At 47.9% G+C, this 115,343-nt stretch carries 85 protein-coding genes and 2 tRNA genes (2 of these 87 running past the window's edge); 48 read left to right on the top strand and 39 right to left on the bottom strand.

All coding sequences use genetic code 11. The features are described 5' to 3' along the window. The 4 genes from ACFS25_RS18255 to ACFS25_RS18240 all read right to left on the bottom strand — a co-directional run. Positions 1-1,086, bottom strand: the 5' portion of a protein-coding gene (locus ACFS25_RS18255) for an acetate/propionate family kinase (RefSeq protein ID WP_381503897.1). The gene continues 135 nt to the left of window position 1, outside the view; the window shows 1,086 of its 1,221 coding nt (coding positions 1-1,086); the start codon lies at positions 1,084-1,086; the stop codon falls past the left edge of the window. A gap of 94 nt (positions 1,087-1,180) precedes the next feature. After that, on the bottom strand, positions 1,181-2,191 hold the full coding sequence (locus ACFS25_RS18250; protein WP_381503895.1) for a 2-hydroxyacid dehydrogenase: 1,011 nt from the start codon (positions 2,189-2,191) through the stop codon (positions 1,181-1,183). Between the two features lie 79 nt (positions 2,192-2,270). Then, on the bottom strand, positions 2,271-3,089 hold the full coding sequence (locus ACFS25_RS18245) for a universal stress protein (protein WP_381503894.1): 819 nt from the start codon (positions 3,087-3,089) through the stop codon (positions 2,271-2,273). Between the two features lie 33 nt (positions 3,090-3,122). Continuing rightward, positions 3,123-3,875, bottom strand: a complete 753-nt coding sequence (locus tag ACFS25_RS18240; RefSeq protein ID WP_381503892.1) for an SDR family NAD(P)-dependent oxidoreductase — start codon at positions 3,873-3,875, stop codon at positions 3,123-3,125. 561 nt (positions 3,876-4,436) lie between these two features. On the opposite strand from ACFS25_RS18240, the gene ACFS25_RS18235 reads away from it, so the two are divergent. Continuing rightward, positions 4,437-5,297, top strand: coding sequence for an enoyl-CoA hydratase-related protein (locus ACFS25_RS18235; RefSeq protein ID WP_381503890.1), 861 nt, complete (start codon positions 4,437-4,439; stop codon positions 5,295-5,297). A gap of 78 nt (positions 5,298-5,375) precedes the next feature. Here the strand turns inward: ACFS25_RS18235 and ACFS25_RS18230 are convergent, their stop codons facing one another. The 3 genes from ACFS25_RS18230 to ACFS25_RS18220 all read right to left on the bottom strand — a co-directional run bounded on the left by ACFS25_RS18230 (position 5,376) and on the right by ACFS25_RS18220 (position 10,453). Further along, a complete protein-coding gene (locus tag ACFS25_RS18230) occupies positions 5,376-7,589 on the bottom strand; it encodes a penicillin acylase family protein (RefSeq protein ID WP_381503888.1) in 2,214 nt (737 codons plus the stop codon). Positions 7,590-7,668: 79 nt separating this feature from the next. After that, entirely contained in the window at positions 7,669-9,258 is a 1,590-nt protein-coding gene (locus ACFS25_RS18225; RefSeq protein ID WP_381503886.1) for an amidase, read from the bottom strand. A 346-nt stretch (positions 9,259-9,604) separates the two neighbouring features. Then, complete coding sequence (locus ACFS25_RS18220; protein ID WP_381503885.1) at positions 9,605-10,453, bottom strand: SDR family oxidoreductase; 849 nt, start codon at positions 10,451-10,453, stop codon at positions 9,605-9,607. A 101-nt stretch (positions 10,454-10,554) separates the two neighbouring features. Between ACFS25_RS18220 and ACFS25_RS18215 the strand changes: the two genes are divergently transcribed. The 5 genes from ACFS25_RS18215 (at position 10,555) to ACFS25_RS18195 (ending at position 18,805) form a co-directional block, all read left to right on the top strand. Further along, positions 10,555-11,007, top strand: coding sequence for a winged helix-turn-helix transcriptional regulator (locus ACFS25_RS18215; RefSeq protein WP_381503883.1), 453 nt, complete (start codon positions 10,555-10,557; stop codon positions 11,005-11,007). A gap of 286 nt (positions 11,008-11,293) precedes the next feature. Further along, positions 11,294-11,995, top strand: coding sequence for a hypothetical protein (locus tag ACFS25_RS18210; RefSeq protein ID WP_381503881.1), 702 nt, complete (start codon positions 11,294-11,296; stop codon positions 11,993-11,995). 516 nt (positions 11,996-12,511) lie between these two features. Beyond that, positions 12,512-15,079 carry a TonB-dependent receptor gene (locus tag ACFS25_RS18205; protein ID WP_381503878.1) on the top strand — a complete coding sequence of 856 codons (2,568 nt, stop codon included), beginning with the start codon at positions 12,512-12,514 and terminating at the stop codon, positions 15,077-15,079. A 247-nt stretch (positions 15,080-15,326) separates the two neighbouring features. Beyond that, positions 15,327-15,806, top strand: coding sequence for a beta-class carbonic anhydrase (locus ACFS25_RS18200; protein WP_381504576.1), 480 nt, complete (start codon positions 15,327-15,329; stop codon positions 15,804-15,806). Between the two features lie 137 nt (positions 15,807-15,943). Next, positions 15,944-18,805, top strand: coding sequence for a TonB-dependent receptor domain-containing protein (locus ACFS25_RS18195; RefSeq protein ID WP_381503877.1), 2,862 nt, complete (start codon positions 15,944-15,946; stop codon positions 18,803-18,805). Positions 18,806-18,832: 27 nt separating this feature from the next. Here the strand turns inward: ACFS25_RS18195 and nfi are convergent, their stop codons facing one another. Continuing rightward, the gene (gene nfi / locus ACFS25_RS18190) at positions 18,833-19,540 is read right to left on the bottom strand and encodes a deoxyribonuclease V (RefSeq protein WP_381503875.1); all 708 of its coding nucleotides are present in this window, start codon (positions 19,538-19,540) and stop codon (positions 18,833-18,835) included. A 407-nt stretch (positions 19,541-19,947) separates the two neighbouring features. Between nfi and ACFS25_RS18185 the strand changes: the two genes are divergently transcribed. After that, the gene (locus ACFS25_RS18185) at positions 19,948-20,157 is read left to right on the top strand and encodes a PhnA domain-containing protein (protein ID WP_381503874.1); all 210 of its coding nucleotides are present in this window, start codon (positions 19,948-19,950) and stop codon (positions 20,155-20,157) included. Positions 20,158-20,272: 115 nt separating this feature from the next. On the opposite strand, the gene ACFS25_RS18180 is transcribed toward ACFS25_RS18185, so the two are convergent. Further along, positions 20,273-20,893 (bottom strand): hypothetical protein, encoded by a 621-nt coding sequence (locus ACFS25_RS18180; RefSeq protein WP_381503873.1) that lies wholly within the window; start codon positions 20,891-20,893, stop codon positions 20,273-20,275. Between the two features lie 273 nt (positions 20,894-21,166). Between ACFS25_RS18180 and ACFS25_RS18175 the strand changes: the two genes are divergently transcribed. From ACFS25_RS18175 to ACFS25_RS18150, 6 genes are all read left to right on the top strand, one after another. Next, positions 21,167-22,417: a hypothetical protein gene (locus ACFS25_RS18175; protein WP_381503871.1), complete on the top strand. Its 1,251-nt coding sequence runs from the start codon at positions 21,167-21,169 to the stop codon at positions 22,415-22,417. Positions 22,418-22,473: 56 nt separating this feature from the next. Beyond that, a complete protein-coding gene (locus tag ACFS25_RS18170; RefSeq protein ID WP_381503870.1) occupies positions 22,474-24,135 on the top strand; it encodes a hypothetical protein in 1,662 nt (553 codons plus the stop codon). A gap of 146 nt (positions 24,136-24,281) precedes the next feature. Then, positions 24,282-24,354: transfer RNA gene (locus tag ACFS25_RS18165), tRNA-Gly, on the top strand. Positions 24,355-24,415: 61 nt separating this feature from the next. Continuing rightward, a tRNA-Leu gene (locus tag ACFS25_RS18160) sits at positions 24,416-24,499 on the top strand. 444 nt (positions 24,500-24,943) lie between these two features. Beyond that, positions 24,944-27,931 (top strand): DEAD/DEAH box helicase, encoded by a 2,988-nt coding sequence (locus ACFS25_RS18155; protein WP_381503868.1) that lies wholly within the window; start codon positions 24,944-24,946, stop codon positions 27,929-27,931. A gap of 91 nt (positions 27,932-28,022) precedes the next feature. Continuing rightward, positions 28,023-28,199 carry a hypothetical protein gene (locus ACFS25_RS18150; protein ID WP_381503866.1) on the top strand — a complete coding sequence of 59 codons (177 nt, stop codon included), beginning with the start codon at positions 28,023-28,025 and terminating at the stop codon, positions 28,197-28,199. A 9-nt stretch (positions 28,200-28,208) separates the two neighbouring features. Here the strand turns inward: ACFS25_RS18150 and ACFS25_RS18145 are convergent, their stop codons facing one another. Continuing rightward, the gene (locus tag ACFS25_RS18145) at positions 28,209-28,721 is read right to left on the bottom strand and encodes a phosphoribosyltransferase family protein (RefSeq protein ID WP_381503864.1); all 513 of its coding nucleotides are present in this window, start codon (positions 28,719-28,721) and stop codon (positions 28,209-28,211) included. A 132-nt stretch (positions 28,722-28,853) separates the two neighbouring features. Between ACFS25_RS18145 and ACFS25_RS18140 the strand changes: the two genes are divergently transcribed. The 3 genes from ACFS25_RS18140 (at position 28,854) to ACFS25_RS18130 (ending at position 32,296) form a co-directional block, all read left to right on the top strand. Continuing rightward, on the top strand, positions 28,854-29,261 hold the full coding sequence (locus ACFS25_RS18140; protein WP_381503862.1) for a DUF4783 domain-containing protein: 408 nt from the start codon (positions 28,854-28,856) through the stop codon (positions 29,259-29,261). Positions 29,262-29,353: 92 nt separating this feature from the next. Next, entirely contained in the window at positions 29,354-29,938 is a 585-nt protein-coding gene (locus ACFS25_RS18135) for a YcxB family protein (protein ID WP_381503860.1), read from the top strand. Between the two features lie 156 nt (positions 29,939-30,094). After that, entirely contained in the window at positions 30,095-32,296 is a 2,202-nt protein-coding gene (locus ACFS25_RS18130; protein ID WP_381504575.1) for a S9 family peptidase, read from the top strand. 133 nt (positions 32,297-32,429) lie between these two features. Here ACFS25_RS18130 and ACFS25_RS18125 read toward each other — a convergent pair whose 3' ends face one another. From ACFS25_RS18125 to ACFS25_RS18105, 5 genes are all read right to left on the bottom strand, one after another. Further along, a complete protein-coding gene (locus ACFS25_RS18125; protein WP_381503858.1) occupies positions 32,430-33,821 on the bottom strand; it encodes a M56 family metallopeptidase in 1,392 nt (463 codons plus the stop codon). Then, on the bottom strand, positions 33,821-34,219 hold the full coding sequence (locus ACFS25_RS18120) for a BlaI/MecI/CopY family transcriptional regulator (protein ID WP_381503856.1): 399 nt from the start codon (positions 34,217-34,219) through the stop codon (positions 33,821-33,823). The genes ACFS25_RS18125 and ACFS25_RS18120 overlap by 1 nt, the downstream gene beginning before the upstream one ends. Positions 34,220-34,369: 150 nt before the next feature. After that, on the bottom strand, positions 34,370-36,091 hold the full coding sequence (locus ACFS25_RS18115) for a GH39 family glycosyl hydrolase (protein WP_381503854.1): 1,722 nt from the start codon (positions 36,089-36,091) through the stop codon (positions 34,370-34,372). A gap of 66 nt (positions 36,092-36,157) precedes the next feature. Continuing rightward, entirely contained in the window at positions 36,158-38,086 is a 1,929-nt protein-coding gene (locus tag ACFS25_RS18110; RefSeq protein ID WP_381503852.1) for a glycoside hydrolase family 2 protein, read from the bottom strand. Between the two features lie 25 nt (positions 38,087-38,111). Continuing rightward, positions 38,112-40,637, bottom strand: coding sequence for a glutaminase family protein (locus tag ACFS25_RS18105; protein WP_381503851.1), 2,526 nt, complete (start codon positions 40,635-40,637; stop codon positions 38,112-38,114). 203 nt (positions 40,638-40,840) lie between these two features. Here ACFS25_RS18105 and ACFS25_RS18100 point away from each other — a divergent pair, with 203 nt between their 5' ends. The 8 genes from ACFS25_RS18100 (at position 40,841) to ACFS25_RS18065 (ending at position 51,645) form a co-directional block, all read left to right on the top strand. Further along, positions 40,841-41,785 (top strand): RraA family protein, encoded by a 945-nt coding sequence (locus ACFS25_RS18100; RefSeq protein ID WP_381503850.1) that lies wholly within the window; start codon positions 40,841-40,843, stop codon positions 41,783-41,785. A 35-nt stretch (positions 41,786-41,820) separates the two neighbouring features. Next, a complete protein-coding gene (locus tag ACFS25_RS18095) occupies positions 41,821-43,104 on the top strand; it encodes a mandelate racemase/muconate lactonizing enzyme family protein (protein WP_381503849.1) in 1,284 nt (427 codons plus the stop codon). Between the two features lie 49 nt (positions 43,105-43,153). Continuing rightward, positions 43,154-44,515 carry an MFS transporter gene (locus ACFS25_RS18090; protein WP_381503848.1) on the top strand — a complete coding sequence of 454 codons (1,362 nt, stop codon included), beginning with the start codon at positions 43,154-43,156 and terminating at the stop codon, positions 44,513-44,515. Between the two features lie 7 nt (positions 44,516-44,522). Further along, the gene (locus ACFS25_RS18085; protein WP_381503846.1) at positions 44,523-45,962 is read left to right on the top strand and encodes an alpha/beta hydrolase family protein; all 1,440 of its coding nucleotides are present in this window, start codon (positions 44,523-44,525) and stop codon (positions 45,960-45,962) included. A gap of 93 nt (positions 45,963-46,055) precedes the next feature. Continuing rightward, positions 46,056-47,300 (top strand): mannonate dehydratase, encoded by a 1,245-nt coding sequence (gene uxuA, locus ACFS25_RS18080; RefSeq protein WP_381504573.1) that lies wholly within the window; start codon positions 46,056-46,058, stop codon positions 47,298-47,300. Between the two features lie 36 nt (positions 47,301-47,336). Then, positions 47,337-49,448, top strand: coding sequence for an alpha-glucuronidase family glycosyl hydrolase (locus ACFS25_RS18075; RefSeq protein WP_381503844.1), 2,112 nt, complete (start codon positions 47,337-47,339; stop codon positions 49,446-49,448). Further along, positions 49,448-50,251, top strand: a complete 804-nt coding sequence (locus tag ACFS25_RS18070; protein WP_381503842.1) for an SDR family NAD(P)-dependent oxidoreductase — start codon at positions 49,448-49,450, stop codon at positions 50,249-50,251. Before ACFS25_RS18075 ends, ACFS25_RS18070 begins: the two co-directional genes overlap by 1 nt. A gap of 152 nt (positions 50,252-50,403) precedes the next feature. Continuing rightward, a complete protein-coding gene (locus ACFS25_RS18065; RefSeq protein WP_381503840.1) occupies positions 50,404-51,645 on the top strand; it encodes an alkaline phosphatase family protein in 1,242 nt (413 codons plus the stop codon). Between the two features lie 3 nt (positions 51,646-51,648). Here the strand turns inward: ACFS25_RS18065 and ACFS25_RS18060 are convergent, their stop codons facing one another. Then, positions 51,649-52,104: a DUF2147 domain-containing protein gene (locus ACFS25_RS18060; protein ID WP_381503838.1), complete on the bottom strand. Its 456-nt coding sequence runs from the start codon at positions 52,102-52,104 to the stop codon at positions 51,649-51,651. Between the two features lie 258 nt (positions 52,105-52,362). Here ACFS25_RS18060 and ACFS25_RS18055 point away from each other — a divergent pair, with 258 nt between their 5' ends. Beyond that, entirely contained in the window at positions 52,363-53,889 is a 1,527-nt protein-coding gene (locus ACFS25_RS18055) for a TolB family protein (RefSeq protein WP_381503836.1), read from the top strand. A 4-nt stretch (positions 53,890-53,893) separates the two neighbouring features. Here ACFS25_RS18055 and ACFS25_RS18050 read toward each other — a convergent pair whose 3' ends face one another. Continuing rightward, positions 53,894-54,352, bottom strand: coding sequence for a hypothetical protein (locus ACFS25_RS18050; RefSeq protein ID WP_381503834.1), 459 nt, complete (start codon positions 54,350-54,352; stop codon positions 53,894-53,896). Between the two features lie 66 nt (positions 54,353-54,418). On the opposite strand from ACFS25_RS18050, the gene ACFS25_RS18045 reads away from it, so the two are divergent. Further along, positions 54,419-54,715, top strand: coding sequence for an SCP2 sterol-binding domain-containing protein (locus ACFS25_RS18045; protein ID WP_381503832.1), 297 nt, complete (start codon positions 54,419-54,421; stop codon positions 54,713-54,715). An 84-nt stretch (positions 54,716-54,799) separates the two neighbouring features. Here ACFS25_RS18045 and ACFS25_RS18040 read toward each other — a convergent pair whose 3' ends face one another. From ACFS25_RS18040 to ACFS25_RS18030, 3 genes are all read right to left on the bottom strand, one after another. Next, a complete protein-coding gene (locus ACFS25_RS18040) occupies positions 54,800-56,212 on the bottom strand; it encodes a SusD/RagB family nutrient-binding outer membrane lipoprotein (RefSeq protein WP_381503830.1) in 1,413 nt (470 codons plus the stop codon). A 40-nt stretch (positions 56,213-56,252) separates the two neighbouring features. Then, positions 56,253-59,417, bottom strand: coding sequence for a SusC/RagA family TonB-linked outer membrane protein (locus ACFS25_RS18035; protein ID WP_381503828.1), 3,165 nt, complete (start codon positions 59,415-59,417; stop codon positions 56,253-56,255). A gap of 99 nt (positions 59,418-59,516) precedes the next feature. Further along, on the bottom strand, positions 59,517-60,119 hold the full coding sequence (locus ACFS25_RS18030) for a peptidylprolyl isomerase (RefSeq protein ID WP_381503826.1): 603 nt from the start codon (positions 60,117-60,119) through the stop codon (positions 59,517-59,519). 441 nt (positions 60,120-60,560) lie between these two features. On the opposite strand from ACFS25_RS18030, the gene ACFS25_RS18025 reads away from it, so the two are divergent. The 4 genes from ACFS25_RS18025 to treZ all read left to right on the top strand — a co-directional run bounded on the left by ACFS25_RS18025 (position 60,561) and on the right by treZ (position 68,786). Beyond that, positions 60,561-61,997: a Gfo/Idh/MocA family oxidoreductase gene (locus ACFS25_RS18025; protein WP_381503823.1), complete on the top strand. Its 1,437-nt coding sequence runs from the start codon at positions 60,561-60,563 to the stop codon at positions 61,995-61,997. 181 nt (positions 61,998-62,178) lie between these two features. After that, positions 62,179-64,152 carry a sensor histidine kinase gene (locus ACFS25_RS18020; RefSeq protein ID WP_381503821.1) on the top strand — a complete coding sequence of 658 codons (1,974 nt, stop codon included), beginning with the start codon at positions 62,179-62,181 and terminating at the stop codon, positions 64,150-64,152. Between the two features lie 454 nt (positions 64,153-64,606). Continuing rightward, entirely contained in the window at positions 64,607-66,790 is a 2,184-nt protein-coding gene (locus ACFS25_RS18015) for an alpha-amylase family protein (RefSeq protein ID WP_381503820.1), read from the top strand. Between the two features lie 97 nt (positions 66,791-66,887). Then, complete coding sequence (treZ, locus tag ACFS25_RS18010; RefSeq protein WP_381503818.1) at positions 66,888-68,786, top strand: malto-oligosyltrehalose trehalohydrolase; 1,899 nt, start codon at positions 66,888-66,890, stop codon at positions 68,784-68,786. A 77-nt stretch (positions 68,787-68,863) separates the two neighbouring features. On the opposite strand, the gene ACFS25_RS18005 is transcribed toward treZ, so the two are convergent. The 3 genes from ACFS25_RS18005 to ACFS25_RS17995 all read right to left on the bottom strand — a co-directional run bounded on the left by ACFS25_RS18005 (position 68,864) and on the right by ACFS25_RS17995 (position 71,050). After that, positions 68,864-69,628, bottom strand: a complete 765-nt coding sequence (locus ACFS25_RS18005) for a hypothetical protein (protein ID WP_381503816.1) — start codon at positions 69,626-69,628, stop codon at positions 68,864-68,866. Between the two features lie 121 nt (positions 69,629-69,749). Next, on the bottom strand, positions 69,750-70,628 hold the full coding sequence (locus tag ACFS25_RS18000; RefSeq protein WP_381503815.1) for a LytR/AlgR family response regulator transcription factor: 879 nt from the start codon (positions 70,626-70,628) through the stop codon (positions 69,750-69,752). A gap of 269 nt (positions 70,629-70,897) precedes the next feature. Further along, positions 70,898-71,050, bottom strand: coding sequence for a hypothetical protein (locus ACFS25_RS17995; protein ID WP_381503813.1), 153 nt, complete (start codon positions 71,048-71,050; stop codon positions 70,898-70,900). Positions 71,051-71,176: 126 nt separating this feature from the next. Here ACFS25_RS17995 and ACFS25_RS17990 point away from each other — a divergent pair, with 126 nt between their 5' ends. From ACFS25_RS17990 to ACFS25_RS17970, 5 genes are all read left to right on the top strand, one after another. After that, entirely contained in the window at positions 71,177-74,605 is a 3,429-nt protein-coding gene (locus tag ACFS25_RS17990; RefSeq protein ID WP_381503811.1) for a HEAT repeat domain-containing protein, read from the top strand. A 439-nt stretch (positions 74,606-75,044) separates the two neighbouring features. Next, on the top strand, positions 75,045-75,584 hold the full coding sequence (locus tag ACFS25_RS17985) for a heme NO-binding domain-containing protein (RefSeq protein WP_381503809.1): 540 nt from the start codon (positions 75,045-75,047) through the stop codon (positions 75,582-75,584). Positions 75,585-75,587: 3 nt separating this feature from the next. Further along, positions 75,588-78,446: a PAS domain-containing hybrid sensor histidine kinase/response regulator gene (locus ACFS25_RS17980; protein ID WP_381503807.1), complete on the top strand. Its 2,859-nt coding sequence runs from the start codon at positions 75,588-75,590 to the stop codon at positions 78,444-78,446. Continuing rightward, positions 78,443-79,135 carry a LytR/AlgR family response regulator transcription factor gene (locus ACFS25_RS17975; RefSeq protein WP_381503806.1) on the top strand — a complete coding sequence of 231 codons (693 nt, stop codon included), beginning with the start codon at positions 78,443-78,445 and terminating at the stop codon, positions 79,133-79,135. The genes ACFS25_RS17980 and ACFS25_RS17975 overlap by 4 nt, the downstream gene beginning before the upstream one ends. Before the next feature lie 322 nt (positions 79,136-79,457). Further along, positions 79,458-84,047, top strand: coding sequence for a nitric oxide synthase oxygenase (locus ACFS25_RS17970; protein WP_381503804.1), 4,590 nt, complete (start codon positions 79,458-79,460; stop codon positions 84,045-84,047). Positions 84,048-84,265: 218 nt separating this feature from the next. Here ACFS25_RS17970 and ACFS25_RS17965 read toward each other — a convergent pair whose 3' ends face one another. After that, the gene (locus tag ACFS25_RS17965; RefSeq protein WP_381503802.1) at positions 84,266-85,798 is read right to left on the bottom strand and encodes a SusD/RagB family nutrient-binding outer membrane lipoprotein; all 1,533 of its coding nucleotides are present in this window, start codon (positions 85,796-85,798) and stop codon (positions 84,266-84,268) included. Positions 85,799-85,877: 79 nt separating this feature from the next. Then, the gene (locus ACFS25_RS17960) at positions 85,878-89,063 is read right to left on the bottom strand and encodes a SusC/RagA family TonB-linked outer membrane protein (RefSeq protein WP_381503800.1); all 3,186 of its coding nucleotides are present in this window, start codon (positions 89,061-89,063) and stop codon (positions 85,878-85,880) included. 468 nt (positions 89,064-89,531) lie between these two features. Between ACFS25_RS17960 and ACFS25_RS17955 the strand changes: the two genes are divergently transcribed. The 9 genes from ACFS25_RS17955 to ACFS25_RS17915 are packed head-to-tail and all read left to right on the top strand — an operon-like array spanning position 89,532 to position 96,595. After that, positions 89,532-90,353 carry a phytanoyl-CoA dioxygenase family protein gene (locus ACFS25_RS17955; protein WP_381503798.1) on the top strand — a complete coding sequence of 274 codons (822 nt, stop codon included), beginning with the start codon at positions 89,532-89,534 and terminating at the stop codon, positions 90,351-90,353. 1 nt (position 90,354) lies between these two features. Further along, positions 90,355-91,590 (top strand): sterol desaturase family protein, encoded by a 1,236-nt coding sequence (locus tag ACFS25_RS17950; protein WP_381503795.1) that lies wholly within the window; start codon positions 90,355-90,357, stop codon positions 91,588-91,590. A 57-nt stretch (positions 91,591-91,647) separates the two neighbouring features. Continuing rightward, positions 91,648-92,271, top strand: a complete 624-nt coding sequence (locus ACFS25_RS17945; protein ID WP_381503793.1) for a redoxin domain-containing protein — start codon at positions 91,648-91,650, stop codon at positions 92,269-92,271. Further along, on the top strand, positions 92,258-93,187 hold the full coding sequence (locus tag ACFS25_RS17940; RefSeq protein WP_381503791.1) for a DUF1684 domain-containing protein: 930 nt from the start codon (positions 92,258-92,260) through the stop codon (positions 93,185-93,187). The genes ACFS25_RS17945 and ACFS25_RS17940 overlap by 14 nt, the downstream gene beginning before the upstream one ends. 17 nt (positions 93,188-93,204) lie before the next feature. Then, positions 93,205-93,495, top strand: a complete 291-nt coding sequence (locus ACFS25_RS17935; RefSeq protein WP_381503789.1) for a hypothetical protein — start codon at positions 93,205-93,207, stop codon at positions 93,493-93,495. Positions 93,496-93,500: 5 nt separating this feature from the next. Continuing rightward, positions 93,501-94,688 (top strand): methionine aminotransferase, encoded by a 1,188-nt coding sequence (locus ACFS25_RS17930; protein WP_381503788.1) that lies wholly within the window; start codon positions 93,501-93,503, stop codon positions 94,686-94,688. Positions 94,689-94,700: 12 nt separating this feature from the next. Further along, a complete protein-coding gene (locus ACFS25_RS17925; RefSeq protein ID WP_381503787.1) occupies positions 94,701-95,189 on the top strand; it encodes a DUF4395 domain-containing protein in 489 nt (162 codons plus the stop codon). A 47-nt stretch (positions 95,190-95,236) separates the two neighbouring features. Further along, on the top strand, positions 95,237-95,788 hold the full coding sequence (locus ACFS25_RS17920; protein WP_381503786.1) for a carboxymuconolactone decarboxylase family protein: 552 nt from the start codon (positions 95,237-95,239) through the stop codon (positions 95,786-95,788). Between the two features lie 3 nt (positions 95,789-95,791). Then, complete coding sequence (locus ACFS25_RS17915; RefSeq protein WP_381503784.1) at positions 95,792-96,595, top strand: mycofactocin-coupled SDR family oxidoreductase; 804 nt, start codon at positions 95,792-95,794, stop codon at positions 96,593-96,595. An 87-nt stretch (positions 96,596-96,682) separates the two neighbouring features. Here ACFS25_RS17915 and ACFS25_RS17910 read toward each other — a convergent pair whose 3' ends face one another. Next, complete coding sequence (locus tag ACFS25_RS17910; protein ID WP_381503782.1) at positions 96,683-97,687, bottom strand: DUF6607 family protein; 1,005 nt, start codon at positions 97,685-97,687, stop codon at positions 96,683-96,685. 160 nt (positions 97,688-97,847) lie between these two features. Here ACFS25_RS17910 and ACFS25_RS17905 point away from each other — a divergent pair, with 160 nt between their 5' ends. The 3 genes from ACFS25_RS17905 to ACFS25_RS17895 all read left to right on the top strand — a co-directional run bounded on the left by ACFS25_RS17905 (position 97,848) and on the right by ACFS25_RS17895 (position 101,083). Then, positions 97,848-99,959: a TonB-dependent receptor plug domain-containing protein gene (locus tag ACFS25_RS17905; protein ID WP_381503780.1), complete on the top strand. Its 2,112-nt coding sequence runs from the start codon at positions 97,848-97,850 to the stop codon at positions 99,957-99,959. A 51-nt stretch (positions 99,960-100,010) separates the two neighbouring features. Further along, the gene (locus tag ACFS25_RS17900; protein ID WP_381503778.1) at positions 100,011-100,385 is read left to right on the top strand and encodes a hypothetical protein; all 375 of its coding nucleotides are present in this window, start codon (positions 100,011-100,013) and stop codon (positions 100,383-100,385) included. Positions 100,386-100,450: 65 nt separating this feature from the next. Further along, on the top strand, positions 100,451-101,083 hold the full coding sequence (locus ACFS25_RS17895; RefSeq protein ID WP_381503776.1) for an HmuY family protein: 633 nt from the start codon (positions 100,451-100,453) through the stop codon (positions 101,081-101,083). Between the two features lie 86 nt (positions 101,084-101,169). Here ACFS25_RS17895 and ACFS25_RS17890 read toward each other — a convergent pair whose 3' ends face one another. The 7 genes from ACFS25_RS17890 to ACFS25_RS17860 all read right to left on the bottom strand — a co-directional run bounded on the left by ACFS25_RS17890 (position 101,170) and on the right by ACFS25_RS17860 (position 107,258). Beyond that, positions 101,170-101,700, bottom strand: a complete 531-nt coding sequence (locus tag ACFS25_RS17890) for a ferritin (RefSeq protein WP_381503774.1) — start codon at positions 101,698-101,700, stop codon at positions 101,170-101,172. A 112-nt stretch (positions 101,701-101,812) separates the two neighbouring features. Further along, positions 101,813-102,172 carry a hypothetical protein gene (locus tag ACFS25_RS17885; RefSeq protein ID WP_381503772.1) on the bottom strand — a complete coding sequence of 120 codons (360 nt, stop codon included), beginning with the start codon at positions 102,170-102,172 and terminating at the stop codon, positions 101,813-101,815. Positions 102,173-102,235: 63 nt separating this feature from the next. Continuing rightward, positions 102,236-103,102 (bottom strand): aldo/keto reductase, encoded by an 867-nt coding sequence (locus tag ACFS25_RS17880; RefSeq protein ID WP_381503771.1) that lies wholly within the window; start codon positions 103,100-103,102, stop codon positions 102,236-102,238. A gap of 115 nt (positions 103,103-103,217) precedes the next feature. Beyond that, positions 103,218-104,075: a prephenate dehydrogenase gene (locus ACFS25_RS17875; protein ID WP_381504571.1), complete on the bottom strand. Its 858-nt coding sequence runs from the start codon at positions 104,073-104,075 to the stop codon at positions 103,218-103,220. Further along, positions 104,075-105,244, bottom strand: coding sequence for a pyridoxal phosphate-dependent aminotransferase (locus ACFS25_RS17870; protein WP_381503769.1), 1,170 nt, complete (start codon positions 105,242-105,244; stop codon positions 104,075-104,077). The genes ACFS25_RS17875 and ACFS25_RS17870 overlap by 1 nt, the downstream gene beginning before the upstream one ends. A gap of 119 nt (positions 105,245-105,363) precedes the next feature. Then, entirely contained in the window at positions 105,364-105,936 is a 573-nt protein-coding gene (locus ACFS25_RS17865) for an NUDIX hydrolase (RefSeq protein WP_381503767.1), read from the bottom strand. Between the two features lie 20 nt (positions 105,937-105,956). Then, on the bottom strand, positions 105,957-107,258 hold the full coding sequence (locus ACFS25_RS17860) for a glucuronyl esterase domain-containing protein (protein ID WP_381503765.1): 1,302 nt from the start codon (positions 107,256-107,258) through the stop codon (positions 105,957-105,959). Between the two features lie 194 nt (positions 107,259-107,452). Between ACFS25_RS17860 and ACFS25_RS17855 the strand changes: the two genes are divergently transcribed. Further along, positions 107,453-108,040, top strand: a complete 588-nt coding sequence (locus ACFS25_RS17855; protein ID WP_381503763.1) for a hypothetical protein — start codon at positions 107,453-107,455, stop codon at positions 108,038-108,040. 109 nt (positions 108,041-108,149) lie between these two features. On the opposite strand, the gene ACFS25_RS17850 is transcribed toward ACFS25_RS17855, so the two are convergent. From ACFS25_RS17850 to ACFS25_RS17825, 6 genes are all read right to left on the bottom strand, one after another. After that, a complete protein-coding gene (locus ACFS25_RS17850) occupies positions 108,150-108,389 on the bottom strand; it encodes an acyl carrier protein (protein WP_381503761.1) in 240 nt (79 codons plus the stop codon). Between the two features lie 75 nt (positions 108,390-108,464). Next, positions 108,465-111,605 carry an efflux RND transporter permease subunit gene (locus ACFS25_RS17845; RefSeq protein WP_381503759.1) on the bottom strand — a complete coding sequence of 1,047 codons (3,141 nt, stop codon included), beginning with the start codon at positions 111,603-111,605 and terminating at the stop codon, positions 108,465-108,467. A 41-nt stretch (positions 111,606-111,646) separates the two neighbouring features. Next, on the bottom strand, positions 111,647-112,696 hold the full coding sequence (locus ACFS25_RS17840; protein WP_381503757.1) for an efflux RND transporter periplasmic adaptor subunit: 1,050 nt from the start codon (positions 112,694-112,696) through the stop codon (positions 111,647-111,649). Positions 112,697-112,730: 34 nt separating this feature from the next. Continuing rightward, on the bottom strand, positions 112,731-114,047 hold the full coding sequence (locus tag ACFS25_RS17835; protein ID WP_381503755.1) for a TolC family protein: 1,317 nt from the start codon (positions 114,045-114,047) through the stop codon (positions 112,731-112,733). Between the two features lie 79 nt (positions 114,048-114,126). Beyond that, entirely contained in the window at positions 114,127-114,768 is a 642-nt protein-coding gene (locus ACFS25_RS17830) for a TetR/AcrR family transcriptional regulator (RefSeq protein ID WP_381503753.1), read from the bottom strand. A gap of 233 nt (positions 114,769-115,001) precedes the next feature. Beyond that, positions 115,002-115,343, bottom strand: partial view of a nucleoside hydrolase gene (locus tag ACFS25_RS17825; RefSeq protein ID WP_381503751.1) — the 3' portion only. It continues 597 nt past the right edge of the window; the window shows 342 of its 939 coding nt (coding positions 598-939); the start codon falls outside the window, past its right edge; its stop codon occupies positions 115,002-115,004.

The raw sequence follows: 115,343 nt of genomic DNA, 5'->3' as shown, positions 1-115,343 counted from the left end.
CGTACTGGCCGCATTTCGTTGATCGTCCAGAGTAATGCCTAGAAATTCCAGTCCACGACATACGCGGGCCCGGATTTCGGCAGACTTCTCGCCAATACCCCCCGAAAAAACCAGTGTCTCCAGTCCGCCCAGTACAGCCGAGAAAGCGCCAATCCATTTCTTGGTTTGATAACAAAACAGCTCGACGGCTTCAGCCGCCCGCACGTCAACCGCCTGGTGATCAAGCAGATCGTGCATGTCCGAACTAGTTTCCGATACGCCGAGTAAGCCGGATTCGTGATTGATAAGGTGATTGAATTGGGCGGGCGTCAACTTCTCCGATTGCATTAGGTACCAGGCTACTCCCGGATCAAGGTCGCCCGGTCGAGTGCCCATCGGTAAACCGGCGGTTGGCGTAAAGCCCATACTCGTGTCTATACTTTTGCCTTCCCGGATTGCTGCCAGACTTGCTCCACTACCCAAATGCGCCAGAATAACCCGGCCTTTAGCGGCCTCAGTTCCGGCTATTCGGCTGAGTTCTTCTAACAGATAAGCATACGATAAACCATGAAAACCGTATCGCCGAATTCCTTTCGCATCGAACCGTCGCGGAATGGGTAATAGCTGGGCAACGCGTGGCATCGTCCGGTGAAAAGCGGTATCAAAGCACGCAATCTGGGTCAGGTTTGGGTGGCGTTTTTGGAATGCTTCGATTAAGTTGATTTCGCTAGGCAGGTGATCGGGATCGTAGGCGCTAATGCGGTGTAATTCAGCCACTAGCTGTTGGGTGATACGTTCAGGCTCCTGGTGCTCCATGCCATGAACGACCCGATGCCCAATCGACTTAATTGAGTCGAAAATAGGTTGCTTTTCGAGCCAGTCTATCAGGAAATTCACCGCTGATGTATGATCGGTGGCATTTATAGCGCAACTCGATAGCTGATTAGTAGATGGGTCGTTAAAGGTTAACGTCGTATCGGGCAGGCCAATTCGGTCAATGTGGCCGTAGAGTCCTCGTTTCGGCAATTCACCAACCGCATATACCGCGAATTTAATGCTTGACGAGCCTCCGTTGATGGTTAAAACGCTTTCTTTAGGCGAGGTCATAGCTGGTCAGTTTTACGTCTATACTCACCCCAGTGGAGTTTAATCCTGCACTTGTAGCCTGTAGTTAAATAATAAGTCGTTGATCATCAGGAATTTATTCAACAACGACGTAATCCTCGGATAAGTGTTGCTGTGGTAGTTGTCCCTGTTCAAGATACGTCAGGTTGTTGAGCGTCGTGTGGGCAATCTGCTCCATAGCTTCCTGCGTAAAAAATCCCTGGTGAGAGGTGACCAGCACATTTGGTAAATGCGTCAGTGCGTTCAGATCGGCATCGGGCAGGTATTTATCCGACCAATCGGCGAAAAAGAAATCATCTTCCAATTCGTACACATCTATGCCCAACGCGCCCAAATGACCGCTTTGCAGGGCTTCCAATACGGCAGGCGTATCCAGTAACCCACCCCGGCTGGTATTAATCAGATACGCACCGGGTTTCATTAGGGCCAGTGCAGAAGCATCGATCAGGTGATGCGTTTCGGGTGTTAATGGACAATGTAACGATAGTACATCCACTTTTGCCAGTAATTCATTTACCGGCAGATACTCCACACCAAGCTGTTGCAACACCGCCGACTGCATCTTGTCATACGCGACTACATGGCAACCAAAACCGAGCATGATGCGGGAAAACGCAGCCCCGATCTTACCCGTGCCGATCACACCAACCCGCTTGCCGTAGAGATCAAAACCCATTAGACCATCGAGCGTAAAGTTGTTTTGTTTGGTACGCTCATAGGCTAAATAGGTCTTTCGGTTCAGAGACATCAGTAGGGCAACGGCGTGTTCGGCGACGGCGTGGGGTGAGTACGTTGGCACACGCAGAACACGGATGCCTAACTGCTGAGCCGTTGGTACGTCTACCTGATTATAGCCCGTACAGCGCAGGGCCACCAGCCGAATGCCCTGATCTGCCAGTGCCTGAAGCGTTGGACGGGTAAGCTGGTCATTGACAAATACGCATATCGCCTGATGTCCAGCGGCTAACGGAACCGTTTCTGGCGTCAGTTGCTGAGATAGAAACGTTAACTGATGTCGGTGATTGCTGTTAGCAGCTTCCAGAAAGGGCTGTTCGTAAGGGTGGCAACTAAAAAAAGCGATCTTCATACCAGTCAGTTTTTGTTGAAAAAGAGTAAATCACTTTGTTGTGAAACAAGAGACAAGCCCATACATTTCTGCGCGAAGTTTAGACTACAGATAATAGCGGAAGATCAGAAAGACGGGCCATACGTTGCGTTTCGCCTTCAGAAACTAACTTAAGGAGCCAATTGCGCATCTGCGGCAGCATTATAATCAAGTCGGCTTTGTTCGTGTGAGCAAAGGTGATTAGCGTGTCATAAATTCCTTCTCCAGACTCGATAGTCAGGGTGTGGGGCTGCTGATTTAATAACCGCCGGATATGTTCAGCCTGCTGCCGCGTGTCGGTATCAGTAGGTTTGTCGCTGATGCATAGTATATTAATTACACTACCAAACGACCGGGTGAAATGCAACACCGTGTCCAGAGCTACTGCATTTGGGGGCGTTGCCAGATCGATACCCAACACTACATTTTTTAGGCCGTCGTAGGTAATGCCCGGTGGAATCAGCAGGAGCGGCACTTCTGTTTCAGCGACCATTTCGGTGGCAAGACTTCCCATCAACTGCGTACTGTCCGGGGCGGTGCCAACTGTAGACATGATAAGCAGATCAGCGTGTTCAGCCGTTGATACGCTACGAATAACATTCATTGCATGGCCTTCCTGCGCGATGCATCGAATCGGTACTTCCTCTCCCGGTAATTCATTTAACTCCTTGGCCAGCCTTCGCAGGGCTTTTTCGCTACTTTCCCGTGTAGCTTCCACTGACAGGGGGAAATCACCCGTTTTAGCCGGATTGTCGGGCCAGACCTGGTAGGCATGTACTAAAATTAAACTGGCTTTCTGGTCATGGGCGAGTTGCCTCGCGAAGTGAGCTGCCCGATTGGCGTTGTGTGAAAAGTCGGTAGCAAGAATAATCGTTTTCATAACTAACTCTTTGTTAAGGTGTGATTGGTACGTTTATTTTGCCAGGTATCCACCATCAACTGGATAATACGATCCTGTAACGAATGACGCTTTTGCGGAACTTAACCAAATCACTAATTCGGCGACTTCTTCTGCTTTCCCCAGGCGGCCAATGGGGTGAAGGCTAACCAGTTGCTCTTTAACTTCTGTAGATAACTGGCTCAACAAAGGCGTGTCAATGTAGCCCGGTCCAACGGCGTTTATCCGAATGCCCTTCGGTGCGTATTCAATGGCGGCTGTTTGCGTTAGTCCGATTATACCGTGTTTTGCCGTTACGTATCCCGGCGAACCGGGTGTTCCAACCTGACCCAGTATAGAGGCCATATTCACAATAACGCCCGCGCCCTGCGTGAGCATTACTTCTAACTCGTACTTCAGGCAGAAGAAGACACTATTAAGGTTTACATTGATGATCTGATGCCAGCCTTCCAAACTATAGTCGGCGGTCAGATTCATTTCTCCTCCAATACCTGCGTTGTTACAGGCAATGTCGAGAGAGCCAAATGCCGAGACTGTTTCCTGCACCAGTTGCCGACACTGGGCCGAGTCGCTAACGTCAGCTTTAAAGAACCGAGCGTTTGCCCCAGTAGCGGTTATTTGTTCCACTACTTGTTGCCCCTGGACTTCGTCGATATCTGATACCATGACATTAGCTCCGTGCTGGCCATATAGCAGGGCGATGGCCTTGCCAATACCCGAAGCGGCTCCGGTTATTAGAGCCGTCTTCCCTTGTAAGTCTTTATCCATTAAAAAATTAATCGGTAAGTAAATAATGAAAACAAGTAGCCGTGCCAGTTAAATTCTAGAAGCCGGCGTAATAGAATCAGCGCGTTGTTCGCCAGTGTTGTGAATCAGACCGACGGCCTTAAGGATTGCTAAATGATATGTTGTAAAACAAGTTTAGCTTGGGATCGACCGACTATGATGCCAAAGGAGAAATCCTTTATAGGACTTAGGTTGATTAAGCCAGACTTGGGTTTATCCCGCACGTCAGCTTGTTTGGTAGGTCAAAGTAAGCTAAAGCTCATTTGAACTAGTATGATTTAAGACACCTGTTAAGTTGATAAAAGTCAGCTTTTTGACGTATTAAGGCATATCAATAAGTGGAAAATTCATCAGCCAGACACAAAACCGAAGGGAGCGTACCTGGCTGATGAATTTCGTCAGCCGAAATTGGCCGAAGAGTTACTGGCAACATGATTTTAGGTATGTCAGATTTAGCCCTGCAAAAGGATAGATTTTTTAATTGACCTAATCATACGAGTCGGTAAAACGACTTAGTAACGGGTATTTTTGTACTTTTCAGCCATGCTTTATACGCCCGACCAAACTGCTCAACTGCCCGCTGAAGGCTTTCGGTATTTGCTCACGTCGCTCGATGATCACGTCCTGACAATCACGCTGAACCGACCCGAAAAAAAGAATGCACTTAATACGCTGATGCTGGTCGAATTCGCCTTTGCATTGGCGTATGCGCATTATGCCACAGAGGTTTGGCTGGTAGTACTGGCGGCTTCTGGTGATACCTTCTGCGCCGGGATGGACCTGAAAAGTTTAGCACAGCCTAGCTCTGATGGTTCAGGATTCGAATCGGTTTCGACTGGTGATCGGGAGTCCATGTCAATCCCTGAACCATCGGGACCGGTTCGGCTAGGTGAACTGATGGCGGGTTTGCATAAGCCGTGTATCGCCCGTGTGCAGGGGAGCGTTTATGCGGGCGGATTCTTGCTGGTAGGCGGTAGCACCTATGTCGTTGCGGCTGATGCGGCAACGTTCAGTTTACCAGAAGTGAAGCGCGGGCTGTTTCCGTTTCAGGTGCTGGCTCTTTTGCTTGACATTATGCCCGCCCGTTCAGCGCTCGACCTTTGCCTTCGCGCTCAAACTCTTACCGCCACTGATGCGCTAAAAATTGGTCTGGTAACTAATGTTGTGCCTATCAATGAGCTGGATAGAGCCATAACGCGCCTGGCAGATGAACTAAAACAGGTTTCGCCCACGGCAATACAGTTCGGTTTACAGGCCTATCAGCAACAGAAAAGCTTACCGTCAAACAAGCAGCAAGCGTTTCTGTACGAGCAATTTAGTCAACTACAACAAACGTCCGACGCCAAAGAGGGCATGGCCGCTTTTCTGGAAAAACGAAAACCGACGTGGGGAACCAATAGATAATGCGGAACAGGGCGTGAGGTTGAAAACTAACTACAGTTTTCAACCTCACGCCCTGTTCCGTTACCGCCTAAAAAGTGTTTACTTTTCTCCCGGATGATACGTCTTTTCAACATGCTGACGAACATCTTCGGGGTAAAACCAAACATCTTTAAATTGCCCTTCGCAGTACATAGGAGCCTGATCCGTGAAATGCTGCGTGCCTGGTTTGCTACTCTGCCCACCCGTAACGACCGAGCGCGCTTTTACTTTCTTGCCAAATTCCACAACGGCTACGAAACTATTACCAACATTTCCGTAGCGTTTTTTTGTGCCGGGATACGTTTTTGCGCCGTAAGCCGCCAGTGATCCCCAGGCTGAGGGTGTAAAGCCAACGGGAATACTTGGTTGTTGGTCGTCGTATGTTTCCTGAATTTTCCCGGTTAGTCGTTGGTAACGATTAATGTCTCCCCAGGGCGTTTTCCAGGTGCCAAAATCGCGGGTTAGTTCGTTTAAAACTTCGGTGAGTGTCGTCACCTTTTCCTGCGGAGACGTATTGCTACCGACAAAAGCCGCTAGACTTAAATAATCGAGTCGTTGATCGGCGGGAACCCGGCTGCGAGCAAGCCGTTGTATTTTTTCACCCCACAAGACCGCCAGCGTCGTTCCAACTGACGTTTTTCCGTAATTCTTGTCCCAGGTCTGAAGTGTTTTAATTGCCTCTGACAAGTCCTTGGCTTTATTAACCGAATCGCCGGAAACTGTTTTATAGGCGGCCAGTAAGGGTGGAATCAAGTCATCGAATGCGGCTAGATGTGGATCGTTAGCCGCCGAAATTAACGTATCGAGAGTGAAAGTTGATTTATGACTTAACACATGGGCGGCATTGATACCTCTATAATTTTCGGCATCCGGTGCCATATATATTGGATACTGGCTTTTCACCGGGCTACTGCTGCCTGAGACGGTGAACGGGGTAGAGTTGCAATTTTGAATCCAGCCAGTAGCCGGGTTATGAACCTGAACGATCTCTTTAACCGAGTGCAATCCTTTCCATTCGGTCGCTGGATTGCTTCCGTCAACAGGTTGGCTCCAATCAAATTTGGTATCTCGTTTGGGCATGAAATTGCCGTGCCAATAGGCGATGTTACCGTCACGATCAGCAAAAACGGTATTGTTAGACGCATTCCCGTTGAGTCTCATCACTTCCTGAAAACTTGCATACCCTTTCGCTTTTGTGCGCAGATATGACTGTTCCAGTGCGTTCAAGGGCGTATTCATCATATCGACGGCAATCCACTTGTCGCCTTTCTCGCCAACAATAGGGCCGTGTTGCGTCCAATACAGGGTAAACTCTTTGTATTGAATTCCATTGCTTGACTTATAAGGGAGTCGTATCTTTTTTGTCCGAACAGGTTTGAGCGCATCTCCATATCGGTAATAAAGAACATTGTTTTTCTTCTCAATCGTTTCCAGATACTCATCCATCGAGTCGGCACTGCTGGATGTGTGCATCCAGCCGCAGTTCTCGTTAAATCCCTGATACACAAAGAACTGTCCCCACGTAACGGCACCGTAGGTATTCAAGCCGGTAGTGCTAACCATATGCACCTCCGACCGAAAATAGAACGACGTATGCGGATTGATCAGCAGCAACGCATTTTTCGTAGCACTTTTGGCTGGGGCAATCGCGAATCCATTTGAGCCGACAGGTTCACGTTCGTACTTGTCGAAATCGTTAATCCAGGAGGTTTTGCGTTGCTCGTAAAAATCCTTCAATCGGTCGGTCGATACTACACTGATATTCCCACCAATACTGCCTTCGCTAAACATCAGGGGCATCCAGGGCTGAAACCGTTTCAATAATTTGGGCCTGACGTTTGGATGTGTGTGGAGATAATAGTTCGTGCCATCGGCAAACGCATCCAGCAAATTCTTCATCCAAATCGGACTTTTTTTGTAGATAGCAATCGCTTGTGTCGTGTCCATAAACAGGCGCGCCCGCAAGTCATGATACAGGGCCGATTCTCCTTCTACTTCCGCTAATCGTCCTATCGAGGTAATATAGTTGTCTTCAACGCGATCAAAATCATCTTCGCATTGGGTAAACAACAGCCCGAAAACGACGTCAGCATCCGTTTTGCCATAGATATGCGGAATGCCCCACGTATCGCGGGTGATAGTAACCTGCTTCGCTTGTTGTTGCCAGCGGGTTACTTCGGCCTGACTAAAGGATTGCCCTTGTACAAAGGTTGAATTCAGGAAGACGATCAGGCTTAAAAATAAGTAGATCGACTGCGATGTAAAACGATTCATCAAAGAGGAATAAAATGAAGTGAACGGAGAACCAATAAATACTAGCGAATTCGTTTAAAGTAGCCTGTGTCAGAGGGTATTAGCGAAGGGCCGAAAATCGTTTTGGCGCTACCCGATGATGAGTTTCCTGTTCGTAGGCATACGCCAATCGGATTAACGTTGGCTCATCGAACAGACGTCCCAAAAACTGAATACCGGCGGGTAAATCGCCCGTGGTGAAACCCATGGGAATGGTGAAAGCGGGCTGGCCCGTACTTGGAGCAATCAACTGACTGTTATCCCCTTTGTAGCCCTGCGCATCGCCAACTTTGGCGGGTGGATAATTCCAGGTTGGGTAGATAAGCGCATCGACATGTAGCCGATCCATTTCGGTTTCAATGGCTTTGCGGTAGGCAATCCGGAGTGGATCGGTAAAGGCATCGCCACACGGAATCTCGGGGTGACTAGCCCTGCCCGTATGCGTTTGCTGGTACGTTAGGCGGTCGCGCACAATGTCCGAATAGCCACCTATCCGAATAATATCTTCTAACGTTTTCAGTGAATCCCGTTTGACAAATGTGCGGAGGTACGTTTCGATATCAGTCCTAAAATCGGCGCACCACTGATTGGCCCGCAACGAATCAAATTCAGGGATCGTAACGTCAACAACCTGAGCGCCCATACGGGTCATATCAGCAATAGATTGATCGAAAAGTTGTTTGATTTCGGGATGGATATTCTTGTCACTCACCTGACGCAATACCCCAATTCTGGCTCCTTTCAGGCCATCTTTCCGCAGATACTGGGTATAGTTCTTAGGTACTTTACCCTGGCTATTTTTCGTAATTGGATCGTTGGGGTCGTAGCCAGCCGTGACTTCCAGCAATCGCACCGCATCTTCAACCGTACGGGACATGGGTCCACCCACATCATTTCGGGTATAGAGTGGAATAATGCCGTATCGACTTACCAAACCTAGCGATGTACGAAAACCAGCCAGCGCGTTGTGCGACGATGGACCCCGGATTGAATTTCCCGTATCGGACCCCAACCCGACAGTACCTAAGTTAGCGGCCACTGCTGCCGCCGTACCACCACTTGACCCGGCTGGAACATAGGCTAAATTATAGGGATTAAGTGTTTCGCCCGCCATCGAACTTTGCGAATGCATAGGCGTAAAAGCCCATTCGGCCATGTTCGATTTGGCTAGAATAATGGCTCCGGCTTCACGTAGTTTCCGAACCTGATACGCATCTTCGGTCGGAACAAACCCCTTTAAAGCTATTGAGCCGCCAGTCGTTTGCAGTCCCTTTGTGTTGAAATTGTCTTTTACGATAACTGGAATGCCATGCAGTGGGCGCAGTTTGCCGGTTTTTCGAAATTCAGCATCCAGCGCACGGGCCGTAGCAAGTGCTTCGGGATTCAGGATAATAATTGAATTCAGCTTAGTCGGCTGGTCGTAGGTTCGAATGCGTTCCAGGTAAGCCGTGACCAATTGCTCACTCGTAAGGGAACCTGCCCGGAATGCCCGGTGGATGTCGCTGATGGTGGTTTCAACCAGCTCGAATTTAGTGACGGGCGACGCTTTTGACCGTGACTGAGCATGAGCAGATAGTATCCAGCATGGACTTAGTAACAAGACAAATGTATAAATGTGTAACGGACGAAGGAGACGGATAAATCGCGGCATACGGTATATAGACAGGTATAATCGTATGGCAAAAATAAGATTTCCTGATAGGAATACGCCTATAAACGAACAAGTAAGCTTTATTTATATTGATAATAGTATAAGCGACGAAATAAAGAAAGTTCAGGTATCACAGGCTTCAGGCCATTTTTAGGTCAGTAACGAAACCAAAAACGACCTGAAGTCCATGCTGTGGTGTCAGGTTATCAAACCTGACTAATGAGATTTTGAGAACCTTTGCCATATAGGTTTTGAGAAACCGACACCACTCTAATTTGAATTGGAAAACCTGATACTGCACCAAACTAAAAACGAGTTTAATTGATCGTGCGATCTTTGGTACGCCTTAGGCCAACGTTTTTAAGTATGCCTCCAGACTAATAGGCTCACGGCCCAGTAGTTGTTCCAGCGTTGGAGAAGGTAGGTTAAAATCGTTTTGTTTCATTGCCTCCGCCATACCAGCCAGCATTTTTGCGATTGGTGCCGGGAGATGCTTTTCTAATTCTGTTGTGTAGGCACTGTTAGGAATATCAATATATTCAACAGACTTTCCATTTTGACTCAGCCCATCGGCAACATCGCTGAACGACCAGGCGGTGGTTGCGCCGATGTTGTACACTTTATTGTCGTGTCCTTCGCTGGTTAGGGCATTGGCCAGTGCTTCAGCTATATCGGTGCGTAGCGCGAAACTGATTTTACCGGCACCGGCTGGATAGTGGAGCTTACCCGATTGGGCAGCGTCGCCAAGCACCATTGGCAATATATCCATATAGAGATTGTTACGGAAAATGGTGTACGTCAACCCGGATTCTATAATCAAATTTTCGGTACGAAAATGATCGATGGCGGGCGTAAATAGTGCCGTTGTGGATGGATTTGGGGCACTGGTGTAAAAAATATGTTTGACACCAGCTTCCTTGGCGGCATTAATAACATTGCTGTGCTGATGAACCCGCTCGTCGCCCAAACTTGCACTGGATATCAACAAGAGCGTGTCAACATCGGCCAAGCTTGCTGCAAATGACGCCTGATCGTTGTAATCGCCCTGACGAACTATTACACCTTTGTCGGCAAATTCGGTGACTTTTTGCGGATCTCTGACGATAGCAACAATCGATTCGGGACTTGTTTTGTTGAGCAGAAATTCGAGGGTGGCTTTTCCTAAATGGCCAGAAGCTCCGGTTATTGCGATCATTGTATGGTTGTTTTTGTTAGTTCCTTAGTTACTTTTAGTAACTCAAAGGTATTTCGTAACTTTAGCGGATACAAGAGGGCATTTCATAATACGTCAGGCACATGGACATAACTATTGTTGATTATCAGGAAGATGAGCTGGTAAAAAAGTTGCAAAAAATTTTAGGAGACGTAGATAATGAAGGCGGTACGTGTCCGATTCGCCATATTTTAGCCCGGTTCAGCGATAAATGGTCGACATTATCCATTTTTCATTTGGGCAATGCGGGTACACTTCGTTTTAATGAATTGAAAAAACGAATCGATGGTATTTCGCAACGCATGCTTACCGTAACGCTCCGCACGTTGGAGCGCGATGGGTTGGTATCGCGCCGGATTTACGCTGAAATTCCGCCCCGGGTCGAATACCAATTGACAGATTTAGGTCGCAGTCTTTTAGTACAGATTATTGAACTGGGCGATTGGGCCAGCAATCATAGTAGTCAAATTATGGAAGCCAGAGTTCGGTTTGACACCCGCGAGCACGTGATTAATACAATGGCCATTATGAACTGATGGAGTAAAATTTTGCCAGTATTTTTAATAGTAATTATTTGGTTCAACTAGGAGGCATCTGAGCGTTATAGCAGGTGAAAAATTAGACTGTTTATCGTTCAGTCAGAAGCCAATGTAGCGGGATTTTTTAAGAATGTGTACCCTTGGTTAAATCTGTCGATTTTGTTCGTTTATCCCTTTGTTATCAGCGGGTTGTTATGTATATTTACCTCCCTGATTTACAACAAACAACTAGACTAATGAGCCGGCTTTGGTGTAAAAATTAGAGCCTGGCAACTCAATTCGCATGAAGAAAGGACGTTCTAATCCGAATCAGTTCCAAATTGATTTTCTGGCGGCTTTCCGCCAAATGCTCGTCAGTCTTGGTAGTTCTGAAAACCTGCCTGTCAACGAAAGTCTGTTCATGCGTATGACGGACCAATGGGAAAATACGCGCGCGATACCGGCTGATCTTTTATTCACAAAAAGCCCGGTGGAGGCAATCATTTTCCGATTACAAAAAGCAGAGGTTGATGGCGAAACAGATCGACTGCGTTTTCCTGGTGAACTCATTGCCGGTGAAATTCGCGGAGAGAAAGGACTAACCGGTTTCTCGGCCAAATTTCGGGAGCAGGGCTGGATTATCTTACCCGCCGAACTATCGGCTATGTACAAAAACTTATTTTTGAACATTCTGGCGGCTTCTATCGGACTCGAATATCTCTATCCTGTCCGTAAAGAACTGTTAGCTGAATCCGAACGTGTGGCGTTGGCGGCTATGTTGCCTGAAGCCGAAGTGCGTAAGTTTTTTGGCTTGCGCCTGTCCCGCTTTCCTGATAGTTTCCGTAGCGAAGTCGCCAATTATTTCAATCTGCCCTTTGATTATGTACTGAAACGCGCTAATCACCTGGGCATGGTATCAGAAGAGGTAATTGAAGAGGCTCGTACGCCTACACAGCCATTACGCTCTACTGTGTTGCGTCGTCCGCAAAGTAGTCGGGCTGCGTAGGTCAAATTAAGCGTTAGTTGATTATTGTCAAGCCGGTTAGATACATTCGTTATCTAACCGGCTTTTTTACGCGGTTTGACGTCGCCGAAGCGATGTGAACTAACGATTTTGGTTCTGTACCTACAGTATCCAATTCATTCGGGAGAGCCATTTCTTTATAAACGTTTGATCATGTGTTAATCAAACTACTACCATTATCACGTAGGTTTCTTTAGGGACCAAGACCTTAGAGATATTATTCGTCAAGTTAGTATACATAACAAAAGTAATACTGATCTCATCTACTGATTACTGGGAACCTCCGTTTTTTGTCCTTTTCATAGATTATCTAGTTCACTATCAAGAAGATTAATCGATTTAAAGGGAATTACAGATTATTATTTGGAAGTCAAGTCAATTACGCGCTGTTTTGCAAAACCTATTAAATCAATAGACTATAAGTACTAATACTCTATCTACAACCGGGAGAATAGGGAGAATTCAGTGTAAATCATTATGACTACCAATATAATTAGTATGAAACAAGCTTTAAAGTTGACTTTTTTTATAGGTGTACTCTTTCTACCCTTCTTTTTATCCGCTCAAAATGCACCTGTTATCAATTCAACTGTTTCCGGAAAAATCATTGACTCTCGCACGAAAGAACTGTTAATTGGCGCCACAGTAACTATTAAAGGCACAACGAATGGTAGTGCCACCGATATAAATGGTCAATTCAATCTGCTCACTGGCCAGAGACTTCCCTTTACAGTTGTCGTTTCGTTCGTAGGTTATCAGACCAAAGAAATTGTTATAAGTGATAATAATGTAGAAATTCAGCTTGAAGAAGGAGTCAATCAGCTGGCCGACATAGTCATTACGTCCCGACGGCGTCAGGAATCGGCACAGGACGTTCCTATTCCGATCTCCGTTGTAAGTGGTAACCGTGCCGAAGATGCTGGCGCTTTCAACGTGAACCGATTGAAAGAAATGGTGCCTACCGTTCAGTTATATGCCTCCAATGCCCGAAATACAACGCTTAATATCCGTGGCTTGGGCTCCACGTTTGGGTTAACGAACGATGGTATTGATCCGGGTGTCGGATTTTATGTAGATGGTGTTTACTACGCTCGTCCGGCGGCTACAGCCCTCGATTTCATCGACATTGAACAGGTAGAAGTGTTACGGGGACCTCAGGGAACATTGTTTGGTAAAAATACAACGGCTGGGGCCTTTAACATTACGACGCGCCCTGCCGGTTTTGTCCCAAGCGGAAGTTTTGAACTAAGTTATGGCAATTACGGGTACATCCAGGCTAAGGGGTCACTCACGGGGCCACTGAGTAAAAAGCTTGCCGCGCGAGTGTCGTTTACGGGTACGCAACGGAACGGGACCTTCTACAACGTACATACCCAGCTCCCAATCAACGATATTAACAATATTGGCGTGCGGGCGCAACTCCTGTACACGCCAAATGATAATATAAAAATTACCTTAATTGGGGATGTTTCCGAGCAAAAACCGAATGGATACGGTTGGCCGGTAGCTGGTGTTGTTCCCACCAAACGAGCTGCCTATCGTCAATTCAATGCCATCATTGCCGATTTAAATTATAAACTTCCTTATTCAAGCGCTTTTGAACGGATTGTTGACCTTGACACACCTTCAAAAGCAGATAATGGCCTCGGCGGGGTATCACTGAATGCTGATATTAAAATTGGTAATGGTACACTGACTTCTACGACAGCCTGGCGTCACTGGCAATGGACCCCGCTGAATGACCGCGACTATATCGGTCTACCCGTCTTCACGATTTCGTCAGGCAACTCGGTTCATGATCAATGGTCGCAGGAAATACGGTATGCGGGTAAAATTTCATCCCGATTGAGCGGTGTTGCTGGCTTATTTGGTCTTTGGCAGGATTTAAAATCTGACCCTGTACAGACCGAAGAAGCTGGTTCTGCCCAATGGCGTTTTGCCCAAAGCTCCACCAGTGCCCTTTGGAAGACGGCAGGTCTATTCGACAATTTCGGTATTCGCACAACTAATAGACTCCAGAGCACAGGTTTAGCTGCCTTTGGACAACTTGACTGGTCCATAACCGATAAAATCCATGTTCTACCAGGTCTTCGGTACAATTACGACAAGAAGATAGCCAACTATAAACGCGTAACCTACGGAGGTTTGCAGACGACCGATCCAGCTTTATTAGCCTTAAAGAACGGGGTTTATACGAACCAGGCGTTCGATACGGACGTATCAGAGGGTAATTTCTCCGGTCAGCTTACCCTGCAATATAGGGCTGGGAGGGCGATCAATGCCTTTGGCACCTATGCTATAAGCTACAAACCCGTCGGGATTAATATTGGTGGATTACCAACGGCCAATGGGCAGACATTGCTTGATCTGGCCAGAGTGAAGCCCGAGCATGTACACCACCTCGAATTTGGACTAAAAACAAAACCGTCTCCTAACTCTGTCCTGAATCTGGTCGTTTATAACACAGAAATCAAAGACTTTCAGACACAGGTACAAACGCCTGAGCCGGGCGTAAATAGAGGCTATCTGGCCAATGCTGAGAAAGTACGTGTAATGGGGGTTGAAGTAGACGGAAATGTACGGGTAGCCAATAGGTTAACCCTAAACGCAGCTGTTGCCTATACGGACGGCAAGTATGTATCATTCAAGAATGCGCCGGTGCCGCTCGAAGAAACGGGTGGAGAACAAGCCTTCAAAGACATTTCGGGGGGGGTATTACCCGGCATCTCAAAATGGTCAGGTTCTGTAGGTGGCGAGGTAACCGCCAGAGGAAATCTCATCAGTTTAAAAGGAAATTACTTTGCCGGGCTAGATGCTTTCTATCGCTCGTCATTTTCGTCGAGTCCGTCGCCGTCTCAATATTTAAATATTGACGGCTACGCCTTGGTAAACGGCCGACTTGGTTTTAGGGCTTCAACCGGGATTTCGATTTTCATCTGGGGTAGAAACCTGTTCAATACCAATTATTATGAACAGTTATTGGCGGCTCCCGGAAGCGCAGGGCATTATGCCGGTATTGTAGGCGATCCACGTACATACGGTGTTACGTTACGATACTCTTTCTAGCCTAAAGGCTGGCACACGGCTTCTATGGCTTGTAATACCTGACTATCACCTTGGGACGTGACGATATTTTGATCGGTCAAGTCGGCTCTAACTAGGTAAATGCTTAATAATCATAAACCAATTATTCGTAATGGCAACACAAAACCAGAGTCAGGTGCTGCACGAGGTGTTAACCGCAAATGAAGCTTACGTTGAGTCATTCGGAGATAAAGGAAGCTTACCGCTACCACCGGGCTGACATTTTGCTATTCTAACCTGTATAGATGCCCGATTAGATCCAGCTAAATATACGGGCTTGGCCGAAGGCGATGCTCACGTGATTCGGAATGCCGGTGGTCGGGCCAGCGATGACGCAATCCGATCATTGATTATTTCGCATAAACTTCTCGGTACAACGGAGTGGTTTGTTATTCACCACACCGACTGCGGCATGGAACTCTTCACGGATGATATAATCCGAAACCTGTTATCAAAAAGCCTGAAAACGGCCACAATTGATGAGAAAGGTTGGCGGAATGTAACAGAAGAGGGTGGTTCTGACGGAGCAAAATTTATCTCGTTTCTACCAATCAGTAACCTTGCTGACAGCATAACAGAAGACGTGCAACGAATTAAAAAACATCCATTAGTTACGTCCGATATTCTGGTTTATGGTTACATTTACGACGTTAAAACGGGTCAGCTGATCGAAGTACCCGAAGCCACGGCAGCGGGTAGTGTACAATAAAGCCAGTACCAGATTATAAGTTATTGAATTAGTGAAAGCTGTTTACGTTAATTTTATTTAACGTGGACAGCTTTTATCTGTTTGTACCATTTGTATACAACTTGTGGACAAAGGTTTGTCTTTGCAATAACTCACTTATGAAACAATTCTTCTTACTCTCGTTTTTGTCATTAATCAGTACTATAAATGTCCGGGCACAGACTAATCTGGCGGGGAGCGTTACCGACGACAAAAATCAACCGTTGGCAGGCGCAACGATTAGTATTCGCGGTACTACTACGAGCACGATTACACGGGTAAATGGCCAATTTTCATTGCCAACCAACGAGTCACTACCCCTTACCATCAGCGTATCATTAACTGGCTATAAACAGCAAGACGTAGCCGTACGAGGCAATAACTTCCGCAACATCGTAATTAGTCTTACTAAAGAAGCCATCCTTACCGATGAACTCATTATGTCGGTGAGCCGCATCCCGGAAGATAGTCGGAAAGCCGCCGTGACGGTAGAAAAACTTGGCACACAGCAGTTTCAGCAGTCGCCAGCGTCCAGTCCGTTCGACGCGCTTCAAAACGTGAAAGGCGTTGACTTGCTAACCCAGAGCCTAACATTTAAGTCCGTTAACCTGCGGGGTTTCGGGGCAAATAACAACAACCGTTTTGTTCAACTCACCGACGGTATGGACAATCGTTCGCCGGGTCTGGGTTTTGGTTTTGGTAACGTAGCGGGTATTTCGGATTTGGACGTTGAGCGTATCGAACTTATACCGGGGGCTTCGTCGGCCTTGTATGGTCCCGATGCGTTGCAGGGTTTAATGCTGACCTCAAGCAAGAATCCCTTTACGTATCAGGGGTTGAGTGTCCAACTGAAAACAGGCGTCAATAACGTTGGAAAAGCAAATTTTGGCTCTAAAGGCTACGGCGATATGGCCATTCGCTACGCCAAACAACTCGGCACACGGTTTGCCTTTAAGGTGAATTTTCAGCGATTAAGCGGCACCGACTTCATCGCCGATGATTACAGCGACCGCTCAACGCGTGCCCGCACCAATTTTTTTGCCACTGACCCCAGTAAGGGAGGCATTGCCACTGGAATCGGTTTCGTGCCTAATAACAACTCGAATACGAACTTTGAATATGATGGCGTAAATAGCTATGGGGATGACATCAACGCGGGTGGTGCATTCACTTTCCCGAAAAACTACGCCAATACCTTGTTACAGAGCAAGTTGGTTACCCGAACGGGATATAGAGAAGTAGAGGTGTTGGGTAACAATGGCAAAGTATTTAATAACCGGGCCAACGTGTCAGTACATTACAAACTACCGGGCAACATCGAAGCGTCGTTGGGTTGGTACTATGGCAACGGTAATTTCATTCGTACGGCAGGTTTCCGCGAATATTTTCCCGACTATCAGCGCCATCAGATCAAAGCCGAACTGCGGGGCGATAACTTCTTTTTGCGGGCTTACACTACGCAGCAAAGAGCGGAAGCCTGGAACATTGGACAAACGGCCACGGCGATCAATAATACCTGGAAATCAGTGGGGCAGTGGGCCACCGAATTTGGGCAGGCTTACGTAGAAAACAAGGTTAGCGTTGGGGAAGCCCGCGTTACCGCCGACCGGGGGCGATACCTACCTGGTTCCGCTCAATTCAATGCCGTGCGAGATGCCTATGCCAACACCTACAACACCGATTTTATACCCGGTTCAACTACGGTCAAGGGAACACGATTCCGCGATAATTCGGCCATGCGGCATTACGAGGGCATGTATAATTTCACAAAGTTGCTGAACAACGCAGTCGAGGTGATTGCGGGCGGCAGTATCCGGCACTACGCCCTGAATACGGGAGGTACAGCTATTGCCTTAAAAGCCGATGGGTCGGAATATAGTATCAACGAATATGGAACCTACGTGCAGGCAGCTAAAGGACTGAAAGTAGGGACATTCGTGACGGTAAAACCAACGGTAGCGATTCGCTATGATAAGAATCAATATGTGAATGGTGGCTTTACACCCCGCGCGTCGGCGGTGGCGAGTGTGGGCGTGCATAATTTTCGGGGATCGTGGCAGTCAGCGTTTCGAAATCCTTCACCGAGCCAGTTGTTTGCCATTCCGGCGGCTGGAAAAGGAGGAGATGTAGGTGGTTCACAACTCTCGGCTGGGCCGGCGGGTCTGCTCACCAACCCAGCGTATCTAGATAGTGATGTGAAGGATTTTGTTGCCGGACGCCTAACCGAAGCTCAACTGCGCAGCCGTTCATACAACCCGACTACCATTACGACCGAGAAAATAAAAACGTGGGAACTAGGCTATAAAGCCCAGATTCAGAGTAAGCTATATGTAGATGCATTTTACTTCCATAGCAAATATACCAACTTTATGGCGGCCCAGAGTTTCTACCAACCCACGAATGGTCAGCTTACCGATTTTGCGGCCAATGCGTACCGAACACTGCAAATTACTTTTAATAATTTTAACCAGACATTCGTGAATGGCTGGGGGTTAGGTACGGACTACGGTCTTGGTCAGGGGTTCACTATTAGCGGCAATTATACTCATCAGGTTGGGACCGTAACGCTACGTGATGCACAGGGAAATATTATTAATGACAACGCTGGTGTACCCATCGTAAAGCGTAAAATGAGCAATCCTGAAGTCGCTCAGAAAGGCCGTAATTTCTTTAACTCACCCGAAAATCGGTACAATATAATTCTTAGTAATCCACTCCTGACCGACCGGTTTGGGGCCACACTTACTTATCGCTGGACAGATCGAATGTGGGCAGAACAAGGCACAACAGCGGGCGATGTCTGGTTACCCTCCTGGACAAGTTTAGACGCGCAGGTGTCCTACAAAGTCCCAACGGTGAAATCGGTCGTTAAACTCGGCGGCACGAACATTTTAAATCAATATTATGCACAAGGCTATGGTCTGGCGCGTATCGGCGGGCTTTATTATGTGAGCATTACATTTGATGAATTAATGCGGTAGTCACGTAATTGATAGCCAATGCGGTCATTATACAGTACTTGCCCGTTCGCCCTTGCGCAGCGCATTCACCAAATTATGCGCCCGTCGCGTCGGTTCGGGAAGGCGATAGCCAGTACCATTACGGCCACCATCACATTGTAGCGTTAATGAAATAGCGGTTTCAAGATCAATTAAATGGCCGGGTGAGACAAAAACAGGATTGACCTTATTTTTAGTCCGCAAAGCTGCGCCAATTACCTCGCGGTAATGCATCATGGGCGACCACGAACCGCGTTCGGGGGCAGGTTCTTCGAATTTACCCACCAGCACCGATTTGCCGCAGCCGAAGGTCGGACGGTTTAGAAACAAGCCCGCGTGAGATGCAATCCCAATTCGGCGTGGGTGAGCAATGCCGTGTCCGTCAAACATCACCACATCGGGTTCAATTGATAGTTTGGCCCACGCCTGCAACAGCGACGGAATTTCGCGGAAAGACAGTAAACCCGGAATGTAAGGAAACGGCGCTGTGCTGACCACGCCCGCTTCTTCGATGGTTTCGAGTGTGTCGAGTCGCAGAACCACAATTCCGGCATAAACGGTTTCCTCAAATTTATTGAACGAAATGTCGCAGCCGGCAATAGTTTTAGGCGGTTCAGCCAGTGGCTCAATGCGAATCTGCGAGCGTAACTGCTGTTGCAAAGCGACGGCTTCGGTGGGAGAGACGTTCCAGTCGTGGAGGGGTAGGTAATGAGCCATGTGTAAACGAGAGCTAAATGATTACCTAACGAAAGATGCTTGACAAGGTTTGTAAAGTTAGTTGTCAGGTCGTTTACAACCATCCAAAACGTTCAAACGACAAGGCCTTCGTTGTACCTCGTTTATACAGTGATGGTTTACTTAGTTGCCTCGTCACGTAATTGTGCTCACTTTATAACGAGTGTGTGTCTTGACTGTATAAATTAAATAAGGCTTCCTCAAGAAGATTTTCGCCAGTAACTGCCATTATAGGGCGAATGGCAGGCCCCAGGGCATTATTAGTTTTCTGTCCATCTTTTGTACTACAGGCAGAAAGGCTCTTCGAGCCGTAACGACAAGTTAAGCCTAGCTCTTTTACTTATATTCGCGGCAGATTGCCAATTCTAATGATAAAGTAAGGAAACTAAATGGAAGTAAAAGATAGTAACGGAACAGACCTTTCTGAAGGAGATTCGGTAAAGCTGATTAAGGACTTGAAGGTAAGAGGTTCATCTACTATGCTCAAAAGAGGAACGTTGATAAAGAGTATTCATCTCACACAAGACGCTGAGGAAATTGAAGGCCGCGTTGATAAAACAATGATGGTCCTTAAAACCATGTTTTTGCAAAAAGTTTAATCGTTTCCTGACAGACTGGGCGACTGCTTTACGTATTGTTTTTGTTTGCGCCCGGCGGCTCTACACCGGGCGTATTTTTTGGTAAGTGTTTTGGAATCACATAGTGCAGGACAAGCTAGTCCTCAATCTTCACCCGAATCCGGTGGGGCGCAACCTGAGTACCCCCGAAATAAAGACCTGTATTATAGGCGAACGACTTATCGTGTGTAAATGGCACCGCCTGACCGCCTAATACCTGATATACTTTTCGGGCATAGTCAATTTTGATGGTCATCTTAGTCGGCGTGTTTAGGGGTGTTTCGGCTACTTTAAAATCGATACGCTTACCCTCCACATAAATGTAGGCACCCAAATCAATGCGCCCGCGCAGGGGGTTCCAGCGCCATCCTACCCGTGCGCCATCGACCTGGTGCGGAGGGACACCATCCAGAGACTGATCTTTAGACCCCACAAAGCCAAAGCCGATAACTTTATTCCAGTCGTCAGCATCGACTGCGCCGACGTCGTAGATGCAGGAACTGTCGAATGTAACCGTTGCCGACACTTCGTGCGGACTGATGAGCAAGCCTACTTTGCGTTTGGGATTGGGTTCATGTTCGCCCGCTTCAACAACTACCCAGTCGGAGTCTGATAAAAAGTCGGGCACGCACGCGCTCATTGCCAGACTAAATACTAGAAAGAGAAATGTCTTGGCGGAGAATAAGAAGACGCGTACCGGTGAATTTAAACGTAGCATGATAATGAAGCCGGTGTACAGATGGTTGTACAAATAACGCCATAAACCAGTTGATTGGTGTCCCGTTGGCTCAAGTGAATGCCACTGATTTATCCAACGATACCTAAAGCTAATTTTGAGTGAATTGCCACAAATGGAATCTATCCCATTGACTTACAGTGATTACCGGTTACGAAAACATTCGTTGTATTGACCAATTTTGATATAGTCTTTGCAACCTTTTCGTATCTTTCCATATCATTGCACAAGCAAACTACCTCATTCTTTTTTTTTATGCAATCGGCAATTACTTCCTCATTTCCATCTGTCCAGGAGCCGTCTCTGGCTCGGTCTGTTGGGTGGCGTCTAGGCATACCCGTCTATATTTATGCCGTCGTTTTCTCGTCGTTTTGTGTGGTCGTGGGCCTGCTCTGGGACATCATGTGGCACATGAGTATCGGCCGGGATGGCTTATTGGCACCTCCGCACGTCGTTATTTATGTTGGAGCCATTATAGCAGGATTGTTTTCCGCTTACCAGATTCTAAACCTAACACTAACCAAAAATCATCCGGGTCGGGCAGCAGCCGTTCCCTTCTGGGGCATTTTTTACGGACCGCTGGGTGCTATGTTCTGTGTTTGGGGCGCACTAGCGATGCTGACATCTGCCCCGTTTGACGATTGGTGGCATAATACTTATGGGCTTGATGTCCAGATTTTAACACCCCCGCATACGATTCTGGCCATTGGTATCATGACCGTTCAGTTTGGCGCGATGGTTGGCGTGTTGGCCCTGCAAAATCAGTATCGTAATCAGTCAAAAAGCGAAGATTATTTTACTAGTCAGCGAGTTACGCGCTTAAAGTGGCTATTTGCTATTTCGGCGGGTCTACTCCTGACAATGCTTTATACGTTACTCTCGGAGTCGATGGGTATGCGCGAATCGCACGACTCCAGCTACTACGCTATCGGCGCTATCATCTTGCCATTTTACTTGCTGGCCGTAGGGCGGGCCTCCATGCTTCGCTGGCCCATTACGACCATTGCCGGTGTTTATATGCTGGCTATGCTAGTACCAAGCTGGTTACTCCAAAATGTTCCGGCTACTCCTCGGCTGGGGCCTGTTTTGAACCCCATCACACACTATCAGCCGTTTATATTTCCCTTGTTGCTGATCATACCGGGCCTGATTCTCGACTGGCTTATGCACCGCTTCGACGCGCCTGCCACGGGTAAGCGCAAGCTGAATGATTGGCTGCTGGCCGGGTTGTATGCCGTTGCCTTTATGCTTGTCTTATTGGTAGTTCAATGGCCATTCGGTGAGTTTCTACTTACGTCGCCCTACGCGCATAACGGCATTTTCCTATCCTATTCCTGGACATACAATAGCCCTCCCGAATTTGAATATCGGTATGCCTTTGCTCCCTGGAATACCCAGTCAGCCAGTAGTTTCCTACTAGGTTTTGGCAAAGCATTGCTCTATGCAACACTTTCCGCTCGTGTCGGGCTATTTTGGGGAAACTGGATGAAACGAGTGGTACGATGAACAGGATTATAGGAAATAGAAACATGAATTCAAATAACTATAGGAAGTATACGACAATGAAATGGTTTATACTGCTCTCTTTGCTCGTTCACTTTTTTGCTGTGTCATTCGTTGCCGAAGCACACGTTGGCAGCTCGGGGGTAATTGTGCAGAAACAAGTCGGGAAGTATCAACTATTGATTAGCATAAAGCCGCCCGATGTTGTGCCCGGAACTGCCCAGGTCACCGTATTTGTGGAAGCGGGACGGGTTAGTAGCATTGGTGCAAGACCCATTTACTTCCGCTCCGGCGATAAAGGGGCACCAACACATGATATGCTGACACGCGTTGGGGCTAATCGCTACGAAGGTGATCTATGGCTGATGGCTTCTGGCTCGTCGAGTGTTGAATTAAGCATTGATGGCCCCGATGGGAAACAGCAGGTAGTTGTGCCTGTAATGGCCCTAGCCACGGCACTACGAGACATGCCGGAAGGAACGGGGTTTGGGTTAGCGGCTATGGGATTGTTGCTGGTTGTGATGTTGATTACGATTATCGGAGCCAGCAACGCTGACGGAATTGTAAAGCCAAATCAGGCTCCACCAGCCAAACTTGGCCGTCGGCGGTTAGTTGGTATGAGTGTTGGCCTGATCGCGATTGTGCTGATCCTAACCGGCTGGCGATCCTGGTGGAACAGTACGGCTAAAGACTACCGTAATGAACAGCTATATCGCCCGACTCCCATCCATACATCGGTGCGAATTGCCGATGCTCAGCGGCAACTAACAATTCAGTTCGATACGACTGGTTTTGGCGTAAATCGACGAAAACGTCGGACCCTGAGTTATGTTTTGCCTGACCACGGCAAACTAATGCACGCCTTTCTGGTGCGAATCCCGGGATTAGATGCTTTTGCCCATTTGCATCCTAACCGACGAGATACACTAAATTACGAGGCTACGCTGCCCCCAATGCCGGGTGGTAAATACCTGCTCTATGCTGACGTGGTGTACCAAAGCGGTTTTGCCGAAACCATAACTGACACTGTAGATGTGCCTTCTCTGAAGGTTAGCTCAGTTGCTGCGAACGCTAAACCATCGGATCGTGACGACAGCTGGCTTATAACCGAACCAATGGGTGTGAAAGTTGCCGCCGTCAATGTGCCGCATTTAGACAACGATATGGCCGTTTGTGGAAAACCTGGCGCTAGTGTTAAGCTTGCTGACGGGTCAACCATGCTTTGGATGGATAAACCGTCGCAGGTTTTGGAAGCGGGTAAATTGTATGCGCTGAAATTTGCGGTGGCCGATGCTCAGGGGAAAGCCACACCGTTAGAGCCTTATTTAGGCATGGGTGGTCATGCGGCTATTTTGCGTTCCGATGGTAGTGTCTATATTCACCTTCACCCTATTGGAACTTACTCAATGGCGGCTGAAGGTTCGTTAGTGAAGCGCATTGCCGACACTGCTCGGATCTTTCATTATACCGAAGCCGTTCATTTTCGCGATAGCATCGACGCGTATATTACCAAGCTTAAAACACTGCCAGAAAACGAGAAAAATCAGTTACTCGCCGTATCAATGCCCGGCATGAGTCACCAGATGAAGACTAACAACATGGTTGTGTTTCCGTATGCTTTCCCACGGGCCGGGCAGTATCGTATTTGGGTGCAAGTGAAGCGAAATGGTCGTATTCTGACCGGCGTGTTCGATACACAAGTGAATGAATCGTTATTATAAAGTACGGTCTTAACTCGTTCAGAATCAGTTTTTGGGCTACTTTTTAGCGCGTCGGATGAATTTTTTTTGAGACGGGCACTTGACAAATACCAAAAATAGGCTACCTTTGCATCCACAATTCGCCAATAGGCTGGCGTAATTGACACGCGAAAGTAGCTCAGCTGGTAGAGCGCGACCTTGCCAAGGTCGAGGTCGCGGGTTCGAACCCCGTCTTTCGCTCTACAAAAAGGCACCGACCCCGGTGCTTTTTTTGTAAACACTGCTTCGGCAGAAATGGCTTGCCGGGATGGTGGAATTGGTAGACACGCCGGACTTAAAATCCTGTGGGCATCCGCCCGTGCGGGTTCGACTCCCGCTCCTGGTACATTGAAAAATTAGTAAGCCCTTGTGATACATCGTATTACAGGGGCTTATCTTTTTGGGGGACATTTAGGGAGTTCTGTTGCTCTTATAAAGTTTTCCTCTACTATCAAGCGATTCCTAATGCTTCTTGGTAAGGTCTAGTAGTTCGTTGAGTTTTAGCTGAACCTACTTTCGCTTGATTGAAAGCAAATTCATTGCTTCTACTTCGTGATTTTTACCTTTTGCCAATTTTGTCGACTTCTCTCTTGTACCTTTTGTTTTGATTCGTATATTTGAAACCTTTGACAAATGTGGGCAGTTGATAAGTTCTTCATAATGAGTTCTTTTGGCTAGTCTCGCTGCGTTTGTTGATGGCCATGTCCACACGGTTTCTTTTCTAAGATTGTTCATCCTATTACTACGTTTTGGCCTGCCCTCCAGGGATCGGTCATAGCGGCCTTGTACCATGAAAGTTTCGCCTTTGCAACCGTTTCAAATCGTATATTCGCTTCTGAATCACGAGTTTCTGGGCTATCTTATTGAAGCTTTTGTAGTACAACGCAACAGCCGGGGCGAACTGACATTGCAAAACCAGACGCTTTCCACGCAAAATGTCGGGGAGTTTGCCAAGGGCTTAGATGAACGGGATTTTGAATTAGTAAAACTTATTGACAGTATACAGCAGGATACTATCGTTAAGAAGTTTAATACCAGAAAGTTACCTGCTGTTGATTTCTTCCTGAAAATATACGACCCTCAGAAGGGCGACAAACTTATTCAGGAAGCCATTGGCGGTTATCTGGAAATTATTAAGGCCCAGGTTATGGCCTTATTGACTGGTAAGCCCTTCTATATCATGGGCAATGATGGCAATCCTGCCTGGGAACCCATTATCTGGATGCCCGAACCGGCACGGGTGCATTTTCACTTTGTTCGCAATGCCGACTCGACTCATTATTTCCCAATTATTCGCTATCCGATTGGCCCGCGAGAGGGTGCGTCGGGTGATACCGAACGGGTAGATTTCCAGTATAAAGATGCGCTGATGATTTGTGATGAGCCAGCCTATCTGATGGTTAGCAACAAGCTTTATCATTTCAGCAAAAATGTAGACGGCAAAAAATTAAGACCTTTCTTCGCAAAAAACCATATTGTTATTCCACGAAACATTGAGCAACAGTACTACGAACGATTCGTAACGCCCCTCATCGCGTCGTATGATGTGTATGCCAAAGGATTTGAAATTCGAACCGAAGCGATGGCACCGGTGCCCGTTCTGACTGTTTCAGAGATGGCTCAGTCGAGCCGGTCGGTTTCGGTGCCTTTGTTTGAGGGCAGTTCGGATATACCGGAAAGCGATGAGGGAACTGGCCAGCGTATGGTGTTCGATCTGTCATTTCAGTACGGTGATTTTATGTTTCGGTTCGATAGTTTTGGCGCATCGGCCAATGTTAGTCTGGAAAAGAAAAACGACGAATATATTTTCCATAAAATCCGTCGCGACCAGCGGTTAGAGCGTCATAAGCTTACTTTTCTGCACGATGCAGGTCTTGATTTACAGCATGGTCGGCTAGCTATTTCGAAGGCAGAAGCGTTTACGTGGTTATCGAATAACAATGGTCAGCTTCAGGAGGCCGGATTTTTACTTCGACAGGATACGCAGGATACAAAACGCTATTTTCTGGGTTATTCGAGCATTAATGTATCGATTGAAGAAGGTCGTGACTGGTTTGATATTTATGCCAATGTTCGCTTCGGCGAGTTCGAAATTCCGTTTTTGAAACTGCGAACGCTCATTCTGAATAAAAAACACGAGTTTACGCTGCCTAATGGTGAGGTAGCCGTTATTCCCGATGCCTGGTTTACGAAGTACTCTGAACTGTTTGGTTTTCTGGAACACCCTGACGGTATTGACCGCGATGGCCAGTTGGTGCTGAAAAAACACCACCTCGCACTGGTTCAGGAACTGGAGCGCGATAATCTGGCCACAACAATAATCAGCCGTAAGCTCGAACGCTTACGCAACTTTGAGGAAATTGACCGCTTCCCGCTGCCAAAACGGTTCATTGGCGATCTGCGGCCCTATCAACAAGCCGGTTATGACTGGCTGAATTTTCTGCGGCAGTATCGTTTCGGTGGGTGTCTGGCCGATGATATGGGTTTGGGCAAAACCGTTATGACGCTGGCTATGCTGCAAGGGCAAAAAGAAGCGGGTGTTACAGAACCGAGTTTGCTGGTCATGCCGACCTCGCTGCTGTATAACTGGGAGCTTGAAGCGAAGAAGTTCACGCCTGACCTTCGGGTAATGGTTTATACGGGAACCTATCGTGATAAGAATACGGCTCTATTCAATGATTATGACCTGATCTTAACGTCATATGGTATCGTTAGAATTGATATTGATCTCTTGAGCGACTATCGCTTCAACTACGTTATTTTGGATGAGTCGCAGGCAATCAAAAACCCTTCGTCACATATTACGAAGGCAGTGATGCTGCTTAATACGAGTTACCGGCTTATTCTGACGGGTACTCCGCTCGAAAACAGCACGATGGACCTCTGGTCGCAGATGTCGTTTATCAATCCTGGCTTGTTGGGAAGTCAGTCGTTCTTCCGAAATGAGTTTCAGATTCCCATAGAGAAACGTCACGAAGAAGGAAAAATAGCAAAGCTTTACAGTTTAATTAAGCCGTTTATGCTCCGGCGCAATAAGGCGCAGGTCGCTACTGATTTGCCTGACAAAGTTGAAAGTGTCCTGTACTGCGACATGACTCCCGACCAGTCAGCCCAATACGAGGAAGCAAAATCGTATTATCGGAATCTGATTTTGGAGCGAATTGAGGAAGAAGGTATCGCCAAATCGCAGATAATTGTCTTGCAGGGGCTGACTAAACTCCGGCAAATTGCCAATCACCCGCGTATGGTAGATGCCGACTACGAGGGCGATTCGGGGAAGTTAGATGATATGCTGATGCGGTTGGAAAGCGCCATGACCGAAAATCACAAGGTGCTCGTTTTCAGCCAGTTTATTAAACATTTGACTGTTGTGCGGCAGCACCTCAAAGAACATGATATCAAGTATGCTTATCTGGATGGATCAACTGTAGACCGCAAAAGCCAAGTCGAGCTTTTTCAGACCGACGATTCGGTAAAGCTGTTTCTGATTTCACTCAAAGCGGGCGGGTTAGGACACAATCTAACCGCTGCCGACTACGTGTTTATTCTGGACCCCTGGTGGAATCCTGCCATCGAAGCTCAGGCCATTGACCGGGCGCACCGTATTGGGCAGAAGAAAACGGTGTTTACGTACAAATTCATTGCTAAAAACACGGTTGAAGAAAAAATTCTATCGCTGCAACGCGCCAAACAACAACTCGCGGGTAGCCTTATTACGACGGAAGAAAACTTTATGAAGTCGCTGACGAAGGAGGATATTATGGTGTTGCTGGAGTAATTAGTCAAATAAAACAACTATTTCGGGGAAGGTTTTAGCTAACATTAGTTATCAATCCGATACACTATCGCTCACGCTAAAAATTCTACGTATGAATGCTAAAAGTTTACTCGGTACTATTCTGACATTGGTTGGTTTAGTGGGTCTCGTTTATGGCGGTATCGACTTTACAAAAGGAGGTGTTTCTCAGGCATCCTTTGTTTATGTCATTTTGGGGGGCATCTTTTTCTTTGCGGGTATCGGTCTGATCCGTAGTACGAGGGTGTAGGAGTACGCTCTACCTTAAATACACGCCCATCCGATTTTCATCGCTGAGCACCACATCCACGTGTTCTGTGAGCGTTGTGCTCAGTTCGTAGCCTTTGTAGTCGGCGGCAACCGGATAGCGGGGGTGATTGCGATCAATTAAAACGGCCACCTGCAATTTGCGGACAGGTACGCTCAGGAAAGGTTGCAAACTGAAAGCCAGCGTCCGACCGGTATACAATACATCATCAACTACAATAACCACTGTATCGGTATAATCGGCAGAGGGCCGGTCAAACTGAACAATGGGTTGGGCTACCTGTTTTTTGTCGAAATTAAGCTGAAGCAAGCTGACTGAAAATGGCGCGATTGCCTGGAGCTCTCGCGCCAATGCTTGTGCCAGTACATAACCCTCGCCCGAAATACCGGCTAGCAGTAAAGCAGGTTCTTCAAAATTATTCTCATATATCTGGAAAGCTATCCGCCTGATTTTCTGGTGGATTTGCTCTGCATTTAGGATAAGCGTCGGCTGGACGTGGTTCATGTGCGGATTGATGGATGTATTGACGGTGTAAAGATGGAAAAAAGCCGTTAGTCAATGAAATATCTGGTAATGGCATTTTGTTGGCATAGTTTTCGCGCGTAGTCGTGCAAAGCAACTCTTCTTTAACCATCAATGTCTACACTAATTAATTTTACGTTCGGCCTGTTGCTCTGGGTGTTCCCAGGCAAATTGCCAACAAAGATGGATATCGCCCAGACGGTAGGTATATCCTTACGTACTGGTGATGCCAGTCAGTTATCGGCCCGCTTTGCTAAAACTATTGAATTGGTTATCGATACTGAAAATGTCGAATTTCAGGCTATACAAGCTACCCAGGCCAGATTTATTTTACGCTCCTTTTTTCGTAAATACCCACCCCACAAATTTCAATTTGTGTATCAGGGGGCGTCGGATCGACTACGTTATAGTACCGGCACCTACGAAGCCAACGGGCAAATATTCACTGTATATGTACTCATGCGTCAGATGAACGACCACCAATACGCTATTAATGCGATGCATTTCAGAAAAGAATCATGATCATGTTGGCTGTATGATCTATGGTTTTACAGCCTGCCTGTATACCATAAATCCTAAATCGCCTTATCTTTGCACTTTCATGTAGAGGTACTATGATTGTTAAGACCAAGAAATACGCGTTAGACCAAAAAACGTATATCAACATCGCTCTGCGGCAGTGGGTAAAAGATAACTGGAAGTGGGCCTTTGTGCCGTTAGGCCTGATTCTTCTGAATGTCATTCTGAGCCTGACGAACGTGTATCCCAATTACTGGATTTATATCGTCATTGTGTTGCTTACCATTTTGTATGTTTTGTTTTGGGCTGTTCAGATTACCGGTATTGCTCAGATGGAACAAAGTAAAGCCCTGTTTCAGAAGTACATATACGAAATTGACAGTCGCCAGATTTTAATGCGGATAAATGCCAAAGAAGGCGGCATCTTGAAGTGGAACCAGATTGACAGTGTTATCAAAGACAAAGGGGCCTACATTCTATTTCTGGATAATGCTGAGGCTATGGCAAATGTGAAAGCCAACTGGATTGCCAAAATTGTTACGAAAGGGTTATCCAAAGCGCAATTTCTGTATTTGCCGTTTAATATATTCACCAGCGAAAATGACCTTCGTTTTACCGATGCCTTGCTAAGACGCAAAGGGTTGTTGCCCGGTAGTGTTCCGGCTGAAACAGTGAAGTAATTTTTTTGCGTACTGTTTTTACGTATAGCAACACGGCGGATACAGAGTAATTCTTTGTGTCCGCCGTGTTGCTGTGTCAGGACTTTCGATTTGGCGTTTTTTAATCTGTATTGCCGCTATGAAGCGGTTTAACCCATGTCTGATTTGTTTGCCTTCATGACAACTTATCGCTTTCTGATTCGATTTTCCTTTTTTCTCTTTACGCTTCCGGTCATTGGTCAAACCCAAAAGAGTGTCTCGCTTGACGATATTTGGGGCCGCAATCAGGGCGTATTTAGTCAACGTACCGTCGAAGCAGTTAACTGGATGAAAACGGGAGGATTCTATACCACACTCGACGGTGGGCGAATCGTCAAATTTACGATCACAACCGGAGCACCCGTAGAAACTCTTTTCGATGCCAAACAAACAATGGTATCGGGTGTGGGAAAGCCAATCAGTGTGGATGGGTATCAACTCTCGGCTGACGAACGAAAACTGCTCATTACTACGCAGGAAAAGCCTATTTACCGTCGGTCAAGTATGGCTGAATTTTACGTCTATGACCTCAATACGAAGCAGTTAGTGCCGCTAAGTAAAGGGGGTAAACAACAATACGCCATCTTTTCTCCCGATGGTAAACGTGTTGCTTTCATGCGTGACAACAACCTTTTTGTGGTTGATCTTGGCACGAAAAAGGAAACCAAGCTAACCACCGATGGCAAGCGTAACGCTATCATCAACGGTGGGGCCGACTGGGTTTATGAAGAGGAATTCAGTATGGCGCGCGCCTTCGAATGGTCGCCGGACAGCAAACATCTGGCCTGGATTCGGTTTGATGAAAGCCACGTGCCTGAATACGATATGCAGCTTTGGGGAGGTTTGTACCCGCTGGAATACCGGTTTAAATACCCCAAAGCGGGCGAAGCCAATTCGCTTGTATCAGTTTGGATAGCCGACGTTACTTCTGGCAAAAAAGTACGGGCGCAAACGGGCCTTGATACAGATAGTTACCTGCCTCGTATCCAGTGGACGAAAAATCCAAACTTGCTCTCGGTTCGACAACTCAATCGGTTACAGAATAAACTTGCCCTCCTGCACGTAAACGCCACCACTGGTCAGGCCACAACTGTGCTTACCGAAACCAGCAGCACCTACGTTGATCAGGAGTTTACCGACGACCTGACCTATTTGAGCGATGGAAAATCATTTATCTGGAGCAGCGAACGCAGTGGCTACAAACATCTGTACCTCTATGACTTGAGTGGTAAACTCATTCGGCCTATTACATCCGGCAACTTCGAAGTGGCTACAGTATCGGGAATAGATGAGAAGACGGGTACGATTTTTTTTACCTCTACCGAGGTATCTCCGCTTGAACGGCACCTTTACAGCATCAATCTGGATGGTCAGAAAAAACAGCAACTCACTAGCCAACCCGGTACCTATAGCGCCAATTTCAGTCCAGATTTTGCTTACTACCTGCTGTATCATACGTCGGCTTACTCGCCCGTAACCATTAGTTTACGAGAGACAAAAGGAACCGGGGCTCTGCGCGTACTGGAATCGAATGATGGCTTGAAAACTCGACTGGCGAATTACACAATTGCGCCCAAACGATTTATCAAAACCAACGCTGCCGACGGTACGCCCCTGAACGGGTGGATGATTCGGCCAGCGAACTTCGATAGTACGGGTGCCAGGAAATATCCGGTACTGATGTTTGTGTATGGCGGGCCGGGGTCGCAGACGGTTAAGAATGACTGGGATAGCCGCGATTTCTTTTGGTATCAGACGTTGGCGCAGAAAGGCTACATCATTGTATCGGTAGATGGACGCGGTACGGGCGCGCGGGGCGCGGCTTTTCGCAATGCCACCTATGCCCAACTTGGTAAGCTCGAAACAGAAGACCAAATTGCTGCCGCCCGTTACTTAAAAACCTTACCTTTTGTAGACCCAAGCCGCGTTGGTATCTGGGGTTGGAGTTTTGGTGGCTATATGACCGCCCTTTGTATGACCCTCGGCGCCGATGTTTTCAAAGCGGGTATCTCTGTTGCCCCCGTCACAAACTGGCGATTCTATGACACGATTTACACCGAACGCTATCTGAAACGCCCGCAGGAAAACGCGTCGGGCTACGACAATAACTCCCCTGTGACGCACGCGGCTAAACTACGTGGACCTTATTTGCTTATTCACGGTACTGGAGACGACAATGTACACTTTCAGAACTCTATCGCCTTCGAGAATGCCCTCATTGCCGCCGGAAAGCAGTTTCAATCGTTTTGTTATCCGAACCGAAATCATGGTATTTATGGCGGGAACACCCGGCTTCATTTGTACCAGATGATGACTGATTTTGTAGAAAAGAATTTGTAGTTGCCGAGCCAGCTAATAGTTTTTCAAGGCTAAAACGTAACCCTGGATTTAGGTTAGTGAAGAGTATAAAGAACAGCCTCCGGCCCGTAGTCAACTACGGGCCGGAGGCCGTTCAGGAAGATAGTATTGGGAATTATTTCGTCATTATTGTAATCGTTTTTCGCTCCTTATCGACGTCCATACGCGATATTTTATCGGGCGAAAGAGCTTTAACCTCCTGTCGGGTAGTCACTTTACCGTCAATCATAAACGTTTCTATTCCTTTGAAAGCTGTTGATTCGTCGTCTTCCAACTGGAAATTGATGGGTAAATTAAATTTAACATTAACAAGCTGACCGTTCTGCTTGGCTGGTTGCCAACGGGGCATATTTTGTACAACCCGTATTGCTTCTTCATCGGCACCATAGCCAATGCCCTTTAGGATTTCTACATCTGTAATCTCTCCCGATTTTGTAACTACAAAACTGACAAATACCCGACCTTCAGCCTTAGCCTTCTGCGCGGCTGCCGGGTAACGAAGGTTTTTTCCTAAGTACGAGCCCAGACCTGCCATTCCTCCCTGAAATTCCGGCTGCTCTTCAACAACGGTAAAAATCTCACCATCTACCTTTACCGCTTTGCGGGCTTGAGTTTGTGTCGTAGTAGAGAGAGTGCCTTCACTTTGGGGGTCGTGTTCCGACTGCGTACACATGACCAGCAGAGCGGCTAGCGGCAGAACGAATGCATAGCCGAGAATTGCCCGGCGATGAGTTTGTGGTTTTTGTAACATAACGATTCGCTGTTTGAGGGTTGATTTAGAAACAAAAGGTGTTGTCAGTTCCGCCGATGGAATATTGAGCGCGTAGGCGACCAACTGCCGGGCGTAATCTAGTTTCAGGTTCTCCTGTGCTAGTGCCGCCCGGTCGGCCAGAAATTCGTGGATTTCCTGTATCGCATGTTTATACAGCCACAGCACCGGATTGAACCAGAATGCGATTTGTACAATTTCCAAAAACAATACATCGGCGGTATGACCCTGGCGGATATGTGCTTCTTCATGGCGCATCAGTGCCTTTGGTTCGGTGAGTGCGTCCGCGTGATTAAGAACTAAATACCGGCCAAAGGAAAATGATGGAGTCGAATCATCTGGAAGCCGCACCAGTGTACAAGTCCCTTTCGATTCTGTAGTGCCACGTCTAATGAGCCGGAATACGGCCCATAAATTCAGACCCAGCCGCACGAGCATGATTGCCACGCCAACACCGTATACCAGCCAAAACCATTGCGTTACGCTCAGGCCGTTGGTTGATGCCGATTGAGGATTGCCAACGGTAAACGTTGGTAACGTAATCATACCAACGGGCAGCGAATTGGCCGCCCCGCCCGGCAACTCGACCAATGGGAGCAACAGCGACAGGATCACCGACGCCAATAAATACACTCGATTCAGCCCGAAAAACGTGTTTCTGCGCAGGAGTAACTCGTAGCAGCCATAAAATAACAGCAAGTACAGGCTGACGTTTAGGAGATAGGGGAGAGCGTTCATTAGTCTTTTTGTTTGTTGAGGAGCTTGATAATTTCGTCGGCTTCGGCCAAACTAATATTCTTGTCCTGCACAAAAAACGAGACTAATTTTTTGAGCGAATTATCGAAGTAGTTGGTCATCAGTTGCTCGGTTTGGAAACGGCGGTATTCTTCCTCCGTAATAAGCGGAAAGTATTCGTGCGTTTTTCCATAGGCGGTGTACCCCACTAGCCCTTTTCGCTCCAGAATACGAATGATAGTCGAAACCGTATTGTAGGCTGGTTTAGTCGGAGTCGTCAGTCCGTCGCTACGGTCCGACTCAGGCAGTTCAGCAAGTACATCTTTAACGAAGCCTTTCTTGAGTTGCCAAAGTACCCGCATTATTTCTTCTTCGGCTTTGGTTAATTCGCGTATCGGCATGATTTCTAAGCTTGTATCAATATAAACGAAAGGTATGACTAATGATTTAGTTTTACAACTAATACATTAGTTATTTGTTTGAAAAAAATAACCGAATTGTTGTCCGGCTATTTTGGGTAGTTCTAAAAATGGTTTGTCGGTAGTCAACTCTTAGTCCCAGGAAAATTTTAATAGAGAGACACCCTGACGGGGTAAGTCGAAGGTTACATTCACCTTGCCGTCTTTTGCCATCATCCATTCTGGCGACGTTAGTAATTGTAATTGCCCCGCCTTTTCCAATTCAGCGATTTGCTCGGTAGTGGGCGTTTTCGGGGAACCCATCTTTTTCCAGACTTCATACGAGTTGCTGAACTGCTTGTCAACGCGGTAATGATGAAGCAGAACTCTTTGGGCTGGCAAACCCTGTACCTGAACTGAAATAGGAGCGTCGGGGGCGGGCAGGTTGTCATCATGGTAATTCCAAACCATCACGGCAGCCGTTTTAGTATTTTTACTGGCTAACGCATTGATGTCCGCTTCGGCCCGCACACTCTGATCCCGAATTCGGGCATAATCGTAGGCAAGGCCATTTTTTACTTCACTTCGGTTACCCTGCATCATGCCAAACATGCGGAATACATTCAACACTGGCTTATCGACGCCATTTGTGGCCAGGTCACGGAAGCCACGGAACCAGGCTTGATCTTCAAATTCGAAAGCCCAGGTAACGGCTCCCGCCAGGTTGACCCCACGCGCGTCGGCCAGATCATATTTGCGGGCAAAAGAAGCCGCCGTGTAGCTGGAATACATCGTGCCGTTACGGTACGCATTCTGAGGGCTAAGATCCTCTGAACAGGCCGCACATCCTTCCGGGTCTGATTCGCCGATAATAATGGGCAGGTTTTTTAGCGTAGGGTAGGAGGCTACAATTTCGAATCCTTTGTCGATGTCGCGCAACTGCGTCCCCATGTTCATCTGTACATGCCCATCCACTACTTTCGGCGCTCCTTTGGCATGAAAGGTGATAAAATCAAGGGGGGCACCGGTTTTGCCAGTAACGGCATTTTTACCGCTAACAACATGCTCCATAAAGGGTTTGAAAAATTTGCTGGACCCTTCCCATGAGGGACCCGTTACCTCTGGCCCACCAACTTTAGCAGTTGGTAAAGCCCGTCTTACAGCGTCAGCCGTGTAATCATACAATTTAATGTATTCCTCCACCGTACCCTTCCAGTAGCTAATATTGGGTTCGTTCCAGAGTTCCCAGTACCAGCTTTCGACCTCCTTCTTACCGTAACGGTCGACCGAGTGTTTCACCCACTGATAAACCAGTTCACCCCATTTGGCATAATCCTTGGGTGGATAGGCCCAGCCTGTGTAAATGTCATTGTAATTATCACCGGGTTTCCAGTAGTGCCGGTAAGGTTGGGGTTTCGTCGATAGAGCTTCCGGCATGAATCCAATTTGAGCAATGGGCTTCATGCCCCGCTGAATGAACGTATCGAAAATTTTGTCGATAATCGTCCAGCTGTAAATCGGATTGCCTTTTTTGTCTTCGGTATAAGCGTTGGTCGACCCCCATTTCAACGCTGCCGTACCATCACCCGTAACCAGCAGGCTATGAACCCGCACGTTCACGGGAATTTTGCTTAACTGTGAAATCTCGGTGAGTAGTTTCTTGCCATCTTTCATGTAGGTGTAGTTCGGCTCATCATAGCCGAACCATGCCCAAATGGGTTTGAGAGGACCTTTGTCCTTCGTCAAGTCCACCTGAATTGTGACGGGCTTGGGCAAATTTTGTTGCGCCAAGCTATTTACGCTGGTTAGTAAACTAAACGTGCACAGGGCAAGCACCGAGGGCTTTAGCCAGAAAATATAGTTGCATTGACTCATAAAATAGCGAAGAAAGTACGGCCTGTGAGACCCAAGAGCGCAGTGTCTGTTTAAACGTGTAGTGTCTTACTTAAATAATGGCGCGTGAATTTGCCGGAGTGTCTCAACCGGAATTTTAATGACTTCACGGTCGTAAGTCAGTAATCCGTTTACTTCGCCCTCAACGTCTGTTGTTTGGGTATAGACAGCCGCCGACAGAGCCTGTTTCTGATAATACTCCACAATTTTGGCGTACTTTTTCTGATACGCTTTCAGCACGACATCCCCGGACTGATAGGTTTGATAGCCCCAGTTCCGCATGTCGGGATTCCACAGATGACCCTGAATTGGCCAGCCAATACCGCCAAATTCGCCAATGACAACCACCCGGTCGGTTTTAGGCGTTGGCGCGTTTGGTTCTTCCTGATACGTATGGATGTCATAAAAATCACCTGCGCCGAGGTCATTCCAGCCACTGCTTGCGTTTACTGTCCGACTAGGGTCAAGGGCTTTTACCCAATCGGCCAGTCGTTTATTGTCATACTGGCCCCATCCTTCGTTATGCACCACCCAGGTCACAATGCTGGGATGGTTATGCAGTCGGTTCATCATCCGGCGAAGTTCCAGTTCAAACTGCTCCTTCCCTTTTGATCGGCGTATTGGCTCAGATTGGTCACCTGGATGTTCGTTCTGGCCTTCCAGAAATCCTGACGGCATATCCTGCCAAACCAATATTCCGAGTTTGTCGCAGAGGTAATAGTAGCGCTCTGGTTCAACTTTAATGTGCTTACGAAGCATATTAAAGCCGGATTTTTTTAGAAAATCAATCTCAAATGTCATGGCTTCGTCTGAGGGTGGAGTCAGTAAACCACCGGGCCACCAGCCCTGATCGAGCGGGCCGTTCTGAAACACAAATTTGTTGTTCAGCAACAAGACCGGCTGATTGGCAATCGGGCCTTGTCCGACCGAAATCTTACGCATGGCAAAGTAGCCTGTTACGACATCGAGCGGTGTGCCGGTCGCCGTTGCTTTAGCGAAAGCCATGGTTATAGCGTTGTCCTGACGGGGACGTTTGTCTCGGGCCATATCGCCGAAGGGGTCGGTCACGGTAACTAACTCAACCTTAATATCATACAGAAAGGGACTGTCCGGCGACCAGAGTTTGGGCGTTTTAATCGTAAGATAAGCCGTTCGACCTGCCCGAACCAGCGCCGTTGCTACTGTTTGATTTCCATTTAAAGCGGTCAGACGAATAGCGGTTGTGTAATTATTGGCTGGTTGATCGAGCAATACATCCACCCGAATGCGCCCAGAATCGAGTTCGGGAGTAAGTTTAACTTCTTCGATGTATGCTTGCTTGGGCACGGGCTCCATCCAGACCGTTTGCCAGATACCCGACACGGGCGTGTACCAGATACTATTAGGGTTTAGCAATTGCTTGCCGCGCGGCTGTTCTCCCGTCGACGTGGGATCGGTTACGCCCAGCACCAACTGGTTTTGGCCATCTTTCAGGAAGTCCGTAACATCGAATCTAAACGCGTCTGAACCACCCGTATGTGAACCAACCAACCCACCGTTGACCCACAGGTTACATTCATAATCGACAGCGCCAAAGTGGAGTAACACCCGCTGACCAGCCCAGTCGCTTGGCAGGCTGACGGTTCGGCGATACCATAATCGTTGGTCGGCGGTGAGTGATTTGTTGACTTTCGACACCGTCGATTCAACACAAAATGGAACCAGAATTTTTCCCGTAAAGTCAGTTGGCTGCGGGGCGGTTTTGGGCGTAATCGAATAGTCCCACATGCCGTTCAGGTTCTGCCATTGTTTACGAACCATTTGCGGGCGGGGGTATTCACGCCAGGCATTTTCCGGTGTGATTTGTTTTTCCCAACGGCTCATGATTGGTGCAGGCCGGAGTTGGTTTGGAGCTGACGTTTGCCCAACGACACTGCCTGCACCCAGGCTTGACAGAGTAAGGCTAACTAGAACGAATAGAGACCGCGGGGAATGCATGGAGTTACGGAGTTTATTTAGGCTGTTATTTAGCTAGTTTTCCTTCGAGCATCTTAATAAAATAACCACCCACCACCGAACGGGCCTGAAAACCAACCTGTTTGGCGTTGGTCGTCTCGTGCCAATCGGAGAGAGGTACCCGCGTTGGCGTTTCGTTGGCATATCGCCAAACAGGCTTAACGAGTGCCTCAAAATCACGGTCTGACTTGGCAAGCGTAGCCGTCCATATAATCCAGTCTGACTTAGTGTACGTTTTTCGGCTATCTAAGGGTAGTCCGTAAGGCTTCTGTTTGGTTAAATAAAACGCAATTTCCGTTTGAGGAACCTCTTTAGGGAATACATTCAGGGCTAACAGCTTATCCCAGACTAAGTTGTATTTCTGGCTCCACGTATCAGCTGAATTCTCGAAAGTGAGGTCATAATGGGGTTTCTCAGAGGGTGTTTTGTCGACGGCAAGTTGCTGCCATTTGACCGCCATATCCCGCGCCATTTTCAAATAACTTTGGCCCGTCGCCTTGTCGCCTAACTGAGCCGCCAGTTGACCGTAAGCCGCAATACCCAGAATGGCCTTTACCGATAGGTTAGCGTTTCGGGCAATGTGCCCCGCAAAATCATCAGTACACAATTGATTAGCCGGATCGAAGCCATATTGTTTGAGGTATTCCACCCAGGTCGTCAGGGTTTTCCAGTGTTGCTTGGCGTAATCAGCGTTGCCTTCAGCCCCGGCAATGGCCCCCGTCAGCAGGAGCATATTACCGCATTCTTCAACGGGCATATCTTCGCCATAGGTCTGACCATTAGCTTGCGGATACGTCCCGACATCGTGCGCGGCAAAGGGCTTTTTCCATCGACCACTTTCAGAATATTGGAAAATTGGTTCCATCATGCCTTTCAGCAGCGTCGGGTTGTAAAGGAGAAATAACGGAGCCGACGGGTAAGTTATATCCACGGTACCAATGGAGCCATTGGAGAAGTTTTCCTTCGACAGGAAAAATGTTTCGCCCTTCGGCCCGGCCACAATCTTATGAGCAGAAATAGCCTGTCGGTACGCTAGTACGCACAAATCGGCGTAATCATTGCCACCCGCCTTCCGAGCATCACTGCGGAGTTTAGCGTCGAAAGTCGTACACTTTTTTTGAAGTCGGACGTAGTCTTCCTCGGCGGTTTGTAGCAGAGCAGGCATGGTCGTTTTTCCGTCCCGACGCCACCAGGGACGTAGATTCTGCTTAAAATACTGCACTGAATACAGGTCATCGTAGGCCAGCATCAGGTGTTTTTCTGTTGGCTTCGTGACGTTGCTGAAGTCAAGGACGGTAGCGATAGCAACATCTACTGCGGCTCGTGGGGCTAATTTATTGGCGGCTGTGGGAAGTTTTCCCGTCTTCAGAAATGTCTGTTTTAGCCCAGTTGCCATACCAGCCGCCGTGTAGTTGCCACTCTCTTGCGGCACGGCCAGATACGCATACCCCCAGTCGATGCGAACGTTGTCTCCTTTCTTCGCCAGTACAGACTGTGTTTGAGTGCCAACTTGTTGGTAAGTCAGGCCGGGTGCTTGTCCAGCCTTCATAACTACTTCCTGCCCAATGGTATTTGTCGCAAGTGTGCCGGATTCGCTTAGAAATACCTGCACCGAATGCGGTTTGTTATCCTCCGAACGCACATCAAACGTGACATACGTGATGGGTCGGGCAGCAACTTCCAGTTCATCTAATAGCAGGGGCGACAGGAAATTGACGGCCACATTTACGGATCCAGCCGTAAATGTGTAGTTGGTTTGTGTCGCCGATACGGTTACGCCCGTTTGGGTTGCGGTCGTAACAGACGATGTTGTAACGGGATTTACAATACCCACATCAATAAACGAACCACCGCGCGGGCTTACACAATGTACGGCCAGTATATTTTTGCCTTTGCGTAACGCTTTCTGACCCGCCGATGACAGGGGCAAATAAATGTATTCGTTGGTGTAATCGGGCTTGTCTAAAATTTTGGCGCCATTGAGGTAAATGACAACATCATCGTCGTGACTAATGGATAATAGCAGTTTAGTAGGGTCGGCTTTGCCATCATACGTAAACTCACGCCGGATGTAGATGTCATTCGAACGGTTCGCCGACGGGGTTGACTCACTGATTGACCACTTCGTTTTCGCTTCGGGTGTATCGCCAAATGGCCCCGCCCCCGATTTCCAGCTGCCAGCGTTAAAGTCTGTTTTTTCCCAGCCAGCATCCGGCTTTGCCAGTGTGTACTGGGCTGTGTATGAATGCGATTCGCCGGTTGGCAGAATGGCTTCATACGTAGTTGGTACCGCGCCCAGAAACTGATATGCTTTTCCATCTACCCGAATAATTCCTTCCAGTGATTGTGGCTTGCCGGTCCAATGGCGCGTGGGCGAATCGGTCAGTTTATCGGTGGTGCTCCAGACGCTGAAGTAAGGGTCATGGGTTATAAGCGGATAGGCGGGTGGGCGCAGATTTTGGGCATGAATAGGCACAAACGAAAGGAAAAAAAGCAGCGTAAGTGAGAGATACAGAGCCGTGTTTTTTTGCATTGGAAACATAAGTTTTTGAATATGAACAAAGGTCACACGCATATTAAACCCAATGGAGGTTAACCTTTACTTATCTCCATGGAGAATTGGTGGTAAGTAGCCGGGTTCTTTATGAACACAAACAAGATGGACGGGTAGAATGCCCTCCTATACTTCTTATTTTATATAATTCTCTTAAATCCTTGTAGTTATTAACGTTTTCTATGAAACGAGTATTCTCCTTGCTGGTGGTTCTGACACTAATTAGTCAGGCAACCCTATCGTTTGCGCAGCAGATTTCTAAGGAAGAACTTATCTTTCTTACTCCCGATTGGAAAGGCGAACGGTTTCCCGATGGTCGTCCGAAAGTGCCGGATGCCATTCTGAAACGCATGAGGCTGGTTACGCAGGAAGAAGCCTGGTCGGTGATGAAAGGCGAAAATTATCGCTATCAGTTCACAGGTGATTGGCAGACGATTAATCCTGATAGTGTATTGGTTGGCCGGGCGCTGACGGCCACATTTATGCCTGGTCGGCCTGACGTGCACCGAGTGACAGATGAAAAAGGACATACCAAGGATGGTCGGGTAAAATCGCAAAATGCCTGGCCAATTGACATGCTGGTTAAGGGTGATGTGTACGTAGTTGACCAATACGGCATGCACGAAGATGGGCCGACTATTGGGGATAACCTCGGCAATTCCATCTACGCCAAGACTGGCAACGGTATCGTCTATGAAGGTGCCGTTCGGGATGTTGCCGGACTCAAAGAAATTGGCGGTTTCACGTCCTATTTTCGAAGTTATCACCCATCGCATCACAATCCAGAGGGTAATTTAAATACCACGCTGGTTGGCATTAATCGCCCTACACGCATCGGTAAAGTAATGGTAATGCCGGGTGACGTGGTATTGGGTCGCGACGGTGGCGTGGCGTTTATTCCGCCCCATCTGGCCGAAAAAGTTGTCAAGACTTCAGAGATTATTCGGTTACGGGACATGTTTGGCCACTTGCGGTTGCGCGAACAGAAATATACTCCAGGCCAAATCGACTCGCGCTGGTCTGATAACATAGAGAAAGATTTCTCTCAGTGGCTCAACGCCCACGTCAATGAATTACCCGTTCCTAAAGAGCAAATACAAGAATTTTTGAAAACCCGTACCTGGTAAACCCACTGACCTAACGCCTTTTTTTTTGAGTTTTTATGAAAAATACCTCTTCCCGACGTTCATTTCTGACCAAGAGTGCCTTAGCCAGCGTCTTCAGTGCTAGTGCCTTATCAAGTTTTGGTGAAGGGCTCGAAATAGCCGTTGACCGCGCTCCACAATCATCGGCTCCTTCAGATCTGAAAATTACGGATATCAAGTGTGGGTATACCCGCAATGGGCATAGTCTGTTTGTCAAGGTGCACACCAACCAGGGAATATGGGGCTGTGGCGAAGCCGTCGACGCTTCGGTCGGAACGTATCACTTGGTTAAATTGATGGGCGAACGTATTAAAGGTAAAAGCCCGCTCAATGTCAATCGCTTATTTGAAGACGTTCGGAAATCTGGTTTTTTTGAAGGTGCCCAGTCGGGGATGTATATCTCTGTCCTTTCGGCGATTGAAACAGCTCTTTGGGACCTAACCGGAAAAGCCCTCGGCATGCCGGTGTATCAATTATTGGGCGGAAAATTCCGGGATAAAGTCCGCGTTTATTGCGACACGGGAGCCTATCGGGAAACCGACACCAGCCCCGATGCGTTTGGCAAGAGTGCTAAAAAAGCAGTCGATATGGGCTTTACGGCGGTGAAATATGATATCGACGAACGTAATGACCCCAACAAATACGACACCTATAACTGGACCGCCAGCCAGGGCGAACTGGAGCGGATGTACAACCAGATTGCCGGTGTTCGCAAGGCCGTTGGCCCGAAGATCGACATCTGTGTGGATATGCACGGGAAGTACGACGTAACAACGGGTCGGCGGGTAGCCAAACTGATGGAGCCACTGAATTTGCTCTTCCTCGAAGAACCAATTCCGGCAGAGAACCCCGAAGCCTACAAGCAAATCCGGGAGGCTTCCAATACGCCAATCTGTGCCGGTGAGAACCATTATCTGGCACACGGCTTTCGTAAGCTACTCGAAATTGGTGCCGTTGATATTATTATGCCTGACTTGCAGAAAGCGGGCGGTCTGGGGGAAGGACAACGAATTGCCAATCTAGCTAATTTATATTACGTGCCCTTTGCCCCGCACATGGTGGCGTCGTATTTGGGTGCAATGGCGTCCAGCCACGTATGTGCATCGGTGCCAAACTTCCTGATTTTGGAGTGGCAGATTTATTTCCATGAGGAGCCAATGTTTAAAGATATCGTCACCTTCGATGGGCCAATGGTGGAGAAAGGCTTCATTCCATTATCCAATAAGCCGGGTATCGGCGTGGAAATAAATGAAGAAGGTATGCGCAAATACGCGCCAAAAGACGTACCATTCTTCGTATAATCAAGGATGTTGATTGATGAGTCCCTCCACTGTTTTATTATAACACTTTATGACGGGAAACCAAAAACTTCCACCCGCTGGCAACGTACTTATAACGCCAAACGTGCTGAACAAGTCAAGTAATTATCGTTGGGTAATTGTTGGGCTACTCTTCTTCGCGACAACGATCAACTACCTCGACCGGCAGGTAATCAGTCTGTTGAAACCCATTTTAGAAAAAGAATTTAGCTGGACGGAATCCGATTATGGTAATATCGTAACAGTCTTCACTTTTTTCTATGGTGCCAGCACCTTGCTCGCCGGGTATATTATCGACCGGGTTGGTACTAAAATCGGCTATATCGGAGCGATTCTGGTCTGGAGTCTGGCGGCAATGGGCCACGCCCTGGCGGGTAGTACGTTTGGGTTTATGATTGCGCGGGCGTTTCTGGGCATTGGTGAAGCCGGTAATTTCCCGGCGTCCATTAAGACCGTAGCCGAGTGGTTTCCCAAAAAAGAGCGGGCCCTGGCCGTTGGTATTTTCAACGCTGGGGCCAATATCGGTGCTGTGGCGGCTCCGGCCATTGTTCCCTGGCTGGCACTCGTGGCAGGCTGGCAGACGGCTTTTATTGTAACAGGCGCTTTAGGGTTTATCTGGATTGTAGTCTGGTGGTTATTTTACGATATCCCAACCCGTCACAAAGGTGTCAATGCTGCCGAACTGGCTCACATTACACAAGAAACTTCTGCCGAATTCGCGACCGCTGGTGATGCTGCTTCAGTTAATATGGTTGACGGAGTCGCTGTCAAGTACCCCATTTTTGCTAATAAAGCTATTTGGGGGTTTATGAGTGGTAAACTCCTGACCGACCCTATCTGGTGGTTTTTCCTCTTCTGGTTGCCATCCTATTTAGCTAATATCTATCACCTCGATTTGAAAAAACTGGGCGCTCCACTAATTGTCATTTATCTGGCAGCCACTATTGGTAGTGTGGGGGGCGGGTGGCTATCGTCAATGCTAATCCGCAAAGGATGGCACCCAACACGCGCGCGCCAGTGGTCAATGGCGTTATTTGCCATCTGCGTTACGCCCGTCATGCTCATTAGCCAGATGGACAGTATGTGGCCGGTCATTGCCATTTTATCGTTGGCAGTAGCGGCTCACCAGGCATGGTCGGCCAATATTTTTACGGTAGCCGCCGATCAGTTTCCAAAACAGGTAATCAGTCGCGTAGTGGGTTTGGGAACTATGGCGGGAACACTGGGCGGGGCTATCTTTCCCTTACTTGTCGGACGAATCCTAGACCATTATAAAGCCCTCGGGCATCTGTCGGAAGGGTATTACATTATATTTTATGTGGCCGGTCTGGCTTATTTAGCGGCCTGGACTATGCTTTACATTTTTGTTTTCCGCCGGGTAAATATCAAGTAATCAGTACATGAAAAAACGTACGGCTTCGTTCCAGTTTTGCCGGCCCCTATTTTGGATATGCGTGATTGCTGGTTTGACTAGTGGCAGTGCCAAGGCGCAATCACCCGATTTTCAAAAAATGACGCCAGAGGAACGGACGGCTTATATGAACAAAATGCGGGAGGCCAGTCAGGAAGATTGGCAGAAGATGATGGATAAACTCAATCTGAAACTGCCAACGCTACCCCCGCCCGCCGATGACCCTAAACGTCCACAGCACCTTAAACCCAAAGAAGGCTCGACTAACTGGTTCGACGAAGCGGGTTACACGCACGTTCGCTCAAGTTGGGGAATCTGGTCGAATTATGACGAAGCTATCGCTAACGAGTACAAACTACCTGACCCGCTGGTGCTGAAAAACGGGAAGCCTGTAACCAATGCGACTACCTGGTGGAAACAGCGTCGTCCCGAAATTCTGAACGATTATCTGACCGAAATCTATGGGAAAACACCGGCCAACACGCCAACTGTAACCTTTGCCGCTTCGGGAACGGATAGTACGGTTCTGACTGGGAAGGCGACTCGAAAAACCATACTTGGCCGTATTGATAATTCCCGTTATCCATCGGTAACACCGAGTATTCCTGTTACCTATTACATGCCGGTTAATGCGTCGGGAAAGATTCCGATGATGGTCATCGTATGGGGTTCATTTCCCCAGCCAATGGGAACCATCGAAAAACTAATTGATGCGGGCTGGGCCGTTGCTTTGGTTAATACCGGAGCTATTCAGATGGATAGCGGAGCCGGTTTGCACGAGGGTGTTATCGGTCTGATGAACGGGGGAAAAGACCGCCAGCCCGATGAGTGGGGTGTGTTAGCTGCCTGGAGTTGGGGGTTGAGTCGGGTACTCGATTATTTTGAAGAAGATAAGGCTATCAACGCCAAACAGATTGGTGTTCAGGGACATTCGCGCTGGGGCAAAACCGCCATGTTAGCTGGTGCGCTGGACCAACGATGGGCTATTGTTTTTTCCAGCTGCTCTGGGTCAATGGGGGCTTCGTTAGAAAAGCGTAGCTACGGCGAAACGATCGACAATGTGGCCGGTTCGGGCGAATATCACTGGATGGCGGGTAATTTTCTGAAATATGGTGGTCATTGGGACGCTATGCCAGTTGATGCACACGATTTAATTGCCCTTGTCGCTCCCCGTCCAGTATTCATTACGGGCGGTACTAAAGACAGTTGGTCTGATTCCAAAGGCGAGTTTCTGGCTTGCGTCGGAGCAAGTCCGGTATACAATTTACTCGGTAAAAAAGGGTTGAATACCAACCAAATGCCTGCGCCTGATGTCTCGCTAATTGACGGCGACCTCGCTTTTCGCAACCATGAAGGAGGCCATGTGGATTCGCTTGACTGGCCCATTTTTCTGGAATTTGCACAACGGCAGTTTAAGGTAAAAAAGTAGTCTGTCGTTCCGGGCTGAATGGCTACATCTAAGATAAGTATAAATCATCATCTTCCCGGACGTGGCCGTCCGGGTTATGTTACAGACAATCTAATGGGAATGTTACAAACCATGCGCTGGTTCGGGCCAAATGATCCGGTCTCGTTGATGGATATTCGGCAGGCTGGTTGTGCGGGCGTTGTTACCGCGTTGCACCAGATTCCGGTAGGCGAACTATGGTCAGTCGAGGAAATTAACAAGAGAAAACAACTTGTTGAAGCAGCTAATCAAACCTACTCGCCGTTGCAATGGGCGGTGGTCGAGAGTTTGCCCGTTCATGAAGACATCAAAAAGGGTCGGCCAACCCGCGAGGGATATATCGAGACGTACAAACAGTCAATTCGAAATCTGGCAGCGTGCGACATCCGAACCGTTTGCTACAATTTTATGCCGGTGCTGGACTGGTCGCGCACAAATCTACAGTACGAAATGCCCGACGGTTCACAGGCGCTCCGGTTCGTCTGGGAAGATTTTGCCGTATTTGATTTGTGTATCTTGAAACGACCTGATGCAGAAACGGACTACGAACCAGAAATAATTGAGTCGGCCCGTAAGAAATTCGACCGGATGAAACCCGACCAAATTACCGAACTGTCAAATATTGTCCTGCTTGGTTTGCCCGGTTCTGAAGAAGCGTTTACGCTCGATACGTTTCAGGGGTTACTGAACGAATATGCCATGATTGGCGATGCAGAACTGAGGGAGAACCTATATTATTTTATTCATCAGGTGGCCCCGGTCGCGAATGAAGTCGGAGTAAATTTGTGTATTCACCCCGATGACCCTCCATATTCATTACTTGGATTACCCCGTGTGGTCAGTACGGAAGCCGATTTGTCGCAGTTAATGGCGGCTTGTAATGTGACAGCCAATGGTATCACGTTCTGTACGGGCTCATTGGGTATCCGGCCTGATAATGATTTGCCGGGCATGATTGAGCGTTTCGGCGAACGAATTCACTTCATTCATTTACGGACGACAAAGCGTGAACAGACCGAAACGCCGGGGGTATCACTCGGGCGGCCTTTCGTGACTCGACCCGGTAATTTCCACGAAGCCGATCATCTGGCGGGCGATGTGGATATGTATGCGGTTGTGAAAGCCATCATTCTGGAACAGAAACGACGCGAGCAAGTGGGCGTCGGTGAAACAACCATCCCGATGCGCCCTGATCACGGTCACCAAATGCTCGACGATTTAAACAAAAAAACGTATCCGGGTTATTCAGCCATTGGTCGGCTGCGGGGACTGGCCGAGTTAAGAGGACTGGAAATGGGCATTGAGCGGTCACTGGAATAAAACGAATTGATTTTCAGGATGATTAAAATTCAGCAAATGAATAAAATAGCCGGTTGGATATTTCTGTTTCTTCTGTCAACCACTAGCTACGCTGACGATGGGTACCGCCTTTGGTTAAAATACGACCTCATTAAAGACGTAGCCAAACGAGACGATTATGTCAGGTCAGCGCAGTTCATTGTGCTAAACGGTAACAGCCAAATTCTGAAATCAGCCGCCGATGAATTACAAACGGGTTTGCAGGGATTACTGGGGAAGTCTGTTCCTCTTATCGCTAATGCTGGAAATCGAACGGGCGGTATTGTCCTGACAGTCGCTGATGCCCCAAACGCCGATGCCCAAACACTCACCAGCGAAGGCTATAAAGTTCTCCCAAAACAGAACAATATAGCCATTGTCAGTAAAACGGAGAAAGGTGTTTTATACGGTGTTTTTGCTTTACTCCGGCAAATTCAGACAGGTCAACTAGTCAATAATCTCTCGCTGACCAGCAATCCTAAAATTCAGTATCGGCTACTCAACCATTGGGACAATACAAACGGCACTATCGAGCGTGGTTACGCTGGTGAATCACTTTGGAAATGGTATGAGCTGCCCGCCACGGTTGACCCGCGCTACCGCGATTACGCCCGCGCTAATGCGTCGCTGGGAATCAACGGAACGGTCGTGAATAATGTCAATGCCAGTGCCCGCTTCCTGACCGATGAATACATTCAAAAAGTTGCTGCGTTGGCGAATGTCTTCCGGGCCTATGGCATTCGGGTTTATCTGTCGGTTTATTTCCCGGCTCCGAAAACCATTGGCGGTTTGAAAACGGCTGATCCACTTGACCCGGAGGTAAGGAAATGGTGGGCTGACAAGACAAAAGAGATTTATACAGTCATTCCTGATTTCGGCGGGTTTTTAGTCAAAGCCAACTCCGAAGGTGAACCCGGTCCGCAGGATTATGGCCGCAACCATGCCGACGGAGCTAATATGCTGGCCAATGCCCTTGCGCCTTACGATGGTATAGTTATATGGCGGGCATTCGTTTATAAAGCCGATTCTAAAGCTGATCGCTTTAAAGCTGCCTACGAAGAATTTACGCCTTTGGATGGTAAATTCGATAAGAAGGTAATCGTGCAGGTGAAAAACGGCCCCATTGATTTTCAGCCGCGCGAGCCGGTCTCCCCTTTGTTTGGGGCAATGCCGAAAACACCTCTGGCAATGGAGTTTCAAATTACGCAGGAGTACACCGGTTTTGCCACCCACCTGGTTTATGAAGCTCCGCTTTTTAAAGAATGTTTAGACACAGATACGTACGCGAAAGGGAAAGGTTCGCCTGTATCAAAAGTAATAGATGGTAGCCTGCATGGATATACCACGACGGCTATTTCGGGCGTGGCGAACACTGGCTCCGACCGAAACTGGACCGGAAATCCGATGGCACAAGCGAACTGGTACGCCTTCGGGCGGCTGGCGTGGGACCACACCTTATCATCGGAAGATATTGCCCACGAATGGATAAAGATGACGCTCACAACCGAACCAAAAGCTGTAAAGACGATTACCGATTTGATGCTTCGGTCGCGGGAAATTTACGTCAACTATAACACGCCAATCGGGTTGTCGCGTCCCTGGTCGGGTATTCACTTCGCGCCCGAACCGTGGCTGGAAAAAAGCTCTCGTCCCGACTGGACAGCTATTTATTACCATCGCGCCGATTCAATTGGACTGGGATTTAACCGGACTGCAACGGGTAGCAATGCACTGGCGCAATACAGACTGGAAGTACAACAAATGTGGAATGATCCAGAAACCTGTCCATTGCCGTATTTGCTTTGGTATCACCATATTCCCTGGATAAAGAAACTCAGTACAGGGCGAACACTTTGGGATGAACTTTGTACTCGTTTTTACACTGGTGCTGACTCTGTTGGTTGGATGCAGCAGCAATGGGCACAAGTAAAACCAGCCGTTGACCCAGAAATTTTTGCTGATGTAACAGGTCGGTTAATTACCCAGCATAAAGAAGCTATCTGGTGGCGGGATGCCTGGGTGTTGTATCTCCAACAGTATTCCCGACAACCCATCCCGGCTCCTTACAAGAAACCAGAGCGAACGCTGGATGATGTTAAACGCCTGGTTGATATTTACCAATTACGCTAGTGGAACAAAGACAAAATACGCAGGACGGTAATCAATCGTCACCTAATCAAACCGTTTTTTCACTCGATGGTAAACTGGCCTTGATTACCGGGGGAGGTAGTGGTATCGGTTTTGATATTGCCCGCTGTATGGTGCAGGCCGGAGCCAATGTTGTCATAACGGGTCGGCGGGAGCAACCCCTTCGCGAAGCCATTGAGACGCTTGGCGAAAGAGCGCATTATATGGTCAACGATGTAACGGAGCGGGCGTTACTCAACGACTTAGTCGAACGTATCGAAGCCACACATGGGTCAATTGATATTTTGGTCAACAATGCCGGAGTTAATATGAAAAAACCTGCTCTGGAAGTCACTGACGAAGATTTTGACCGAATTGTTTACACTAACCTAAATTCGGTTTTTAGCCTGACACGTGCCTGCGCCCAGCGGATGATGGCCCGTTCGAGTGGCTCAATTATCATGATTTCGTCGATGGCAGCCTACTACGGAATTGATCGGGTGGTTGCATATGCGGCTTCAAAATCGGCGGTAGAAGGGATGGTGAAAGTACTGGCGTCAGAGTTTTCCGGCAACGGCGTTCGGGTCAATGCCATTGCGCCGGGCTTCATAGAAACGGCGATGAGCAAAACCGCTATGGGTGGCGACCCCGACCGATTTGCCCGTGCCATGCGCCGGACGCCAATGGGTAAGTTCGGCAAACCCGAAGACATTGGTTGGGCGGCTGTTTTTCTGGCCTCCGAAGCGGCTAAATATATTACGGGCGTCTCGTTGCCAGTCGATGGCGGCAACTCAATCGGGTTTTAACCTTTTTGTGTGGTAAGTGCGCCAACCGGGGAAAGCATATTATGAAGTTGTGAAGTTTTGCGTCAGCGTTTCATCCGTAAGCCAGGCTATACTTATTTTGAGCGTCGTTCGGAAGAGTGACCCGACTTACAAGGAAGCACGCCCTTACTTTTATGAAACTGACCTTTAAAATACACTTGATTATTTCCTGCTGTTTACTGTTTGCTCAGTATAGTTGGGGGCAATCTAAACCAAAAAAAGCCTTATTCGTGATTATCGATGGCATTCCAGCTGATGTTATCGAGAAACAATCAACGCCAAATCTGGATGCTATTGCCAAAGAAGGGGGCTACGCGCGTGCCTATGTCGGTGGACAAAAGAACACGTATTCCCAGACGCCAACTATCTCGGCAGTCGGGTATAATAGCCTGCTCACCGGCACCTGGGTAAACAAGCACAATGTGTGGGACAATAGCATAAAAGCCCCAAATTATGCCTATTGGACACTGTTTCGCTTTTTTGAGACCCAGTATCCGTATAAGAAAAGTGCGGTGTTCTCGACCTGGCTCGACAATCGTACCAAACTAATTGGCGAAGACCTGCCGCAAACAGGACACCTTCGGACTGATTATTCATTCGATGGACTTGAGCGCGATACGCTGCTTTTCCCGCACGATAAAGAGTCTGAATACATCCATCAGATTGATGAAAAAGTGGTTGATGAGGCCACCCGCTATATCCATGACGAAAGCCCGGATTTATCGTGGGTCTATCTCGAATATACCGATGATATGGGCCATAAGTACGGCGACAGTGAGCGGTTTTATAAAGCTGTTCGGATAATGGATGAGCAGGTAGGACGGTTATGGCAGGCCATTAAATACCGGCAGAAAACGGCTGGCGAAGATTGGCAAGTGTTCATCACCACCGACCATGGCCGAAGCGCCGATACGGGTAAAAATCATGGGGGGCAGTCGGATCGGGAGCGGAATACCTGGATAGTGACCAACGCAAAAGACCTGAACAGCCAGTTTAAAAACCAGACACCTGCCATTGTTGACATTATGCCTACGCTGGCCCGTCACCTGCAACTGTCTATCCCTAAGGAACAGGCATTCGAGCTAGACGGTATTCCACTAACGGGAAAACTGTCTATTGTTGAACCAGTTGCTAAAAAAGAAGGAAAGAAAATTACACTCAACTGGAAAGCAGTAGAGCCGGAGGGGACCGTAAAAATCTGGGTCTCAACAACGAATCATTTTGAAGAAGGCAAGCGCGATGAGTATGTATTACTCGCTGAAGTGCCTGTCAAAACAGAAACTGCCACCCTTGATGTATCGGCCTTGCCAGCTGGTTTTTTTAAGATTGTACTGGAGGCCAGGTACAATCATCTGACACGCTGGGTTGTTGAGTAGGGTTTATTTTACCCGCGTCCAGGTCTTGCTTTTTCCCAGAAAACTGATGCCCATCACGTAACCGCGCAAATCAATCGAGTTTGCGTCTTTGAGGGTTACCTCACAGTTATACGTTTTGCCATCTTCGGGATTATAAATTTCCCCGTCTCCCCAAACATTGTTGCCCTTATAGGTCAAATTAGTCACTAAGACTACTTGCATAAGCGGACGACTACGCAGCTTTTCGTCGGGGTTTTCTTTATCAAGCTTAGGTTTATTCGTTGTCGGATCGTTAGGCTCCAGCATCCAGACTAGTTTCCCGAAATACTTCGTCCCCTGTTTATAAATATGAACCTGATTTCTCTTTTTTGAACTGAGCCACTTACCCAACAGCGCATCGGGGTCGTCGGCTTTGGGTGCTAACGAGGATAGCGAAATGCAAACGAGTAAGAGTAGTGTAGTCAAGCGGAACGCGTTCATACGTGAATGTTTTGGTATATAAACGGAATAGGAGGACTGTTGGTCAGTTCTATCGATAAATAAATTTATAGTAAACAGGACATCTCTAAAGTGTATAGCCTCATTAAATCTTGGCGTGTGTGAAGTAAACTTTGTCCAACGCACTCTTTTATATACCAATCCTTCGACTACGAAATGGGGCTATGGTTTAATGCTAACCCTTGCTCTGCTCTAGCTATTTCCGGACAAATTATTTTACTCTTACCAAAAGTAAAGCGAATGAAGTTTTTACTAAATCTGTGCCTGTTGGCTACGATAAGCCATGCCGCTTTATCGCAGCAAAAGCCAGTTGGCGTGTTTGACGGGCAAAACGATATTGGTTCGGTACTACATACCGGTTCGACTGTATATAAGGCCGCTACCCAGACGTATGAATTAAGCGGTTCGGGCACAAATATATGGGCGAAACAGGACGAGTTTCACTTCGTATGGAAGCGTATTAAGGGTGATTTTATCCTGTACGTTCGGGCGAATTTCGTCGGTAAAGGCGTGGACCCGCACCGCAAAATTGGGTGGATGGCCCGTACTAGTCTGGAGGCTAACGCGCCACATATTAGCGCTGCTGTACATGGCGATGGCCTTACCTCACTTCAGTTCCGGCGAACCGCTGGCGGAGAAACCGAAGAAAATCGCGCGGCTATTACCCATGCCGACATTGTTCAGTTAGAACGTCGTAATAATACCTTCACCATGCGGGTTGCCAAATTCGGCGAACCATTCCAAACGCGCGAAGTGACTGACGTTACATTAGGCGACGACCTCTATGTAGGGCTGTTCATTAGCGCGCACAATAAGGACGTTGTTGAAAAAGCGATCTATGAAGACGTTCGGATTAGCGTACCCGTAAGTCCGGATGAAAAGCCGGGTCGGATGAATCTGGCTAGTCGTCTGGAAATATTAGACGTGACTACCGGCAAGCGCAGTGTGATTCACACGGCTCCTAATTCTATTCAGGCACCAAACTGGACAAGCGACAGCAAAACACTGATTTATAACGGTGGCGGCCTCATTCACGCCTTTAATGTGGCTAGCCGACAGGAAAAAATGCTTAATACGGGCGACGTAAAAAACAATAATAACGACCACGTACTGTCGTTTGGTGGAAAAATGCTTGGTCTTAGCAGTGACGACAAAGAACGGGGTGGGTCAATCATTTACACCGTTCCGACTAGCGGGGGCAAGCCTAAACAGATTACGCCCAAAGGTCCGTCCTATCTACACGGCTGGTCGCCGGATGGCAAGGACCTGGTATTCTGTGGGGCGCGCAATAACGAGTATGATGTCTACAAAATACCAGCCAATGGCGGTGAGGAAATTCGGCTGACCGACGCCAAAGGTCTGGACGATGGCCCCGAATACACCCCCGATGGCAAGTACATCTATTTTAATTCCAACCGGACGGGCACCATGCAAATCTGGCGAATGAAGCCCGACGGGAGCCAGCAGGAAGCCGTAACGGATGGCGAATTTCACGACTGGTTTGCCCATATTTCGCCCGATGGGAAATGGATGGTATTTCTATCATTTCTGAAAGACGAAGTGACGGCTGGCGATCATCCGGCCTATAAGCACGTTTACCTGCGGCTGATGCCTGTTTCGGGTGGAAAGCCTACAGTAATCGCGTACATCTATGGCGGTCAGGGGACTATTAATACCCCCTCATGGTCGCCCGATAGCAAACGCGTTGCTTTCGTTAGCAATACTGATGTGAGCGTGATAAGCCCGGCTGATGTAGCCAGTAAGTAAGCGGTCACCGCATTTCTTTTAGCGAAACCCAATAAAGACCCGCAAATATCACACTAATAAAGACGCCAAAAGACGAATTTAGCGCACCAAAACCCGCCAGAACAACCGGCAGAATAATACCAACCACGACACCGGCCACATAGATCCAGAAACCCACGCGCCGTAGTCGAAACATAAATATGGCTCCAACAAGGGTCAGTACTGCGTAGGCAAGTTGCGCAATGGCTAAGCGACGTACTTCAACCGTATCGCTGGGCATGGGCGCGTCGCCGGAGGAGCGATCTTCAAAATACTTTTTTTGTGATTTATCCTCCTTGTCCTGTTTGGGCGATGGTTTTGGCTTAACATATGACGTTTCCGATACGGCATCCGTTTGCGTAAGCGACACGGTTGCATCAGAGATTCCTACTGCACAACTAATAAATGTGAGTATGCAGAGTACGGTTAAAAATTGAGAACGCATAAATGAGAGGGAAGAAACCTTATTTTCGCGGCTGAGTTTCTTTACCAACAACGAAATCCAAATCAGATGACTCTGCAAGAACTAACCGAGCAAATTCGATCCAAAGTTACGCATGCTGACAACATTAACGCTACGGTTAAGATTGTGACCGATCAGGGCCCCATATTCATCGACGCGACGCAATCACCCGCTACTGTGTCAAATGACGACAACCCTGCCGACTGTGAGTTGCAGGTGAGCATTGACAACCTTGTTAAAATGGGTGATGGTGACCTCAATCCAATGATGGCTGTTATGTCTGGTAAACTCAAAATAAAAGGCGATATGGGTATCGCCATGAAAATGGGCCAGGTGATGGGCTAAAAAAAGTTCAAGCCAAACACTTTGTACAAAAAAACGCGGGCTTAACTAAGTTAGGCCCGCGTTTTTTTGTACAAACTCAACTGGTTATTTATCGAACCATTCGGGCGCATCCACGGCTAGGCCGGTAGGCGTGTTCGGGTTGGAGTTTATTTCTTCGCTGCGGTAGAGCAACCGCCGAACCAGACCCGCAACGGGCGCACCGGAAGGTGTACTCATGGTTGGTATTTCCTGTCCAACTACACCCGACCGGCGGTGTTGTGTCCAGCCTTCAATGGGCCGCATAAACAAATCCAGATACTGTTGCTGCGCTAATACCGTCTTGTAATTAACTGCTGTCAGAGCAGGCAATTGATTAGCGTAGGTGTCGGCCTGAGCGGCTGATACGCCAAACGACGCCATCGATAGGCGTACCCCGGCCCGCAGCCGTTGCGTAGCCAGCTCGAAACCGCCCGGTGCAAACCCACGTGCAATGGCTTCTGCCTCCAACATTAGCTGTTCCGAGTAGGAAAAAGACACTTCGGGCAGATCGGACTTAAGCAGGTTCATATTCACCAGAGACGACTTTGGTGAGTAATCTTCGGTTGTGTTAAGGGCCACAAACTCGTTGGCTGCGGCACCCGGTCCCGGCTGGTAAAAATACGGAATGCGCGGGTCATTAAGTGACACCAGCAGGTTGTATACCGGTTTCGAGCAGTACCAGTCTGACTGAACGCCACCCCGGAAAATCGCCGTAAACGAGTAACGAGGATTCTGGCGACCGGGTTGATTATAGTACTGGAATTGCATGGCATCGGTCGTGGCCGCAATCATATTGCCGCTTGCCAGCAGTTGCCCGATAACGGTTCCTTTTGTCGGGTCGGCATCGACCATAGCAAACAGAATACGCAATTTGAGCGAGTTAGCAAACCGACGCCATTTCGTCATGTCGCCTGCGTAGTACAGATCGCTGGGGGCAGTAATACCTTTACTGGCCGGGTCAATTTGTGCGATGGCTTCATCGAGCAGGGCTATACTGCCGTTCAGAACGTCAACCTGCTTATCGAATTTGGGTAGATCGACTGTGCCCGTAGCAGCATCCGTAAACGGAATGTCGCCCCACAGCAAGGAGGTTTGTGCAAAGGCAAACGCTTTCATTATTTTGCATTGCGCCACGGCGTTTTTGTTAACGGGCTGCGCACTCTCAGCCACTTTGATCGCTACGCTGAGGTTTTTCAACACATCGGTGTAGGTACGTCCCCAGGCCGAACGAACGCGAGTCTGGTCATACTGAGCCTGGCTTAGACCCCAGCGTCCACCCGACGACCACATCTGGCCCATCAGGGCTACAGGCCAGGTGAGTTCACCCACGCGTAGGAGTGAAAATTGGGTACTTGCTCCCGCAAATAGCAGCGATGGATCAACGGTGATCGAGCGATTTGGATCAATATTGAGGTCGCTATTCTTGAAACAGCCGGTGGTAATCACGGCCAGTAGCCCGACGAAAATGATTTTTTTCATGGTCATGCAAAGCGTTAATATATGACTAGCTAGTTTTTGATCAAAAATTGAAACGAAGGTTGGCACCAATACTCCGGCTGCTGGGAACGCTGCCCCGCTCCAGCCCTTCGCCGATTAAACCGGTGCCGAGTACGTTGGATTCGGGGTCGATATGCGGTACGTTCGAGTGGATAATCCAGAGGTTACGCCCTTCCAGTCCAACGGCTATGTTGCCGAAAGGGGTACGATTTGTCAGCTTACGCGGCAGATTGTAGGCAATCCGTACTTCGCGCAACTTGGTGTATGACGCGTCGAATGTATTTGTTTCCGGACTGACGGAGTTATCCAACTGATTCCAGTACTGCTGCACACTGGCAACGGGTACATCATTGGGGCGGTAGGTTCCATCGGCATTGAGAATTACGCCGGGATCGATGAACTTCGTCCGGTTGTTCACGGCGGTTTCGATGGCGAGGCCACCACTTCGCACGTTGCTGACGGTCTGCGAATTGATAACGCCCCCTTTACGCATATCGATCAGGAAGTTGAAATCAAATCCTTTGAACGAAAAACTGTTATTTATACCCAGCGTCCAGTCGGGGTAAATGTTGCCCAGTAGCTTACGCGGTCCTGGTGTTCGTAGGCCCGTAGCTGGGTTGATAACAATGTTGCCCTTTGGATCGCGAAGCCAGCCAACGCCTTGAATGTTAAACGTTTCTCCCGGTTTGGCTACTACGAAGATGCCGAAACCATCGCCCGATGTGGTGATAAATTCGGTTAGGCCATCAGCCAGCGATTCAACGCGGTTACGGTTGCGGTTGAAGTTGAATGTCGCGTCCCAGCGCAGTCCCGACCGGGTTTTCAAAGGAGTTACCGTTAGCATCGCTTCAACGCCCTGGTTCGAGATTTCGCCCACGTTAAGTCGCCGGGCCGAGTAGCCGGTTGACTGGGGTACGGCAATTGAGATGATCTGGTCGTAGTTCAAACTCCGGTAGTAGGTCAGGTCCAGCCCGATACGTCCGCCGAAGAATTTCAGTTCTGTACCAACTTCATACGACGTTTGCTGCTGTGGCCGCAGGTTCGTCGGTGGAAGTACGTTGGTAGCCCCGAAAGCTGACGCGCCCCCAATTGGGTACAGGATATTGAACGTATAAATGTCGCTGGCCTGCGTGAGCGGGTTATATGTAAACGCTAACTGGTACGGATCTTCATCGGAGCCGACATTGGCGTAGTTAGCCCGCAGTTTAGCGTAGCTTAGAATGTCGCGTTTCACGATGCCCATGTTCGGGAAGGCTTCCGTCAGAATAAACGACGCACTAACCGATGGGTAGAAGTACGAATTGTTGTTGACGGGTAAAGTGCTTGACCAGTCGTTGCGGCCCGTTACGTTCAGAAACAGGAAGTTGCGGTAGTCGAAACTGAAGTCGCCGTATGCGCCGAAAATTTCCCGGCGGCTATAAAAGTTCGACGCTACGTTCGATTGGGCGTTGGCGAATGTATAAAGCTGGTCGATGTTCAACCCGTCTGATAATACCCGCGACCGCCGGATGGTGCGCTGATTGAACTGGTGGCCGATGATGCCCTTGAATGTCCAGTCGGTCGAGATTCGGCGTGTGATCGTACCGATAAGGTCGGTTTGGAGTTCACGCTCGTAGATTTCGTTGGTGTCGAACTGCCCGTTTAAGCGGCCACGAGTGCCCCGGCGCGTGGTTGATCGGCGGTTTTCAGTGAAGAAGTCCGTACCGACGCGCCCCGTCAGGTTGAACCAGGGAGCCACATCGTACCCCAGACTAGTGCCGCCGTATACCCGATCAACCGAGTTGGAGAATTTGTTAAACGCCGTTACAAAATAGGGGTTGTTCTGAATACCGTCAAGGTCGATAGCCCGCGCCAGATCGCCCGTCCAGCCCGCTGGTACAGACTGCGTTGACGGGGCAAACAGGTTATTGCGCAGTTCGTTCATATCGACCGTAATGGGCGTTCCGGCCAGAATTGTCGATATGATATTGGTTGTGTTCGAACCCTGCTGGGGCCGTCCGTCGCTGGTGGTGCGGACATAGTTTAGCCAGGCCCGCGACGTAAGTTTGTCGGTGATTTTTCGCCCCGCGTTGATCGCGAACGTATTACGTCCCAGTTCCGAACCCGGTACGGTGCCCGTCTGATTTAGATTAGTGTAGCCAATCCGATAATCGCCCTGATCGCTGGCCCCATCAATTGACACACTGTTGATAACCGTATGTCCCGTTACAAAGAAGTTCTTCCAGTTATCGGGATGGGCGGTCAACCCCTGCACCGTTGCACCCGTATAATCGAGCACTGGTCCCGTAATGCTGGATACGTCGGGTCCCCAGCCATTACCCAAACGGGGGTTATACACACCTAGGTTGCCTTGGGCGTATTGATTCTGAAGATCAGGAACGCGTAAGACTTTGTCTGTACGGTACGATGAATTAACTGTTACGTTCATTTTTTTTGCACCCACTTTACCCCGTTTGGTTGTGATGACGATAACGCCATTGCGGGCGCGGGACCCATATAGCGCCGATGCTGCGGCTCCTTTCAGTACGTTCATCGATTCAATATCATCTGGATTGAGGTCACCAGCGCGGTTTCCTACGTCTACGCCCCCCGTCACGATATCAGTTTCGGAACCGTTGTAGGAAGAGTTGGAAATGGGAACGCCGTCGACTACGAACAGCGGTTCACTGGCGCTCGACAGCGAGTTAGCTCCGCGAATCATAACCTTTGTTGAGCCACCCACCGACCCGGATTGCTGCGAGATACGTACTCCGGCTACGCGCCCGGCCATTGAGTTAAGTACGTTGGGGTCACGAGCTTTGAGCAGTTCGGTCCCGGCCACCGTCGATACAGCGTATCCCAATTCTTTTTTCTCCCGAACGATGGCGTTGGCTGTTACAACAACTTCGTCCAGATTAGTCAGGTCGGCCACTAATTTTATGTCCACCGTATTACGCCCGTCAATCTCTACATCGCTGGTTCTGTAGCCGATAAACGAGTATACTAATGTTTTGGCGCTGGTCGGAACGGTAATCTGGTATGTCCCATCGGCTTTGGTGACGGTGCCGGTTGTGGCCCCTTTAATCAGAACATTGACACCGGGGATGCCTTCGTTTTCGGGCGAGGTAACCTTGCCCGACACAATTCTGGACTGGGCCTGGGCCATCCATCCACACAATAACAGGAACGCAAGTAGCGCTTTTTTCATAGGAGAGGTTGTAAAAGAGGAAAGTAGAACGAAATAAAAAATCGGACTGGGCGGCCTGTCAGACAACCGAACCCGTGGAACTGACTTGACTAGCTTGACTTACTTTACCCGCTTCACGGTACGTATCTGAACGGGCTTTTTGAGCAATTGTAACGGGTTCGAGTAGTTGTTTGTAGGACCGGGCTGCCCCGTTTCTCCCTGCTGAATTTTGCGCACCACGTCCATGCCTTCGACAACGCGCCCGAAAGCGGCAAATCCCTGCCCGTCGGGATTGCGTTTGCCACCAAAGTCCAGTTCGGGCTGGGGATTAACGCAGATAAAGAATTCGGAGGCTCCGCTGGCAGGTAGACCCCGCGCCATTGACAGTGTTCCGTCGAGGTGTTTTAAGCCAGTTTTCTGAGTAGTTTCCTGAGCAATGGGCGGAAACATACGCGTAGTGTCGGTCTGTAATCCGCCTTGTATTACTTCAATTTTGACGGGGCTGGTCGCCTGATTATCCAGCCGAACGACGCGATAGAACGTAGCACCGTCATACCGTTTATCATCTACATACCGCAGAAAATTAGTGACCGCAATGGGCGCTTTGTCGGCGTAAAGTTCCAGCACAATTCGACCTGATTCTGTGTCTATTTGGACGCGTTGGGCATTTGTCGTTGAAAAAAATAAAAGTAGAAAGAAGAAATTGAGTAGTGTTTGTTTCATCGCAGCGGTTTGAGGGAAAGTGTTTGAGGGATAATTTTTAGGTTTATTTAATTGTTTTATTGAACTCTTTTAAGGGAATTTTAATCTCTTTATCTGAGTATTGTGTGTAAAGCAATGTATAGTATAAATACTTATAAGTCAAGGAGATGCAAGAGGGGCCTGTAAACGTGAGCAGCGACTCCAGTTGTCTATTTTTAGTTCACTTATATGCTCAAGTCATTGCCTGAAGTCAAACCACGGCCTCTTCTGTTACGAAAAACTATACCCGAAAAGATGACAATATTGCCTGCCTGTGTTGTGGCTTTGGCAACCATAGTTATACTAGCGAACTGACCCTCGGTTGCCCTCTCAATAGTCCCTATCAGTAGTATGCGTAACGAATAGTCTTATTGGGGAAATAGTTATTGCATCGGATGACCGGTGCTCAATTCCTGCCCGGATATGTCTAAACCATCTCGTCGTAAATTTCTGGAAAGCAGTGCCTTGACGGTGGCTGGTTTCTTCATTGTTCCGCGCCATGTGCTGGGCGGAAAATCATCGGACGGCTCGCGAATAATTGCCCCGTCCGACAAGCTAAATATTGCCGCTGTGGGCTGTGGCGGCAAAGCTGATGTCAACATCAGGCAAGCCTACAATAGTGGTTCTGACAACTTTGTGGCCCTGTGCGATGTTGATGACCGACAAGCTAAAAAATACCGCGCTCAGTTTCCTAATGCTCCCTATTTTCAGGACTACCGCCAAATGTTCGACAAGGCGGGGAAGACCTTCGATGGGGTCATTATTAGCACGCCCGATCACATGCACGCGCCCATCGCGATGGCGGCCATGCAGCTCGGAAAACACGTATACGTCGAAAAACCGCTTACGCACGATATTTACGAGGCCCGGATGCTGACGCAGGCGGCCCAAAAGTATAAAGTCGTGACCCAAATGGGTAATCAGGGTAGTTCGGGCGATGCCACACGCATCATCGAAACGGCTATTCAGAACAAAATCATCGGCCATGTTCACACCGTTTATTGCTGGACGAATCGTCCTGTATGGCCGCAGGGTGTTCGGTCGCCGAAGGATAAAGGTGAATCGCAACCGGTGCCGCCCGAGGTAAACTGGCCACTCTGGCTTGGCACGGCCCCGCCCCGCGACTACCACGAAGCGTATATGCCAACCCGCTGGCGGGGGTACTGGGATTTCGGAACGGGGGCGCTCGGCGATATGGGTTGTCATTTTATGGACGTACCCTTTCGCGCCCTTAAACTTAAGTACCCAACATCAGTAGAGTGTAGCGTTGGATCGGTCTATGCTGATTTTTTCAAGGAAGCCTTTTACGACGATAGTTGTCCACCCTCGTCGGCTATCCACCTGACGTTTCCATCGGACGACAAAAAAGTAAAGGAAATCAAGTTTTCCTGGTTTGATGGGGGTATTCGGCCTCAACTGCCCGAGGGCGTAGCGTATAGTGATGTGTTCCGCGACGATAACGGCGGTATGCTGTTTATCGGGACAAAAGGAATGTTGACGGGTGGTCTGTTCGGCAATGACCCTAAATTATTGCCCGCCGATAAGTTCAGTGGTAAGGAACTCCCCGCCCCTGAGAAACCATTGGTGGAGGGCAAAACGGACGGTCATCAACAACAGTGGGTCAAAGCCTGTAAACAAGGCTATGGTGCCTATACATCTTCGTCATTCGATCAATCCGGCCCGCTCACCGAAACGGTTTTGATGGGTAATCTGGCTACGCGCTCTTATCTGGCCCGCGAAGACGGCAAGTTCACGGGGCGCAAAAAACTCCTCTGGGATGGTGACACGATGAAGATTACCAACTTCGACTATGCCAATCAATTTGTGAAACGACCATACAATGGTGGATACACTTTGTAGCTATTAATGGGTATGTCAGCGCTTGTCATTTGCTGCCAATGGCCTCTGTTCTAACAGACTACTACATGCTGTAAAATAATAGGGAGAAGAGCGGGAAAGAGATGGGAAAATTTCCCGTTTACCTTTCCCTTTCTCTTTTCCCCTGAATAAATTCCTACATTAGTGGTGCCTTCAATCGCTGATGATACGTTTGCGCCCTCTATTCCTGCCGTTTTTCCTCTGCTGCCTGCTGGCCCTGCGCTCATCGGCGCAACCCCTAAGTCGGCAACCGGTTGTGGTTTTGCCCGTCAATGTAGATCAACTTTCACTGCGGGGGAGCCTGGCTTATCTTCGGGACTCATCGGGTACAAAAACCATTACTGACGTTTGTCGTCTGGTCAATGAGGGTGCTTTTCAGTTAATTACGACGCCTATTCCCAATTTTGGCGTTGTTAGCGGCACGAAGAGCGCCAGTCCTATCTGGCTACGGTTTCGGTTGCAGAATCCCGCTGGTCAGCCGCAGCAATGGCTTACTGAACTTGACTTTTGGTGCTTCGATGAGCTTCAATTTTTTGTGGTTGATGCGCAAAACAATGTGCTGTCAACCTCACGGGTAGTTGGCTGGAAAACGCCTGCTTATCAGCGAATTAGGCACCACCGCCATTTCTGGTTTCCGTTTACTGTTCCTGCTAAGCAGGGCGTAACGGCTTATCTGCGCATACTGAAATACAGAGGAATGCAAGTGGCGCCCGTCGAACTGGTTCGTGAATCAGCCTATGAATCGGTTGTACAGAAGAGCTATTTTATGTGGGGCGGAGTACTGTTTTCGCTGGTATTTGTGTCGGCTATGAGTTTGATTTTCTTCCTGACTACCCTCGATAATATCTACTCGAAATATATTTTCTGTCTATTGGGCTTAGTGGGATTCTTCGTTATTAACGATGGATTTCTGAATCAGTTTGCTTTCGAAGCGCAATTCTGGATGCCTCGGCAGAATGTGTATTTTTTGTTTCCGCTGGTTCTGTTTTATTCTCAGCTAACCTTCGTTCGTGCTTTTCTGAGCCTGCGTCATACGCCTTCGTATCGTTGGCATACTGCCGGAACGGTGGTTCTCTGGAGTGGGGTATTGTGCCTGATTGCCCTAACAGCTGAGTGGTTTACACCGTTGACGCCTACTATGGAGCTGGTTATGGTGCGCTTATTCACGGCCCTGTACTGGCTGCCGTTGCCGATTATTGTAGCCTATATTATTGTTAATATTATTCGGCGGTATCGTGTGCCGGAAGCATGGCTATATCTAGTGGCTATTTCCCCTTTCTATGCCCTGAATCTTGGGCTGGTCTTCTCCAATTTCGGTTTGTTGCCAACTTATGAACCAGTGGCTAACTACGCCTATTACGCACCAGCGGCCTTATTTGAAGTGCTGGTGTTGATGGTTGGTCTGGCTTATCGGTATAAAATAGACCGTGACCAGACCGAACGGCTCATGAAGGAAAGTACGAATCAGCAGCAACGAATGTATGAAGCAGAGGTACAAACGCTGGCCCTTAAAAATAGTCTTCTGATTGAAAAAGGGCGCATTGCCCGCGATCTGCACGATAATGTAGGGGCACATCTGGCTTTTGTCGTCACGAATCTGAGCCATATCAGCGATCAGGCCGAGAAAAAACCAATAACAGATGGGCCACAGCTTGGCAGTCAGCTACGCAATATTGTGGTACATACGCGTGAGGCTGTTAAACTCCTGCGTGAAACTATTTGGGCAATTCATCAGGAAAGTTTTACGGTCGAAGAGTTTGCCGAGCGACTCGATCAGTACATCAACCGGTACGTTCATGAGACCAACGGATTGCATGTAGATGTTCAGGTGACTGGCTCACCTGATTACCGGCTCAGCTCGGCGCAGGTGCTGAATTTGTTCCGAATTGTGCAGGAGTCGCTTAATAATGTCATTAAACACGCTCAAGCTACACAGGCAATCGTTCATTTATTCGTTCAGTCCGATGGTCGTATTAATCTGCGTATTCACGATAATGGTCAGGGCTTTAGCTGGACAAATGAAGCCGTATCGGAGCAACACTACGGGTTACGAAATATGGAAACACGAGCTCAGGAACTGGGGGGCACTTTCCGCGTCTTTTCCGAAAATGGAACCATAGTAGAAGTGGAGGTGTGAAAAATACTATAACAATATTGGCTTTACTTCTTAGCTTCTTTACAAAAAGAAGCCTCACTTATACCGCAGTCTAATTTTATAATTAGTCGAGAATAATCTACTGAGTTTGTCGCTTATACAAAATAGTATTTCCTTATAATAAATTCTTACAGAAAGAAATTAAACCCGCCCCTATATTTAGTAAGCAGCTCACTTACTACCAGTTAACACATAAGTTAGCACCGTTAATTAGTCCGCAAGCGCACTCGTTATTGATTTTCCCGCATTCCACCAGTAGTCTGCGTTGAGCACGTACATGTATTAATTCCGGTATTCTTTTAGTAGTTACCGCTTACCGCTGTACCGCGAGAAACTGGGTTTTAGCCAGCAGTTAATGATTAAATAAGGAGTGTGTTTTGTATTAATCTTTTATCATACGATACAGATGGGACGCTAGTCTAATTGAACCATGAAGATGAGAACTATACGAACCGCTAGCCTCCTGATCACTGCATTTATTAGCACTACAACTTTGGTATTTGGCCAACAGGTGTTAATGCAGGGTTTTTATTACGATATCCCGAAAGCTCAGTGCGGGGCTGCCTGGGCCGATACGATGGCGGCAAAAGCGGCTCAGTTGACTGCTTCGGGATTTACACACATATGGACACCACCATTTCAGGGAAACGGGCCTAATAGCGGAGGCTATGACTCCAAAGATTTGTATATAGGCACCAGTAACACGGTTACTTCTCTTGGGACCAAACAGGCTATTCTGGACATGGTAGCTACGTTTAACAGGGCGGGGATGCAGGTCGTTGGTGATATGGTTTATAACCACCGGGATGGTGGCTTACCCGAAACCAACGACCCTGTGATGGATTACATTATGAACCACGCAGGCAATACAAGTAATCAAAACTGTTATCAATATTCGATGCCGTCTGACCGCTACCGGATGATTTTGCCCGTTGGCGGCTCGTCGGGAAATGGTACTGGTCATTATTATATCAACATCAGTTCGCGAACCGGCACCTATGCGGGCAGCCAATACATGCTCTACGTAACCACGAATAAGATTGGTGGTTCACGTTGGTCACCCGTTAATTCGGCTACGGTGGCCGCTCCCGAGCAGGGTTCAGCCTACGCCATTAAACTAGGTACGAACTATACGGTAATGATTGATAAAAATGGCGATTCAGACGAATTTAAGATTTCGCTGACTGAGGCTGATTTTAAGTCAACGGATACGCTATTTATTCAGATGATTAATATCAATCCGAATGACATCGCGTCCTACTCGAACCACCGACCCTGGAAAATCCAGTATGACCCGTTGGGTTCGGTGGGGAATGGGTCAAAACGTGATCTGGCGAATCATTCCGCTATGTTTGCCAGCGCTGGGGGTTTCAATCCAAACTACAAACTTCGCGCTCAGACCTTTACTAATTTCTGCGGCTTACCGGGTGGAGAACCTTGTATGAACGGCAGTAATTTTCGACCCAACTGGACGGGCGATCCGGCTTCGGATGTTAGTGCCACCTGTTTGGGTCCTGTCTATAGCCAGCAAAGCATGGATTATTTCTATGATTATGACCACCAGAATCCCGATACGAAACAGAAATTGATCGATTGGACGCTCTGGAGCTGGGATCAGGTTGGTATACGGGGATTGCGAATGGATGCCGTTAAACACTTTCCGGCCTCCTTCGTGGGTGATTTGTTGTGCGCCATGCACGCAGCCGGTAAAGATCCAAGTCTAATTGTGGGTGAATGGTACGGTATGGACCCTGGTCCTCAGGGCAACTGGCTCAGTCAGGTGTATAGCAAACTGAATGCTTGCGGAGCGGGCGGATTTAATCTCAAAGTCTTCGACTTCAATCTCCGTGATCAACTCAAAAAAGCTAGTGACGGCGGCAATGGCGTTAGCACTTCATCTAACTGTAATGATGCAAATGCCTGGGACGTCAGGGGGATTTTTGATGGCAGTTTGCACGATGGCAGTGGCTTTAAAGGGAACAACGTTGTAACGATGCTCAACAATCACGACTTCCGCAGTGCCGATTCGACCCACGGCGATGCGCTGATTCATGACCGGGGCGACGCGCTCAATAGCTATGCTTACCTGCTCACCAACAATCAGTTGGGGGTGCCTACGATTTTCTGGCCTGACTACTACGGGTATCCATCGAGCGTTCTAACCTGGAATAATACAAGCTGTGTTCAACAGGTGTTTGGCTATTTTCCGAAATGGACCGAGGGTGGTTTAAAAGCGGGAATAGACCAATTAATCGGGGTGCTGAAAACGTATATTAATGGTTCTTCCGGCGTTGATTATCTCAATAAATTTGGTGGGCCAGCTATTAATTATATCAGTGGATGCTACAAACGTACACTTATCTACCAGATTAACGCAACCGGCAGTGTAGGCCACAAAGAGGTAGTTAACGTCATTAATTATGGTGATCAACCTACCGATGTCGAGATTCCAGTAGTGCAACGCAATGGCGTAGCGCTCGGTAGTACGTTCACCAATGTAGCTGGCAACACGTCAACGACTACGGCTGTTGTAACCGGCACCGGTGTATTGCGGGTTAAAGTGCCGCCCCATAGCTTTGCTACGTGGGTGCAGGGAAAAGCCATTTTGCCATCACGCTGATTTCCTCTTCACGCCTTCTTTTGCTCATTCCTGCCAACACATAACGGATGTAGATTGTTGTTTGACTAACCGTTTATTCAATCACCAATCACAACCAATGAATCAGGCATTAGTTAAACACCGGAAACTCGGCGTCACGTTCGCACAAGATGGCGCAATGGTGCGGGTCTGGGCACCTTTCGCGCATAGTGTAACCCTCCATCACTGCGACCGGCAACTGGATATTTCGCTGCAAAAGGATGGGTCTTACTGGCAAATAACGACCGCTCAGTTACAACCCGGTGACACCTATGCCTTCGTTCTGAACGGTCAGACACAACGCCCTGACCCGGTGTCGCTGGCGCAACCTGAAGGCGTTCATGGTCCATCGCGGGCGGTAGATACCGGCGCATTTGTCTGGACAGATGCATATTGGCGTAATATTCCCCTGGAAGATTATCTGCTTTATGAACTTCATACCGGCACATTCACGCCCGAAGGTACGTTTGCCGGTATTGAAAATCGACTGGATTATCTGGTTAAACTAGGTGTGAATGCTGTCGAGATTATGCCGGTCGCGCAGTTCCCCGGCACCCGAAACTGGGGGTATGATGGTGTCTTGCCATTTGCCGTACAATACTCCTATGGTGGAGCAGCAGGGCTACAAAAGCTAGTCGATGCCTGCCATCGGCGGGGCTTGGCCGTTGTACTCGATGTGGTTTACAATCATATTGGGCCAGAAGGAAATTATCTGGCTGATTATGGACCGTATTTCACGACAAAATACCAGACACCCTGGGGTAATGCGCTCAATTTTGACGATGATTACAGCGATAGCGTCCGTCGATATTTTATCGAAAATGTGCTGATGTGGTTCCGGGACTTTCACATCGACGCCCTACGGTTAGATGCTGTTCATGCCATCCATGATGCCAGCGAAACGCATCTTTTGCGTGAGATCAAGCAGCATGTTGACGCATTGACAGCTCAGACCGGGCGGCAGCATTATTTGATTATCGAGTCAGACCAGAATGAAACGAAATTTATTCAGCCCTTAGCAAATAACGGGTATGGGATGGATGCACAGTGGAACGACGAATTTCACCATGCCCTGCGGGTTACGGCGGGGGGCGAACGTAACGGGTACTACGCCGACTATTACGGTATCCAGCACTTAGCCAAATCCTACCGGGACGCGTATGTGTATGATGGAACCTACATGCCCCGGCGCGCCCGAATCGTTGGCAAATCGACTGCTGGACATGCGGGTCGGCAGTTTGTGGTTTTCTCACAGAACCACGACCAAATTGGCAACCGGATGCTGGGCGAGCGTCCGAGTCAGCTGGTTAGCTTCGACATGCAGAAACTGATGGCCGGTGCCGTAATGAGCAGCCCCTATTTACCTATGCTGTTCATGGGCGAGGAGTGGGGAGAACTGAATCCGTTCATGTACTTTGTGAGTCATTCAGACCCGACACTGGTTGAAGCCGTGCGTCAGGGTCGGAAAGCAGAATTTGCCGCCTTTCAAAAGTCCGTCGAAGTACCCGGCCAGTCCGACGGTGCGCTGGAGTCGCCCGACCCACAGGATGAGCGGACGTTTGAACGCTCCAAACTTCAGTGGCCACGACTCACGCAGGAGCCACACCGCACGCTCTTTCGGTACTATCAGACATTGCTGGCTTTGCGTAAAAAATCGTCGTTGCGCCACCCGGATCGCGAGTCGGTAGCCGTGGTTGTAGACGAGGTACGCCAAACGCTCACGCTCTTCCGGCAGCATAAACAGCAGCTCAAGTTTGGTCCATCCGACGTTGCGGAGACTGTTGTTTGTCTACTGAATTTCTCGCGCGAACCTCAGTCTCTTAGCTTGCCTGCCATCGATGGACAATGGCGTAACCTGCTGGATTCGGCTGATCCACAATGGCATGGACCTATGGGTGCTCCACCCTTAATTGACGGTAACGTCCCCGTTATAGTGCAGTCCGAATCTATTCTAATTTACACTAGTGCGCCTGTATAGCCCGATTTCTATGTATCGTATCCAGCTCAACGAAGGGTTTACATCTTACATCTCAAGGGTACTACTACACAGAGATATTATCGTTCACTATTGGATGACCTGCTAGGGGAAGATGGTACAGAGCCAGGCAAAATCGGTTGTATTAATTGACCAATGGCTACGATATGGCTGAATAACACTGTTGGGACAACGAAACCGGGTAACCAAACGTATGGCATTTTTAACAGTGCTACGTTGGGTTGCTCGAATCCCATTTGTTGAAAAGGCAAGGGCGTTGATAAAACCGCTTGAACAACGATATTTAGCAGTAAGCCCACCGAGAGTAAATTCCAGAGCAATAGCCAGCGTGGAGCCAATCGTTTCTGCTTAAAAGCGTAATACGCAACGACGGGAGCCGTTATGCCTGCCAATATATCGTAGTTACGGCCTTCAAATGTCATCAACTGAGGCACTTGCTGATATAGATAAAGGCCATACAGCGATAACTCAACGGGTATGCGTACTGTATGCAGGAGCGTCAGAATTGGCAGCGGTAACTGACTGGTCCAGGCGCGGCCTCCAGTCGTAATGACTAAACCGATGATAAGTAGCAAAGGCACCCCAATGGCCAGGACAAAATGTGGTGGTATCGCATCGAGTTGCTGAAAGAAGTGGCGATAAGCCAGCACCGCCAACAGTGTTAGCCATACCAAACTTGCAACGAGCACTCTCACCGCTCCTGAGACTGATACCCGATGAGCAGCCGTATAAAGCATACCTAACGTTAATAGGGTGGTGACTACGAAAAAAGCGTCTAGCCAAAGTGGTGTGGGCGTGAAGAGGTTAGATAGATTGGGTTGCATAACCAGGTTTCATGAACGCAGGCGATAGTGCTTGCAGTTGCAAAGAAAATGGGTCTGTTCAATCGAAAAACGAGTTGTGGCTGTTACCTACATGAATGGTACCAGAACGCAGAATGAGTGGTTAGCGGGCGGACGAAGCTTGTAGCCATTTCTTGAGTTCGAGACTTCGATAGCGACTGACAATTACTTCCTGGTTGACTTCCTGCTTATGCAAAGCCGGAGCCAGCGTAACAATAAGCTTGCGGTTTACATCGTCCTGAACGCCCCGAACCGCTCCCAGGCTTACCACAAATTGTCGGCTAAGTTGAAAAAAGAAATGCTTATCTAAGTTTTCTATCAGGTGGGTGAAAGATGAATAGCGCGTGGTTAATTGTTGCCCGTCGCTTTTAATCAGTAAAACCAGTCCACCCGTCGAATAAAAGTAAGCGATCTGATCAACTGGCAGCCGGAGTTGGCCATTACTTACATCAACAGATACCAATGTTGATAAGGGCTGAAATGGCTCATCTTGCTGTGGTTGTAACTCGTTCGGAACTAAACCTTGTGTGTTCCGCTGGCGCTCGGCAAAAAACGCTTTTAACAGATATAGCCCAGAATACCCGCCGTTGACGAATGAAGCCAGCGTGACGCAAACGGCGATACCTTTAATCACTACAAGAGTAGGGGGCCAATGACCTGTATACACCCGTTGGGACAGTGGAAAAACCAATGAAAAAGTTAACAATGTAGCACACCCACCAATTAAAATCTGCGCAATCAACCGTCGAATGGGATGCTCTCCGAAGGGTAAATGACCGTCCAGCCATCGGAAGATGAATAGATTGACTTCCCAACAGGAAAGCATTACGGTGGCTACTGTCAGAAAATAAGCCCATGGAAAATAATAACCCGCTTGTCCGGGAAATACCTGGCGAAAGACAATGTGAGATGCAACTAAAGCCGCAATTGGAACAACTCCCAACCGCAGGAAAATAAGTTGCCGATGTGTGAGCGGAGACATCGTTACGTTGGCTTCGTTGTAAAAAGCCGAATATACGTGTAACTCGCCTTACTTTGGCACCCTGTCAAGTAGGGGCGGAATTTCATCCGAAAAACCTGGTTTATCCAGGCAGATGAGTAGGGTAGAGACTTTATCCGTTGAAATTACCCAGTCGTAATAAGTGCTTTAATCCAGCAAATCGTGTACTTATTCAGGGATAGTTATACAGAAAGACAGCCCTGCAAAAACATATTCCGCAAAATCAAGTAGCACTCTGCCAAAACTGGCTTTTAGAATGGATAATAAGTAAGAATCGTCGCGATGAGCACTAACGACATCGTGCTCAGTCTGACCCTAATGAGTGAGTAAGCTTTTTCGTATGAAAAACCAGCTTTGACCTCTTTGCTCAAGTCAAAAACAGGTACATTTTTTTTCTTACTCATGATGAGGATAAAAAGCTTTGTAAGAGCTTTGTAGCTTGTTTAAACTAATAGACTACTAGGGTTATTTTTTCAATACCACCAACGGGTGGATAGCTTACTACATTGACTTGTTAACTGATGTTCAGAATGAAAAAAGGGAAAGTAAGTTCATTAATAAATAAAAAGGCCATTTGGCTCTGGGCACTGGTTCCTATGCTATGCTTAGTGGGCTATCAGAATGAGAAAGACCCAATAGACCGCCGAATTAAGCGTATGGCTCCCGAAAAAGCCGCGCAATTAGCTAAATCCATTGAAGCGACGGTAACCCCCGAACTAGCCGAGGGCCTTACCCTGCATTTGTGGGGCGTAGACTCGCTGGTTGCAGACCCGATTGCTATTGACATTGATGATAACGGTCGCTTATACTATACCCGAACGAACCGACAAAAAAATTCGGAATTCGACATCCGAAGCCATCAGGATTGGGAGATTGAATCGAACCGGCTGCAAAGCGTTGAGGACAAACGGGCTTTTCTTCACCGGGTGCTGGCGCCGGAAAACAGCAAGAAAAATGAATGGCTGAAAGATCTCAATGGTGATGGCTCCCACGACTGGCGGGACATGACCGTAGAGAAAGAGAATATCTACCGGATTGAAGACACGTCTGGTGATGGCGTTGCCGATTTGTCGCAGTTGGTGGTCGATGACTTTCACGACGAAGTAACCGATGTGGCGGGTGGCGTTTTAATCAACGGCGATGATCTCTTTGTCGCTGTGGCCCCTGATCTATGGCGGATGAATGATAAAGACGGCGATGGCATTGCCGAAACGAAAACCTCTATTTCACACGGCTACGGCGTTCACGTTGGTTTTGGCGGTCACGGCATGTCGGGTATTGAGATGGGACCGGATGGCAAGATCTATTGGCAGATTGGCGACATTGGTTTCAACGGGAAAGGCCCGGACGGACAGAAATGGGCGTACCCTAACAGTGGCGTCATTGTGCGCTCAAATCCCGACGGAAGCGATTTCGAAGTATTTGCCTCCGGTGTTAGAAATACCCATGAGTTCGTCTTTGATGAATACGGCAATCTTATTAGTGAAGACAATGACGGCGACCATCCGGGCGAGAAAGAACGGTTGGTATATATCGTCAATGGCTCGGATACGGGCTGGCGAAGTAACTGGCAGTATGGCAAATACCGCGATCCAGATAACAACACTTACAAGGTCTGGATGGATGAGCAAATGTACAAACCCCGATTTGAGGGTCAGGCTGCCTACATTACACCTACCATTGCCAATTTTGTGAGTGGCCCGGCAGGTATGCGCTACAATCCCGGTACGGCCTTGAGCCCTGCCTACAAAAACACCTTTTTTATTGCTGAATTTGTTGGCAGTCCTGCCCGTTCGGGAATCCATTCATTTAAATTAAAGCCAAAGGGAGCTTCTTTCGAACTGGGAGAACAGAAAAAGATTCTTGGTAATGTGTTGGCTACCGGAATTGATTTCGGTCCTGACGGGGCCTTGTATGTGGCCGACTGGATTAACGGTTGGGATGCCAAAGACTATGGCCGCATCTGGAAATTAGACGATAAGGCGGGAGCTTCGTGGGCTGATCGCCAGCAAACTAAAACCTTGCTCGCCGAGAAGTTTGGTCCACGTTCCGAAGCCAGTTTGGGTGATTTATTGAAAAACCCAGACATGCGTGTCCGTCAGAAAGCCCAGTTCGAACTAGTGAAGCGGGGAGCGAAAGGGATAGATATATTTACCGCAGTGACTAAGCAAACGGATAACCAGTTAGCGCGGGTTCATGGCATATGGGGCATTAGTCAACTTGCCCGGAAGGACAAGCAACATGCCCAGTTGTTGCTACCCTTGCTACAGGATAAAGACCCCGAAATTCGCGCTCAGGCGGCTAAATGGTTGGGCGACGTTCGCTACAAAGAAGCTGGTGCTGCGTTAATTCCGTTACTGAAAGACGCCAATAGCCGGCCCCGCTTCTTCGCTGCCGAAGCGTTGGGTAGAATTGGCTACGAACCCGCTATTCAGCCTATTATTCAGTTGCTGGAAGCCAACAATGACGAGGATGCCTACATCCGTCATGCGGGTAGTCTGGCATTGGCCCGTATTGGAAAAGCAGAGCCCGTTGCGGCTTTATCCAGCCATTCGTCGCGGGGAGTGCGGATTGCGGCTGTCGTGGCCCTTCGGCGCATGAGCCATCCAGGTATTGCTAATTTCCTGGCCGATCAGGACGAATTTATCGTTACAGAAGCGGCTCGCGGTATAAACGATGATTTGTCTATCCCAGCCGCCCTGCCCGCCCTGGGTAAGGTCTTGGAAACTACACGCTTTACAAACGAAGCCTTGCTACGACGTGTCATCAACGCGAATATGCGGGTAGGTACGCCGGAAGCTATGCAAACGCTGATTGATTATGCACAGAAAGAAGGTAGCCCGGTAGCTATGCGGGCCGAAGCGATGGAAGCGCTGAGTACCTGGGCCAAACCGTCGGTGCTGGATCGGGTTGATGGGCGTTACCGGGGCGTGATCGAACGAGATCCGGTGGTGCTTAAAGCTAAGACTGCCGACACATACATTAAATTGTTGACTCACTCGGAATTACCTCTGCGGCTGAGCGCCATAAAGGCAATTCGTAAACTCAACTTGACAGAAGCCGCCGGACCCTTGTTCAGCCGGTTGACAGATGATAAAGAGGCCGTTGTGCGGGTAGCTGCTTTACAGGCGTTAGCTTCCTTAAATGATAAACAAGTAAGCAAGGCCATCGAAGTAGCTCTGTCGGATAAAGAAAAAAGCGTGCGAGTAGCCGGATTAGACCTGTTGAGTAAAACGGATATGGCTAAAGATCGGATGGTTACGCTGCTTTCTGAGGTCATTAATACACGTACGACCGAAGAAAAGCAGGCTGCTCTGCTAACATTGGGCAAACTGCCCGTTGCTAGTTCGCAGAAGGTTTTCGATCAGTTATTGACTAAAATGGCGGCTGGCACGCTGTCTCCAGAACTTCAGTTGGAATTAGGGGAAGCCATCGAAAGCAGTCATTCGCCACAGCTGATTGCTCGGCATAAAGCGATCAATGCTAAATTGTCGCCAGATGCGTTGATGGCCTCTTTTAAGGGAAGTTTAGCGGGCGGAGAACCCGATTTGGGCCGACGAATTTTCTTCCGTCACCAAACTGTTCAGTGTATTCGGTGCCATGCCTACGATGACTTAGGTGGCAATGCAGGTCCGCGTTTGAATGGAGTAGCGAGCAGACTTACCCGCGAACAACTGCTGGAAGCCCTGATTAACCCAAGTGCACGCTTAGCACCGGGATTCGGAACGGTTAGCCTTAAACTCAAGAATGGCAAAACGGTCAACGGTATTTTACAGGGCGAAACCAGTACAGAGGTACTGGTAAAAGTGGGTGATCTGCCGGATGCCGCTGTCCCGAAGAATCAAATTGTGAAACGGACGAATTCTCTGTCGAGTATGCCTGAAATGAAATATCTCCTGACGAAACGGGAAATACGCGATGTGGTCAGTTTTTTGTCTACGTTAAAAGACGATAAATAAGCAGGAAACGTATCGCCGGCAAGGTCGTCGAAGTTTATACAATAGATTCTTTTCAGTTAAGATTGGTCATGAATTCTGTCGAGAGCGCTTGATAACAAGCACATTGATAGAATTCATGACCATTTTATTGGTATGCTAGTAGCAACCGAATTCTACCTTTTATACTGCTTCATTTATGGTTAGAATACTCAGGTTGAGGTTCATGGTAAGAAGTAGTTAGACAGTATGTTACGAGTTGTTCTACTAGCGCAATCCTTTCCTTGACCTATGGTTTATGATACCCATTTTCGATGAATAATAGTTTTTACCAATTTTTTGGTAAAAAAAGCGATATTTGATAATTGTTAGTTAAGTATATATTTAATTACGAAATTAAGTGTTACTATATTGCAATACAAAAGCACTTATCATATATAAATATTTTCGAATTTATATTCCAATGAAAGGAATTGTTTTTACCGAGTTGTTAGAAATGGTTGAGGAGGAATTCGGCTATGCATTAGTAGATCAACTGCTTCAGGATAGCAATTTGCCTTCGGGCGGTATCTACACCGCAATTGGTACTTATGACCATATTGAAATGATTATACTGGTTAACAAGCTGAGTCAGCAGACGAACATTCCCGTGGCTGATTTACTTCGATCGTATGGTCGGTATATGTTCACTTCATTTACCAGAAGTTACCGGCCTTTCGTCGACCGGTCCCATTCGGCTTTCAGCTTGCTTAGTTCTGTTCAGCATTACATTCACGTTGAAGTTCGAAAACTATATCCAGACGCCGAACTGCCGCACTTTGTTATTGAGCAACCAACTGAAAATCATCTTCGTATGTACTATACATCGGAGCGAAAACTAGCTGATTTTGCCCATGGCCTCATTGAAGGGTGTTTAGCCAGTTTCGGGGAAAAAGCAACAATCACTAAAACTGATCTCGTTGAAGATGGAAGCCAGGTCTTGTTTGACATCGTGAAAGAGTAAGCAATGGAGGAGGACATCGACTTACTGAAAAGGCGGCTGGTTCGCGAAAAAACAGCTCGGTTACAGGCAGAAGCTATTTTAGAAAAGAAAGCGTTGGCACTTTATAATGCTAACGAGCAGCTACTGCATTTGAATGAAAATCTGGAACAACAGATTCGCGATAAACTAGCCGAACTCCGCGAGAGTGAACAACGCTATCGCCAGCTTATAGAGTCAGTCCAGGACATTATTTACAAGATTTCACCAGAAGGTTTTTTTACGTTTGTTAGCCCCGTTGTTGAAAAGCTATTGGGGTATACCGAAGAGGAATTTCTGGGTAAGCATTTTACGGATTTTATCCAGCCGGGTTACCGGAAGATGCTCATTGCGTTCTATCAGGCAATGATGGACGAGCGGCAGGATAGTACCTACAATGAGTTTCCGGTGGTTGCCAAAGATGGTCATATAGTGTGGATCGGTCAAACGGTCAGGCTCATTGAAGAAGATGAGCGGATGCACGAATTGGTTGCCGTGGCGCGGGATGTCTCAGATCGTAAACTGGCAGAAACTGAATTAGAAACAACGCAAACCCGGCTTGCAACGCTCATTACTAATTTACAGTCGGGCGTGATGGTTGAAGATGAGTATGGGAAAGTCATTTTGGCCAACCAACTGTTCTGCGATATCTTCGAAATTCCGGTCACGTCCCAGGATTTAATCGGCTACAATTGCGCCGAAGCGCGCCAGCAGGTTAAATCATTATTTACGGAGCCCGAAGCCTTCATTGATCGGATGAATCAGTTGCTGGAGAACCGCCAGCCCTGCATTGGCGTCGAAATCAGCATGGTAAACGGGCATATTCTGGAACTTGATTACATTCCAATCTTCCTGGATGACCATCAGTACATGGGCCATCTGTGGAAGTACACGGATGTCACGGAAAAATACTTGGCGCGCGAACTTATTCGCCGAAGTGAAGAGAAGTACCGGGGCATCATGAACAATATGGAACTGGGCCTATTCGAGGTAGACAACAACCAAACGATTGTCCGATCCTACGAGCGATGCTGTATAATGCTGGGGTATACAGAGGAAGAAATGGTTGGCAAAAATGCGTCTGATCTACTGGTGCCAGCCGAGTTTGTGGATGTGGTTGATCGGCAACAAAAAGAACGTCAACTAGGTATCGCCGGCTCATACGAACTGCAATTGATTAAGAAAGACGGGAGCCGTATATGGGTGCTGGTCAGTGGTGTACCTATTGTTGATGAACATGGTCTGGTCGTTGGCTCAATGGGCATTCATTATGACATGACGGAGCGGAAACAGCTTGAGCAGGCATTAGCTAAAGCTAAACACTTCGCCGAAGAAGCTCAGCAGGCCGAAAAACAGTTTTTCGCCAATATGAGCCATGAGATCAGAACCCCTCTCAACGCCATTATTGGTATGTCGCACCTGCTTTTTGATACGCAGCCTACCAAGCAGCAACGGGAGTACATTGATATTCTAAAAACATCAGCTGATTTTTTGCATAGTCTCATTTCTGATTTGCTGGATATGACAAAAATTGAAGCCGGACGTATTGAGATTCACGTCCGTCCATTCGATCTGGCGGGTTTGCTTCGGAGTACGCAGAAAGTGTTCCAGATGAAGCTTCAGGGGCGTCCTATCTCGGTAGATGTTATGCTTGATGCCCGTATTACCGACGATTTTATCGGCGATGACATCATGTTGAACCAGATACTGATGAATTTAGTCGGTAATGCCGAAAAGTTCACTGAGGAAGGCCAGATTCAGATCATGGTTAGAGTCAAAAAAGAAGAGGGAACCAAGCATTGGGTTGAATTTACTGTCTCGGACACAGGCGTTGGCATTCCCGACGAAAAACTTGATTTAGTATTCCAGAAATTCAAGCAGGTAAACCCGCAAGGCCACAAGCATAAAGGCACGGGCCTTGGCTTAGCGATTACGAAGGAACTGGTTGAGATTCAGGGAGGGACTATTTCCGTAAGAAGCGAAGTTGGGCATGGCAGCTTTTTTACGTTTGTATTGCCCTATACCAAATCACTGACCCCTGCCGAACAGAAGAGTAGTACCGACAAACACGTTGCGCTGGTTGATGAGCTGAAGACTTGCCACGTGTTAATTGTAGAAGATAACCTTATGAACCAGACCTACATTGGGAGTCTTCTTACTAAGTGGACTATTCCCTATACCATAGCGTCGGATGGGAAACAGGCCGTTGAGAAAGCAAAAAAACACCGGTTCGATATTATCCTGATGGATATTCAGATGCCTATTATGAATGGCTACGAAGCTACTGTTGCCATTCGCAGTACCCATAATCCCAACCAACACGTGCCCATTATTGCCCTCACGGCGTCGGCTATGCTCGATCATAAAAGCATAGCTATGGAAGCCGGTATGGACGATTTTCTAACCAAACCATTTGAGCCGAGTCAACTTTTAGCGGTACTACAGCGATTTGCGCCTGTTACCCACGTGAATAACGATGGCTGCATTTTATTCGACAAAGCGTTGGATCAGAGACGTTTGTCAGAATTGTACGGTACAGACACCGCCTATGCATCAGAGATGTTTAGTATGTTTTTGACAGATGTAGTGCCCGATATACGTAAACTGCCAAGCCTGTGTCTGGCGCAAAACTGGTCCGATCTGGCCAGCTTTGCCCATAGACTAAAGCCAACATTAGGTATGGTTGGCCTATCGGGGCTTGAAGATAAAATGAGACAGCTCGAAAATAGTGCACGACAGGACGTCGACAAAAAAGTGATAGAGGTGTATTGCAATGATTTTATTGAAGAGATAAATAAAGTACTGCCGATTTTGGAAACAGAACTGCAAAAGCTTTCTCAAGTATGAGTCTGAACTGTATAATTGTTGAGGATGAAGCCATGTCTCGCAAGTCACTACAACGGCTTTGCGAGCAGCACAACTCGTTAGAGCTACTGGCTGTATTTGATAATGCTACCAGCGCGCTGGATTTTCTGGCCGAGCAGGAGATAGACCTGATTTGGCTTGATGTTGAAATGCCTGGTCTATCGGGTTTTGATCTGCTGGAACAACTCCCGTCTATTCCATTTGTCATTTTAACGACTAGTAAAATAGAATATGCCTTTGAGGCTTTTCAGTATAATGTGACCGATTATCTGAAGAAACCAATTACCCTGCCCCGCTTCAATATAGCGGTTGAAAAGGTAGTTGAATTGAACGCGCGCGCCAAAATTAATTCGTCGGACGATCGTAAGGAAATATATATCAAAACCGACGGGCGCTACATCCGGTTACCATTTGAGAGCATCGCCTATATTGAAAATACGGGTGATTATGTAAAGATTTTTACCACAACCCAAACCCACATCGTTTACACAACGATGAAATATCTGGAAGAAAAGCTAGGCGTCCAATTTCTGCGAGTGCATCGATCCTACATCGTTCACCTCGATAAAATCGTCGATATTGAAGACAACACCCTGGTTATTAACAATAAAGTAATCCCTATTAGTCGAGCCAATAAATCAGAACTGATGAACCGTCTCAATTTGTTATGATTGGATTCTAACGGAATTTGTCCCTCTCTTGTCCCTGCGAAGGAGCGTACTCTTACATTAATAGGATAAGAATAGGATCGGCTATAAGCCAGCTCTGGAATGTTTTGGTCCTGTGTTTGGTATTTTATTATCCGGTATTTATTTGATAGTTTACAATCGCATCTAATAGGGGATTTATTATTATCACAAAAAAATAATCGCAATATTATAGTTATCGAACCTACCAATTATTAAAGTAGTTAATATAGGGGAAAAATTAGTGGTGGCTATCCAACCAGTTTGCTCATTTTCTTTACTTACTACCTAAAGCAATAAACCAACTGTGCCAACTTCTGCTAATAATCTGAATACCCACCACAAAATTGACACCTTACACACCACTCGTATTACCGAGGTCGTAGGTCAGGACTATCCTGAAGAGGGATATGAATATCGTGGCCTGATTCGCGTGCTAGATGATACCGGCGAGATACTACGGGAGCAAATTCTTCAAACGAGACGCAAGCCGGAGTGGCTAATTAATGGGCGGCATCAGGGTTATGGAGAACTTCATCTTGTCTTGCAATATCGGTACGAGGGTAGTCAGCATTGGCAGGAAATCGACCAGATAACCATTCCCTTGCAGGCGCATCCCGACGGCCAGAGCAGTACAGATACTTATTTTCCGTTGCGGGGTTGGGAACAAGCTCCTCATATGCAGGTGCGCGTCCGCCTGACAAAAGAGCCATTGGAAGACCGGATTGATATTGAACATCCATCAGGGCATTCAATGAACGACGGTTCAACCCTAAGCATAGCAAGCTGTCCCTTTTTTGCCCCTAAATCAGCACCCGTATCTCCTCCAGCGCCATCAATCGTTATACCGGAAGAATCAGTCAATTTGCCCCAGTTAACGGCTCCCGAGCAGGTGCTTGTTAAGGATACATGGAACAAATTTCTGGCTTATCAGGACATGCTCATTGAATTATTTTTTGAGCGGTTACTGCATGAACAACCAGAGTTAACCAACCTTTTTGGCGATGCTGTGGACTTGGTGCCGAATTATTTTGCGGGACTTTTCGATGTAAGCATTCGAAGACTTATGCCGCACAGCGAACGCATTCTTCGCGAAAGCTACCGGGGTATTTATCCCGAACCTAAAAATGGGTATAAAACCGTTGATGACTACGTTAGGCTGCTTGCTGATTTGGGCATGCGCCCAAACCATTGGATTACCGCCCGCCGGGTCTGGATCTGGGCGCTGTTGCAGGTGCCTTACCTAGAAGAGTACGATCGGGAAAACCTCGCTAAAGGGGTCAATTCGGCCATGTATCGGTTTTTTACAATAGCTGTTCTAACACCGGCCTTAGAAGCTTCTAAACAATATGTTGACGCCTTAAGCCCAGAGATGATTAGCGTGATGCGACGGAGTGGCGACCGGCTGGCCGATAATGCACGCGTTATTGGTACTGATTTTTATCATACTCTCTTCCAGACCCATCCCGAAATAATTCCCTACTTTGGCCGTACAGATATAGACAGCCTCACGGAGCATCTGATGCAGGCCGTTGCCTTTCTTGTTCGGTCGCTTGATAGTGGTCTCGACATCGTTCAGGAGTTACGCGACCTCAGTCAGATACATACTAATTTCTCGGTGCCGCCAGAAGCCTACCCCAAACTTGTTGGGCCTATGATGATTGTACTGAAAAAGCACATACCCGATTTTACGCCTGAACAGGAACTGGCCTGGAGTATTCTGCTGAACCGCGTTACCAACGTATTGCGGCAGCCCATGATCAATCAGCAGCGGATACTGGCTCAGGCAAAGGAATACATTGACTTGATTGGGAACGAGTTAGCCTGGGATGCTGCCGATTGTGAACGTCGATGGGAAGAGATTAAACGGGAAGTTCTGGCGACCGGGACCTACACCCATACCTACGAGGAACTGGCCTATGGTGCTCAACTCGCCTGGAGAAATTCGGCCAAGTGTATTGGACGTATTTCGTGGCGCAATATGGTTGTCAGGGATTTACGTCACGTAACAGAACCCGACGAGATGTTTCGTGAGTGTGTCGAACACCTGCGTATGGCAACTAATGGCGGTAATGTGCAGATTGTAATGAATGTGTTTCGCCCCAAAAAACCAATGGAACGCTGGGGTCCGCGCATCTGGAATGGTCAGTATATCCGCTTTGCGGCCTACGAACAGGAAGATGGTACAACACTGGGCGATAAAGCAAACCTGAAACTTACTCAGACACTTATTCGGCAGGGGTGGACGCCACCCACTACAAAAACGGCCTACGATACACTACCCATTGTGATTGATGTGCCTGGCCAGGCACCGAAGATGTATCAGTTTAATGACGAAGATGTTCTGAAAGTATCTATCGAGCATCCGGCCTATCCAGACTTCAATGCACTGGACTTGAAATGGTGTGCCGTTCCGGCTATTTCTAATTTTCGAATGAATATTGGTGGTATCCAATACGGCTGTATTCCATTCAATGGCTGGTTTATGGAGACTGAAATTGCCCGAAATTTGTGGGAGGATGGGCGCTATGAGAAAGCCGGAGCCATTGCCCAGGCAATTGGATTGGACACATCCAGTGAGCAGACTCTCTGGCGCGATCGCGCGTTTCTGGAGCTGAATGCGGCTGTGCTACACTCGTTTTCTAAAGCCAAAGTAACATTAGTTGACCATCAAACAGCCGCCCGTCAGTTTCTTACGCACGACCTGCGCGAAAAACGAGCCGGGCGCGAGTGTCCGGCCCAGTGGTCGTGGGTGGTGCCGTCGGCAGGGGGGAGTGTAACACCGGTCTGGCACCACGAAATGCGCGACTTCTACCTCAGCCCTAGCTATCACTATGCCGCCGACAGATGGGTTGTTATAGATGACGAGTTGATGATTGTGGATGAGGAGGCTGGCAGTGAGCTATCGGGCGCAAACCGGACGCATGTTCTGACGCACCGACCTGATCGAACCAGTGCGCCGGAGCATCGGCCCCGCCGTGTTTTAATTCTCTACGGTTCAGAAACGGGCACTGCCGAAAGTTATGCCCGGAAAACAGCCCGTCGTCTTAATCGCTATCAGCCACGCGTTATGGCACTCGACGAATACGATATTACGCAACTGGCTCAGGAAGATTTACTACTGGTCGTTACATCGACATTCAGAGACGGCAATTTGCCGGGTAATGCACAGAAATTTCATGCCCGGATTCAGGCACAGCCACAGGGGACATTCAACGGATTGAACTTCTCTGTTATGGCGTTGGGCAGCACCATTTATCCTCACTTCTGCGCAGCCGGGGTAACCCTAGATCGTGAACTGGCTCGTGTTGGCGGTAACCGCGTCATTACGATGCATAAGGGTGACGAGATTAAAGGCCAGGCCGACACATTTCGGCAATGGCTTGAGCTTGTCGCGCGTTTATTGGGCGAAGACCCAACCAGTGCCGACCTGTCTACTTCGTCGGACAGTCTACTTCAGGTTTCATTTCTTGAGCCGAGTCAGGTATCCCCGTCTACCGAGGAGACTCACAAACGGAAGTTGCCGGGTTGTAACGTTCCGGTTGTCGCAAACCGTGAGTTACTGAAAGAAGTTATTCGCGGCAGCCGCTCTACCCGGTTCATTGCGTTGGACATTAGTCATACAGACCAGACCTACGAAACCGGAGATCATGTGGCTATCTATCCACATAACCCTCCCGATTTAGTACAGCGCCTAGCCGCCCGGTTGGGCATTGATACGAATGCTTGGTTTACCACATCTCTGGTAACGAATAAAGGCGTAACGGTTGGGGGCGATCACCCTTATCCGGAGCCGGTTAATGTGTGGCAAGTTTTAACTGAAGATGTTGATCTGGCTATACGGGAGCCATACGACGAATTATTAGGTGTGCTTCTGAAAACGTCGGCATCATCAATTGATAAAGATCGATTGGAGGCTTGGCTGGAAATACTAGGTCGGGGTAAAGAAGACAATGAGGACTTTATTTCTCTAAAAAAACACATCGCCGACACATTCTTAACGATAGTCGATTTCCTTGACGTTTTTCCGTCAGCGCAGTTGTCCTTTACGCAGCTACTTGAACTGCTACCTAGACAAAAACCGCGTCTCTATTCCATATCATCCTGTTCGTTGGTGCATCCAGACCAGATTCACTTAACGGTAGGTGTTGTTCAGTTGACTACCGATGCCGGTAAGGTAATTTCTGGCCTGTGTTCTAACTATCTGGCCGATCTCAATCCTGATCAGGGAGCAATGGTAAGGGTATGCGTTCGTCCTTCCAGCTTTCGGCCACCCCTCGATCCCCATGCTCCAATGCTCATGGTTGGAGCCGGTACGGGCCTGTCGCCACTTCTTGGTTTTTTACAGCATCGTGAGGTTCAACTACGTGCCTTGCACAGGGCGAACAATCAGACCAGTGGTCACGAAATTCATACCCAGTTACCCGTGCAGGTTGGCCAGGCCAGGCTGTTCTTTGGGTGTCGTAATTTGAATGATTACTTGTATCAACAAGAATTAGAAACATGGCATGAAGTGGGGGTACTGACCCATCTGGATGTGGCTTTCTCCCGGCTTGATGAAGAGAAAATTTATGTGCAAGATCTTATTGGGCAACGTAGTAAAGATCTATGGGAGGTACTATCTCAGCCCGATTGTCATTATTATGTCTGCGGTGATGCCAAGATGGCTGATGATGTCTTTGAGGTCCTGATGACTATTGCCAAAACAACAGGTAGTCTGTCGCACGCTGAAGCGGTCAACTTCTTTCGGCAAATGCAAACCGAAAATCGGTTCGTGATGGATGTATGGGGTGTATTACTTAACGTTCAGAAAACCCTCGCTGAATTGCAGGAAACGAAGTATTCGCAAGGCGAACGCTGGTTAGAGCGGCTCACGAACGAGCGACTTTCTATCTAAATGCAGATTCTGGAACGGACCAGAGAAAAAGGTTCTGTAACGCAGGCGTTCTGATTTTGTCGGTAGCGTTTTGTCACGTGGACTGTCCGTTCGCATGGTAAAAGAAGTCTTATCAGGTTCGGTATAAACGCCAGCAAAATCTACACAAGAACCCAAGAAATAAACAAGCCCGACCATTTACGGTCGGGCTTGTTTGTGTGGAGTAGAAAACAAATGATCTACTGCTTATCCCACCAAACATGGGTATCCAGATTGTCGGGGCCTTGTCGGGTAACGGCCTCCTGACGTTTGACCGTATTCACCGACTGCTCAGAATCGGGGTAGGACAGACGATTGATGAAATTGCCTTTGATTTCCTTGCCTGGGTACGGATTTGGTGTTAGGATTGGGAAGCCACTACGCCGGAAGTTAGCGAACACTTCGGGACCATTCAGGAAAGAAGCAATCCAGTATTGCGTATTGATCAACTCCAGACCTTTAGCCGCCACATACAGATTCTTTGTCAAGTAAGCCGCAATGTTGGCATCAGATACCAGTGAGGTAGCATCATAGTCGCCCAGTTGCTTCATGTGTGCTGTTACACCCGCATTGTAGAAATCGGCGGCATTGCCCGTTATCCAGGTACGTTGCGCAGCTTCGGCTAGCAAAAGCTGTGTTTGAGCATACGTTACCAGAAAACAAGGCGCAAACTGGCTACCCATCCGGGTCCGGTCTAGTTGCGAGTAATCATAGAAACTAGCCAGACCATCGGCTGTAGCCCTTGCACCAATCGTACCATTGTCGAAACCAAGTGGCATACCAATCTGCACGTCTGCAGTGCGGACTGCTTTGGCAGGTAGTTGCTCGGCACCACTTTTGGCACCCACATAACGTACCGCAATCGATGCCAGTCGAGGATCGGCGGTTGATTTCAAATAAGATACAAAATTGCCTGTCAGGTAATAGTTGGCCGCTTCGGTCGAGTTGACAGTAGCCCCTACTGAGTTTGTGAAGTTGGCATTGTGTCGAACGGCAAAGTTATCGGCATTTGACTGCATCACCCCGCCTGCTACGGCCTTTTGTACTGTTGATTGGGCCAGCGTTGGGTTGACTTTCGACAGGCGCATCCCGGCCCGGAGCATGAGTGAATAACCCGTCTTTTTCCATTTTGTAACATCGCCCCCATACATAATGTCTCCCGCTTCGATGGTTTTGGTGGCATCTAATCCGGCGGTCGCTTCGGTGAGTTCCTTAATGATATCGTTGTAGATACTTTCCTGCGTATCGTACTTCGGCAACACATTCGTACCCAGGTAACCAAGTCCAGCTTCGGTGTAGGGAACATCGCCATACGTATCCGTAAGAACCATCGCCGTATGAGCCTTCAAAATCCGCATCATATTATAGAGATTGGTCCGGCTGGCATCGCTTTTGGTTTTCGCTATTCCATCAACCAGATAGCGCAAATTGTCCCGGTAAAAGCGTTGCCAGATGGCCGCATTGGAACCACTCACGCCCCGATTGTCAACATTAAAATTTCCGCCCTGCGTAATACCTGAGTTAGGTGAAAATATCTGTTCGACAATAGCTTCCTCAAAAATGAGGATTGATGCCGGGAAAGAGCTGTTGACAATGGCATTATTAAACGTATAAACGGGGTTGATAGCCGTAGCCGCTGCCGGGTTTACATTAAGTTGGTCGAATCCTTTTTCGCAACTGCTCATCCAGCCGACCAGAGCGAAAAGACCAATAGTGAGACTTATTTTTTTCATGAGATTTCTTGTATCGAATATCAAAAACCTATAGCCGGGCCGCTGTTGCGGTTTTAAAAACCCGTCTTACAGGTTTGGGTTAAAATTTAACGTTCAGGTTGAAACCGATGCTGCGTGTGGTTGGTAAACCCGTTGACTCCAACCCGATCAGGTTGTCAGAACTAAAGCCGAACTGTTCGGGGTCGATATTGGGTACCCACTTCTTTATAATTGCCACGTTGTTAGCTACTGCACTAAAGCGTATACCTTTAATAAACAGGCTCTTGGGTAGATATTTTGTGAAGTCATAGCCCAGGCTGATCTGACGGAGTTTCCATAAACCAGCGTCATAAACAACCTGTTCGCCAAGTGCTTTAGAGCGGCCTACCGAATAGTAATCCTGCACAAAGGCCCGTACGGCATTCACTTCGCCGTTGGCGTTCACACCAGCACCCACCATTTTGTTGTCGGGGTCGCCACGACCAACCAGCGTTTCTTTTTGTAAACCATGACGGAAGGCATTCAGGTTGGTTCCCGAAATCATTTTACCGCCCAGTTTAAAGTCGATCAGAAACGAGAGGTTTATGCCCTTATAGTTGAATGTATTGGTAATGCCACCCGTAAATTTAGGTAGGGCCGAACCAAAAGAAATGGGTGCTGCTGTACGATTAGGCAAGCCATCGCTTCCGTGTACAATACGCCCCTGGGTATCTCGCTGATACCCGTAAGAGTACAATTGACCTAATTCCTGGCCAACTACCTGGCGCAGGTCGCCAACGTAAACGCCCGTACCCACCACGATTTGCTCCCCAGGAACGTCGGTCAGTAGTTTGAGCAATTTTGTTTTATTGTAGGCACCGTTCAGCGTTATATCCCAGAAGAAACTTTTCGTCCGAATAGGCGAGAGATTGATCAATAATTCGATACCCTGATTTTGGCTTTTACCATTGTTGATCAGGACATTTGTGTACCCCGATGCGTCGGATGACTGAGCGGCAACGATTTGATCGCTCGTGACTTTTCGATATACGGCCAAATCTACTCCAACCCGATTGTTGAATAATTTCAACTCCAGCCCTAACTCGGTTTCGGCAGTCCGGCTTGGTTTCAGGTTTGCACTCGGAACGGTATTTGAGGTGATGTTACCTACCGGTTGTCCTACTCCGCTTGGGTTCGGAAATAAACTGGCGTTTGTACCATAAAAGAGTCCATTCGAGTAAGGACCAACATCGCCATCGCTACCAACTTCAGCATAGGCCGCCCGGAGTTTTCCGAAATTCAGCCAGCCGGGTAAGTTATTGAAGGCTTGCGAAAACACGAAGCTACCCGTTAAGGAAGGATACAGAATGCTGCGATTAGCCGGTGCCAACGTCGAGAACCAATCATTCCGGACTGTTGCATTCAGGTATATGAAATCTTTAAATGAAAATTCGGAGGCTGCATACAGCGAGTTTACTTTTCGCTCGCTAGGGCTGTATACCGGATCTTTAAGACGCGAATTTTGAACGGTATAAAGTCCCCGAACAATGAAATCTGTCCCCAGGACACTATTCAAATCACTTCGACGATAAAGTTGGTTGCCACCGGCGGTTATATCTATGCCGAAGACGCCAAATTTATGGTTGGCACCAATCAGAAAGTCGGTGTTTAACTCCCGGAACCTACGGGTTTCCTGCACGTAGTTGCCATTGACAAAACCCGCCGGAGCCGCAGCCAATGAGGCCGAACCCGTTGGGTTGTTGTAATCCTGATCGCGCGACCAGTAATCCTGCCCAACCCGGCCCTGTACATAAAGCCAGTCGGTTACGTTATAGCGGGCCGATAAATTACCAAACAGACGATCCCGGCGAATATTTTCAAATTTATAATTCATTGAAAAATAAGGATTCGTCCGGTTCATAAACCGCGACCAGATAAACTCATTGCCAGTCGCCGGATTTATTTGATTGGCCTCCAACACGTCCAGTGGCATTGAGTTGGACAACGTGTACAATATGGTAGGTAAACTATTATCCTGTTGGGCAATCTGGGGCGGGTTTTTGTTGAGCTCATTCGAGTAGTTCATTGTGCCCGTTATCGACAATCTTGGCGAAAGATTGTAGCTGAACCCCAGATTGATAGTTTTTCGATTAAAAGAGTTATTGGGCGTTATGCCTTTATTATCCAGATTGGATATCGACAGATTAAGACCACCTTTTTCGTTACCCGTTGAAATGGAAACGGAGTTTGTCCAGGTCGATCCTTCTCGATAAAATTGATTGATACGGTTACGCACAGGGGCATACGGTACGGTTACGCCACCGAACAGCACCTGCGACTGACCGGCAAACTTCTCCCCGAAACTCCACACGCCCGATGTTGGATTGGGAGCTGTTGGCCGAACGCCATATTCACCCTGACCGTATTCGTATTGGTAATCAGTATAATCCAGCGCATGGTCGGTGGTGTAGTTGGTGTTATAGGTTACGCCAATGCCCTGGCCTGTGCCTTTAGTTTTGGTCGTAATCATGATAACACCATCTTTTGCCCGTGAGCCGTAAAGAGCCGCAGCGGTACCGCCTTTCAATACGGTCATCCCTTCAATGTCATCCGGGTTGATCGATGAAAGTCCGTCGCCCCCATCAGAGTAGTTCGTGCCCCGGTTTGCAATAGAGGCATCACTGCCGGTATTTCCGTTGTTTTGACCAAAGTTGGTATTGTCAATCGGAACGCCGTTCACTACAATGAGTGGACTATTCTGTCCCGAAAATGACGACTGACCCCGAATCCGAATTTTACTTGTTCCGGCTGCACCCGTACCCAGGCTACTAATATTTACCCCGGCAATTTTTCCTTGCAGAGCATTCATAAAGTTAACGGTACGGTTTGTCGTAACCTGTTCGGGGTTTACAATGGCCGTTGCGTAGCCTAACCGTTTGGCTTCCTTTTTTATACCCAGCGCCGTTACAACGACTTCACCCAAGCTCTGTTCAGCTTCCTGAAGGGTAACCGTTAGCTGTGTCTGGTTGCCAACATCTATCGTCTTACCGGCGTAACCAATGGCGCTAAACACAAGTGTTGCGTTGGTAGGCACATTAAGCGTGAAATTTCCGTTTCCATCGGTGGTAGTGCCTAACTGAGTATTTCTTACTAAAATGTTTACTCCTGGAATAGCCTGCTGATCTTTACCGGATAAAACCCGTCCCGTTATCCGGTGGTCCTGTGCCTGCGTTACATGGGAGATGAGTAGAATAACCCAAGCCAATAAACAAGTGGTAGTAACCCTTATTCGTAAATTGTGTTTCATTATAAGCTAGTAAGTAATTTTAAGTTAATGTATTCAAATAAAACAAAATAATCTTCTTTAATTCATAAAGCTTTAAAGAGATTGTTATGCTGTATCTACTTACCAATTTGTTCAGAGGTATAAAAAAAATTTGGAAATATTAAAATCACTAATCACCTTTGCCTATCAAAGTAGAAGAGTAAATTCAGATTTAGTTTGACAACCCATGAGATTTAACCGACAGCAGGTCACTTGCCCGTGTACAAAAAATCAATCTATGTCTGCTTTAATAGCATTGACGATGGGTATGTGCCGTTGTTAAATTCCCTACATTCACCTGTGCTTTCCCAAACAGGTAAGGTCAAAACCCGATAACTTTTTCCTGGCAAACATATGTTTGCTTTTCATTACCACTAAAACTATACTAAGTCTGTATAGTAAATAGGGAATAAAGTTTCATCTTAGTATCATCACTAATATAATAGTCCAATGGTAGCACTATCTGACAATCTGGTTTCTGTTCTCCCTGCCCAAACGCTGACCGCCGAAGAAACGGCCTTCTTTGAAAAAAATGGGTTTCTACATATCAAAAACTTTGTTAGCCGAGATGTCGTACAACTTTTTCTACGGGAGTTACAGCGGGTTGAAGCGAACTGGATTGCCGAAAAAGTAGATAAAATCAACGGTATACCCATTAAGTTTGGTCGTGATGAAAACGGACAGCTTATTGTCCAGCGGTTTGCGTTTACGTCGCTGTTCAGTCCGGTTTTGCGGGAGTTTTTGCAGGATGAGCGGCTTCAGGCGCTAACGGCTTTGTTGCAACCTTACAACGGTCGTATTGGCGAAGAAGAGAAAGACGGTCTGGTGGTAAACCATTACGTTCGGACACCCGAGAGTAATTTTTCCCGGATGGGCTGGCATACCGACAGTCCTCGCGACTTGTTTCTGGGCCACCGTATCCGACCTATGCTTAATGTGGGGCTGCATCTGGACGACTGCCCGATGAGCAACGGAGGGCTGCGGGTTTTACCGGGCACCCACAAGCAAAATACACTGTTGACGCTGTTTCGCAAACGGCAGTTCATCGACCACCGTCCTGACCCGCGCGAAGTTGGTTTCAACATCGAAGCCGGAGACCTGACCATCCATAATGGCAGTCTGTGGCACCGCGTTGAACAGTCACCCAATATTGGTGCTGAAAGTCGCCGTCGGGTTATGTACATTCCATTGGTTACGGGTGAGTATGAACCCAAAAGCGCGACTAGTAAAACGCCATTCTATCATCGTTTGGGTAAGAAAATTCAACGTTAACATGCATCTTAACTGGCTTGCTCTTGCCGTTCCGGTATTACTGCTTTTCATGGGGCTGGAATACCTTGTGGCAAAGTGGCAGAAGAAAAACTATTTTCGATTCAACAATTCTGTTGCGAATCTCAACGTCGGTATTGCTGAGCGGCTGTTGGATAGTTTTACGGTTGGGGCATTCTATTTTTTCTACGAGTATCTGCATCAGCACTACGCTTTGTTGGATATTCAGGCCAGTGCATGGGGTTGGATTGGGTTGTTCATCGCCACTGATTTTGTCTGGTATTGGTATCATCGGCTGGCGCACGAAGTCAATGTATTCTGGGCAGTGCATGTCGTACATCACCAGAGTGAAGATTTTAACTATACCGTTTCGGCCCGTATTACGATTTTTCAGGCGGTGGTGCGCACTGGTTTTTGGTCCGTACTGCCCATTGTTGGTTTCCCAGCCGAAATGATTACAACCGTTCTGCTAATTCATGGACTATATCCTTTTTTCATCCATACGCGGACGGTTGGTAAATTAGGTTGGCTTGAATATGTATTTGTAACGCCCTCGCATCACCGGGTTCATCATGCCAGTAATCCGCAGTATCTGGACAAGAACTATGGCGACATGTTTATCATTTGGGATAAGCTGTTTTGCACATTTGCCGAAGAGCAGGAAGAAACGATAGACACTACATATGGACTCACAAAACAACTCGACAGCCACAGTTTTTTGTGGCAGCACTTTCATGGCTTACTCGAACTGTTTGTAGCCGTTCGGCGGGCAACGGGATGGCGTACAAAGCTGACTTTACTGGTTGGCCGTCCAGACGCAGTTGACCCAACCATTCGGCAGGAACTGGAAAGTCAATTTCTTTCGGCTGATGCGGCTGGTCGTTCAAACGCGCATAATAAAAGCCGACGTTTCCGGGGATACGTAGTTGGACAGGTGGCTGGTATGCTGCTGATTTTATTCGCCTTCCTATTAACTGAACACTATGTACCCGCCTATCTTCAATTGCTAACCGCTTTGTTCATTCTGCTCACAGCCATCAACTGTGGTGCCTTGCTCGAACAGCGTCGTTGGGTACTATACCTCGAAATTGGCCAGGTCTCGGTGCTTTGGCTGGCTCTCTATGCCGTGCTGGGTCATCCTATGTTAATTATTCTGGCCTACATCGGCGGCTTGTCACTTTGGACTTATTTTTCACTTGTCCAAAAACGATATCTTCAATTGGTGTATGGCTCTTTCTGACATTACCCTAGCCCAAAGCCGGGATAGGGGTGGCATAAAAATTAAACGTATAGAAGCATGACTCTCGAATTTGAAAACGAATTAGGTGATATACGGTCGGTTAGTACGCAGGACTGCCCCAAAACTATCCGGGCTCAGCCGTTACTAACGGGCGATATTGCGCCATTCTTTAGCCTTTCCGGTGCCCCTAACGATTGGCGGGCGTCGGTTTTTGGTCAGAAAATAGCAGAGAGAGCAACATCCATACTAGATTTGGTCGGTACAAGACCGTTAGTGGTCAGTTTCTATTGCCCATGCTGGGGGCGCTACGCCCGGCCTTATCTAAATTCACTGGTTCGGTTGCATCAGGATTTGCTCGTTGCTGACGCAGAACTAGTTGTGTTTTCCAATGAATCTCCCAGCGTACTAGCGCGGCAGGTGGGAGGGTTGGATTTTCGAGTTGCTTACGATGCTGAATCTACCGTGGCGCAACGGTTTGGCGTGTATAGTGAAGATGATCCCGTTTGGGAACGTATATCGGGCATTTCAGACGAAGCGTTTACACCCGCTCTGTACGTAATTGGACCCGACCGGCGTATTGCGTACCATTTTTTAGATGATAACTTCGACCGAAAGCTCGACAGTGAAGTGATTTCTACCATTGTTCGCAACCTTAATAATACCCATTATGAAAGGCATTAATCAACCAGTTGAGCCGCTAAATGGCTATTCCCGGTGTTTTTTCGGCTTGTGGCTTTTGGCTACGATGCTGTCTGTTGGCTGGCGTAACGCCGACGAGCCATCTTACAAAGCACAAATTGAGGAGTGGCATCAGAGCCGTGTGAACGCCCTTAAAAGCGAAACTGGCTGGCTGAACCTGGCCGGATTATTCTGGCTAACCGGTGGTAAAAATTCGGTTGGTCGCGGACCCGATTTCGATGTGGCTTTCCCAATTGCCAATGCCCTCACAGATCTAGGATCGTTTCAGTTGGAAAAAGGGGAAGTTCGTTTTTCGCCTAACGCAAAAGAAACGGTCTCGGCTGATGGGAAGCCCCTAACAGAATCACTGGTCATTTTCGCTCCCGACAAAAAACCAACTATACTGGCGCATGGCTCGTTGCGGTGGTTCGTTATCAAACGGGGTGATAAATATGGTGTTCGGCTGCGCGACGTAGACAGCCCCTCGCTGAAAGAGTTTCATGGTATCGAACGCTACCCGGTAGATGAAACCTGGCGGGTGAAAGCTCATCTGGAAACCCCAACAACCCCTAAAACTATTCCTATTGTCGATGTATTAGGGCTAACGTCACAACAAAATTTGGCCGGTACACTGGTTTTTGAGCGGCTGGGCAAAACCTATCATTTAGATGCCGTTGGAGAAGGGGCTAAACTATTTATTTTATTCGGGGATCAGACCAATACTCACGGGACGTACGGGGCAGGTCGATTTTTGTACGCGGATAAAGCTGGGCCAGATGGTACAACAGTGCTTGACTTCAACCAGTCTATCAATCCGCCCTGCGCCTTTACCACGTTTGCCACCTGTCCGTTACCACCCAAGCAAAACAAGCTGGTTCTGGCTGTGACCGCTGGGGAAAAACGCTATGGGGATCACTGAACTGAGGATTGATTGGTATGCAAAGCGAGCGAAACAAGCATAGAGCGGCTTATTTTCATGGATTGCCGTATCAGGACCAGCTAAACCTTGTCTGGCAACAGGGCACGTTAATTGAAGCCCGGCGCATACCCGGATTTTGGTTGCATCTATACGCGGTTAATGCTTTTTTTGTCGAAATGTGGGTATGTCAGCGTCGATATGATGTTACATTGGTACGGATATTGGCCGATACAAGTGAGTTAGAACCGTACATTGACAAAATCTCGCTCGGTGACTTGTTCCCGAATGTAGGAGACGACGTTGTTTAGCAACCATGAGTATTTATAAGAGCAGACGAGTAGGGGACAGCCTTGTATCGAAACTACCGAACGTAGGCACGACGATTTTCACTGTTATGTCGAAACTGGCTACCGAAACCGGGGCCATCAACTTGTCGCAGGGATTCCCTGGATTCGATTGTTCGCCCGAACTGGTGTCGTTGGTTGACCACTACATGCGGAAAGGATTTAATCAGTATGCGCCAATGACGGGCGTACCGGCTTTGCGTGAAGCGCTAGCCCAAAAGACGTTAGATCTATATGGAATAGCCTACGATCCCGATACCGAAGTGACGGTTACGTCGGGGGCAACCGAAGCCATCTTCGCGGCTATTACAGCAGTGGTTCGCCACAGCCGGGACGCCGGACCGGATGAAGTGCTGGTGTTTGAACCCGCCTACGATAGTTATGTACCCGCTATTGAACTCAATGGGGGTATTCCGGTTTATGTGACGCTAACGCCACCCGATTATACGATTGACTGGCAAGCTGTTAGTCAGAAGATTACGGATAAAACGCGGCTTATTCTAGTCAATACACCCCACAATCCCACCGGCCATGTCTGGACACTTGACGACCTGAATCAATTAGCTAATCTGGTGCACAACCGCGACATCTGGATCGTGAGTGATGAGGTTTACGAACACATTCTGTTTGATGGCCGAACGCACCACTCCCTAATGACGCACCCGGTTTTGCAGGAACGTACGTTCATAATTGGGTCATTCGGCAAAACCTTTCATATTACGGGTTGGAAAGTTGGTTATTGCCTGGCCCCGGCTGACCTGACGACTGAGTTCCGAAAAATCCACCAATACCTAACATTCAGCACTGTTACTCCGATTCAATACGCTTTAGCCGATTACCTGAAAGAACCGGATCATTACCGCCAGTTGCCGGACTTTTACCAACGCAAACGCGATCTGTTTCTGGCTGGTTTACGTGGCTCCCGATTTACCATCAGACCGACGGAAGGAAGTTTTTTTCAGACTGTTTCCTATGCCAATATCACCGACGAGCCCGACTATGATCTGGCCGTACGGCTTACCAAAGAAATTGGGGTGGCCTCTATTCCGGTTTCCGTGTTCTATCACCAGAAGAATGATTACAAAATGATACGCTTCTGTTTCGCCAAAGACGATGCCGTTTTGCAGGAAGCCGCCGAACGACTTAGTCAGCTATAAACCAGACATTTAATGAGTAATTTAAGTAATCGGGGAAACCTAAATCCAGTGACAATTTTTAGCCAATCGGCCTTGGAATGCCCCGTTGATGGGGTTAAAGTGAATGAGAATAAAGTGCGGACGGTCGCTTTTTTTGTCCTGCTGATAGGTATTGCTTCCATAGTGACCTCTTACTGGATTCTACCTCTTTTTCTATTAATCGACTTTGCGTTGCGGGCATTTGATTACGGTAACCTTAGTCCGTTGGCCCGACTGAGCGATGGCGTTATAAAAGCACTTAACTTTCCGATTCAACTTATCGACCAGGCTCCAAAGCGTTTTGCGGCTGGCGTTGGTATGGTGTTCGCTGCCGCTATTTTAGCAACGCATTTTCTGGGTGTAAACACGCTGATTTTAACAGGAATACTAGTTGTTTTTGCCGCCTTGGAATCATTAGCGGGTATTTGCGCCGGTTGCTACGTTTATACGCTTTTGAGACGAATTAAAGTTGTACGTGATTAGTAGTGAGTAAGTTGTTTCGTGCTAATCGCCTACTGATTTACTTAGCTATGCCCCGCATTACACCCCTTCCCGCCAACGAAGCGACGCCCGATATACAGGCCGCTTTTGATGCGCATGTTACCGATTATCCCGGTAGCCGCATCACTAATATGAAAGCCACGCTAGGCCGCTCGTTGCTGGCATTTCAGGTTTATATGCAGTGGTATCCATTGTATGAAGAGGTGAAGAAAATTGTTGGTGACCGACTGGCGTACTTGTTTGCTCACGCTATTTCGGAAGGCGCAAATTGCCCGCTCTGTACCACGTTTTTTCGGCGGATTATCATTGATAATGGTGAGCGTCCCGAAGACCTTCGATTAACCGATCATGAACAGGCTGTCATTGATTTCGGCAGTGCAATTGCTCAGAACAAGGGCGAGATTTCAGACGAGTTGTATATCGCCATTGGTGAGCGTTATACCGACTCGCAGATCGTTGTACTGGTCGCCTTTGCCGGGCAAATGATTGCGACGAATGTTTTTAACAACGTGCTGGACGTAAATATTGACGAATACCTCTATCCATATCTTCCATTGACACAACCAAAAATTTACCCGTAGCCAATGGCTGACTTACAAGATAGAGTAGCGTTTATTACTGGAGCCGCTCATGGTCAGGGCCGGGCCGTGGCGCTGGCCTTGGCCCAGGAAGGAGCCAACATTGTGGCGTTCGATTTGGCCAAGCCACTCGCTTATCCCGGTTATGCACTTGGTTCTGAAAGTGAACTGGACTCATTACAGCACGAAATAGAAGCGCTCGGCATGCGGTGTCTGACAGCGCAGGGCGACGTTCGGCGGGATGCTGATATTAGTCGTGCTGTCGATGCCGCCGTACTAAATTTTGGGCGGATCGATATTTTGTTCAATAACGCGGGTATCTGCGCCTACGGACTCATTCACGAGATACCCGAAGAAGAATGGGATGCCATGATCGACATTAATCTGAAAGGCGCATGGCTGGTTGCCCGGCGGGTAATTCCGGTTATGATGAAGCAAAAGGCTGGTGTTATTATCAATAATTCATCCATTGCCGGGCTTCGGGGGATGAATCGCCTAAGCCACTACGCAGCTTCGAAGTGGGGTCTGGTAGGTTTGACTAAATCGTGGGCTATTGAACTGGCACCGCATAACATTCGGGTCAATTCCATCCACCCGACAGGCGTCAACACACCGATGAACGATGGATTAGCCGAATTAGAGGGCACGACAACGCAGGAGATTGCCGAACGCTCGGCGGGCAACTTGTTGCCTGTGCCGTGGGTTGAGCCAGAAGATGTATCGGCAATGGTCCTATTTCTGGTATCAGACAAAGCACGTTACGTAACGGGTTCGCAGTTTGTTCTGGATGCGGGCTTACTAACGCGGTGAACAACTATTGCCATCATGTTTTACGCGTAGTTAACGGGGCTACCTCAGCATCCTAACTTGCCTGATTAGTACCGATGTACGTAATTTTTACTTCAAATACTTCTCGATTGTTTGGCGAATTAACTGGCGGCTTGAGGTTGAGTTATAAGTCGTTTGTTGCGTTGTTGCGGCCAGTTCATCTAACTCCCGGCCCAATACCTGGCCCTTTACCTGACCTTTTATAGATACGATGTTACGGTTGGCTAACACCTCGCCCCAAACGGTCCGAACATCGGCCCAGTAAGCCCGATTTTTAGCCCACCAGTTTTTAGCCGCTTTACATTTAGCATCATCCGTGCGCTGGTATGTATTCAGTCCTTTTTCGGATACAAGCAGTTGGTCGCCCGCTTCGGAACGGATGATTTTGTCATTGTCCTGCTCGTGTACGTAGCCGTCTGGCCGAATTTCGTGGTGATTGGTCCGGCGCATCACATTGTAATCCGTGCGTTTTGTGTATTCCCGTCGGGGTAAAGGCGCATCAACGGTACTTTCCCAATAGGTGCGCCCATCGGCATGAATCCATGTAGCCGATCCTTCGTAGCGAGGGCTATCATCTACTTCAAAAACTTTCTGTGTCCATTGGCCTTTAGCCTGAGCGGGAGTCAATTGTACGCGTTTCCACGATGCATTTTGATCAAATTTGAGCAGACTGGTATTCTGAAACTCCCAATCTTCCCGCCAGTGCTTAATAACCATTGTATCTCCCGGTGTGGATGCACCCGGTGTGGATGCACCCGGTGTGGATGGAATTGCTACCAATAGATGCTGAATGACGATTTTAGTAGGTCGATTCGCCGGGCCGGATTCTTCATCAACAAACACTAATTCAGTGCCTTTGGCGGTGTATCTGTCTTTGAAGGTGTAATTTTTTTCAGGAGCAAAAGTTTCAGCGTAAAGGAAACTGACATCGTGGCATCCGCACTGGCCTTTGATGGCCGCAATATCTTCAGGCTTTGGGACCATTTGCGCGTGGACAGAACTGGCTACCAGTAGTACGAACAGGGCTGATATAAATGACGCTGATTTCATAATAGACACAACTTCGATAACCATAAATTGATTGAGTAAAATTATACTTATTTAGACTTTTTACAAATAATTACTCATTTGTTTGGACAAATTCTAAATAGAGCCTACGTTTGCAGTCACGAAGTTTTAGGATAGATGCCTAATCTAATACACTTGCCCTGATTAGTTTCAATCGAACGCTGCTATGCCTCTATTTCTATTACTAACATTATCACTCGCGCAGCCCATACCAAAAGATACGCTGAAAGCACGACCTATTGACGAAGTTGTTGTAACGGCTACGCGTAATGAGCGGCCAATGGGTGCATTGCCTTTGCCCGTTACAGTGATTAGCGGAAAGCAAATTCAGCAGATGGGTAGCTTGCGACTCAACGATGTACTCCGCGAACAGACGGGTTTAGCTGTCGTGTCCGATCATGGACAAGGCATTCAGATACAAGGGTTTGGGCCCGACTATACCCTAATTCTGGTCGATGGCGAACCGATTGTAGGCCGCACGGCGGGCACGCTCGATCTAACACGATTGGCGGTAGGCAATATTAAACAAATTGAAATTGTTAAAGGTCCTTCATCGAGTTTATATGGTTCAGAGGCTTTGGCAGGCGTCGTGAACATTATCACGCAAACGCCCGGTGGCAATTCTAATGAGGCAAAAGGAAACTTATCAGTGCGTTACGGGGCTAACCAAACCAGCGATTTATCGGGCGATTTGAGTAAACAATGGACAGTTGGCAAGTCAGGAAAATTGGGCGTTTATGTATTCGGCGATCGTTATCAGTCGGCGGGTTACTCCTTGCCTAATGAGTCGGTTTCGTCCCAAACGGGTAGCCAGACCGTTGCGCCTTTTACGAATTATACGGCCAGCGGGCGACTAACGTTTGCCTTTTCACCGAAACTGAAACTGTCTGTATCAGGTCGTTTTTTTACCGAAAGCCAATCAAATAATTTCATTGTTAGTCCAGATATACCCGTATCGGGTCCCGGAACTGTACGCGATTATAACCTGAATCCTGTATTGACACATCAACTATCTCCAGGCTGGAAAGTAATTTATCGCTATTATCATACTGGCTATTATACCGAGACCAACCTGCGGTATACGACTACTCAGGAAGCGTATGATGCCAGCTTTTTCCGGCAAACTTTCAACCGTCCCGAAGTGGTTGTTGAGCGGGTAATTAACCCCAAAAATATTTTGACAACCGGGGTTGGCTTCATTGCTGAAGGTGTTGAAGCGACGCGCTATACCGAGCGTAAGCAGTTCAATACAACCTATGGATTTGTGCAGTATGAGTGGATGCCAAGCCTTCGCTGGACAGTTATTGCCGGTGGTCGTTATGATTCACATAGTCAATATGCCAGTCAGTTTAGTCCTAAAGTATCAGGACGCTATGCGCTTAGTTCGGCAGTTTCCTTACGAGGTAGCGTAGGCGTTGGATTCAAGGCACCTGATTTTCGACAGTTGTACTTGAATTTCGACAATGCTGTGGCAGGCTACAGTGTCTTTGGAACGCAGGAGGCTGCGGCTGGCATTGCCCGGCTAACTCAGCAGGGACAAATTGAAGAGGTTGTGCTTGATCCATCCCGTTTATCGACTATTCGTGCCGAACGTTCGGTGGCGTACAATGCTGGTCTACAGGTTAAACCCCCTACTTTCCCTCTGACAGTCAGTGTGAATTTGTTCCGCAACGATATTCATGATCTGATTGAAACACAGGTAATTGCCCGCAAAAAAAATGGTCAAAATGTATTCAGTTACAACAACCTGAGCCAGGTATTCACGCAGGGAGCAGAGCTGGAAAGTAGCTGGCGGTGGACTATCGGATCTGGTTATTTGACCTTGAGCGGTGGCTATCAATACCTGGTCGCAAAGGACAAATCGGTAGTAGAAGGTGTCAAAGTGGGTACGGTTTATCGACGTAATCCCGAAACCTTGGCCAGTGAGCGCGTTAAGCCATCCGAGTATGGGGGCTTGTTTAACCGATCACGACACATGACTAATCTCAAGCTTTTTTATGAGCAACCTAAAAATGGCTTTTCTGCCTCCTTACGGGGTGTTTATCGCGGTCGGTATGGCTTTGCCGATCGCGATGGTAACCTGATTTTAGATTCAGATTCGGAATATGTAAAAGGCTATATGCTTTATAATCTGTCGGTGGCAAAGGCTTTGAAATCAATAACGCTGCAAGCGGGTGTGGATAATCTGGCGGGCTATACCGACCCGGCTTATATTCCAAATTTGGCCGGTCGGTTATGGTATACCTCCCTGAGATGGGCCTGGAAGACCGCCAATTAATTCTATATCTCAATCATGTGAAAGCACAAAAATCTGAAATTCAAAATCCGTATGAACTGTCAATGTCATCTTTTATCAGACTCGGTTAGCGGGCGTATTACCCTATACGATAGTGTATACTCCAACGCTACAGCACCGACCGGCACATTGGAGCGGGAACGCCATAACATCGCGCTGGAATTCAATAATATCACGCAATGGTTGTGTTACGACGACTTTCTGGCGCTGGAATGGAACGTGCGAAGTATCGATACTTCGGCTTACTTCGATGCGCATCCGTACGAAGAACGCATCCATCTGAGCACCCCATCGCGCTTCTTAAGCTTTAGTTTTAGAGTACACGAATTAGTCGAGTTGCGAAAAATGCTGAGTCGGGCGGTGGCGCGGCTTCACTGGTTCGAGACACTACGCAATACCCAGAATTAACTACCAAGGAGCCATAATTAATGGCGTGAATCAATTAACAATTGTACTAACCAATCAGAATGAGTATGCGTATCTACCAATTGGCTCTGGCTATTTGCCTAAGCGCTGCATTTTTTTCCTGCAAGAAAGAGGATAATCCTGTAATTGTTCAACCCCTAACATCCACAACCGCTAAGGATATAGCCGCCGATCCAACTAGTGTTACGTCGGCTACCGGACAGCAGCCCGTTGCCGCAACCGGCAAATTCACCCTGTATAGCTTTAAAGATAACAAGCAGGTAGCGAACACGGATTCGGCCACAACTAAATGGGATATTGGTTTTCGCGGCACAACAATTATTGTAAACGGCGGGGCTATTCGTACGGGTCAGGGGGGCGCGTATATCCACACCGGTACATTTGATGATCTAACGATTGTGCCAACGTCGGCCACGTTTGCTCAGGACCAAAGTGCTACTCAATTGGCTATCACGACGGGCTCTGGTAAAGGGTGGTATAACTACGATCAAACAACCAATATCATTTCCTCCATTCCCGGCAAGGTATTTATCATTCGCACTGGTGATAGTAAATATGCCAAAATGGAGATACTAAGCTATTATCAGGGGGCACCTGCTACACCCAGTGCTACTAGTGTAGCCCGCTACTTCACGTTCCGTTATCTCTACCAGCCAGACGGTAGTCAAACGTTGAAGTAGCATCGTAGCCAGAGGAACTAACAAATACCAAAAAGGCACCTATAACTATTATAGGTGCCTTTTTATCTTTTAAAGAAATAAATTATTTATTCGAATGGATTGCCGTCGTAGGTAACGCTGGCGAGTTTTTTATCTAAGTAATAAATCTGGTCGGCTGGGATCTGGTCGATTAATTCGAGACAGCGACGAGCAATATATTCTTCTTCCATCTGCTCTTTCACGTACCATTTCAAGAGTTCTTCAGTAGCGTAATCACTCTCACGGCGGCAGACACCAATAATTCGATTGATGGAATCCGTTACAGCAATCTCCTGATCCAGCGCGCCTTCAAATACGGAACGCAGGGAGATAAACTCCTGACTTACGGCTGGTACTTCGGGCGAATAGGCGGTTCCACCCTGATCGCAGAGATAATGAAACAGCTTCATGCCATGTTTACGCTCTTCTTCCGATTGCTTGTAGAAAAAGCCCGCACTGTAATCGAAACCATTCCGGTCACACCAGCCTGCCATCGCTAAGTATTTCGACGACGAAACCAGTTCCATTTGTATTTGCTGATTTAATGCCAGTTCAACGCTTTCCTTTACAGAACTGCGTAATCTTGCTAAGTCTTTCATGGTGAGTACCTCTTTGCGGTGAGAAATTCGTGTGGCAAAACAACACAAAAAAACCGGCTGTTGTTATACAGCCGGTCAATTGGTAACAAATTTAGAAACAGTCTATTTATGTTTAGTTGGCCATTGAGCAGCCGCATTCGCGAAGCATAGCGTTCAATTCCAGCATTAACTTAGCCCCAGTGAGTAATTCGCGGAGATGTACAATTTCGCAAAGGGTCAATACATAACACCGCTCAGAGCGGGGCGGGGCCAAAATTTCAACATCGTAGGCAGCGGCTGTACTTAACGCCATTTGCTTAATATCGACGGTTTCGACCATACACCGAAACTGGGCAAAATCGCGGGCCGATAGCTGAGTATGCGTATCCCAAAATTCCAGAATCAGTCGATTACTCGTGTCACACTGGTAGACAACTCCTTTATCGGTTCGAAATACTTCCTGGTATGTTGCTGGTACGTTGCTGCCTCCCATGATTGGAAAATGAATGAGCAAATATACAAAGCAAGAGTTAATTTAGATAGCGTCTAAACAACTTTATTCAGGCAGTGGCATATCCTGCAAATCTTCGTCCGTCAATTTGATCGTTGCGGCCTGAACATTTTCCTCCAGATGCTTCACCGACGATGTTCCGGCAATGGGTAACATTACTGGTGATGCAGCTAATAACCAAGCCAGTGCGATTTGGTAATCGGTGGCATTATGGCGTTGGGCTACTTTCTTAATTGCCTTTTCTGCCGTCACATTTCCCGCATTGAGCGGAAACCAGGGAATAAAAGCAATGTTGTTTTGCTCGCAATATTTCAGCACATCATTCCATCGCTGTTCGCCAAAGTTGTACATGTTCTGTACCGAAACAACGTCGAAGTACTGTTTGGCTTCTTCGATCTGTTCGATGCTAACTTCCGATAAACCGATGTGCCGGATTTTACCCTGTTGTTGGGCTTCCTTCAAAAATCCGAGGGTTTCTTCTGACGATACTTTGCTATCGAATCGGTGAAGTTGATACAAATCGATCTGGTTGATTTTTAGTCGTTTCAGGCTACCGTTCAGCGCTTCTTCGAGGTGTTTCCGACTGCTATCAACCGGCCATTGATTCGGACCCGTACGTAGTAAACCACCCTTTGTGGCAATAGCTAAACCATCTGGGTAGGGGTAGAGAGCTTCAGCGATGAGCTCTTCCGAAACATACGGGCCATAGCTATCAGCCGTATCAATAAAATTAATGCCGAGGTCGAGAGTACGTTTCAGAACACGAATGCACTCGTCGTGGTCCTTGGGTGGACCCCAGATGCCATCGCCGGTTATGCGCATAGCTCCATAAGCTAATCGGTTGACAGTCAGGTCTCCACCGATAGTAATTGTGCCAGCTTGGGTTGCTGGTTGTTGATCAGTTGCTTGCATGAGTGTTTCTTCTTGTTGTCTGGTCAGGCAGGACATTGATCGCGTCCTGTATCATGTACATAAACCAACAAAAACACTTTTTGTGTCAGTAGACGGGTAAAGATTTTACTTTTTCTTACCGCTTCTCAATCCCGTCCAGCACCCGCCGAATGACATTGGCGCGTTGCATAAAGTCGAGCGAAGTCGTCACATCCTGATCGTCGATAACCTGCTTGAATTGTTGGAGAAATTCAATGTAAGCCGCCAGTGCGTCGGACACGTTTATACGGTTTTGGTCAAAGATCGGTGCCCACATCTGCGGGGAGCTTTTCGCTAATCGCACTGTCGAACTAAAGCCCGTGCTGGCCATGTCGAAGATGGCCTGTTCGTCTTTTTCTTTCTCTAGTACGGTCAGCCCGAGGGCAAATGCGCTAATGTGGCTTAGGTGCGAAACATACGCTAAGTGCAAATCATGTTCCTGCGGAGCCATATAAAATAACCTCATACCTACGTCTCTAAATAAGCTCTCGGTCAAAGTCAGGCTGTCAGGATTGCTTTTCTCGCGGTCGCAGATGATAAGGTTTTTACCTGTCAACAATTCCTTAAAGGCGGCACCAGGCCCGGAGTTTTCGGTACCGGCCATTGGGTGAGCGGCCACAAACTGCGCCCGCTTCGGATGAGCATCGGCAACAGCGCAAATAAGACCTTTGGTTGAACCCAGATCAACAACTGTTGCGCCTGGCGGCAATAGGTCGAGCACCGCTGGCAATAGATCAATAATGATGTTGACTGGCGTAGCCAGCACGACCAACGTGCTTTGCGCTATGGCTTCGGCCAGCGGGAGTATCTCATCAACAATGCCTTTGGCTAACGCCAATTGACAATTTACCGCTGATGTATCAACGCCAATAAATCGCATTTTGGGGTATTTCTCGCGTACGGCAAGCGCAAACGATCCACCCAACAATCCTATTCCTACAATGCTAACAACCATCATTTTATTCGTTTAACGGCTTCTTCAATACGTTCTTTGGGTAAGCAAAGGGATACGCGCACGTATCGGTTTCCTTTAGGTCCGAAAATAAAGCCGGGGGCAATAAATACGTGTTTCGTCAAAAGTAAGTCGTCCACCAGGGCTTCTGCCGATTCGACTGAATCGGGGAGCTTGGCCCAGATAAACAGGCCCTCCTGATCGGTGGAATACGTGCAGCCCAGCGCGTCCAGTAAAGCATGAATGGCATCTAATCGTCCCTGATAAACCGCGTTGCGCTCCCGGTGCCACTCATCAGAGTTGGTGAGTGCTTCAGTAGCGGCATCCATTAATGGCCGAAACTGCCCTGAATCAATATTGCTTTTGATAGTCAGCACGGCATCTGCGTAGGCTTTTGCTCCGGCCATCCAACCAATGCGCCAGCCCGCCATATTGTGCGATTTACTTAATGAGTTCAACTCAACCGCCACTTCCTTTGCGCCATCCACCGACAACAAACTAATTGGTGGTTTTTTGTTCAGAATCAGGCTGTATGGATTGTCGTGGCACAGCAAAATTTTGTGGTCGTGCGCAAACCGAACCGCCCGCTCGAACAAGTCGCGGGTAGCGGGTGCACCAGTCGGCATGTGTGGATAGTTCAGCCAGAGGATTTTAGTGCGATTTGGCGATTCGTTGTTTGTAACTAAATCAGTCAAAACATTCCAGTCAGGTTGCCAGCCGCCATGCTCTAATAATGGATACTCCCGAACCGTTGCGCCTATCATCTGACTCACCGCACGGTAAGCCGGATAGCCAAGTTCAGGCACGAGCACACCGTCGCCCTCGTTCAAAAACGTCAGTGAAATGTGTGTAATGCCTTCTTTTGACCCGATGAGTGGTAAAATTTCGGTATCGGCATCCAGCGACACACCATATGTATGGCCGTAGAATTTAGCAATGGCCTGCCGCAAAGCCGGGGTGCCTTTGTAGGGTTGATAGCCGTGTGCCGTTGGTTGCTGCACTGACTTTATAAGCGCGTCGAGCGTGTTGGGCGAAGGCATCAGGTCGGGGTTGCCAATGCCAAGATTGATAATATCATGACCGGCTGCCTGAAGACGACGGACTTCGGCCAGTTTTATCGAGAAATAGTATTCCTGCGTTTGATCGGCGCGGTGGGCAAGTGGGATAATCATTCTAAACGCTTATTCGTATGACTGCTTTTATTTGCCTGTTTTTGTTGAGAAGGCAGGTCAGTAGACTAGTAGGGCTGGCAAAGATAGGTACCGAACGAATCCTGTAAATCAGACCAATCCTATAAATCTTGTGAAGCCGCCTGCCGGTTCAGATAATATTTCAGTAAGGGAGCTAAATGGAGCGACTGAATCATCTCGCCGTTGTTAATAATATCCAGTGCTCGTTCTGCTGATACGATATGCACCGTGATTTCCTCCGTTGATTCAAGATGTTGCGCCTGCTTCAGTTCGACGCCCGTGGCCAGGAACGAGTGCGTAAGGTTGGCGTGCGTGCCCGGATTGGCTGAAAGCGTCATTAGCGGTTCCCAATGACCGCCACCAAAACCAGTTTCCTCCAATAACTCGCGTTGAGCCGCTACAAGAGGGTCTTCGTTCGGGTCGATGACACCCGCGCAGAGTTCGTAATGAACGCCCGAAATACCATGCCGATATTGCCGGATTAATACCAGTTGATCGTTGGTCGTGACGGCTACAACGTTGATCCAATCAGGATATTCGAAGACGAAGTAATCAGGAATAACACCACCATTTTCCATTTTGATGGCGTCCTTACGCACCGTAAACCAGGGCAATCGGTGAATGTATTCAGATTGTTCGACCTGCCAGGGCCGGGGATCATTGTCGGGGATCATAGCCGCAAAGGTAGGCAGACCTAGCGGACTAATTCATCCGCGAAGCGCAGGTATTGTTCCCAATCGTAATCGGTTACATCGTGTTTGCCGCTTCGGTCGTGGTAGCGGACGGTCTGACCAATGGGCTGATTCACGGCTGGAAAAGCTTGGGGCCGACCGTCGGTTGTGCCCAAGCCCACCTTTCCGTAAAGCTTATAAACAGGTTCGGCATAAGCCGCTCCCAGAAACTCACCTTTCGGGTCTGACCATTGATCGCCATCGGCACTGGCAATGTAAAGGGGTCGGGGAGCTATCAAGGCAAGCAATTCGTGCTGGTCAACGGGTAAATCGGCTACGCGCTTATTATAGGTTTTATATCGGCCACAAAACCAATAAGGAAAGCTGGTATTAATCCGTTCGACGGTTTCGCCATACCAACGACGGGCTAGCGCGGCTCCGCCTTCGCCCGATTCATTGCCAATAACAGCCGCAAACCGTTCGTCCTGTGCTCCGGCCCATACCGCTGCCTTGCCAATACGTGAGTGACCAATGGAAATAACTCGCTTGGCATCTATTGACGGTTCAGTTTGCAAGTAGTCGAGAATCCGGCTCATGCCCCAAGCCCAGGCGCCAATGGCTCCCCAACTGTTGGCTTTTGTTGTATCGCTCGCCGGTGCGGTGGATTCGCCTAAAACCGACCGAATGCCTGAGTGCCATCCCTGAGGATAATCAGGTTCAATATCGCCGTAATATGCTGTGGCCAGTGCATAACCCCGTCTCAGAATCGTTTCAATCGGCCAGCGTCGCTCCTGCATACCACGGGCTTTCTCGGTAGCCTTGTTGTTAACTGAAACCTCGCCAATCGCATTGCCCATCCAGCGCGTAGAGAGGGGGATATCGGCCTCGGTTGTGACACAGTGATTACCGCAAAAATTTAGCCCTAGAAACACAGGGATCACTTTTCGGCCTTTGGGTAGATATAAGAGTACCTCGATGGGTAGTAGTTGCGGGTAGTCAACGAAGAAAATGGATACCAGTTTACGAATTGCCAAGCCGTTTAGTGCCGACGAATCGACTGAGGTTGTCTGGAAACGGAGTTTAACGGCTTGTTTGGGTGTTTGACCGTACACGTTTTCGGCAAAGAGTTGTATGAGTTCTTTACGCCGACTTCTCCATTCGGCCTGAGTCTTTACCGCCTTTCCTTTATTGTTGATTAGCGGATTGGGCAGCGTATACGTGCCAACTTTAGTTTCGTCGTAATTGTACGTTGGTTCGGTTGCTTGCCCATTGGCCAAACAGCCCGTTAGAAGTGCCAGTGCTAATAAAAACAGAATTCGAGCCATAAGCAGATTCAGAGAATTAAGTCTCTTCTGAAAAGGCAAATGGCCTGTTTTTCATACTGTTTGGCGGGAGTAGGGGATGCGAAATAAGTCTGCGTTGATCGCTTTTTCGCTTGAATCATATTAACAGCCCTATCTGATTCGTTGTAGAGGGGACTTTTGCCTTCGCAAATTTTGTTCGCACAACTCTTAACCTGATGAAGAACGTTATTGCCCTTTTCGCTGCTGCGTTATGCCTTTTCCTTTCGTCCTGCCACCTACCCATTGCTTATCTCCAACGAACACCTCATCCGGCGGCAACCAGACTATCCGTTGAACCGTCAGTAGCTCAGGTAGAAGCATTGCCCTTAGATTCTGCAATACAGGCCAATGTGCCGCCGGTAGCTAACGTGCCGCTGCCAGCTAGCTCTGTTGTGGTTAGTCGTAGTAGCCAGCCCGAACAAAGAGCGGGTAATCATATTGAGCGCCGTATGCACCGAATGCAATCTTTGTTATCGGCATCAACCACCAAACTGACCGACCAGCAACCAGACCCAAGGCCAAAGAAAAAACTTAAATTGGGTAACCAGATTCGTCAGGGTTTAGGCATGAGACTGCGCCCTGAACTGAACTGGTGGCAACGCATTAGCTGGAAATTAAAAGCGTCGGTCCTTATAATTCTGGTGGCCGTCTTATTCGCCATTTTACACATTACGATACTGGCGATTATCTTCGGAATTTTGGGCGCATTCCTACTGATTACTGGCTTGAAAAGGTCGTTCAAAGTCAAGCGCCCGTGGTTTTGAAGTAATATTTCACCCTTTTATTGCCAGCCGTAAACATAAATAACGTGAATGGCGGATTATTTTAATCCGCCATTCACGTTATTTATGCACAACCAAGATTCTAAGAAGTTTACCTCACTTCGTTGGCTAGATAGTCTTTCATCTGGCCAACAGTTTGTAGCTTTCCCCAGTCTTCATCGGGAATGCGAATACCAAAACTGGTCTCAATTTGTAGCAGTAAATCCGTTACGTCCAGTGAATCAAGACCCAAGTCGCGGCTAAAATTCGCCTGATCGGTTAGAGCAGTCAGGCTAATGCCAATGTTGGTGAGAATCTCTTGTAGTCGGCTGTTTATTTGATGAGTTGTCATGGGTTAGATGAGTTGTTATTTTTTGACTTTACTGTGGTGTCGGGTTTTTAAACCCGACACCACAGTAAAGCCCCTTTACACCGCTTCTGGCACGGCTTCAGCTTCTTTTACTTTGCTGAATCGATTGGTAAACCATTCCTGCAACCGGTCAACGAGGTAGTACATCATCGGAACCAGATAAATAGTCAGAAGCATCGAACTACTCAGGCCGCCAATAAGTACCCACGCCAATGAGTTTTTCCATTCGGCCCCGGCTCCACTTGCGGTTGCAATTGGAAACATGCCGATTACCATCGCGATGGTCGTCATCAGAATTGGCCGCAAACGTTCCTCGCCAGCGTGCAGAATAGCTTGCCGGAAGGGTACACCCTGGGCTTTTTGCTGATTGGCAAAGTCAACGATCAGAATGGCGTTTTTAACCACTAACCCAATCAGCATCAACATTCCCAGCATGGCGAATATCCCGATGTTGGACGATGTCAGAGCTAGCGCCAGCAGGGCACCAATTACCGCTACCGGAACCGAAAACAACACGACGAACGGATAAACAAAACTGTCGTAGAGTAACACCATGATGAAGTACACCAGCATAAGACCGGCCAGCATCGCAATACCCAGCGAACCGAATCCTTCGCTTTGGTTTTTGGCATCACCTCCCCAGCTAACGGTCACACCGGCAGGCAGCGGATGGCTAGCCAGATCAGCCTGAATCACAGCCGTCAGCGTACCCGAACCCGTTCCCAACGTATTGGCCGTAACCGTAACTGACGAGCGACGATTCTTGCGCTCCAATAGCGAAGGGCCATTGCTGAGCGATACATTAGCAAACTCGGCTAAACGTACCGGGCGATTGGTTGATGGGCTAAAGAAGTTGATATTCTTAACATCGTCGGGGTTTTTGCGATCAAAGGCATCGAGCATCACACGGATATCGTAATCTTCGCCATCATCCCGAAATTTAGAATCGTCGTTACCGGCAAACGCGTTTTGCAGGGTTGCACCTACTGTTTGAATGTTCAGCCCTAATTTGGCCATTCTCTCCCGGTCGATTTCTACCCGCACTTCGGGGTTGGTCGTTTCCATGGATATGTTGACGTCATTGGCACCGGGCGTTTTTTTGATTCGGTTGGCCAGATCCTGCGCTGCGGCTAAATTCTTATTTATGTCATCGCCACTGAGGAAAATTTCGATGGGCGCTGTGCCGGAATTGACTATCCCAATAATAGACGAACCGAATTCGATAGCCGGAAAACGTTCGGCCAATTCTTTCCGAACTGTCATCATATACGACTCCGTTGGCATATGTCCAGGCCGGTCTTCGGCGGGCGCCAATTCGATGGTTAACTCTGTTCGGTTAGCGGCTCCCTGCCCCGTACTATTCAACCCCGTACTGGCTCCGCCTACATTGGCGAATACAGTCTGTACTTCGTGTTTCTTGCGAAGATAATTTTCTATACTTCTGGAGGTGAGGTTGTTCTGTTGCAAGGATACGCTCTTGTCGAGCTTCATTGTCAGAAGGAATTTACCCTGATCACCCTGCGCAACGAACTCGGAGCCAATGATGCCCAGGCTCATCACCCAACCCGTGAAAACGAAAATCGCGATCAATATGCCGGTGAACGCCAGCTTGTGGCTCAACACCCAGCCTAAACTGCTGTGATACCCGCTGGTCAGGCTCGTAAGTCCTTTCTCAAACCAAAGTAGAAACGCCTGAAATGGATTCTTTGGATTTAAATGCTCTAGTTTAGCGAGCATCGACGTCAGCCAGGGAGTCAGGGTAAAGCTCACGACTAAACTAACCATTGTGGCAAAGGCCACAGTCAGCGCGAATTGACGCAGCAAATCGGCGATGACGGAATCCACAAACGTAATCGGGATAAACACGACCACAATTACCAGGGTGATGGCAATGGCGGCAAAGCCAATTTCGCTAACGCCATCGAGGGTAGCCCGCCATCGGTTTTTGCCCATCTCGAGATGTCGCTGGATATTTTCGAGCACCACAATCGAGTCATCGACCAGAATCCCGATCACCAGCGAAAGCGCGAGCAATGTCATAAGATTGAGCGAATAGCCCATCACATACATGAACAGGAAGGCTGAAATCAGCGAAGCCGGTACCGATATCATCACAATGAACGCATTCCGAAGGCTGTGCAGGAACAGCAGCATAACAATCGCCACCAGCCCAACGGCAAGAAACAGGTCATGTGTAACGGCTTCTACAGAGGCAAGGGTGAAAATGCTGCTGTCATATGCAATGGCAAAATGGACTTTATCTTTGGCGTTTTCTTTCTCAACCAAGGCTAGTTTTTCCTGAACCAATCGACTGATTTCAACCGCATTGGCATCGGATTGCTTTTTAATGAATAGTCCAATACCATTCTGACCGTTGTAGCGACTGATGCTGTTTGGGTCGGTTATGCCGTCGGTTACGTTCGCTACATCGCCGATACGTATGGGGCTTCCGTTGGCGGGCGTTGCAACCACTAATTTCCGAATATCATCAAGAGACGTAAATTTCCCGGCGAGCCGTAGTGTCATGTTCTCGGTTGTACTTTTTACTTTCCCCGTTGGGAAGTCAAGGTTGGCCTGATTGATGGCCTGCGACACCTGAAGCAGCGATAACCCGTAGTAATTCAGTTTGTCGTCATTGACGTTCACGCGAATTTCGCGCTTGTCGCCCCCAACCATCGTTATGTCGGCGACGCCTTTAATCTGCTGAAGAATAGGCAGGTATTTATCTTCTACCTGTTGATAGAAAACTTCGTTGGGCAACGTCGAGGTTGCCAATAACTGCATAATAGGCTGATCACTAGGCGATATCTTTGATAAGGAGGGCTGCTCGGCATCGTCCGGCAGATCGCTCACTATTTTATCAATTTCCCGCTTAGCATCTTGCAGCGCTAAGTCAATATCGGTACCGGCTTTAAATTGAACGACAAGAACCGACGCGTTTTCAAACGAATTGGATTTCACATCGTCGAGATTGTCCAATCCTGAGACGGCATCTTCGATCTTTTTACTTACTTCCGTTTCCACTTCCGACGGAGCTGCACCGGGATATATCGTTGTGATGGTGATGACCGGAGTAGAAAATTCGGGCAACAATTCATAACTCAACAAGCGGTACGAAAACAGGCCACCTATCGTCAGAATCGCAAAGAGCACGATAATGAAGGAGGGACGTTTGATTATGGTTTCGACAAATTTCATAAGTTCTTTGTTGACTAAAATCAGTGTTTTACTGATTGAGTTTATTGCGCGCTAACCGGCGTACCGTTTTGCAAGTTGATTTGACCACTCGTAACTACTTGATCGCCAACCTTTATTCCCTTCGTAATTTCGTAGTACTCGTTCGTTGTCGCCCCGATAGCAACTGATCTAAGAGCCGCTTTCCCGTTTTCGATTACGTAGACTTGGGGTTGTTTTTCCGAACCAATGATGGCCTGACGAGGTATGGACAGCGTTTGCCCTTTCACTTTGCTTGAATTGGCAATGGAGCCATACATGCCTGCCCGTAATGGATTTGCACTGGAGTTATTGACCGTAATTTCAACAGGATAATTATGAGCTGCATCGCCCTGAGCCGCTATCATTGAAATGCGACCTGTAAAGTGAGCCGCCGGATAAACCTCTGTCTCAATAGATAATGACTGACCAACACGGAATTGATTGATGGCTTTTTCAGGCACCTGAACGACTAACTTCAGTATTGAAATATCGGTCACTTTAGCAATAGGTGTTCCAAGCGATACAACCGAACCCTTTTCAACCATTTTCTCGGTTACAATCCCCGAAAAAGGAGTCGTGATGGTGGTGTTGGCAATTTGTTTTTGAAGTTGTTTGATCTGTGCGTGGGTCGAGCGGATGCTCAACTGAGTTCGCTCAACGTTAATAGCCGGTGTCGCATCGCCCTTTACCAGATTTTCATACCGTTTGAGGTCGTTTTGATAACCTTCCAGCGTAACCTGAAGTGCTTCTATTTGATACCGAAGTTGTTCGTCGTCGAGCTTAGCAATCAATCTGCCTGCGCCAATCGTTTGTCCTTCTTCAATGGGTAAGGAGACAATCTGTCCGCCCGCCTGTGGCCGAATTTCAATTTCCCGATTAGGTGAAAACGAGCCTAAAAACTCGGTTTCCTGCGATAGATTACGTAGTTCGGCAACGGCTGTACGCACACCTACTTTCTGGTCGGCATCAGGCTTGTAAATTTTTGCTTCGACTTCTTTTTTGTTGTTGACCAGCGTCCAGGCAGTTAAGCCAAGCGTAGCAACAAGGGCGAGTACTACTAAAATGCGTTTCATAATTGTTTTATAAGACAGGTGTAAAATGAGTTGATTAGCGGTTTACTAAACTTCCGGTTGCCTTTTTCCAGTCAAGTTCGGCGGTGCGTAGATTGACAAGCGTAGTGAGGTAGTTGTTCTGGGCATCCCGTAGTGAGTTTTCGGCTTGGACAACATCGGTAATGTCAACCGTGCCTTCTTTGAATTGAAGCTGTGTTTGCGTGTAGACTTTTTCAGCCAGCGTTACCTGACCACGATTGGTTGATAGGTTCTGCTGTTCGACCAGAAACCTGTTGCGGGAGTTGGTAATGTCCATCGAAATAGACTCGCGGGTTTGACGGAGTTGTACGTCTAATTTCTGGTCATCAATGCGCTTCTGGCTCAGTTTAGCTTTCCTCGCCAGACCGTCGAATACGTTCCAGTTCAGTTGAAGCCCTAGCCAGTAACCCGGCAGGTTTTTGACATATGAATTGTCTCCGCCAATGGCATAAACCGAACTGTTGGCTACACCATAAGCGGCTACTGTTGGGGCGAAACCCGCTTTAACGTTTCGTTGCTCCAGACCGTTAATCTCTTTTTGCTGGTCGAGTAACTGCAAATCAGTGCGGTTAATGGTGTATTCGCTGCCGGGAGCTACCGGAATGGTTTCTTCAATGGCCGTCCGAACCTGTAGTGAATCCGTTTGGGGCGTACCAGTCAGGTATTTCAGGGAATTTAAAAGCTGGTTATAGGTTGCCAGAAGCGATTCTATCTGTGTTTGTGATGATGTTTTGCTGAGTTGTAACCGATCAACATCAATACCTTGTGCCAACTGGTTTTGCCGACGTAAATCCGTAATGCGAATCAGTCGTTCAGTTGAGGTCAGGTTGCTCCGCAGAAAGGCAATTTGTTGCGTAGTCGTTTGCAGATTATAGTACGTGGCCGATACATTATAAGCAACATCTTCTTTTATTTTCTGCGTTTGCAAAGCCGACAAAGTCCGGCTGGCTTTGGCCGCTTTAGTGGCAATTAATAGGGACTGATTGTATAGTGGCTGGGTAGCTTGTATACTCGTCGATAGGTTGTAAGGAAGTCCGAATGCTACCGCCGAATACGTTCCTTCGGGTCCCCCAAAGACCGATGCGGGAATAACCTGACCCGGAATTTTGAGGTAGCGTCTGTAATCGCCGGTCACGTTCACCTGCGGTCGGGCACCAGCTCTCACTTCAGCGATTTGGGCTTCGGTTCTGACCTCATCGAGCCGGGCCGACTGCACGCTGAAGTTACTGGTCAGCGCTTTGTCAATTAGTTTGTCTAACGTGTAGTCCTGAGCTCTAGCTAAAGAGCTTACTAGTAATAAGGTAGTGGACAAATACCATTGATGGGTTTTCATGGTGGAAAAAATGTTTGTTTTAAATGATTTGACTAATCAACTATTTTAAACATTTGTTTAAAATGTAGACAAAAAAATACTATACTTTTTCGAACTCAAACAAATAGTTCGTAATCATGTCTATGACCAGTTGCTTATGACCATTGGCAAATTCATCAAAATCAGCTTCGGTCATCTGCCACATTTTCATGTGCATAGTTTTGCCAATAAACAGAAACTGAATGTTACAAAAGATCATTGGCATGAGATGCATGGCGCTAATCGGCCGGACATTTCCTTTACTAACTTCCTGTTGCAATTGTTCTTCAAACATAGAATGATGAACCTGTTTCATCAGCCCAATGCAATTGACCATACGTTCCGGATTGCGATGAACTTCGTTCATCACGAAGAGCGATAGGCTAGGATTCGCCTTCATTAACTGAAAGTCGTGTTCAATCAATTCCGCAATCTTTTCCCGAAGGCTGATCGACTTGTTCATGATCTCAACCATTCCGTTAAAGAATAGCTGAACCATTTCCTCGAAGATGTTTATAAATAGCTTTTCTTTACTGCGAAAATAATAGTTCGTTAACGCAATGTTGATACCGGCGGCATCCGCTATATCCCGTGACGTAGCACCATCAAACCCCTTCTCCAGGAACACCCGCTTAGCCGCTTCCCGAATACGTTCTTCGGTTGACTTTGACGGTAAGGAGATACAATCCATTGGCTTTTTCATCTGACGTGTCAAAAGTATGTTGTCAATAGGTAACAAGCAATTATTTCAAATGGTTTTTTTAAACATACGTTTAAATTGTTGAAATAATCAAAAATTATAGAGGATACATTGTATTTCACAACTTAAATGCAGTCAACATGGCGTAAGTGTGTACTATATCCACAGCATATTTTCACTGACTGCAAGAGGATTAACTCAGTGTTCGCCCTATGCTATCGAAAAATGATTGCTTTTTAGGGCAACACCCGCACGGCGTCATAAATCAAGTTTATGTACTTGTCTCGATCAATATCATAGACGAATTCCACGTTAGGCGTTTTCTTAAGTACGTCGAAAAAATCAACGACGGTTGTTCCGGCGGTTAATGTTCCGTTTACTTCAACATCGACGAAGCATGGCTTTGATATGAACATTGAGGGGTCGATAAGCCAGGCAATGGAACAAGGATCGTGCAGGGCAGCTCCACCTTCTAACTCCGGGCGTTCGCGACGGTAGTAAATGGAGAAGAAATCCATCAATTCGGCCACCACTTTACCCGACTTATTGCCAATTGCCCGGAACAACTCAATATCTTT

This window comes from Spirosoma flavum, from assembly GCF_042686045.1.
Classification (GTDB): domain Bacteria; phylum Bacteroidota; class Bacteroidia; order Cytophagales; family Spirosomataceae; genus Spirosoma; species Spirosoma flavum.
This window is presented reverse-complemented; position numbering and strand designations above follow the sequence as displayed.

Coding starts and splice junctions, on each gene's coding strand:
- ACFS25_RS18035 (WP_381503828.1), bottom strand. CDS start 59,417: ATGAAAAAAGCGCTACTTGCGTTCCTGTTATTGTGTGGATGGATGGCC.
- ACFS25_RS18020 (WP_381503821.1), top strand. CDS start 62,179: ATGATACGTTTGCGCCCTCTATTCCTGCCGTTTTTCCTCTGCTGCCTG.
- ACFS25_RS18220 (WP_381503885.1), bottom strand. CDS start 10,453: ATGATCGCAATAACCGGAGCTTCTGGCCATTTAGGAAAAGCCACCCTC.
- ACFS25_RS17965 (WP_381503802.1), bottom strand. CDS start 85,798: ATGAAAAAAATAAGTCTCACTATTGGTCTTTTCGCTCTGGTCGGCTGG.
- ACFS25_RS17980 (WP_381503807.1), top strand. CDS start 75,588: ATGGAGGAGGACATCGACTTACTGAAAAGGCGGCTGGTTCGCGAAAAA.
- ACFS25_RS17870 (WP_381503769.1), bottom strand. CDS start 105,244: ATGATTATCCCACTTGCCCACCGCGCCGATCAAACGCAGGAATACTAT.
- ACFS25_RS18150 (WP_381503866.1), top strand. CDS start 28,023: ATGAATGCTAAAAGTTTACTCGGTACTATTCTGACATTGGTTGGTTTA.
- ACFS25_RS17955 (WP_381503798.1), top strand. CDS start 89,532: ATGGTAGCACTATCTGACAATCTGGTTTCTGTTCTCCCTGCCCAAACG.
- ACFS25_RS17995 (WP_381503813.1), bottom strand. CDS start 71,050: ATGAGTAAGAAAAAAAATGTACCTGTTTTTGACTTGAGCAAAGAGGTC.
- ACFS25_RS18230 (WP_381503888.1), bottom strand. CDS start 7,589: ATGAATCGTTTTACATCGCAGTCGATCTACTTATTTTTAAGCCTGATC.
- ACFS25_RS18120 (WP_381503856.1), bottom strand. CDS start 34,219: ATGCCGATACGCGAATTAACCAAAGCCGAAGAAGAAATAATGCGGGTA.
- ACFS25_RS17975 (WP_381503806.1), top strand. CDS start 78,443: ATGAGTCTGAACTGTATAATTGTTGAGGATGAAGCCATGTCTCGCAAG.
- ACFS25_RS18215 (WP_381503883.1), top strand. CDS start 10,555: ATGGACATAACTATTGTTGATTATCAGGAAGATGAGCTGGTAAAAAAG.
- ACFS25_RS18245 (WP_381503894.1), bottom strand. CDS start 3,089: ATGAAAACGATTATTCTTGCTACCGACTTTTCACACAACGCCAATCGG.
- ACFS25_RS17890 (WP_381503774.1), bottom strand. CDS start 101,700: ATGAAAGACTTAGCAAGATTACGCAGTTCTGTAAAGGAAAGCGTTGAA.
- ACFS25_RS17960 (WP_381503800.1), bottom strand. CDS start 89,063: ATGAAACACAATTTACGAATAAGGGTTACTACCACTTGTTTATTGGCT.
- ACFS25_RS18125 (WP_381503858.1), bottom strand. CDS start 33,821: ATGAACGCTCTCCCCTATCTCCTAAACGTCAGCCTGTACTTGCTGTTA.
- ACFS25_RS17985 (WP_381503809.1), top strand. CDS start 75,045: ATGAAAGGAATTGTTTTTACCGAGTTGTTAGAAATGGTTGAGGAGGAA.
- ACFS25_RS18110 (WP_381503852.1), bottom strand. CDS start 38,086: ATGCATTCCCCGCGGTCTCTATTCGTTCTAGTTAGCCTTACTCTGTCA.
- ACFS25_RS18045 (WP_381503832.1), top strand. CDS start 54,419: ATGACTCTGCAAGAACTAACCGAGCAAATTCGATCCAAAGTTACGCAT.
- ACFS25_RS18065 (WP_381503840.1), top strand. CDS start 50,404: ATGAAACTGACCTTTAAAATACACTTGATTATTTCCTGCTGTTTACTG.
- ACFS25_RS18155 (WP_381503868.1), top strand. CDS start 24,944: ATGAAAGTTTCGCCTTTGCAACCGTTTCAAATCGTATATTCGCTTCTG.
- ACFS25_RS18210 (WP_381503881.1), top strand. CDS start 11,294: ATGAAGAAAGGACGTTCTAATCCGAATCAGTTCCAAATTGATTTTCTG.
- ACFS25_RS17935 (WP_381503789.1), top strand. CDS start 93,205: ATGCAAAGCGAGCGAAACAAGCATAGAGCGGCTTATTTTCATGGATTG.
- ACFS25_RS18105 (WP_381503851.1), bottom strand. CDS start 40,637: ATGCAAAAAAACACGGCTCTGTATCTCTCACTTACGCTGCTTTTTTTC.
- ACFS25_RS18115 (WP_381503854.1), bottom strand. CDS start 36,091: ATGAGTCAATGCAACTATATTTTCTGGCTAAAGCCCTCGGTGCTTGCC.
- ACFS25_RS18100 (WP_381503850.1), top strand. CDS start 40,841: ATGAAACGAGTATTCTCCTTGCTGGTGGTTCTGACACTAATTAGTCAG.
- ACFS25_RS18170 (WP_381503870.1), top strand. CDS start 22,474: ATGAAATGGTTTATACTGCTCTCTTTGCTCGTTCACTTTTTTGCTGTG.
- ACFS25_RS18175 (WP_381503871.1), top strand. CDS start 21,167: ATGCAATCGGCAATTACTTCCTCATTTCCATCTGTCCAGGAGCCGTCT.
- ACFS25_RS18050 (WP_381503834.1), bottom strand. CDS start 54,352: ATGCGTTCTCAATTTTTAACCGTACTCTGCATACTCACATTTATTAGT.
- ACFS25_RS17905 (WP_381503780.1), top strand. CDS start 97,848: ATGCCTCTATTTCTATTACTAACATTATCACTCGCGCAGCCCATACCA.
- ACFS25_RS18000 (WP_381503815.1), bottom strand. CDS start 70,628: ATGTCTCCGCTCACACATCGGCAACTTATTTTCCTGCGGTTGGGAGTT.
- ACFS25_RS17885 (WP_381503772.1), bottom strand. CDS start 102,172: ATGGGAGGCAGCAACGTACCAGCAACATACCAGGAAGTATTTCGAACC.
- ACFS25_RS18135 (WP_381503860.1), top strand. CDS start 29,354: ATGATTGTTAAGACCAAGAAATACGCGTTAGACCAAAAAACGTATATC.
- ACFS25_RS18015 (WP_381503820.1), top strand. CDS start 64,607: ATGAGAACTATACGAACCGCTAGCCTCCTGATCACTGCATTTATTAGC.
- ACFS25_RS17835 (WP_381503755.1), bottom strand. CDS start 114,047: ATGAAAACCCATCAATGGTATTTGTCCACTACCTTATTACTAGTAAGC.
- ACFS25_RS18185 (WP_381503874.1), top strand. CDS start 19,948: ATGGAAGTAAAAGATAGTAACGGAACAGACCTTTCTGAAGGAGATTCG.
- ACFS25_RS18085 (WP_381503846.1), top strand. CDS start 44,523: ATGAAAAAACGTACGGCTTCGTTCCAGTTTTGCCGGCCCCTATTTTGG.
- ACFS25_RS17855 (WP_381503763.1), top strand. CDS start 107,453: ATGAAGAACGTTATTGCCCTTTTCGCTGCTGCGTTATGCCTTTTCCTT.
- ACFS25_RS17860 (WP_381503765.1), bottom strand. CDS start 107,258: ATGGCTCGAATTCTGTTTTTATTAGCACTGGCACTTCTAACGGGCTGT.
- ACFS25_RS18205 (WP_381503878.1), top strand. CDS start 12,512: ATGAAACAAGCTTTAAAGTTGACTTTTTTTATAGGTGTACTCTTTCTA.
- ACFS25_RS17895 (WP_381503776.1), top strand. CDS start 100,451: ATGCGTATCTACCAATTGGCTCTGGCTATTTGCCTAAGCGCTGCATTT.
- ACFS25_RS18140 (WP_381503862.1), top strand. CDS start 28,854: ATGTCTACACTAATTAATTTTACGTTCGGCCTGTTGCTCTGGGTGTTC.
- ACFS25_RS18225 (WP_381503886.1), bottom strand. CDS start 9,258: ATGCCGCGATTTATCCGTCTCCTTCGTCCGTTACACATTTATACATTT.
- ACFS25_RS17880 (WP_381503771.1), bottom strand. CDS start 103,102: ATGCAAGCAACTGATCAACAACCAGCAACCCAAGCTGGCACAATTACT.
- treZ (WP_381503818.1), top strand. CDS start 66,888: ATGAATCAGGCATTAGTTAAACACCGGAAACTCGGCGTCACGTTCGCA.
- ACFS25_RS17845 (WP_381503759.1), bottom strand. CDS start 111,605: ATGAAATTTGTCGAAACCATAATCAAACGTCCCTCCTTCATTATCGTG.
- ACFS25_RS18060 (WP_381503838.1), bottom strand. CDS start 52,104: ATGAACGCGTTCCGCTTGACTACACTACTCTTACTCGTTTGCATTTCG.
- ACFS25_RS17920 (WP_381503786.1), top strand. CDS start 95,237: ATGCCCCGCATTACACCCCTTCCCGCCAACGAAGCGACGCCCGATATA.
- ACFS25_RS18145 (WP_381503864.1), bottom strand. CDS start 28,721: ATGAACCACGTCCAGCCGACGCTTATCCTAAATGCAGAGCAAATCCAC.
- ACFS25_RS17990 (WP_381503811.1), top strand. CDS start 71,177: ATGAAAAAAGGGAAAGTAAGTTCATTAATAAATAAAAAGGCCATTTGG.
- ACFS25_RS18130 (WP_381504575.1), top strand. CDS start 30,095: ATGACAACTTATCGCTTTCTGATTCGATTTTCCTTTTTTCTCTTTACG.
- ACFS25_RS17875 (WP_381504571.1), bottom strand. CDS start 104,075: ATGGTTGTTAGCATTGTAGGAATAGGATTGTTGGGTGGATCGTTTGCG.
- ACFS25_RS17830 (WP_381503753.1), bottom strand. CDS start 114,768: ATGAAAAAGCCAATGGATTGTATCTCCTTACCGTCAAAGTCAACCGAA.
- ACFS25_RS18005 (WP_381503816.1), bottom strand. CDS start 69,628: ATGCAACCCAATCTATCTAACCTCTTCACGCCCACACCACTTTGGCTA.
- ACFS25_RS17915 (WP_381503784.1), top strand. CDS start 95,792: ATGGCTGACTTACAAGATAGAGTAGCGTTTATTACTGGAGCCGCTCAT.
- uxuA (WP_381504573.1), top strand. CDS start 46,056: ATGGGAATGTTACAAACCATGCGCTGGTTCGGGCCAAATGATCCGGTC.
- ACFS25_RS18180 (WP_381503873.1), bottom strand. CDS start 20,893: ATGCTACGTTTAAATTCACCGGTACGCGTCTTCTTATTCTCCGCCAAG.
- ACFS25_RS17930 (WP_381503788.1), top strand. CDS start 93,501: ATGAGTATTTATAAGAGCAGACGAGTAGGGGACAGCCTTGTATCGAAA.
- ACFS25_RS17865 (WP_381503767.1), bottom strand. CDS start 105,936: ATGATCCCCGACAATGATCCCCGGCCCTGGCAGGTCGAACAATCTGAA.
- ACFS25_RS17840 (WP_381503757.1), bottom strand. CDS start 112,696: ATGAAACGCATTTTAGTAGTACTCGCCCTTGTTGCTACGCTTGGCTTA.
- ACFS25_RS18195 (WP_381503877.1), top strand. CDS start 15,944: ATGAAACAATTCTTCTTACTCTCGTTTTTGTCATTAATCAGTACTATA.
- ACFS25_RS18040 (WP_381503830.1), bottom strand. CDS start 56,212: ATGAAAAAAATCATTTTCGTCGGGCTACTGGCCGTGATTACCACCGGC.
- ACFS25_RS18250 (WP_381503895.1), bottom strand. CDS start 2,191: ATGAAGATCGCTTTTTTTAGTTGCCACCCTTACGAACAGCCCTTTCTG.
- ACFS25_RS18095 (WP_381503849.1), top strand. CDS start 41,821: ATGAAAAATACCTCTTCCCGACGTTCATTTCTGACCAAGAGTGCCTTA.
- ACFS25_RS18030 (WP_381503826.1), bottom strand. CDS start 60,119: ATGAAACAAACACTACTCAATTTCTTCTTTCTACTTTTATTTTTTTCA.
- nfi (WP_381503875.1), bottom strand. CDS start 19,540: ATGGCTCATTACCTACCCCTCCACGACTGGAACGTCTCTCCCACCGAA.
- ACFS25_RS18055 (WP_381503836.1), top strand. CDS start 52,363: ATGAAGTTTTTACTAAATCTGTGCCTGTTGGCTACGATAAGCCATGCC.
- ACFS25_RS17940 (WP_381503791.1), top strand. CDS start 92,258: ATGAAAGGCATTAATCAACCAGTTGAGCCGCTAAATGGCTATTCCCGG.
- ACFS25_RS17850 (WP_381503761.1), bottom strand. CDS start 108,389: ATGACAACTCATCAAATAAACAGCCGACTACAAGAGATTCTCACCAAC.
- ACFS25_RS17900 (WP_381503778.1), top strand. CDS start 100,011: ATGAACTGTCAATGTCATCTTTTATCAGACTCGGTTAGCGGGCGTATT.
- ACFS25_RS18090 (WP_381503848.1), top strand. CDS start 43,154: ATGACGGGAAACCAAAAACTTCCACCCGCTGGCAACGTACTTATAACG.
- ACFS25_RS17925 (WP_381503787.1), top strand. CDS start 94,701: ATGAGTAATTTAAGTAATCGGGGAAACCTAAATCCAGTGACAATTTTT.
- ACFS25_RS18075 (WP_381503844.1), top strand. CDS start 47,337: ATGAATAAAATAGCCGGTTGGATATTTCTGTTTCTTCTGTCAACCACT.
- ACFS25_RS18235 (WP_381503890.1), top strand. CDS start 4,437: ATGCTTTATACGCCCGACCAAACTGCTCAACTGCCCGCTGAAGGCTTT.
- ACFS25_RS17950 (WP_381503795.1), top strand. CDS start 90,355: ATGCATCTTAACTGGCTTGCTCTTGCCGTTCCGGTATTACTGCTTTTC.
- ACFS25_RS18025 (WP_381503823.1), top strand. CDS start 60,561: ATGTCTAAACCATCTCGTCGTAAATTTCTGGAAAGCAGTGCCTTGACG.
- ACFS25_RS17945 (WP_381503793.1), top strand. CDS start 91,648: ATGACTCTCGAATTTGAAAACGAATTAGGTGATATACGGTCGGTTAGT.
- ACFS25_RS18240 (WP_381503892.1), bottom strand. CDS start 3,875: ATGGATAAAGACTTACAAGGGAAGACGGCTCTAATAACCGGAGCCGCT.
- ACFS25_RS17910 (WP_381503782.1), bottom strand. CDS start 97,687: ATGGTTATCGAAGTTGTGTCTATTATGAAATCAGCGTCATTTATATCA.